We start from the raw sequence: 97411 nt of genomic DNA on the forward strand, positions 1-97411 counted from the left end.
AAGGCCATCAGGGACTTCACGGCGTAGTGTTTCATGTACAGCCGTCCCCATTGCGTGTCTGGAGTGGGAAGAAGAACGTCGGCGCCTTCTTCCAGGACGGCGTCGGCCGCGGTGCGGAATTCCGCCGCCATGACAGCGAGATCGTCTTGCAGCCCTCGCGTGCTCGATCCCCACAGTCCTCGGGTGATCGCGCCGAGAGCCCTGCCGATGAGGGGACCTTCCAGTCCGGCGACGCGTATCACCAGCTCGGCTGTGACCACGCTGACCTCCTCTATGCGCTCCGGAGAAGGATCGGCTGCGATGGCCGCTATGCGCGGATGGCGGGAGACCAGTTCCCACATCTCGGGTTTCAGGATCAAGCCGGGCCGGGGCCGGCTCTCCTCGTCCTGGGATTCGTCGCAGTCGCGCAGAACGAGATGATCTCGTTGCTTCCAGTTCTGGTCGATTCGTATGCCGGAGATCCCCTCGGCCAGGGCGAACGCGGCTGCCAGCCAGTCCTGTTCCCAGTATTCGGCGGTGACGCCGTAGCCGCTCGCCCATTCCAGGGCATCCGGGTCGGCCGAACGGTCTCTCAGGCTGAAGGGGTCGAACCGGCGAGACAGGTCGCCGCCGACGGCGTAAGCGAACCTCGACACGCCGTTCCACGCCAGGCCCAGCGCCTCACCCGGCTTTGACAGTTTCTCAAGGCGTCTGATTCCCAGATACCTGGTCGCCTCCACGGTGAGCGTCCAGTCGCCCACCTGAGAGATGAGGACCACGCCCTCGTGGGGCTCCATTTCGTACGCCTCGAAGATGTCGTTGAATTCTCCCCGGCTCAGCCCTTGTTCGTCCCCGCCGAAACACCGGACGACGGCGTTGATAGCGGCTCCTCTTATCCAGGTGACACAGGCGGGTTCGTGGAAGACCGCCCGTACATCGCCTTCGTACAGGTCGAATGGTGAACGCATATCGATCCTCTTCATGAGACGCGCCCCGCTTCCTTCTGCGAAGATCGTTACGACATGTGCCCGCGCGCTCCGGAGTGATCATGTTAAGCATGCGCCGTCTGCGCTGGTGGGTCGCGGCGGGGATGACAATGCTCCTGCTCGCCCTGGCCATGCCGTGGCTGCGCCTCACCACGCCACTGCCGGAGTCCGGACGGCAGCGTGACTGCCCGGTCATGGGACTCGACGGGCCGCCGGGAGCCGTGGCGGTCGCGCCGGAGGACAGGCAGCGGATGTACCTGTGCTTCGCCCACCGGCGGTTCGGCGACCTGCCGGACGAGGAACTGCTCGCGCGCGGCGGCGCCCTGTGCGATTCCGAGGTCCGCGACGAGGAGTTGACGCGGCTGCTCGAACTGCGCTGCCCCGGCCTGTACGAGCGCAACCAGCAGATCTACCTGGCCGAGCGGGACGCCGAAGAGGCCGAGGCCAAGCGGCGGCTGGCGGCGGCGAAGGCCGGGTGTCCGCGCAGGAAGCCGATTGCCGCACCGGTGCGGCAGGTGCGGGCCGCCCTGTGGGTGGACACGGGCGGCATCCAGGCGTGGGAAGAGGGCTACGGCGGCCTCGACTACTCGGGCAGGTTCCTGGCCAAGGGCAGAGGCACCGTGCACCTCTCCTGGGGAGGAGACGAGAAGGGGCCGGTCTGCGTCACCGGGGAGGCCTACCGGCAGCGACCGCCGCACGCGAAGGGCTGGCAGCGGTCGGGAGAGATGAGCTATCAAAGCCCGACCGGTGTGCTCCGGTTCTTCGGCGACGACGGCGACCTGCTCGGCGACGTGACCGTCGCGGGAGCCGGCACCTACCGGATCCGCGCTTATGTGCGGGGGCCCGAGCGCGCCCCCGGCCTGGCCCGGGCGAAGGCCGTCAGGGAAGTGCTGATCGTCGTCTTCCCCGGATCAGCGCGCGCGGCCCGACGGTGAGACGCGCAGGAACCGGGGAGCGTCATCACTCCTCCCACGCCCTGCCGGGTATGCGGTAGAAGGTGCGGGTCGCCGTCCACCAATCGCGGTCCGCGAAGCGCCCCGTGATACGGCCCATCATGCAGAACATGAGATGGATATCCCGCTCGTGGTCCCGTGCCGTGCCAAGCTCCAGCCCTGCCGCGTAGGGAAGATATTCTGGAATTTCCATCTCTCCCCCCGCTGCGTCCGGCGGGGTGACGTCGCCGAGCTGTTCTCCGTCGTAGTTGAGGTACAGCGGCTCAAGCCCTTCGCCCACTTCTCCCGCGAAGTACATCTCGAAGACCCGCCGCTTGCCCAGGTTACGAAGCACGGGATGGAAGGAGTGCATGCCGAAGGCGAACATATGCGTCCAGCCGGGCGCGTGCGGGCCCATCCAGACAGCCTTGTCCGGCAGGCCTTCGTAAAGCGTGAACACGGTCTGCAGGTCGCACTCTCGGCGTGAGCCGGGATCCACCCCGAGCAGTCGCGCCAGCTCCTCCTGGTCGTCGCCCTCCACCCAGAGGGAATGGAATTCGAATTCGAGCCAGTGCCCGTACTCCGCCAGCAGGCCCCACTGGTCCTCCGCGGGAAGCGCCTGTTCCCTGTTCATCATACTCAGCGTCCTTACATCGGATGAAATCGTGCGGGGCCGCGTCGAGCGGCCCCGCAGCATGTCGACGTCAGTCCACGATCTTCACCCAGAACGGGCTGTCGCTGACCTTGGTGATTGTATTGACAGGGTCATAGGTGAGGAGCCGGTAATGGCCGTAGAACGCTTTGAGAAGCTTCCCGTGCAGCAGGTTATGGCTCTTCCGGACCCCCTGTACGGAATAGTTGATCTTGTCTTTCGCGGCCCCTTCTTGGGTGGAGGCGAATGGGTACTCGTCACACTGCACCTCTGTGTAGCCGTACTGCACATAGACATCCGAGGTGTAGTACTTGCAGTAATTCACGCCATAGTTGGCGGCGCCGGGCTTCCCCATCGCGAAGTTATCCTGAGGCACCGAGAACGGATGCTTGGAGAAGATCGCCCGGTTCTCATCGTAGCCCTTGTCGGTGCCCCTCCACAGCGGAGCACCCTCAGGGGTGTTCGGCGGCTTCGCGTAGTTACCCGCGATGACCTTCGGCAGTTCGTTCCCCAGAGGCCCCTTCACCGGCGGAAGGTTGATATCCCGATTGCTCGTTGTGTCTCCCGGGCGGTACGGCGGATAGGTGCCGGCGTTCGTCGCCGGGTTCAGCGCCTTCTCGATATGGCGGATGACGTCCAGGAATTCGTCATCCTCGCTCTTGGACATCGTGAATACCCGGTCGGCTCTGATGTAGATGCAGCCTCCGACGTTCCCGCCCCCCTTCTCCCCGACCGAGAGTTTCTTCCAGTCGCAGCGGAAGCTTGGTGACCAGAGGCTGTTGCTGGGAATTCCCTGCCCCCACCGCACCACGCCGAGCCGCTTGCCCTGCTGGCTGAGGAGTTCCTGATCCCATAAGGGCAGCCGACCCTTGTTCTCCTTGTACTGCGTAATGGCGGGCATGATGGAACAGACTTCTCTGTCGTGCGCCGCCGGCTTGACCGTTGCAACCAGGTACTTGAGATACGGCGTCGAGCGCCAGCCCTCGATCGTCTTGAGCTGGGTGGGGTCCCCCTCCTGGATTTGACACCCTTGCGTGGCGAGGTCGAACTCGATTTGGACATCGTCCAGATCGTCGTCGAGCTCCGTACGGCGGACACCCCTGTTCCAGACGCCGAAGTCCGTCAGCTTCACCCAGAACTTGATGTGCTGCGGCTTCAGACTGGCATCGTCGGTGCCACCCTTGTAGATGGCGTTACCAGTGTGGTCACCGATGTAGGTGTGCGCCACCCAGGTCGCCCGGAAGGTGAAAACGTCATCGTCGGTCACCTTGTCCAGCACCGCAGCCGGGATGCGCAGCGGACCGGGGAACAACCTGACCCACCAGGCTGTCTTGTTCCTGCGCTTCTTGACGCCGTTGTCGTCGTACTCCTCCCATCCCCCGTGGCCGATCCAGGTGGTCCAACATGCCGAGTGCGGGCGTTCCTGCATCCGCGACCACGAGTCAGTGCGCCACGGCGCACGTGCTGTGGCGTAGCAGTCCTCCAGCGAAGGGTGCTTATATTCGAAGCCGGAAGCTGCCGCCGCGGCCCGGGAGGCTGTGGCCGCTGCAGACTCCCCACCCGCCCGGATATCACCGACCGTCAACGTCTGCCATTCCGACCAGGCGCCGGACGCGCCGGGAACCGTGGCGCGGGCGCGCCAACGCAGTTGCTCGCCCTTCTGCAGCTTGCCGGACGGCACCCGCAGCGTGTGTCGCGGCGAGTCGGCCTTCCCCGTCACCGTGCCGGTCCAGGCCAGCTCCTTCGTCGCCGTCCATCCGTCCTTCGGCAGCCCGGGCTTCGACGACTTGGCCGGCTCCCGTGCTACCTCCACTTCGACCTTCGCCGGACGACCCCGCGGATTCGACACCCACACGGTGAGCTCCGTGGCACCGGATGGTTCCTCGTCGCCGGACACCGCCAGTTTCGCGATGCCCGGGACGCCGCCTGTGGACGCGGTGCGGCGTTCGGCTGACGCGGGCGTCGGGGCGGTGGGGATCGGGGTGTTCATGTCGGCCTGGATTTCCGCCGCGCTCTGGGCGCGGTTGTAGACGCGCACCTCGTCGATCAGGCCGCGGAAGAACTCGCCCCAGAAGGCGTTGCCGCCGATCCGCAACGCGCCGCCGTCGTCGATGACCTCGCCGGCGATCGGCGCCTGGGCCACCTGGGCACCGTTGACGTACACCGTGGCCGCGTCGCCGTCGTAGGCGAGAGCCAGATGGCTCCACTGGTTCAGCGGCAGTTGACTGCTGCCAGTGAGGGCGCCACCCTCCTCGGCGGTCTGCAACCAGCCGGCCGGCGCGGCGTACTCGGTGGCGGCGTAGAGGCCGTAGCCGCCGCCTGCCTCGGCGTGCTCCTTCATCAGTACGCTGCGCCACACAGTGCCCAGTGCCGAGGGACGCACCCATGCCGAGAGCGTCAGCGCGTTCGTCAACCGCAGCGACGGTGCGTGCGGGATGGTCACCCAGCTGGAGGTGCCGTTGAACGACAGCGCACCGCCGTGCCTGCCGGTCGCCCAGCTGGTGTCCCGGGCTGCTCCGGCGTTGTTCTGTCCGGAGGAGTCGGCCACGGTCGTGCCGGTGCTCTCGTTCATGCCGTACGCCGCCACGAGCCCCGCCACCGGTGTCGGGGTGGGGGTGGGGGTGGGGGTGGGGGTCGGGGTCGGGGTCGGGGTGGGTCCCGGCGCGCCGGAGCCCACGGGAGTGGTCATGTCGGCCTGGATCTCGGTCGCGGTCTGGGCGCGGTTGTAGACGCGGACCTCGTCAATAAGACCACGGAAGAGCTCGCCCCAGATGTCGTTGCCGCCGATCCGCAGCGGGCCGCCGTCGTCGTGGAGGCCACCGCTGAGCGCGGTCTCCGCGATCTGCTGACCGTTGACGAACAACCGCAGAGCAGCGCCGTCGTACGTGAGCGCCAAGTGGCTCCAGGTGTTCACCGGCAACGGCGAGACGCCTGCGAGCGCCGAGTAGTCCTCGGGAGAGGTCTGCACCCAGCCCGAGGGGGCTGAGTCGCTGTTGGCGGCGTACATCGAGTACGAGACGCCTTCGGAGGTTCTCAGCTCCTTGGCCACGACGGTGCTCCAGCCGGCCACGACTGCGGGGTTGACCCAGGCCGACAGCGTCATCCCCGTCGTCAGGCGCAGGGACTCGGCGTCCGGGACCGTGACCCAGCTGGACGTGCCGTTGAACGACAAGGCCTTGCCGTACTTGCCGTTCTGCCAGGCGGCGGTGGACACCCCGGCGTTGCCGTGGCCGGACGAGTCGGCGACACTCGTCCCCGCGCCCTCGTCCATGCCGTAGGCCGCCACCAGCCCCGTCGGCGGTTGCACGCCCGTGGTGAACGACCAGGTGTACGGCTGGGCCATGGGGTTGCCCGAGGCGTCTTTGGCACCGGACACCTCCGCGGTGTACGCGGTGGTCGCAGGCAGCGCCTGGGCGGGGGTGAACGTGAGCACCATGTGGGTGGTGTCCATGGCCGTCGCGCCCGCGACCGCCGTACCGGCCGGGTCCTTCAGTGTGAACTGTGCGTCGGTGATCGCTTCGCTGAACGTCACGGTGACCGGAGAGGTGACCGGCACATCCGTGGCGCCGGCAGTGGGGTTCGTCGCCGTCACCGTCGGCGCCGTCGTATCCGGACCGCCGGTCGTGAACGACCACGAATACGGAACCATGATGTTCTCCGCGGAATCGATCGCGCCCGAGACCACCGCGGTGTACGTGGTTTCCTGTTTCAGCGCCTGCGCCGGTGTGACGGTCACCGTCGTATTGGTGCTGTCGTATGCCATCGTCGCCGTGACTTCGACACCACCGGTATCCTTGAGCACCACGGCGGCCTCGTCGACCGGTTCGGAGAAGGTGACCTTCACCATGGTGCCGAGGGGGACGTCGACGGCGCCGTCCGCAGGTTCGACCGCGACCACCTGCGGCGGGCGGGTGTCCTCACCGCTCCCGTCATCGCCGTCACTGCCCTCGGCGGGGAGATCGAGATCGGACGTCTTCACTTCGAAGGGTTCCCCGTCGCGCTGTCCCGCGATTTGGCCTGCGAACTCGTTGCTGATGCTCGTCCGCTCGCTGCCCGTCGGCTCATATACCGACCTGGCACGGGCCTCCTCCCACGTCGGGAGGCTCGTGATGGGGTCGGGCGACATGAAGGTGAAACCATCGACGACCGGCGGCGGAGGCGGTTCGAAGTCCACGGTGAGGATGGGCGGGTGAAGTGTTCCTTGACAGTCTTGCAACGGCTCCGTTCTGCAGCCGCCGGCCTCGTCGGTTCGGTAGCGCCGCCAGTTGGTCACATCCGATTCGCTGCCGGCGGTGAGCTGGATGCCGTAGTTGGTGGCACCGTCGACCCATTCCTGGACGATGTCGTCGACCGAGTGGATCAGGTCCCAGGCGTAGGCCATCGAGCCGGTGCAGTCGTAGTCGCTGTAGGCGCCGTACTCGGTGTCCGCGCCGGTGTTGGTGACGGACGGCTGATTGTTCCAGGTGAGCGTCAGCTCATCCCAGTCGGAGATGATGCGCCGTGCAGTGATTCCGGAGCCGACACGCTCACCGCAGGCGTTGGAATAGTAATTCCACAAAATCAGGTCGGCGTTCTCCACCGTGCTGCCCGCGAACTCGGCAGGGATGTCGGGGAACTGGAGGTAGCCGCGCCACCGCACCGTGCCGTTGTTGGACTTGCCGACCAGAATCCGGTCGAGGCGGAAGTTGTCCCAGCTTTCTGGGTAGTCGGCGTTGTTGACGAAGGTGTCCATGGTGTCGCCGAGCCACGACTGTCCGGTGTGACCCTCCCACCAGTCGGATGCCGCGGCGGTCATCGTCACCGGGTAGGTGACCGCGGGGTCGGCGAGGAACGTGGCGTCGGGAGTGAACACCAGCGTCTTGTTGTCGACGTCAAGAGTGACAGCGGCCTTACCTACCTTGCCCGCTCCCATGGCGGCGTTGGCGTCGGCGGCTTCGGCGTCCTGTATCAGGGTCGGCCGTATCTCTGTCAGGGTCTTGCCGTCCTTGCCCACGATGGTGGGCCTGCCCGCGGCGTTCTTCTTGAACGACAGCCCCTCGGGCAGGTTCACCGGCACCTTGAAGGAGACCGGGCCGGTGGGCCGTTCGGCGATGGTGATCTGCTGCCGGAAGCCGGTCGGGTTCGCGGTCACCAGCAGGTCGCGGCTCTTTCCGTAGGCGCCAGGGTAGATGGCGGTGTTGCCCTTCAGCCTGGGTTTGGGCAGCACCGATGGCGTGGCGATTTCTGCCGTGGCGTCGGCCGCCCGGCTCCTGAGCAGAGTCTTGTCCTGGCCGGCGGACAGGACAAGGTTCCCCTGGGTGGCCTTGGGCTTGATGACGCCGTCCGCCTCGACGAGAGTGGTGTCGATCGGCGTGAGACCCTTGCCGTCAGCGTTCCTGACCCGGATCGGCTGGGTGCTGAGCTCCATTCGGAGCGTCCTGCCGTCGGGGTTGGCGTACAGCGTGACCGTCTCGGTGTTGCGTTCCGGGATCTCTACCCTCTTGCCAGACTTGTGGGCCTTGATCTTGGCCTCTTCGACCACCCGATCGACGGCACGCCTGCCACCTGTGGCCTCCGAGGCTTCGGAATTCTGGGGCGCGGCCGGTTGCGGCACTTCTGCCCGGGATGGGACAGCGGCCATTCCAATAGCCATGTTCGCCGCGACGAACAGGACCGTGGTTCGCAGCAAAGGGGTACCGCGGCGTTTCGGACGTTGCCGTCTGGGGAGATCTGCCCATTCAGAAGCTTTCGGGGGTAACGACGTCACGCACACTCCACTCCACGTAGGCCCGAAAAGAGCACAATTAGGTGGATTTAGCCAGACGTCAGAAATGCACGTCAAGATCGACAGAGCGTGATCAACAGCCGGGACGACAGGACGACAGGAATAAGGAAAAGGCCCGTTGAAAGTGGGTGACCCATCCCCCCGTGATCACCTGCACAACACGGGCAGTCACTACGGTGCGTCACTCTTCACGGGACATGTTTGAGAAGGTCGTCAACTAGCTGAGTGCAGCGACGCGATCTTCTCACTGGTCCGATTTGTCGCCATAATGTGCGTGTGTCCCCTCGCCGTTACCCGTCCGACCTCACAGATGCGCAGTGGGAACAGATCCAGCCCTTACTGCCGGCACCCAGCACGGACGGGCGTCCAGAGAAGCATCCCCGCCGGGAGATCGTGAACGCGATCCTCTATCTGATGCGATCCGGCTGCCCCTGGCGATACCTGCCCACGGACCTGCCGCCCTGGCAGACGGTTTATTGGCACTTCCAGCGGTGGGAGCAGGCAGGAGTCCTCGCCACACTGCTGTCCGAACTGGGCATCAGGGCCCGCCCGCAGACCTTCCTCGGTGCCGACGATGCAAGCACCGCACGCGACGACGTCGCCAAGAAAAACGGGCGGAAGCGTCTCATCCCCGACCTAACCCGGTCACTGGTTGCCCTCTCAATGATGGCCGCAGGTTTCCGGGAGCGCGACTGCGTCGAGCAGGTCATGCTTTCGGTGTTCTGACAGGGCCGGTCTGGCGTGTTCTATCCGGCCCCGTCCACGGATTTACGGCCACGCAGTGAAGCCGTCAGAACACGCATTGCCGATCTCAAACACTGTCCCCTATCCGTGGGAGTGTCATCAGAAGTGATTCGCACCACATTCCGCCTCGGCACGCCAGTGGCGACGTCCCGAGGGAGACGGGAATGAACTGAGCACCCACGGCGCCCATCGCCGCCCCGGGGGTCCACAAGTCCGGGGCGGCGGGGTCAGGAGGCGGCCGAATAAGAGCTGTTCAGCTCCTTCTCGAACCAGTCGATGGTGCGGCGCAGGCCGGTGACGGGGTCGACCTTGGGACGCCAGCCGAGCCGCTCCTCGGCGAGCGAGGTGTCGGGACGGCGGACGGCGGGGTCGTCCACCGGCCGCTCGACGAACCTGATCGGGGACGACGAGCCCGCCAGGTCGCGGATCGTCTCCGCCAGCTCCGCCATCGACATCTCGGCCGGGTTGCCGATGTTCACCGGCCCGGCGAAGTCGCTCTCGGCGAGCGCGAGCACGCCGTCGATCGTGTCGTCCACGTAGCAGATCGACCGCGTCTGGCTGCCGTCGCCGGTCACGGTGATCGGCTCGCCGAGCAGCGCCTGACGGATGAACGTGGGGATCGCCCGGCCGTCGTGGGGCCGCATTCGCGGGCCGTACGTGTTGAAGATCCGCACGATCCCGGTGTCGGTCCCGCGCGAGTCGCGGTAGGCCGTGGTCAGCGACTCGGCGAAGCGCTTGGCCTCGTCGTACACGCTGCGCGGGCCGACCGGGTTGACGTTGCCCCAGTACGTCTCCTTCTGCGGGTGCTCCAGCGGGTCGCCGTACACCTCGCTCGTGGAGGCGAGGACGAGCCGCGCGCCCTTCTCCGCAGCGAGCCCGAGGGCGTGCAGCGTGCCCATGCTGCCGACCTTCAGCGTCTCGATCGGATGGCGCAGGTAGTCGGCGGGCGACGCGGCCGAGGCGAAGTGGAGCACCAGGTCCACCTGCCCCGGCACGTGGACGAACCCCGTGAGGTCGCACTCCACGAGCCGGAACGCCGGCCGCCCGATCAGGTGCTCCACGTTGCGCGGCGACCCGGTGAGGAAGTTGTCCAGGCAGACGACCGCCGCACCGCGTTCCACCAACCGTTCGCACAGGTAGGAGCCGAGGAACCCGGCTCCCCCGGTGACCACGACACGAGACCCCTTCACCGCACTCCCACTCCCCGCAACCTCCTGACCGCGTCGAGCACCTCGGGCACTCCGATTTCGAGCAGGCCCTCCGACGGCCTGTCGCCGTGCGGGTCGCCCCTGCGCCCGGCCCACAGCGCGATGTGCGGGCCTCCCGGAGGGGGCCCCCACAACGCGGGCGGCACCGGGCCGTACAGGATGACCGAGGGCGTGCCCGCGGCGACGGCCAGGTGCGACATGCCCGTGTCGCCGCAGACGACCAGCGCGGCGTGCGCGGTCAGCGCGGCCAGCTCGGCCAGGTTCGTACGGCCCGCGAGCACGGACTCCTCCGGCAGGCCGGCGAGCTGGGCGACGTGCCGGGCGAGCGCGATCTCGGTCACGCCGCCGGTGACGACGACCCGGCGGCCCTGGGCGGCGAGTTCGGCCGCCACCTGGGCGAAGCGGTCCGGCGGCCACTGTCTGGCCCGGAACGCCGCCCCCGGGTGGATGATCACCTCGCCGCCGGCGAGCGGGCTCGGCCCGGCGTCGCCCAGCGCGAGGTCCCGGGAGTCGGCGGGGATGCCGTACCACTCCAGCAGCGAGCACCACCGCTGCCTCTCGTGCGTCTCCGGCTCCCAGGACGGCCCGTCCGAGCCCGGCACCAGGTGGTGGGTGTGCGTGAGCAGGCGGCCCGGCCGGGTGCGGCGCAGCGCCTGGATGCTCTCCGGGCCGCTGCCGTGCAGGTTGACCGCGACGTCGGGCGACTCGTACGGCACCGGTCCCGGGCCGGACACGTCGAGCACCTCGTCGATGCCGCCGATCAGCGGGAGCAGCCCGCCGAGGTAGGCCGGGGCGGCCAGCACGAAGTGGTGCCCGGGATACGCCCGCCGCAGCGCGCGGAGCGCGGGCACCGAGGCCAGCAGATCGCCGAGCCCGAGCCCGCGCAGGGCGAGCAGGACCGGTCTCTGCGGATCTTCTACGGCCATGACGTCTCCGTGGAGGCGGCGACGACCAGCTCCCTGACCTCGCAGCCCTGCGGCTGGCCGAGCGCGAACAGGATCGCCGACGCGACATCCTCCGGCTGGTTCAGCCGGGCGTCCGGGCCGGGCTTGTACTGCTCGGGACGGTCGTTGAAGAAGTTCGTCCGCATGCCGCCGGGGATCAGCAGGGTCACCCCCACCTGCCCGGCCAGCTCGGCCGCCAGGGCCCGGGTGAAGCCCACGACGCCGAACTTGGAGGCGCAGTAGGCCGTCGCGTCGCTGAGCGCGCGCACCCCGAGCGTGGAGGCGACGGTGACGACCTTGCCGCCGGAGGTGCGCAGGTACGGCAGGGCCGCCCTGACCACGGCCGCGGTCCCGAGCAGGTTGACCGCGATCACCCGTTCCCACTGCTCGGCGGCCACGTCCTCCAGCCGGCCGCAGGCGTCGATGCCCGCCGCCGTCACGACGCCGTCGAGCCCGCCCGCCCGCTCGGCGAGCTCGCGTACGGCCCGCTCGGCCTGTTCCCGGTCGGCCAGGTCGGCGCGCACGTGGTCGAACCCGCCGTCCGGCTCGTCGACGTCGACGACCAGCGGCCGGCCGCCTGCCTTGGCGACCGCCGTCGCGGTGGCCCGGCCCAGGCCGGACGCGCCCCCGGTGATCAATACGTTTCCCACCATTGAGGTCGATCCCTTTCCATAAGCGGCCGATGTCATGAAGCGGCCTGGGCGGCGGCGATGAGGCCGGTGGTGGAGTAGCCGGGCACGGTCGGCAGGATGACGACCTCCCCGCCGGTCCGGCGCACGGCCTCGGCCTCGGGCATCGACCGCTCGTCGTAGTCGCCGCCCTTCACCCACACGTCCGGGCACAGCCGTTCGATGACCTGCGACGGCGTGTGCTCGTCGAAGACCGTCACGGCGTCCACGCAGCCGAGCGCGCGCAGCACCTCGACCCGGTCGCGCTCGCTCACCAGCGGCCTGCTCGGGCCCTTGAGCCGCCGGATCGAGTCGTCGGAGTTCACGCAGACCACCAGGGCGTCGCCTAACGCCCGGGCCCGCCGCAACAGGCTCACATGCCCGGCGTGCAGCAGGTCGAAACACCCGCCGGTCGCGATCAGGCGGCCCCCGGCGGCGCGTACGGCGGCGGCCACCTCGAAGGCGGACGCGCCGGGCGCGAACGGCGCCGGCGACTCGGCGGCCGGGCGCGGCAGGCGCAGCGCGGCGGCCCCGCCCTCCTCCACGAACCTGGTGGCCTCGCCGACCGCGCGGGCGACGGCGTCCTCGGTGGACGCGCCGTCCGCCAGGGCGAGCGCCGCCGCCGCGGCGAAGCGGTCGCCCGCGCCGCAGGCGTCCGTCCCGGCCGCGACGTGCGGCACCGGGACCGGCCCGAACCTGCCGCCGCGACGGGCCAGCATCGCGCCGCGCTCCCCCAGCGTGATCGCGACGGCCCCGGCGTCGAGGTCGCGCACCAGCCTGCGCGCGGTGCGCTCGGGCGAGACGTACGGCTCCCGGCACATGCCACGCGCCTCCGCCTCGCTGGGCGTGACCAGCGCGCATCCCGGCACGGGCAGCGACCCGCGGGGATGGGGATCCCACACCAGCGGCACGTCGAGGCCGCGCAGCGGCTCGCGCAGCAGGTCGGCCACACCGCGCCCGTAGTCGGCGACCAGGACCGCGCTCGCCGAGGCGAGGGCGTCGGCCGCGCGGGCGAACGCGGAGGCGGAGGCCACCTGCCCGGGCCGTCCCATCGCCCGCCCGTCGCCGGTGTCGATCCTGACGAGCGTCTGCCCGCGGGCGCGGACCCGCGTCTTGCGCACGGTCGTGCCCCGCAGCGGCAGCCGCACGATCTCGACGGTGGGCGACAGCAAGCCCTCCAGGCACCGGCCGGAGGGGTCGTCGCCCATGGCGGTGATCAGCACCACCCGGGTGCCGTCGCGGGCGGCCAGCAGCGCGGCGAGGCCCGCCCCGCCGGGCCGGTGGTGCTCCGCCTGCTCCTCCACGACCGGGACGGGAGCGTCGGGACACAGCCGGTCGGCCGTCCCCTCGACGTCGACGTCGAGCAGGGAGTCTCCGACGATGACGAGTGGTCCGCTCACACGACCGCCTTCTCGATCACGTCACAGAGCATGTGGATCACCGTGAGGTGCACCTCCTGGATGGTCGCGGTGTCGTCCGCGGGCACGGTCAGGGCCTCGTCGCACAACTCGGCCAGCGGGTTCGGGCCGGGCCCGGTCAGCGCCCAGGTCGTCAGCCCGCACTGGCGCCCGGCCTCGGCCGCCTCGGTCACGTTGCGGCTCGTCCCGCTGGTCGACAGGCACATCAGCACGTCGCCGGGGCGGCCGTGCGCCCGCACCTGCCGCGCGTACAGCTCGGCCATGCCGAAGTCGTTGCCGATGGCGGTCAGCGACGAGGTGTCGGCGTGCAGCGGGATCGCGGCGTACGGCCGGCGGTCGGCGCGGTAGCGCCCGACCAGCTCCGCGGTCAGGTGCTGCGCCTCGGCGGCCGAGCCGCCGTTGCCGCAGGCGAGCAGCCGCCCCCCGCCGCTGAGGACGGCCGCGAGCTTGTAACCCCAGGCGTGGATCTTGGGCGTTTCCGGGTCCACCGCCGTCAGCGCGGTGCTCAGCCGGGCCAGATGAGGATGCATCGCTCAGCCTCCCGCGGCGGCGAGGGTGCGAAGACACCCGCCGGCCAGGTTTCGGTAGACGGACTCGGTCTGCTCGGCGACCCTGGGCCAGCCATAGCGGGCCCGGGCCCGCCGGGCCCCGGCGGCCGACAGCGCCGCCCGCACGTCGGGCCGGGTCAGCAGGTCGCCGAGCGCGCGGGACAGCGCACGCGGCCGCCGGGGCGGCACGAGCACTCCGCATCCCGCGACGGTGTCGAGGTGACCGCCGACCGCCGAGGCGATCACCGGCACCCCGCAGGCCAGGGCCTCCAGGGGCACCATGCCGAACGGCTCGTACCAGGGCACGGTGACCAGCACGTCGGCCGAGCGCATGAGATCGGGCACCTCGGCCCGGCTCACGCTGCCGATCAGCCGGACCCGGTCGCCGAGGCCGAGGCCTGCGGCCAGCGTGCGCAGCCGCGCGCTCTCCTCGTCGCCCGGGTCGCCGCCCGCGATGACGAGCTCGGCGTCCGGCACGTGACGCAGGGCGCGGACGACGGTGTCCACCCCCTTGCGCGGCACCATGCGGCCGATGCTCAGCACCCGCGGCCGGTCGCCGCGCAGGAAGACGGGGCCGTCCGGCCGGAACAGGCCGAGGTCGACGCCGCACGGCACGACCGCGATCCGGTCGCGCGGCACGCCCATCGCGACGAGCTCGCGCACCTCGTCGGAGCAGGTGGCGACGACCGCGACCGCCCGGCGGCCGATGTCGCGCTCGATCGCGATCCGGCCCGGCGGGCTGGTGTCGGCCTCGCCCTGCCAGCGCCGCTTCACCGTGCCGAGCGCGTGGTAGGTCTGCACGACCGGGATCGCGAGCGGCTCCGCCGCCGTCAGCGTGGCGAGGCCGCTCATCCAGAAGTGCGCGTGCGCCACGTCGGGCGGCTCGGCCTTCCATCGGCGGGCCAGGTACGCCCCGAACTCCGGCATGTGGGGCAGCAGCTCGTCCTTGGGCAGCGGCTCGGCCGGCCCGGCCGGCACGTGCTCGACGGTGACGCCGGGAGCCATGGACACGGCGTCCGGCTGGTCGGGGGAGGTGCGCCGCGTGAGCACGACGACCTCGTTGCCCCGCTCCGCGAGGGCCAGGGCCAGCGCCGCGACGTGCACGTTCTGCCCGCCGGCGTCCACGCCGCCGAGGGTCGCCAGCGGGCTCGCGTGCTCCGACACCAGGGCGATCCTCATGACACCCCCTCCTTCACCGCCTCGCCCAGCGTCACCTCCGCCGTCCGTGTCAGCGTGGCCAGGCGGCGGACGGCGTCCACCACCTGCTCGCCGCCGACCGCGGTCAGGCACGGGTGACCGGGGACGGGGCAGATGCGCGCCCTGCTCCCATGGCAGGGGGCGTCCTGGTCGCCGAGGACCACCGCCGGCACGCCGTACGGCGCCCACCGGGCGGCGGGCACGACCGGCGCGAACAGGCTGACCACGGGTGTGCCGACCGCCGCCGCGAGATGGGCGGGGCCGGTGTTGGCGGCCACCACCGCCGACGCCCCCGCCAGCACGGCGGCGAGCTCGGCGAACGTGGTCGCCCCGCCGAGGTCCAGGGCGGGGCCGGAGACCAGCGCGGTCAGCGCCCGCTCCCCCGGGCTGCCGGTGACGACGACCCGCTCACCGGCGGCCAGCAGCGCCTCGACCGCCTCCGCCCATCGCTCGGCGGGCCAGGCCCGGGCCGGCGCGGTCGTGCCGGGATGCACGACCACGTAGCCGGGCGGGCCGGTGAGGTGTTCCACGTCCGGCAGCGGCCCGCGTACGGCGAGCCGGCCGTCGTCGCCCGGCGGCAGGTCGAAGCCGGCCGCGCGCGCGAGGCCGAGCATCCGCTCCGGCTCGGGGACGTCCACGCCCTCGTCCACGACGTGACGCACGTCGAGCAGTGAGCCGGGGTAGTCCTCGCTGATCGCGGCGATCCGCGGCACCCCGGCCAGCCGCAGCAGCAGGGCCGTCGGCAGCGCCGACTGGTGGAAGGACGTGAAGATCACGGCCACGTCCGGGCCGACGGCGCGGATCTGCTCCACCAGGCGGGCCGCGTGCTCGGAGGTCATCGGCACCCGGTCGGGGTCGATCCACGGCGCGCGCCACTCAAGGACGCGGTCGACGCCGGGCAGCAGTTCCGCCGCGGCCCGGCCGTACGGGCCGGCGAGCATGACGACCTCCCGCGCCCCGGCGGCGACGGCGCGCACGGCGGGCCCCGCGAGCAGGACGTCGCCCGCGTTGTCGGGCCGCACCACCAGAGCGGTCCCGATCACGAGCGCCTCCCCGTCCGCATCCCGTCTTTCCGCATCCTGTCCGCCCGCACCCTCATTTCACCGGTGATCCGGTGCGCACAGGCCACCGGAGGGATGACCACGCTGGTCACGGCCATGCGCGCGATCTCCTCCGGCGTACGCGGACCCGGGGCGATGCGGGCCCAGGCGAACTCGGCGGTGAGGCCGAGCCACGCGAGCCCGGCGGCGGCGGCGAGCCGCCTCCGGCGCCCCCCGGTGGCCGCCAGGGTGAGCGCGAGCAGGCCCATGCCGGTGGTGAGGGCGTGCCGCTTGAGCCTGCCCGGGTGGCCGCCGATGATCACCCGCCAGTCGCGGCCGTGCACGTGCCGCATGAGCGCGTCCGACGCATTGCCGCGCTGGAAGCGCACGCTGGACCAGAAGCCGTCGTCGCGCACCGGGTGGCGGGTCAGCCGTTCCCCCTTGACCAGTGAGAACCCCGCCTGCTCGACCCGCAGCGCGAGGTCGGCGTCCTCGCGGTACGCCCCCGGGAAGCGCTCGTCGAATCCGCCGGTCGCCTCCAGGGCGGTCCTGCGATACGCCATGTCGGCGGTGATCCAGTGCGCGCCGGCCAGGCCGGCGGTGTTGCGCTCGGCGTCGGTCGGGCGGCGGCCCTCGGGCAGCGGCACCTCCAGCCGCCCCTGGCTCCCGCCGACGTTCCCGGGCAGGCGGGCGAGGTCCTCCGTCAGCGCGCGCACCCAGCCGGGGCCGGGCACCACGTCGTCGTCGAGGAACACCACCCACGGCGTCGTCGCGGCCCGCCACCCGGCGTTGCGCGCGGCGGCCGGGCCCCGCCCGCCCGACCTGAGCACGCGTACGCGGCCGGGCACGGGCAACGGCTCCGGGCTCTCCCCCGGCCGGTCGTCCACCACGATCACCTCGGGCCCGTGACCATGTGCGCAGCCGAGGGCGGCGAGTGTGTCCGCCAGGCTCGGCCGGCCGATCGTCGGGATCACGACCGTGACCGCCGGCCCCGTCTCCCCGCGCGGATCTGTGTGCGGATCCGTGTGCGGCTCGCCCGCGGACGCCGTGTTCGTCCCCCGGGTCATCTCTGTCGTCATCCGGCGAACACCGCCCCCCTGCGCACGACGTACGGACCGAGGACGAGGACGTCCACCGGGGCGGAGCCGAAGCACTCCAGCGCGTCACGGGGATCGTCGACCATCGGGCGGCCGGCCGTGTTGAGGCTCGTGTTGACCACCACCGGCAACCCGGTGCGGGCCTCGAACTCCTCGAGCAACCGGGCCAGCAGCGGGTCGCGCCCGCGTTCGACGGTCTGGATCCGGGCCGTGCCGTCGACGTGGACGACCGCGGGAATCCGGTCGCGCCACTCCGGCCGCACGTCATGGACGAACAGCATGTAGGGGCTCGGCGTCGGGCCCCTGCCGAAGATCGTGGAGGCGCGTTCCGCCAGCACCATCGGGGCGATGGGGCGGAACTGCTCGCGGCCCTTCACGTCGTTGAGCCGCTCGGTGTTGCGGGGGTTGCCGGGGTGGGCGAGCAGGGACCGGCGGCCGAGCGCCCGGGGGCCGTACTCGGCGCGTCCCTGGAACCAGGCGATCACGCGGTCGGCGGCGAGCTCGGCGGCCACGGTCGCGGCGAGGTCGGCGGGGCGCTCGTAGGGAACCCGCGCCACGTCGAGCCAGGCGCCCAGCTCCTCGTCGCTCCAGGTGCGGCCGAGGTCGGCGCCGGGCATCGGGACGACGGGATCGCCGCTCGCCTGCGCGAGGTGCAGCGCTCCCCCGAGCGCGGTGCCCGAGTCGCCCGCCGCGGGCTGCACCCACACCTCCTCGAACGGGCCCTCCGCGAACAGCCGGGTGTTGGCCACGCAGTTGAGCGCCACTCCCCCGGCCATCGTGAGATGACGGGCGCCGGTCCGCTCGTGCAGCCATTTCGCGAGGTCGAGCAGCACCTCCTCCAGGCGGACCTGGACGCTCGCCGCGAGGTCGGCGTGGTCGGCCGTCCACTTCTCGCCCTTGCCGAGCCCCTTGGCGTAGACGCTCCAGTCGATCGGCTCGACCCGGAAGCCCCCGTCGCCGGTCGGGTAGATGAGCTCGCGCATCTCACGCAGGAAGCGCGGCTCGCCGTAGGAGGCGAGGGCCATCACCTTGTACTCGTCGCTGGACCGGAGGAAGCCGAGGTGCTCGGTGAGGTCCTCGTACATGAGCCCGAGGGAGTGCGGCAGCGCCTGGCTCGCGAGGACGGTCAGCTCGCCGTCCCGGTAGTGCCCGGCGAGGTGCGAGACGGCCTCGCCCCGGCCGTCGCAGACCAGCACCGCCGACTCGCGGTACGGCGCGGCCAGCCCGGCCGACGCGGCGTGCGCGATGTGGTGGGGGACGAACCGCACCTGGGCGGCGTCGAGACCCGGCAGCGCGGTGGCCAGGAAGTTGGGCGCGCGGCGGGCGTAGGCGGTGCGCAGGTCCTCCCAGCGCTCGTCCTGTCCGGGCCCCCCGGGCACCACGAGCGCGGGGTCGTAGGAGTAGGCGACGCCGTCGAGGTCCTCCGGCCGCAGCCCGGCCTGTTCGAGGCACCACGCGGCGGCCAGCTCGGGCAGTTCCCAGGCAGAGAAAGGGACCGGTCGCTTGCCGTGCTTGCGACGGCTGAAGCGCTCTTCTTCCGCTGCGGCGATCACCTCACCATCCACGACCAGCGCGGCGGCTGGATCATGAAAAATCGCGTTTATCCCCAAGAACCGCATCGGTTTCCCTCCGTTGCGCAGTGGAGGTCTGGTTACCGAGAGAAGCGCTACTAAACACTCCTTTGTAGAGAAGTCGACGTCTGTGGGTGATGCACTCAATAACTGCTACTCTGCGTAACCATCGCCCGGTGTTTGCCGCTTTGTCCCCCGGGTAGCCCGGCGGGCGATTCGCGCAGGAGGTCGTACGTGCAAGGTCCCGCCCGCAGGCCCGCCGCGGTGCTCTTCGACCGCGACGGAACGCTTGTTCATGACGTCCCTTACAACTCCGACCCTGATCGTGTCGAGCCGGTCGCGGGGGCGCGGGAGGCGCTCGCACGACTCCGCGCGGAGGGCATCCCGGTGGGGATCGTGACCAACCAGTCCGGGGTGGCCAAGGGCCTCATCGCGCCGGAGGCCCTGCGTGCCGTGAACGACCGCGTGGAGTCCCTGCTCGGTCCGTTCGACGTGTGGGAGATCTGCCCGCACGACGACGGCGACCGCTGCGACTGCCGCAAACCCGCGCCCGGCCTCGTGCTGCGCGCGGCCCGGCGGCTCGGCGTCGCCCCGGAGGACTGCGTGGTGATCGGCGACATCGGCCGGGACGTGGAGGCGGCCCGCGCCGCCGGCGCGAGGGGCGTCCTCGTCCCGACCCCGGTGACGCTGCCGGAGGAGGTGTCGGCCGCCCCCGAGGTGGCGCCCGACCTCGCCGCGGCGATCGATCTGGTGCTCGCGGGGATTCAGCTCACAGCTGAGGATGAGGAGGGCGGGACCGGGGCAGGTGGGTGAGGCAGCGGCAGGAGGCACGGTGTTGCGAGGCCTGCAGGACGACGGACGGGGAGCGATGCGATGAAGATCATGGTCTGGCACGTCCACGGTTCGTGGACCACCTCCTTCGTGCACGGGGCGCACGAGTATCTGGTGCCGCTCACCCCCGACCGCGGCCCCGACGGGCGGGGCCGGGCCGACACCTATCCCTGGCCCGGCAGCGTCCGGGAGGTCCCGTACGACCGGTTCGCCGCCGAGGACGTCGACGTGGTCGTCTACCAGCGGCCGCACGAGATCGAACTGGCCCGCGAGTGGCTGGGGCGCGACGTGCCCGGTGTCTACGTGGAGCACAACACCCCGGCCGGGGACGTGCCCAAGAGCCGCCACCCGCTGGCCGACCGGGACGACATCCCGCTCGTCCACGTCACCCACTTCAACGACCTGTTCTGGGACTCCGGGCGGGCCCCGACCCATGTCATCGAGCACGGCGTGGTCGACCCCGGCTATCTCTACACCGGCGAGCTGGCCCGCGCCGGCGTGGTCGTCAACGAGCCGATCAGGCGCTGGCGGGTCGCGGGGACCGACCTGCTGCCCACGTTCGCCGCGACGGCCCCGCTCGACGTGTTCGGCATGAAGGTGACCAACCTGCCGTCCAAGCTCGGCCTGGACCGGGAGATGGGAACGTTCGAGGACCTCCCCCAGGCCGCCATGCACGCCGAGCTGGCCCGGCGGCGGGTCTACCTGCACCCCTACCGCTGGACCTCGCTCGGACTGTCGCTCATCGAGGCCATGATGATCGGCATGCCGATCGTCGCGCTCGCCACCACCGAGGCCGTGGAGGCGGTGCCGCCGGAGGCCGGGGTCGTCTCGACCAAGCTGCCCACGCTGCTACGGGCCCTCGACCGGTTCGCGAACGAGCCCGAACTCGCCGTCCAGGCCGGAAAGGCGGCCCGCGCGGCCGCGCTGGCCCACTACAACCTCGACCGCTTCCTCGCAGACTGGGACAGATTGCTCACCTCGATCGTCCCGGCATGACCCGTTCCTGGGCCGGCCCGTCGCCTATGGCGTTCCTGGGAAAGGCCTTACCCCCGGATGAGGCCGGCCTCCCTTCCCCCGGACGTACGCTGCAGGGTGGCAAGGGGGAGCCATGCCCGATTCCCGGGAGATCCATGACGCTTTCGCTGAGGCACTCCGCACGCACGACGAGAGGCGCCTCCTCGACTGCTTCCACCCGGACGCCGTTCTCGTAACCCCCGTCGGCATGGTCGAGGGGCACGAACAGATCGAGTGGTATTTCGGCCAGTTCTTCTCCACCGTGCCCGACCTGACGACCGAGGTCACCACGATGCGGGCCCACGGGGACACCATCGCCGTCGAATGGGTCACGTCGGGGAGCCAGGCGGGCGGGATGCTGCTCCCGGACGGCACCGAGATCCCCGGCACCGGCCGCCCCGTCCGCTGGACGGGATGCGGGATGTGGACGGTCGAAGACGGCAGATTCGTCGCCGGGCGCATCTACTACGACCAGTTGGCCGCTTACATGTCGCTGGGCTGCCGGCTCGCGCGGACGGAACCCGGCTCCGCGGCCGCTCCCGTCGACGTGGGCGTCCCTGATCCGGAGCCCGGACCCGGGCCCGCCGCCGAGTCGCGCACCGGCGCCGTACGCCGCCTTCTCCGCAGGCTCGCCGGCCGGTGACCATCCCTGCGGGTTTCCGGAATGACCCCGTGCACGAGGACCGGTCGCACTTGCCTATGGGCAGGTTATGCCGTTGACGAGTCATACCGTCCAACGTGAGATGTAGCTTGATGTGAGCATATGTGATGGTTCGCAGCTTGTGATTGCTGGCGCTGGGCGGAGACTGTGACTCAAATCTTCATCGCTTCTTCAACCGAAGGTCGCCCGTACGCCGAGATGATCGCGGCTAATCTCATGGACCAGGGCGTCGTACCGCTACTGTGGTGGAGTCAGGCCTCATTCCCCATCGGTACGACGTTGATTGAGGCATTGATGGACATCCTGGAGAGGGTGGACGGCGCAATCATCGTGATGACTCCCGACGACCGGGTGACCCGGCGCGGGACGATTACGTACTCACCAACCCAGAACGTCCTCCTGGAATATGGGCTCTTCGCCGGGAAACTGGGCCGGGCAAACGTGGCCATCGCGAAGATCGGCAATCTCAAGATGCCGTCAGATCTGGACGGAGTCGTATATATCAACCTTCGCGCGATCGATCCGAGCGAAGACGAGATCGTTTACCGGAGCGTGGAACTGAAGCCGAGCTTCTCGACGTGGCTGCACGAATTGGATGCCCAGAGCAGCGATGGCGCGAGGCTGGCCGCCCTGGCCCACCGTGTCGCACCTACCGCACGTCCGGAAGACAGACTGCGCATCAAGGCTCGTATGCTCTGCGAGCGCGTGGATCCCAAGGCATTCCAGAGGCTCACGGCCGATAGCGTCGAGCATCTGTTACTCAAGCACACCTTCGAGAACGAGCCGCACAACGATGTCGGCTACAGATTCACCACTCCAGTCAGCTCTTACCTCGCGCTGACCCGCATCATCCCCGGCTCGGACGACGAGCGGGTACTCGCCGCGCATTTCGCCAGGAACGTCGCGGAGTTGATCGCGAGTCGCGCGATCGAGCCCACTGTCCTGGCGATTTCCAAGAACGCGGCTCTGGGGTTGCTGCAGTCCGTCGCGAAGCAACTGCGCTTCCCGGTGGTCCTCATCGCGCCTTACGGGCCCAACAGAAAGAATCCGATAGAGGGATATTATGAGGTCGGCGATCGGGCGGTCCTGCTGCACGATGTCGCGCTCAGCGGCCACCATCTTGTGGACTGCATAGTGACCCTGCGCAACGCGGGCCTCTACGCGAATCACCTCGTGACGCTCGCCCAGCACTACTCCGACGAGGCTGAACTGAAGGCACTGATGCGCGAGAACGAGATAGAGATGTTCGCAAGCGCGTTGCTGCTGCCTACCAGAGGCCGGGTGATCTGCACCAACCCCGCGACGGCGGTGGCCTCGCCGTCGGTTCTCGACTGCGTGCTCTGCGACGTCGTCGCCGGCCGGGACACGGCGCCCGTGTGGGAGATTCTGCACCCTTCGGAGATCGGCTCCGAGGTGGTGATGGAGAGCAGCAATTTCGTCGCGACGGCTGACGTGGCGCCCCTGGCACCGGGTCACACTCTCATAATCACCAAGCGGCACGCGCTGTCGATGTCGAAGTGCTCGCCGGAGCAGTTGGCCGAGCTCGATGCCTTCCGGCGCCGGGTCGCGGAACATCTGAGGCGCGCCTACGGGAATCCGACGATCATGTTCGAGCATGGGTTGTGCAACCGTGCACGGGCGTCCGGATGCGGGGTGGACCACGCTCATCTCCATGTCGTCCCCGTGACATGTTCGGTGACGGAGACCTTCCTTCAGGACTTCGATGTCAGTCCGCTCAGGCATCTGGCGGAACTCCGGGACAAGGTTGAGCTGAGCAGCGAATATCTCATGCTCATCGATGATGAGGAGAATGCCTACTTCGCCCTGACGGGAGCTCCTACCAGGCAGTACTTCCGCCGCGTCATCTCGACCCGGCTGAACCGCGAGCTCTGGAACTGGAACGACGAACTCCTGCTGCGGAGACGAGACGAGGTGAGAGAGCTGATCCTCCATCTCCACAGCACCTTCGGCACGAAACCCTGAGCTCGATCCTCGAGTTCGGCTCTGGGCCCGGCCGGTTGAGCCGGCCGCGTACCCACCCCGATGCCGACCGCATGATTGTTTACCGAGAACGGGACACCGCGAGGGCAGGTGATCCAGCCGGGGTGGGAAGAGGCTCCTCATGATGCGCAACCTGGTGAACGGCGCCGTCGGCGGCGCGCTCGCGACGGCCGTGTACAGCGCGATGCTGATGGCGGCGGACAAGGCCGGCGTGCTGGAGGAGCCGCCGCCGCGCCGGTTCGCGCGGCTGACCCTTCCCGGGCGCGACAAGCCCAAGAGGGGCGAGAACGTGCTCGGGACGATCGCCCACTTCGCGTTCGGCTCCTCCTGCGGTTCGATGCTCGGCCTGCTGTCGGCCGGTCAGCGGGTGCCCGTCCCGATCGGCACGGCGTACGGGTTGCTGGTGTGGTACTTCGGCTGCCAGGGCCTCGCGCCGAGCATCGGCGCGCACCCGCCCGTCCCGAAGGACCGCGTGGGACGCCAGGCCGCGCTGCTGGCGGGACACCTGATGTGGGGCACCGCGCTCGCCCTCGCGCTCAACCGGTTGCGGACCGAGAAGACGCCGCTGACCGCCGAGATCGCTCCCCGCGTACGCGAGCAGGTGCGGCGTGTCATGCCCACCCCCCAGCCGGTCTCCGCACGCTGATCCCGCCCGCTCGTCCGGCTACCAGAAGCGGACTTCCGGATACTTCGCCGACGGCCCGTCCAGCAGGGGCCGCCGCTTGCCCTTCAGGTGCGTGTCGAGGAAGGCGGTGACGTAGTCCCGGGTGATCCGGAGGGATCGCGCACCGTCGATCGGGGCCACCCGCATGCCGAGCTGCGGTCCGAGCACCGCGTAGTCGACGAAGCTCACGTGCTCGGCGCCGGTGACGGTGAGCCAGTGCTTCCATTCACCGGTGACGTGGGGCCAGAACAGGTCCCACGACTTCGGCTCCCCGCCGGTGACCGGCCGCTGCCGCGGGTTGCCGATCATCATGAACGGCTTGGTGATCGGTTCGGCGGGGGTCGCGGGGTTGTAGGAGCCGTCCAGGTTGACCGCGGCCCTGATCCGGTCGCTCACGGGAAGCAGATGGGCGGCGCTCTGGCCGCCGATCGAGTGCCCGACCATCGCGACCCCGCGTTCGTCGATCAGCCGGTTCCAGCGCCCGGCCCGCTCCAGCCGGTCCAGCACGAAGGTCGTGTCGGCCGCCCGCACCCGGGCGACCTTCTCCCCCAGCTCCGGGGTCTGACCACCCGCACCGGCCTCGAACGTGACGGTCCTGCCGCCGGGGAACGTGGTGGCGACCGACTCGTAGGTGTGCTCGATGCCCGCGACGACGTAGCCCCGGCTCGCGAACTCCTCGGCCAGCGAGGTCAGCGTGGCCCGTGGCATGGTCATGCCGGGCGACATGACCACCAGCGGCCATCCGCCCTTCTTCGCCAGCGCGGGCGCGTCGGCGCGGGCGTACGTCCTCGTCTTCGTGAGCGTGTCCGGCGGGAGGTCCTTCAGCTGGGGAAATCCCTTGAGGATCAGCGCCGACTCCTGCGGGGTGACGTACGGCGCGGTCGTGCCCTTCGCCCTCACGGCCGGATACCAGACGGAGACCATCAACTCCCGCGGCCTGCCGTCCACCCAGGGGTCGGGCCGGTGGGAGTCGACCAGATGGACGTCGGACCGTCCGACCGCGTAGTGCCCGGTCGGAGCGGGCAGGGCGGGCGCGGGCTCGGGAGCGGCGGAGGCGCCGCCGGTGAGGGGCGACAGGGCGATCGCCCCGGCGACGAGGAGGTTCTTCATGCCCGTCACCCTGCCGGGCGGCGCCGCCGTATCGTCCCCTGCGAAGGTCACGCGACGTGCGCGACTTTCGTAGGGGGTCGCTCCGCCGGACGCACCAATAGCCTCTGACCGTGAACATCCTGGATCGGGCCCTGCCGTGGGTGCTCGGCGGCGCGGTGTTCCTGCTCTGCGCGGGCTCCGCGTACGGCTGGGCCGGTGTCGCGACGACGCTGCCCGCCCCCGTGTCGCTGGCGGTCGCCGCGGCCGCGGCGGCGGCCGCCGTCGTCGCCAGGCGTTCGGTGTGGCCGGTGACCGTGGTGGCGGCTGTCGCCTACATCTGGCTCGCGATGTGGCCGCCCGTGGTCGTGGCCTCCTATTACGCGGGACTCCAGCTGGGGCGCCGCCGGGCCCTGTGGCTCTACGCGGCCGGCGCGTCCGCCGTGTGGGCGCTGGGCGGAGTCGTCTCCTCTCTGAGCGGCGGCCACCGGGCGCTGGCGATGGGCTCTTCGCCCAACGTGCTCATCCTGGGTGGTGCGCTGGCCGGGCTTCCCCTGGTGGCCGGCTTGTGGAGCCACGCCAGGCGGCAGGTGCTCGTGGCCATGCGGGAGCAGGCCGAACAACTGGTGCGGGAGCAGGTCCTGCGCGCGGATCAGGCACGCGCCCAGGAACGCGCCCGCATCGCGCGGGAGATGCACGACGTGGTCGCGCACCGGGTGTCGCTGATGGTCCTGCACGCGGGCGCGCTGGAGGTCGGCGCGCCGGACGAGCGTACGGCCCGGGCGGCCGCTCTGATCGGCGACGTCGGCAGGGAGGCGCTGAGCGACCTGCGCGAGGTGCTCGGCGTCCTGCGCGCGCGGGACGCCTCCCGCGACCCGCAGCCCACACTGGCCGACCTCGACCGGCTGCTCGCGCGGTCTCGCGCTCTCGGCCTCGTGGTCAACCGGCGTGACGAGGGCCCGGCCCGCCCGATCGGGCAGTCGGCGGAACGCACCGCCTATCGGGTGGTGCAGGAGGCGCTGACCAACGTGCACAAGCACGCCGGCGGCGCCGAGACCGACGTGGTCGTCCGTCACCTGCCCGCCGGTCTGGAGGTCGTCATCCGCAACGCGCCGTCCGCCGCGAGCCGGGTGCTTCCGAAGTCCGGCTGGGGCCTGGTCGGCCTGCGCGAACGCGTCGAGTTGCTCGGGGGCACCCTGGAGGCCGGTCCGTGCGAAGGCGGTTTCCAGGTGCGGGCGAGGATTCCCGCCGCATGATCCGCGTACTGGTCGTCGATGACGAGGCGCTGGTCAGGTCTGGGCTGCGGATGATCCTGGAATCGGCGGGCGGCGTGGTGGTCGTCGGCGAGGCCCGCGACGGCGAGGAGGCGATCGGCGCGGCCGCCCGGCTCAGGCCCGAGGTCGTCCTCATGGACGTCCGGATGCCCGGCATGGACGGCCTCACGGCCGCGGGACGGCTCCTGCGCGCCGTCGACGCCCCGAAGGTGGTCATGCTGACCACCTTCGACCTGGACGAGTACGTCCACGAGGCGCTGCGTCTCGGCGCCGTGGGATTCCTGCTCAAGGACACCCCGCCACGTGAACTGATCGCCGCGGTGCGCACGGTCGCCGAGGGCAACGCGACGGTCTCACCCACCGTGCTGAAAAGGATTCTCGGCTCGTTCGCGCACAAGGCGCCCTCGCGGGCCGAGGCCGCGCGCGAACGGCTCGCCGCGCTCACGGCGAGGGAGGAGGACGTGGTCAGGGCGCTGGCACGCGGCCTGTCGAACGCCGAGATCGGGCGGGAGCTGAAGCTGTCGGAACCGACCGTGAAGGCGCACGTTAGTCGGCTGCTCGCCAAGCTGGGCCTGGCCAACAGGGTGCAGGCGGCGATCCTCGTGCACGACGCCGACCTCGCCTGACGCGCACCCGCCTCGCACGGCCGGGCCGGTGACCGGGAGGCGGGGCGACGAAAGTAGGGGTGCCGCCCGCCGATCGCCCGATGTGCCGTCACCCGCGCAGTGCCTAACTTCAGGGGCGTCGGCCCTGACTTCTTTGAGGGATGGGCCCGCGTCCGATCCGGGATCTCCCGGATGTCCTCGACGCTCCCAGGCCGACACGGTGTAAGGGTCCCCCACGATCGGAGTCACGCTGATGTCGCACGCCGTCCTCGACCTGGTCCAGCAGGTGATGTCGTCGCCCTGGTTGTACGTGGCGCTTTTCGCCCTGGCGTTGCTCGACGGGTTCTTCCCTGTCGTGCCGGCCGAGACCTCGGTGATCACCGCCGCGGTGTTCGCCGCGTCGGGCGAGACCAACCTGGCCCTGGTCATCGGTGTCGCGGCTCTCGGGGCCTGCGCCGGTGACCACATCTCCTACCTGCTCGGCAGCAGGTCGGCGGGCAGGTTGCGGGACAAGAAGTTGTTCGTCTGGGCGCGCGACACCCTGGCGGAACGGGGTGGCCTCGTGCTCGTCGTGGCCAGGTACATCCCCGGCGGGCGCACCGCGACCACTCTCACCATGGGCGCCGTACGGTACCCGCTGCGCTCGTTCACCCTCTTCGACGCGATCGCGGCGGGCTCGTGGGCGGTGTACTCCGGGCTGATCGGCTTCTTCGGCGGCATGGCGTTCGAGAACGACCCGATCAAGGGCCTGCTCCTCGGCCTCGGCATCGCGCTGTCGATCACCGGGATCGCCGAGCTGGTGAGATGGCTCAGGAAGCGACGCGCGGCCCGTCCGGCCCCGGAGCGTCTTCCCGCGCGCACGTCCGCCTGACCCTCTCCGGTGATCTCCCCCCGCGCCGGCTGGGAACATGGGAGCACGAGACTCGGATCATGTCCCCGTTCTCGGCGTCAGCGTGACGAAACAAGGAGGAGCCGGATGAGCAAGCTCGATGAGAACGCCGTAGCTCTGCTGAAGGAAGCGGTCCACGCCTGGGTGACGACCATCAGGCCGGACGGATCGCTGCACAACACCGTGGTGTGGGTCGACGTCGACGGAGACGAGGTCGTCTTCAACACCGCCGTGGGGCGGGCGAAGGAGCGGCACCTGCGCGACGACCCCCGGGTGTCGGTCAGCGTGCTCGACCCGCAGAACGCCTTCCGCTTCGTCAGCGTCTCGGGCATCGCGAAGCTGGAGCTGGAAGGCGCGGACGCGGTGATCGACGGCCTGGCGAAGAAATACCTCGGGGTGGACACCTACCCCTACCGGCAGCCGGGGGAGCAGCGCATCACCGTGCGCGTCGTCCCCGAGAAGGTCATCTCCAGCGCCGGCCGCTGACCCGGGACCGCCGGGGCCGCCCCCACGCCCCAGACCCGCTCACGAGGCGCGCAGGTAGGCGAGGACGGCGAGCACCCGGCGGTGGTCGTCGGCGTCCGGAGGAAGGTCGAGCTTGGCCAGGATGCTCGCGATGTGCTTGGCGACGGCCGCCTCGGAGACGAACAGCGCGCGGGCGATCGCGGCGTTGGAGCGGCCCTCCGCGACCAGGGCGAGGACCTCGCGCTCGCGCGGCGTGAGCCGGGCCAGCGGGTCACCGCGCCCGCGCAGCAGTTGCCTGACCACTTCCGGGTCGATCACCGTGCCGCCGCCCGCGACCGTCGTCACCGCGCCGGCGAACTGCGCGACGTCGCCGATCCGGTCCTTGAGCAGGTAGCCGACGCCTCCGGCGCCCGCCTGGTCGAGCAGCTCGGCCGCGTAGGTCTGCTCGACGTACTGGCTGAGCACGAGCACCGGAAGGGACGGCCGGGCCGCCCGCAGCTCCAGCACGGCCCGCAGCCCCTCGTCAGTGAAGCCGGGGGGCATGCGCACGTCCGCGATCACGACGTCCGGGTCCCGCTCGGCGACGGCCGCGATCAGCGCGGGTGCGTCGCCCACCGCGGCCGCGACGTCGTACCCGAAGCGCTCCAGCAGGCCGGCCAGGCCCTCGCGGAGGAGCACCGAGTCTTCGGCGATCACCACGCGCACGGGATCTCCGCCCTGACCGTGGTCGGGCCGCCGCACGGGCTCTCGACGCCGAGCGTGCCCTCGACGGCCGCCACCCGGTCGGCGAGCCCGGTCAGGCCGGTGCCGCGCGCGGGGTCCGCTCCCCCGCGCCCGTCGTCGGCGACCTCCAGCACGAGCACGCCCCGGCGCAGCCGGCCGCGCACCACGCAGGAACCCGCGCCGCTGTGCTTGGCCACGTTCGCCAGCGCCTCGCAGACGACGTAGTAGGCCGCCGCCTCCACCCTGGCGGGCAGCCGCCCGTCCAGTGCGATGTCCACCCGGGCGGGCACCGGCGACCTTCCGGCGACGTCGCGTACGGCGGCGGGCAGCCCGCGGTCGGCGAGCACCTGCGGATGGACCCCGCGGATCAGCTCGCGCAGCTCCGCGAGCGCCTGTCCCGCCAGTTCGCGGGCCTCCTCCAGCCGCAGGGCCGCGGGCGAGCCCGGCGGAAGGTCGAGCCCGGCCAGGCCGAGCTTCATCGACAGGGCCACCAGCCGCTGCTGCGCGCCGTCGTGCAGGTCGCGCTCGATACGGCGGCGCTCGGCCTCGAAGGCGTCCACCAGCCGCGCCCGGGACCGCGCGACCTCGCGCGTCTCGGCCTCCTGCGGGACGAGCATCGCCCGCGCCATCGCCGCCCGGGCGCCCGCCCAGGCGGCGACCGTGTACGCGGCCACGGGCACCAGCAGCAGTCCGGCCGCCGAGCCGATGAAGGTCTCCCCCAGCGTGGCCTCACCCTCGGGGCTGATCGGCTGCACGACCGGAGAAAGGATCAGCACGGCCGGCCCGGCGATCGCGACCGCCGCCACCAGCAGGTCCACCCAGCCGAGCACGACCAGCGCCACGAGGGCGTGCCCCGCCTCCCGCCACCCCGGCCACCGGCCGCCCGGCGGCCCGTGCACCGGCTGCCGGTCCGCGAGCCGCAGCCGCCACCGCTCGAACCAGGCCACGGGCACCAGCAGCGCGGCGGCCACCAGGACGGCCACCGGAACCGCGGTGATCGCGCCCGCGACGCCGCCGACCGCGCGCGCCGACGACAGCACGGTGGCGAACGCGAACCCCGGAACGGCACCGGTCAGCAGGTACGCCAGGGAGCGCCAAGGCCAGACGGAGGTCAGGAAGCGGCCCGGGGGCCCGGTGAGCGCGTCCAGCGCGGTCCGGGGTGCGAGGGCTGCGGGGGCGGCGGCGGGGGCGATGGGGGCGAGGATGGGGGCGGCCACGGCATCGACGCTAGCCGCTGGACGCGCCGGTGTCGGTAGTGCTGGGAATACCTCCGGTTCTCGCCCCAGCGCCAATGCCCGGCGGGCCCGCCGCCGGTTGGCTGAGCGACATGACACCAACCGACATGACACCAGCCGGCGTGACACCGACCGGCGTGACACCGACCGGCGTGACACCGACCGGCATGACACCGACCGGCATGACACCGACCGGCACGACGCGGGCAACCGGGCAGGTGGTCCTGCTCGACTCGGTCCGCGTGGTCTACGGCAGCGGGCCGGGCGCGGTGACCGCTCTTGACGGCGTGACCCTCGGATTCGGCCGGGGGACCTTCACGGCCGTGATGGGACCGTCGGGCTCCGGCAAGTCCACGCTGCTGCACTGCGCCGCCGGGCTCGATCGTCCGGCGGCCGGGACCGTGCTCATCGACGGCACCGACCTCGGCCGGCTGGACGAGAAGGCGCTCACCCTGCTGCGCCGGGACAGGGTCGGTTTCGTCTTCCAGGACTACAACCTGGTCGACGCGCTCACCGCCGAGGAGAACGTGGCGCTGCCCCTGCGCCTGGCCGGCCGCCGACCCGCCGCCGCCTCGGTGCGCGACGCGCTGGGTGAGGTCGGCCTGGCCCACCGGGCCGGGCATCGGCCCGCCGAGCTGTCCGGCGGCGAGCGGCAGCGGGTCGCGATCGCCCGCATGCTGATCGCCCGGTCGGAGGGAACCGAGCCCGCCGTGCTCTTCGCCGACGAGCCGACCGGCGCGCTCGACAGCGCCGCGTCCCGCACGGTCATGGAGCTCCTGCGCGGGCTCGTGGACACCCGCGGGCAGACCGTCGTGATGGTCACCCACGACCCCGCCGCCGCGGCGTACGCGGACCGGGTGGTGCTGCTGGCGGACGGCAGGATCGACGGGGAGCTGGACCGGTCGAGCGCCGCCGAGATCGCCGCGCGCATGACCCTGCTGGAGGAAGCGTCGTGAATTTCGCCCTGCTGCGCTCCCTGCTCCGTGGCCGGTGGACCGGGCTCGTGGGCAGTTTCGTCGCGCTCTGCCTCGGCACCGTGATCCTCTCCGCGACCACGCTGCTGCTGGCCTCCGCCGGCCCGCGCGTGCCCGAGCGGTACGCCGCCGCCCCCCTGCTCGTACGCGTCCCCGGCACGCCCGGCGAGGAGAACGGCTTCGGGGAGAACCGGCCCTGGTCCCCCGAGACCGCCGGGTCGCTGGTCCGCGCGCTGACGTCCGTGCCCGGCGTCGCGGCGGCCGTGCCCGACCGTGCCTTCTACGCCCAGGCCGTCGTCGGCGGCAGGCCGGCGGGCGCGCACGAGGCCCGGAGCTGGAGCGTCGCCGCGCTGGCGCCGTACCGGCTGGTGGCCGGCCGGGCGCCGGTGAGCGCCGGGGAGGTGGTGCTCGACCGCGCGCTCGGGCTCGTGCCGGGCTCGCCCGTCACGCTGCTGACGGCGCGCGGACCGGCGCCGTACACGGTCACCGGCCTCACCGACGGCCCCGGGCCGTACGTGTCGGACGGCGAGGCCGGGCGGCTTGGGGGCGGTGTCAGGGTCGTCGGGCTGCTCATCCGGCCGGGGGCCGATCTCGCCGCGGTACGGGCCGCCGTGTCGCGTGCCGTACGCGGGGTGGCCGGCGAGTCCGGGGAGGTGCTCGCGGGACCGGACCGGGCGGCGGCCGAATCCGCCGCCGACGCCCGGACCCGCTGGATCGGCATGCAGGTGCTGACCGCGATGGCACTGCTCGGCGGTTTCGTGTCCGTGTTCCTGGTGGCCTCCACCTTCGCGTTCCGGGTGCACCAGCGGCGTCGTGAGTTCGGTCTGCTGCGGGCGGCCGGCGCGACCCCGCGTCAGATCCGCCTGATCGTGTACGGCGAGGCGCTCGCCGTCGGCGTGGCCGCGGCCACGGCCGGGACCCTGCTGGGGGCCGCCGTCGCGCCCGCGGTGGGCGAGGCGCTCGTCGCGGCGGGCGTCGAGCCCTCCTCGTTCGGCGTGCGGTTCACGCCGTGGCCGCCCGCGGGGGCGGTCGCGGCCGGGATCGCGGCGGCCCTGCTCGGCGCGTGGTCGGCGGCACGCCGGGCCGCCCGGGTCCGTCCCCTGGAGGCGCTGCGCGAGCACGCGGCGGGCGGCGGGCCGATGACGCGGACGCGGTGGATCGCGGGGACGGTGGCCGTGGCCGGGGGCCTGGCCATGGCGGTGGCGAGCGGTTCGGCCCGGGAGGACGCGCTGGTGAACGACGTCCTGCTCGCCGCGATGGCGCTGATCGCCGGGCTCACGTTGCTCGCGCCGGTCGTCCTCCCGCCGCTCGTGCGGGCCCTCGCGTGGCCGATGGCCAGGTCGGCGGTGGGCATGCTGGCGGGGCGCGGCGCGGCGACGGCCGTGCGGCGCACCGCCGCCACCGCGGCCCCGGTGCTGCTCACGGTCGGCTTCGCCGTGCTCGTCACCGGCATGGTGCGCACGACCGCCGCGGCGTACACCGTGGAGGGGGCCGCGGGCGGCGGCGCGACGGCGGTGCTGGTGCCCGACGCCGCCCCGGGCCTGCCGGACGCGGCGCTGCGGGCGGCCTCGGCCGCCACGGCCCCGCTTCCCGCCACCGTGTGGGGCGACAGGCCGTTCGCCGCGCTCGGCGGCGCCGGCCTCGGCGATCTCGGCGGTCTCGACGGTCGCGCCGGCCTCGGCGATCTCGGCGGTCTCGACGGTCTCGACGACGACGCGATGGCGGTCGCCGGGTGGATCGCGCGGGATCACGGCTGGCGGACGGGAGACCGCGTGCCGATCACCTTCGAGGACGGCCGGACCGTGCGCCTGCGGGTCGCGGCGGTCCTGGCCGAAGCTCCGGCGGAGGTGCTGGTCTCCCGGGACACGCTCCGCGCCCACGACCCGTCGGCGCTGACCTCCGAGGCGTACGTGTCCGGGCCGCCCGGACGCGCCTTCCCCGGCCTGGGGGCGAAGACGGTGAGCGTGGCCGACCGCGTGGCCGGCGAGCAGGCGGAGGAGGACCGGCTCGTCTGGCTGTTCACGCTCCTGCTGGTCGGGGTCTCGGCCGGCTACGCCGGTCTCGCGATCGTCAACGCGCAGGTCATGGCGGCGTCGGCGCGGGTCCGCGACGTCGTGGTCCTGCGCCTGACCGGCGCGACACGGCGGCAGGCGATCGCGGCGACCGCCGCCGAGGCGGCTCTCGTCACGGGAACGGGCACCGTGCTCGGCTTCGCGGTGGCCGTCCCCGCACTGCTGGGAATGCGCGCCGGGCTGGCGGAGATGGCCGGAGGCGCCGTCCCTCTGGTCGTTCCCTGGCCGACCGTGGCGGCGATCGTCGCCCTATGTCTCGTCTTGGCGACCACTTCCAGCACGATTTTCACATTCAACACTTCTGCCGCAAAACGTAAAAGACAGACAGAAGCGGATCAAGGGCCGTTTACCAGGGCAGACGCGTGATCAGGCAAAGGAACCGTCAACCCTTCACCGGGAAATCGCAAGGGTTGTGATCCAAAGCGTCCGGGCGACCCTGATTCCGGACATCTCTTATTAACCTTTTTTTCCTGAGCATTGCATTACGGACGACAAGGGAGGGTTCATGGCGGGCGGGCGCATGCCCAACTTTTTACGCCCGCGCTCGATCCAGGCGCGGACCGCCGCGATGAGCGCGATCGTCTCCCTGGTCGTCCTGACGGTGATCGGGACCGGTGTGGACATCGCCATCAGGAACCGGATCCACAGTCACCTCTTCATGGACACGCAGCGGGTGGCCACCGACTGGATCGCCTCGATGGGCCCCAACGGCATCCCCGCGCCGCCGGCGACGCACGGCGATCTCGTCCAGCTCGTCGACTCCGGCAACCGCGTGATCACCGCCAGCCGGGCGGCGAGCGGCAGGCCCCCGCTGACCTCCCCCTTCCCCACGGGGGAGGACCGCCTGCAGTACCGCATCGAGTGCCCGGACAAGGGGCGGTGCGTCGCGCTCACCGCCGTACGGGTTCTGCCGGTGCAGTCCCGGCTGTTCTGGAACGGCGAGCCGCACGCCGTGTACGCGGGCAGGACCGAGCCCGGCCTCCTGGCCACGCGGCGGCTGGAACTGTTCACCGCGATCGGAGTGCTGTTGATGACCGCCGGATGGACCTGGGCGAGCTGGCGTGCCGCGGGGCGCACGCTGCGTCCGGTCAGAGAGATTCGCGAGAGGGTGACGGAAATCAGCGTTCGCGACCTGAGCCTGCGGGTCCCCCAGCCACCCGGGCGTGACGAGATCGCCGAGCTCGCCCGGGCCTCCAACAACTTCCTCGAACGCCTCGACACCTCCGTGCGCCAGCAGCGACACTTCGCCTCGATGGTCTCCCATGAGCTGCGCACCCCGCTCGCCGGGCTGCGCACGCAACTGGAGGAGGCCCTGCTCTACCGCGAGGAGACCGATCCGTACGAGACGATCCGGACGGCGGTGCGCACCACCGAGCGGTGCCAGGCGATCATCGACGAGATGCTCACGGTCGCCCGCGTGCGCACGGCCGCGGCCACCGAACCCCAGCCGGTCGACCTCGGGGCGCTCGCGCGGGAGGAGGCCGCCGCCCGCACCGACGGCGTGCCCGTGCGGACCGAGGTCAAGGACGAGGTGACCGTGCTCGGCAACCGGGTCCAGCTGTGCGGCGTGCTGACCAACCTGCTGGTCAACGCGCAGCGGCACGCGTACAGCGAGGTGGCGGTCACGGTCGAGCGGGCCGGCGACGAGGCGGTCGTCACCGTGCTCGACGACGGCGACGGCATCGCGCCAGAGGACCGCGAGCGGGTCTTCGAGCCGTTCGTCCGTCTGAAGGACGGGCGCCGCCGCGACCCGAAAGGCACCGGGCTGGGCCTCGCCCTGTGCCGCGTCACGGCGGACGCCCATCGCGGGACGCTCCGGGTCGAGGACTCCCCGCGCGGCGCCCGCTTCGTCCTGCGCCTGCCACTGCCCGCAGGCTCCTGACCCCACCACCCAACTGCCGTGATCTTGCAGTTTGTCGCACGGACCACCCTCGACCAGGCCTTTCACCCTTCGTGATCATGCAATTCCACCGGCATCTGGCCACCGACCAGGCGTAACCCCGATCGTGATCATGCACTGCGCACCGCGGCCGGCCATGTGATCGAACTGCGTGATCACGAACGGCGATCGCCCAGGTCAGTGTGCAAGTCCAGCGATTTTTGCATGATCACGAAGGGCGTCGGCGCAGGTCACGCAGGATGCCTGCGACAAACTACAAGATCACGCGATGGAGCGGGGGGGTGGGACGGCGGCGAGGGTCAGCGCGAAGTCGCCGGCGCTGTCGGTGTACCAGCGGCAGACCGCGAAACCCGCTCGGGACAGCTCGTCGAGCACTCCCTCCCGGCGGAACTTGGCGCTGATCTCGGTGCGCATCTCCTCGCCCTCGGCGAAGGCGACCGTGAGGCCGAGCGCCCTGATCGGGACCTCCATCGGCCGGGTGGCCCGCAGCCGCATCTCGATCCAGTCGTTGTCCTCGTCCCACAGCGCCACGTGCTCGAACGCCTCCGGCTCGAAGCCGGCGTCCAGCTTCCGGTTGAGCACGTGCAGCACGTTGCGGTTGAAGGCGGCCGTCACTCCCTGCGCGTCGTCGTACGCCCTGACCAGGCGGACGGGGTCCTTCACCAGGTCGGTGCCGAGCAGCAGGGTGTCGCCCGGCCGCAGCGTGGCCCGCAGTTCCTTGAGGAACACCTCCCTCGCGGCGGGCGGCAGGTTGCCGATCGTGCCGCCGAGGAAGGCCACCAGCCGCCTCCCCGCCCTGGGCAGCAGCCCCAGGTGCTGCTCGAAGTCGGCGCGCACCGGCCGCACGTCCAGACCCGGATACCGTACGGCGAGCCGCTCGGCCGCGGCCGCCAGCGTGACGGCGTCGACGTCGACCGGCGTGTAGGCCCGCAGCGCCCCGGCGTTGGCCAGCGCGTCGAGCAGGAGCACGGTCTTCTCGCTGGTGCCCGAGCCCAGCTCGACGAGCGTGTCGGCGCGGCTGAGGCCCGCGACGTCGACGGCGCGGCGGCGCAGGATCTCCAGCTCGCGCCGGGTGGGGTAGTACTCCGCCAGCCGGGTGATCCGGGAGAACAGCTCGCTGCCCGCCTCGTCGTAGAACCACTTGGGGGGCAGCCACTTGGGTGACGAGGTGAGCCCGGCGCGTACGTCGTTCTCCAGGGCCTGGCGCAGGTAGTCGCCGCCGAGATGATCGGTAACCATGATCGCCTCTCAATCGATGGGTGTCACCGAGACGCCGTCGGGGGACGCGAGCAGCAGGCTCCGGTCGGGCACGGCCCGCCAGCCCGGCCGGTCGTCCAGCGGTTCGCTGGCGACGAGCACCCCCCGCTCCAGGTGCGTGAACAACGTGTCGCCCCACGCGACGGCGGCCAGGTGCGAGCCTCCCGTGACGAGCAGGTTGAGCCGGGCCTCGCCGTCGCCCTCGGCCGCCGCGCGGACGACCTCGGCCAGGACGCCGGCGAGCGGCAGGCCGTCCCGCAACCGGGCGAACACGGCCGCGGCCAGCCACGCCGAGTCGCACGCGCTCTCCGCGTCGGCCGCGAGGGGCCTGACGGCCTCGCGCCTGACCCGGCCGTTGTGGCTGAGCAGCCAGGGCCCGTCGGCGAACGGCGCGGTGGCGCTCTCCTCGATCGGCATGCCGGCCGTGGCCGACCTGACCGCCGCGATGAGGCAGGACGACCGTGCCACGGCGGCGAGGCCGGGCATGTTGGCGTCCCCCCAGATGGGCACCGTACGCCGGTACCGGACGGGCCGCGGGCCGTCGTACCAGCCGAAGCCGAACCCGTCGGCGTTCACCGTCCCGTACTTCTGCATGCGCGGCGCGTACGACTGGCGCAGCAGCCCGTGCTCGGGGTCGCTGATCAACGAGGCCAGGGACCGCTCCGGGCCCAGCCACGCGGCGTGGCGGCACATCCCCTCAGTCCTCCGAGCGGGCGCAGCGGAACCCGGCGAAGATCTGCCGCCGGATCGGGTAGTCCCAGTTGCGGAAGGTCGTGCGCACGGCGGAGGGGTGGGTGGCCCACGACCCGCCGCGCAGCACCCGGTAGGTCTCCCCGAAGAAGACCTTGCTGTATTCCTCGTAGGGGAAGCAGCGGTAGCCGGGATAGGGCTGGAACCAGGAGTCCGTCCACTCCCACACGTCTCCCATGAGCTGCTCCACCCCGTAGGGGCTCGCGCCGTCCGGGAAGGCCCCGGCGGGCGCGGGCCGGGCGGCGCGGTGGCCGAGGTTGGCCCAGCGCCCGAGGTGGCCGGGGTCGGCCTCGCCCCAGGGGTACCTGCGACCCCCGCACGCCTTCTCCCACTCGGCCTCGGTCGGCAGGCGCTTGCCCGCCCACCGGGCGTACGCGTCGGCCTCGTACCACGAGACGTGCTGCACCGGCTCGTCCGGCGGCACGGGCTCCTCCCGGCCGAAGCGGATCCGCCACCAGGTGTCCCCGTCCCTGGTCCAGAACAACGGGGCCTCCACGCCGGTCCGCTCGGCCCACTCCCAGCCCTGCGGCAGCCACCAGCGCGGATCGCGGTAGCCGCCGTCCTCGACGAACTCCATGTACGCCCCGTTCGTGACGGGATGGCGGTCGATCCAGTAGCCCGGCAGGTAGATCCGGTGGGCCGGCCGCTCGTTGTCGTACGCCCAGGCCACGGTGTCGGTGCCCATCGTGAAGACCCCGGCGGGGATGTGCACCTCCGGCTCACCGGCGGGCCGGCCCGGCGGCAGTTCCCCGTCGCGGACCAGGCCGGGCCGCCGGGACAGCTGGAGCGTGGCGAGCATCGTCTCGTCGTGCTGGTGCTCGTGCTGCAGCACCAGCCCGAAGACGTAGCCGCCGGACCGCAGCGGGGCGGGATCGGTCAGGTCCACCAGGTCGAGGACGTCGAGCACCCGGCCGCGTACGCCGGAGATGTACTTCCTGGCCTCCGCCGGGCCGAGCAGCGGCAGCGAGGGCCGGTCCTTGCGGGGGTACTTGAACGCGTCGTAGAGGTGGTCGATCTCCGGGCGCAGCGGCTCGATGCCGCCCACCTCCCGCAGCACCCACAGCTCCTCGTAGTTCCCGACGTGCGCGAGGTCCCAGACCAGCGGCGACATCAGGGGCGAGTGCTGGCGCACGAGCATGTCGTCGTCGGTGTCGGTGTAGGCGAGCGACCGCTCGCGTACGGCCTCGAGCTCGGCCGCGATCCGCTCCTTCAGGCCGGTCGGGCCGGCGTTGCCCAGGACGGCGTCGAGATCGGTCACGCGTACATCTCCTCCATCTGGTCGGCGGCCGGCGATCGGCCGGATTCGATGTGCCGGGAGGCGAACGCACGGACCCGGGCGACCAGCCGGGGCCCGGCCCCGAGGCGGGGCAGGGCCTCGGCGGCGGCGCGGAAGCAGGCGGAGGCGGACCGGCGCAGCTCGGGGTCGGCGAGACCGAGCCGGGCGGCGTCCGCCCACCGGTGCGCGACCGGCCGGGCCGCTTCGAGCGCGGCGCCGGCGGCCCTGTCGTCGGTGACGAGCGCGTGGACGACGGCCACGCACACGGGCCACTCGGCGGCCCCCTGCGCGTCGAGGTAGCGCACCTCCAGCCAGCCCCGGGGGCGCACGGGCGGAAAGAGCGTGGTGGCGTGGTAGGCGAGGTCGTCCTCGCCGGGGGGACGCCCGGCCACGCGGGCGAAGTCCCGGAACGCCGAGCCGTCGAGGACCGGCACGAAGCCGCCGGCTCCCCGGATCAGCATGAGCCGGGCGTCGAGGAGGTAACGCGCCCAGTCGTCCGCCGGATCGCCTCCGCGCGCGACCGGCGCGGTCCTGCTCGGGTCGAGCCTGCCCCACACGGCCTGGCGGCCCGAGGCCCATCCGCCCGCGGGCGAGTTGGCGAAGGCCGCCACCAGCACCGGGCCGAGCGCGTGCGCGCGTTCCCAGCGGACCCGGGGATCGTCGCCGAAGTCCAGGTTGATCTGGACGGACGCGGTCGAGCACATCATCGTGAGGCCGTGCGGGCGGCCGAGGAAGGCGGCCATCGCCTCGTACCGGGGCTCTCGTAACTGGCGCAGGGGCGGACGGAGCGTGTCCAGGCCCCGGCCGCCCAGTCGCAGCCCGGCCCGGGCGAGCGCGAGCCGTACGGCGCCGACGTCGGCGGTGAGCTTCGCGATCGCGACGGGCAGGACGTCCGGCGGGGCGGACAGTTCGAGCTGCCCGCCCGGTTCGAACGTCACCCGGCTGCCGCCGGGGAGCGTGGGGAGCGCGTCCGCGATCCTGGCGACGGGGACGTGGAGCACGGGGTCCTCGGCGTCGAAAACCAGGAACTCCAGCTCGACGCCCAGCCGGTCGGAGGTGACTCCGCGAAAGCAGTCCCGGGCGTAGTTCTGCACGTCGGTCATTCGCCCCCCAACGGGCCGAGGTTTGCCGACTCGGTGGTGCCGAGTCAACTTTCCCCGTAATCACCTCTTTCAACCAGAAACCCACTGAAACAGGGCGTTCACCCAGGTCACGCGGCGGTGGCCCAGTCCTCGTCGCGCATCCGGATCATCGCGACGCCGACGATGCCGAAGACCACGAGCAGGATGACGGGGCCGCCGAGGCCCAGCACGAGGTTCCACGCGCTCGCGCCGAACAGCCAGACGAGGATGCCGGCGAGCACGCCGGCCGGGAACCACCATCCGGCCCGGCCTCCCCAGGCGTACGCGACGGCCACGAGCACGAGGCCGAGGAACGATCCGATCATCCCGGGCATCTGCCAGGCGATGGTCATCGCGGGCTGCGCCGCGTCCTGCATGAGCTTCTCCGCCTGGTCGACCGGCAACATCCGGAACGCCACGATGTCGAAGAAGTCCGAGATCATCAGCGCCGAGAAGTTGATGAGGCCGAGGACCGCGACCACGCCCGCGATGTTGGCGAGCACCACGCCCCTCCCGCGTACGAGGTGGACGAGGCCGATCACCCCGGGGACCCACAGGATCCACGCGTAGTGGAGGAGCGTCGCGCTGACGCCCACGGCGCCCGGGTTGTTCGCGTATGCGAGGGGGTCCTCGACCCCGGGCTCGGACGGGTCGGCGGCCATGCCGAGGAGCAGGCAGAGCGGGGCGAGGATGAGGCTCGTGCCCGCCGCGACGCGGCGGAAGGTGTTCGCGTTGGCAATCATGCGGAGGACCGTACGGATCGCCCCCCGTGCTGTCGTCAAAGCACGTTTTGACGACATGTCCGCCTACAGGCGGATTCGTGGAGCCGGATTAGTGGAACGGTGCATTCCGGACGACCGTTACCCTCTGCGTCATGCTGCACCGCCGTCCCCCCACGCTCGTCGATTGGCTCGTCGCGGTGGCCGTGGGCCTGTTCGCGATCGCCGAGGAGATCGGCGGGCGCTCCATGGGCCCCTCCCGCGAGGATCTCCCCGTCTGGATCGCCGCCGGGGCCGTCACCGCCGCCGGCGTGCTGTTCCGGCGCCGCGTCCCCTTCGCGATCCTGTGCGTCTACTCCGCCGTCAACGTCCTGCTGTTCGTCCTCGCCCCCCAGATGGCGGCGGCCTGGCAGTTCTACACCGAGCTCGTGCTGCTGTTCACCCTGCTGTCGGAGGTACGGCCGGGCAGTGTGAAGGCCGTGACCGGCATGGTCGCGGGCGGCGCGTACGTCGTCTCCATGCTGGCGGCCTCGTCTCCCCCGGCCGGGCCGGGCGACGTCGCCGTGGCGGTGGTGATGTCCGCGATCGCGGCCGGAGCCGGCCTGGCCGTGCGGCGGCACCGCGTGATCGCCGCGCAGGCCGCCGAGCGCGGCGAGCTGCTGGCCCGCGAGGCGGTGTCGGAGGAGCGCGCCCGCATCGCCCGCGAACTGCACGACATCGTCGCCCACAGCGTCAGCGTGATGACCATGCAGACCGGCGGCGTACGGCTCATGCTGCGCGAGGACCAGGAACGCGAGCGGCAGGTGCTCGCGTCGGTCGAGGAGACGGGCCGCGGCGCGGTGGACGAGCTGCGCCGGATGCTCGGCCTGCTGCGCGGGCCGCAGGCGGACGCGGGTCCCCAGGCCGGCCTCGACCGGCTGGACGACCTGCTCGACCAGGTCAGGGCGGCGGGGCTCGAGGTGGCCCTGGAAGTGCGGGGTGACCCGGTGCCGCTGCCCGCCGGTCTCGACCTCTCGGCCTACCGCATCGTGCAGGAGGCGCTGACCAACGCGCTCAAGCACGCCGGCCCGACCCGGGCGGTGGTCACGGTGGACTACCGCCCCGGGGAGCTGCACCTGGAGGTCGTCGACCACGGCCCGCGCCGGGGCAGGACGCGGGCGCGCGGCCCCAGGCAGCAAAGCGGGCCGGAGGGCGGGCACGGGCTGATCGGCATGCGGGAACGGGCCGCGCTCTTCCACGGCACGCTCACCGCGGGACCGCTCGCCTCGGGCGGCTTCGGCGTCCGGGCGGTGCTGCCCCTGTGAGCCGGATCGGCATTCTCATCGCCGACGACCAGGCGATGATCCGGGCCGGGCTGCGCCTGGTCATCGGCACCCAGCCGGATCTCGCCGTGCTGGACGAGGCGTCCGACGGCGAACGCGCCGTGGAGCTGGCCCGGAGCCTGCGGCCCGACGTCGTGCTCCTCGACATCGCGATGCCACGCCTCGACGGCCTGGAGGCGGCCCGGCGGATCCTGTCCGCGCCCGAGCCGCCGCGTGTGATCATGCTGACGACCTACGACACCGACGAGAACCTCGACCACGCCCTGCACGCCGGGGTCAGCGGCTTCCTGCTCAAGGTCTCGCCGCCCGAGCACCTGTTCGCGGCGATCCGCAGCGCCGCCCGCGGCGAACTGCTGCTCGACCCCGCCGTCACGGGCAGGGTCGTGGACGCCTACCGCCGCACGCAACCCGTTACGCCACCGCCGGAGACCGGGCTGACGCCGCGGGAGGAGCAGGTGCTGCGCCTGGTCGCGCAGGGGCTGTCGAACGGCGAGATCGCGGGCACGCTGTCGATCAGCGAGGCGACGGTGAGCACGCACATGAACCGCCTGCTGGCCAAGCTCGGCCTGCGCGACCGTGCCCAGGCCGTCCGGTACGCCTACGAGTCGGGTGTCGTCCGCCCAGGAGACCCCTCCCCGTGAGCCGGTAGCGTAGGTGCACATGACAGCTATCGACTCCACCACCTCGGGTGCGTACGGGATCGGCCTCGCCACGATCGCCGCGGACGGCACCGTGCTGGACACCTGGTTCCCCTTCCCGGCGCTGGGCGAGCCCCCGGCCGTGGGCACCGAGCCGATCGCGGGCGAGGACCTCGGCGAGGGCATGGCGGACCTGGTCGGCCCCGACCCCGCCCGGGGCGTCGAGGTCGTGGCCGTGCGCACCGGCATCGCCGACCTGTCGGCCCCGCCGGCCGACGCGCACGACGTGTACCTGCGCCTGCACCTGCTGTCCCACCGTCTGGTCCGGCCCCGTTCGATCAACCTCGACGGGATCTTCGGGCTGCTCGCCAACGTGGTGTGGACCAACCACGGCCCGTGCAAGGTTGAGGGCTTCGAGGAGGTGCGGCTGCGCCTGCGGGCCCGGGGCCCGGTGACCGTCTACGGCGTGGACAAGTTCCCCCGGATGGTCGACTACGTGCTGCCCTCCGGCGTGCGGGTCGCCGACGCCGACCGCGTACGGCTCGGCGCCCACCTGGCGAGCGGCACCACCGTCATGCACGAGGGCTTCGTCAACTACAACGCCGGCACGCTCGGCGCCTCGATGGTGGAGGGCCGCATCTCCGCCGGGGTCGTCGTGGGCGACGGGTCCGACGTCGGCGGCGGTGCCTCGATCATGGGCACGCTGTCCGGCGGCGGCAAGGAGGTCATCTCGATCGGCGAGCGCTGCCTGCTCGGGGCCAACGCCGGCGTGGGCATCTCGCTGGGCGACGACTGCGTGGTGGAGGCCGGGCTGTACGTCACGGCGGGCACCAAGGTCACGCTGCCGGACGGGACGGTCGTCAAGGCCAGGGAGCTGTCGGGCAAGTCGGGTCTGCTGCTGCGCCGCAACTCGACGACCGGCGCGGTCGAGGCGGTGTCCCGCGACAGCAGGGGCATCGAGCTCAACGCGGCGCTACACGCCAACGACTAGGGATACCGAGACCCTGAATTGACCCTGAGTCTGCCCTGAACTTGGCCTTCGGCCCTGTAACCGGCGGGATGACGGCCCGTACGGTGAAGGCATGGGACGCATTCTCCTCATCGCCGCAGCCGTCATCGTCGGGTTCTTCCTTCTCGGTTCCGTCATCGGGCTCATCTTCGGTGCGCTCAAGTGGGTTCTGATCATCGGCGCGATCGCGCTGATCGTGTCGGTCGTGCTCAAGCTCACCCGGAGCAGCAGGTCCGGCCACTACAGCTGACCGGTCTCGTGGCCGTACGGAAAAAGGGGCGGGCCCCGCCGCGGATGCGGCGGGGCCCGCTGTCACTCGCGCCTCGTGTTACGAGAGGGGCGGGTAGGCGTTCTGCATGAGCTGCTGGAACTGGGCGGAGAACCAGTGGCCCGAAACCGGGGCGCCGGCGAGAGCACCGGACGGGTTGTTGCCGTTCAGGTTGTTACCGCCGTAGGTCGGGTCGCACATCCGGTCGAAGCCCTTGCCCTCGTCGTTCGGGATCTGAGAGCTGGAGCCGTCGGACTCACCCGGAGGCTTGATCCAGACGTAGGCGTCGAAACCGGGGGCGGGGTTCGCCTTGGGCCGCTCACCCATACCGGCGCCGGACTGGTTGCACCAGTTGCCGGCGTGGATCCGGCGGTCGACGCGCGACTCGTTGACGAAGGTGTTCACGTTGGTGGACGTGCTCGCCTTGGTCGGGCGGGCCGAGCCACCCCAGCCGTTGCGGGAGGTGTCGACCAGCATGCCGATGGTGTTCGGGAAGCCCTTCGCCACCAGCGCGTTGCGGAGAGCGGTCGCGAAGGACGACTCGTCCACGTACCAGTTCCAGTCGACCCACGTCGACTGACGCACCGACTGGCCGTTCACCGAGGTGTTGATGTTGAAGTACGGCTCGGTCAGCGCGGCGAAGTTGGCGGTGTTCACGATGAAACCGTCGATGCTGTTCACGCCGGCGGTGGTGCCGGTGGCGACCTGGTGGAAGAGGTTCACCATCGGCTGGAAGTTGTTGTCCCAGCCGAGCCAGGCGTGGTGAGCCGCGTCCACGTAGGTGTACACGTTGCTGATCGCGTGCAGCTTGTTCAGCGCGTACTGCACGCCCTGGACGTAGGCGCCCGAGGACTGGGCCTCCTGGCACGCCTGGAAGTTGCTGACGTTGGTGATCAGGTTCGGCAGCGAGTCGGGCTCGATGACCGTCACGATGCGGAGGTTCGAGTACTTCGAGTCCGCCATGATCCCGGCGATCACGTCGATGTACTCGCTCTTGTACCGCGCGAGGCCGTTCTCCGCGATCTTCAGCTCACCGTTGGAGGCGAGCGCCGAGCAGTCGCGGTTCGGCAGGTCGTAGATGACGACCTGGATCGTGAGAGGCGTGTTGCCGTTGGCCGCGTCCTGCTTGACCGCCTCATCGAGGTGCTCACGCAGGCCCTTGCTGTTGTTGCCGGCCGAGCCGGAGGTGATCGCGGCGATGCGGTCCAGCCAGACGGCCGTGGAGATGTTGGCGACCCGCGAGCCGCCCGGCTCGGACTTCGCGCTGGCCGACCAGTCCGGGTTCACGTAGCCGTCCGCGCCCGCGTACGGGTTGTCCACGTGCACCCCGGGCGGCGGCGGCGAGACCGGCGGAGTCGGCGACGCCGGCGCGGAGGGCGACACCACCGGAGACGGGGAGACCGGCGGGGTCGGCGACGCCGGCGCGGAGGGGGAGACCGGGGCGGAGGGGGAGACCGGCGGGGTCGGCGACTGCTGGGTGCCGTTGCAGCTGACGCCGTTGATCTTGAAGTCGGTCGGCGTCGGGTTGCTGCCGCTCCAGGTGCCGTTGAAGCCGATGCTCGTCGAGCCGCCGCTGGACAGCTGCTTGTTCCAGTCCATCGGGGTCACCGTCACGGTGCTGCCCGACTGGCTCCAGTTGCCCGACCAGCCCTGGCCGACCTTCTGGCCGCTGTTGGGGAAGGTGAAGGTGAGCGTCCATCCGTTGAGCGCGTCGCCCAGGTTCTGGATGCTCAGGTTGGCGGACATGCCGCCCTGCCACTGGCTGGCGGTGTAGTTGACCTTGCAGGCGACCGCGGCACTCGCCGATGTGGCGGTGGCGACGGCCGCCGTGGCGCCGAGGGCGAGCACGGCCGCCGCGACCAGGCCGCGGCGCACCGTGGAGCCCACGGCTCCCGGTCGGGGGGTGGATCTCATTGGGAAGGTCCTCCTGGCGATGATTGCTGCGCTTGGGAGCGCTCCCACGAACCATAGGCACCACCTCCGGCGCCGTACAGGGACCCGTCAAGGGCGGCCCGGCGGCAAGGTCGCGACCTGATGCGCGCCCCGCGTCCGAGCAGGGATTCCGTCATGGTGTTACGTCTGAAGTCACTTGCGTGTTTCGTGAAAGTTTCACCATTTCGCAGGTGAAACGCATGGCCAGAGGGCCGATGCGAGCCGGCGAGGCCCGACGGGTAGCATCCGTGAGTCACACATATCGCGAATGGGGAACGTCATGACCGTCAAAGTGACCGTCACCGGCGCGGCCGGCCAGATCGGTTACGCGCTGCTCTTCCGCATCGCCTCGGGCCAGCTCCTCGGGGCTGACACCCCGGTGAAGCTCAGCCTTCTGGAGATCCCGCAGGCCGTGAAGTCGGCCGAGGGCACCGCGATGGAGCTCGACGACTGCGCGTTCCCGCTGCTGCGCGGCATCGAGATCTCCGACGACCCGGCCAAGGCCTTCGACGGCGCCAACGTCGCGCTGCTCGTCGGCGCCCGCCCGCGCACGAAGGGCATGGAGCGCGGCGACCTCCTCGAGGCCAACGGCGGCATCTTCGGCCCGCAGGGCAAGGCCATCAACGACCACGCCGCCGACGACATCCGCGTTCTGGTCGTGGGCAACCCGGCCAACACCAACGCGCTCATCGCGCAGTCCGCGGCTCCCGACGTGCCGGCCGAGCGGTTCACCGCGATGACCCGGCTCGACCACAACCGCGCGCTCTCGCAGCTCGCGGCCAAGCTGAACGTGCCGGTGGCCGAGATCAAGAAGATGACGATCTGGGGCAACCACTCCGCCACGCAGTACCCGGACCTCTTCCACGCCGAGGTCGGCGGCAAGATCGCGGCCGAGCAGGTCGAGCAGGAGTGGCTGCGCGACACCTTCATCCCGACCGTCGCCAAGCGCGGCGCCGCCATCATCGAGGCGCGCGGCGCGTCCTCGGCGGCCTCCGCGGCCAACGCGGCGATCGACCACGTCCACGACTGGGTGAACGGCACGCCCGAGGGCGACTGGACCTCGGCCGCCATCCCCTCCGACGGCTCGTACGGCGTGCCGGAGGGCCTCATCTCCTCCTTCCCGGTGGTGTCCAGGAACGGCCGCTGGGAGATCGTCCAGGGCCTGGAGATCGACGCGTTCTCGCGCGAGCGGATCGACGCCTCGGTCGGCGAGCTGGTCGAGGAGCGGGACGCCGTTCGGGCGCTCGGCCTGATCTGAGAGCTGTCACGCGAGGGGCGGGCCGGCGACCGGCCCGCCCTTCGCGTTTTCCCCGGGTTTCCCGTGCGCTACGGCTCCGTCTGGGCAGTTGACCGGCATGGACGGCATGTACGACGTGGTGGTGCTCGGTCTGGGGCCGGGCGGAGAGGGCGTCGCGGGACGGCTGGCGGAGGCCGGCCTCAGCGTGGCCGGGGTGGAGGCCCGCCTGATCGGGGGCGAATGCGCCTACTGGGGCTGCGTCCCCTCCAAGATGATGGTGCGGGCCGCGGGACTGCTGGCCGAGGCACGCCGGGTGCCCGGCATGGCCGGTTCGGTCCGGGTGTCCCCGAAATGGGCCCCGGTGATCGACCGGATCACCGGCGAGGCCACGGACGGCTGGAGCGACGACGCCAAGGCGGAGCACTTCGAGAGCGCGGGCGTCCACCTCGTCAGGGGCCGCGGCCGGATCACCGGGCCACGTGAGGTGACCGTGGACGGCCGGGTGCTGCGGGCCCGGCGCGGGATCGTCCTGGCCACCGGGACCAGCCCCGACATCCCCCCGATCGACGGCCTGGAGGGCACGCCGTACTGGACGAACCGCAACGCCGTCACCACGCGGCAGGCGCCCGAGTCGCTGATCGTGCTGGGCGGCGGGGCGGTCGGCTGCGAACTCGCCCAGGTGTTCGCCCGGTTCGGCACGCGGGTGTCGGTCGTGGAGGCCGCCGACCGCCTGCTGCCGCAGGCGGAGCCCGAGGCGGGCGTGCTGCTGGCCCGGGTGTTCGCCGGCGAGGGCCTCACGGCGTACACCGGCGTCGGGGCCGCGCGGGTGCGGCACGACGACGCCGGCTTCACCCTGACGCTGGAGGACGGCCGGACCCTCCACGCCACGCGTCTGCTGGTCGCCACCGGCCGCAGGACCGACCTGGCCGCGATCGGCGCGGCGGAGGCCGGCCTCGACGAGAGCGCCCGGTTCGTCGCCGTGGACGATCGGATGCGCGCGGCCGACGGCGTGTGGGCGGTGGGCGACGTGACCGGCCGGGGAGCCTACACGCACGTCGCCGTCTACCAGGGCAGGATCGCGGCCCGCGACATCCTCGGCGAGGGCGGTCCCGCGGCCGACTACCGGGCGGTGCCCCGGGTCACGTTCACCGACCCGGAGGTGGGCTCGGTCGGCCTCACGGAGCGGGAGGCCAGGGAGGCCGGGCTCGACGTACGGGTGGGCTTCGCCCACGTCGACGAGTCGGCCCGCGGCTGGATCCACGGGGCCGGGCACGAGGGCTTCGTCAAGCTGGTGGAGGACGCGCGGCGCGGCGTGCTGGTGGGCGCCACCAGCGCCGGGCCGGCCGGTGGGGAGGTGCTCGGCGCGCTGGTGGTGGCCGTGCAGAACGAGATCCCCACGACGCGGCTGCGGCACATGATGTACACCTATCCGACCTTCCACCGGACCATCGAGGACGCGCTGGAGACGCTCGACGGCCACGTATAGCAACTGAACTGTGACGAACCGGCGAAGCGGGGGGCGGGTCCAATGCATGACCTCTCAGAAAGGAGACAGTCATGCGGCACCCCACCCTGCCTGTCACGCCGGGGCCGATCACACGGGCGCTGATCGGCCTCGCCCTGTCCACGCTCACGATCTCCGCGGCGGCCGTGCCCGCCATGGCCCGCACGACGCCCCCCATGCGGCACTCGGCCCACCACTCGATCCGGTACGCGTCGGTGGACGCGTGCCCGGACAAGAATCTGGGCTCCATACCCTGCCACACCTGGCGGCTGGACCTGCTCGACGGGGGCCGGGTGCCCCTGAAGGACGCGATGGTGTGGCCGCTGAACACCAAGGGCAAGCCGAACAAGGAGAGGCAGGCCCCGCTGTCGGTGAGCGGCGACGGCGAGTCGGTCGCCTACTTCCGCAAGTCCGACCACCGCCTGGTGGTGCGCGAGTTCCACGGCCCGGTGCACGTCATGCCGGAGAAGGCCCTCCCCCGCGGCGTCGCCATGGACGACACCTGGGTGCGGCTCTCCCCGGACGGGGCGCGCCTGGTCCTCGGCTACACCGTGAAGGACGGCACCAGCCGGGCTCGGATCTTCGACGTCGCGGGGGCGAGGGAAACCGGCACGGTCCCGGCGTTCGGCACGTTCAGCGGCTTCAGCGGCGACGGCTCAGCCGTTCTCGTGCAGCAGGACACCGACGAGAACACCACCGGGCTGGCCGTCTACGACACCGGGGGCGAGGAGCTCGCGCGCGTCGTGCCGCCGCAGATCGTGGCGGGGAACGTTCCGTGGGCGCTGTCCGCCGACGACCGCACGGTCGCGTTCGTCAGCGTCGGCGGCGAGAAGGCGCGGCTGCGCTTCTACGACGCGACGACCGACCGGACGACCGGCTCCGTCGGCATCTCCCTGCCGCCGGACGCCTGGATCGAGATGATCGACTGGACCGGCGAGCACGAGGTCACGCTCCATCTCATCCGCTCGGCGAAGGTCGACCGCGTGACCATCCTCAGGGTCGACACCCGGACGGGCAGGACCCGGGTACGTGACGACTACAAGGTCAGGGCCGGCACCTTCAGCTACCAGAGCTGCGGCGGCTGATCCCGCCGCCGCCGACACGGACATGGCCACCAGCGCCGCCACCTCGGAGAAGACGGTCAGGCGCTGGGTGAGCCCGGCGGGCACCGTGCCGGGGTCGAGGTGCAGCATCCGGAAGGCGTACGGCAGGACCACGAGGAGCAGCGAGCCGAGCGCGACGGCGCACAGCACGCGCACCAATCGCGAGCGGGTGGCCCGGGCGACGAGCAGCCCGGCCACCGGCAGGCTGACGAAGGCGACGAAGGCGGCATAGCGGTGGATGCCGCCGGACACCGACAGCGACAGCCCCGGCCGATCGGTCGGGAACCCGGCCACCAGCAGCAGGCAGGCGCCCCACACGCCCACCAGCAGCGCCGCGCGCCGGTCCAGCCGCGACAGCCGTACGGCGAGGACGGCCGAGCCCAGGGCGATCGCCGTCAGCGCGACCGGCAGCAGCCATCCGTGCGGCGCGAAGGCGTACTCGCTGATCATGTCGGTGAGCGGGTCGAGCCCCGCCACCAGATGTAACGCGAACATCGCCGCGGCGCCGATCGCCACCAGCACGTATCCCAAGACCATCCCCATGGCTCTTCACTGTGGCCGCGGGGAGGGCGACGGCCCATCGGAGATCCACCCGAGCCGCCCCTGAGGGAACCCCTAGGAGACGTCGGCGGAATCCGCCGGGGCCGTCTCGGGGGTGGAGGCGCGGAACCAGCGGCAGCCGTACCGGCTCATGGGGAAGCGGGCCCGGCCGTCGTCGGAGATCTCGACCGTGCCGTCCACCAGAAGGTCGGTCAGCACCTTGGACGAGTCGAGCCCGTCCAGCGTGATCTCCACCTCCGTCTCGGTCTCGCCGAGGTTGTGCACGGCCACGACCGTCTCGCCGTCGCAGTCGGCCCGGTGGGCGAACACGGCGGCCGCGCCGGTGTCGAGCACCGTGTACTGGCCCCAGGCGAGCTCCGGGCAGTCGCGGTAGTGCCGGATCAGCCGGGTGATCCAGGACAGCAGCGAGTCGGGGTCGCGCTCCTGCGCGCTGACGTTGACCTTCTCCGGGCCGAAGTCCCCGGTGGGCATGGGAATCCGCACCTTGGAGGGGTCGGCGTCGCTGAAGCCGCCGTTGCGGTGGGGGGTCCACTGCATCGGCGTGCGGACGGCCTGGCGGCCCTCCAACTCCAGGTTCTCCCCCATGCCGATCTCCTCGCCGTAGAAGAGCACCGGGGTGCCCGGCAGGGAGAACAGCAGGCTGTAGACCATCTTGATCCGGTCCATGTCGCCGCCCAGCATCGTGGGCACGCGTCGCCGCAGGCCCCGGCCGAACAGCTGCATGTCCTTGTCGGGGCCGAAGGCCGCGAAGACCTCCTCGCGCTCGGCGTCGTTCAGCTTGTCGAGCGTGAGCTCGTCGTGGTTGCGGACGAACGTCGCCCACTGCGAGTCCTTGGGCGGGGACGGCCGCTCCCGCAGGGCGGCGGCCAGCGGACCGGCGTCCTGGCGGGCCAGCGTCAGGTACGTCCGCTGCATGGTGATGAAGTCGAAGCACATGGTGATCTCGTCGCCGAGATCGTTGCCGAAGTACCGCACCAGGTCGTCGTACGGCAGGTTCACCTCGCCGAGGAGGATGGCGCTGCCGTCGCGGCGGCTGAGGAAGGCCCGCAGGCAGGCGAAGAACTCGTGCGGGTCGGGCAGGTCGTCGCTGTCGGTGACCTGCTCGATGAGGAACGGCACGGCGTCCACCCGGAAGCCCGACAGGCCCAGCTCCATCCAGAAGCCGAGGATCCGGGAGATCTCGTCCTGCACCTCGGGGTTGGCCGTGTTCAGGTCGGGCTGGAACCGGTAGAACCGGTGGAAGTAGTACTGCTCGGTCTTCTCGTCGTACTCCCAGAGGCTGTCCTCCTCGTCGGGGAAGACGATGCCGTTGGGGTCGTCGGGCTCCGGCTTGTCCGACCAGATGTACCAGTCCCGGTAGCGGGAGTCCCGGCTGGAACGCGCGTCCTTGAACCAGGGGTGCTGGTCGGAGGTGTGGTTGACCACGAGATCGGCGATGACCCTGATGCCGCGGTCCCTGGCCACGCGCATGAACTCGACGAAGTCGCCGAGCGTGCCCAGCCGCGGATCGACGCTGTAGAAGTCGGTGATGTCGTAGCCGTCGTCCTTGTCGGGCGTCGGGAAGAACGGCATGAGCCAGATGCACGTCACGCCCATCCGGTCCAGATGGTCGATGCGCTGGATCGCCCCCCTGAAGTCACCGATCCCGTCGCCGTTGCCGTCGGCGAAGGTCTCGATGTCGAGGCAGTACACGACCGCGTTCTTCCACCACAGATCGGAGGTCATGCTCAATCTCATGACCGTTCCCGATGCCCGGTAAAAGAACGGCAAAACATCGGGCCCGCGCCGCCGCAGCGGCGCGGGCCGACGTGGTACCGCAGGCGCGGCCGGTCACGACCGCGATGTCACCATGAGTCACGTCTTAGAGCGGCGTGACCTGTTCGGCCTGCGGTCCCTTGTTGCCCTGAACGGTCACGTAGCTGACCCGCTGGTTCTGGTCCAGCGTCCGGTAACCGTTCGAGGTGATCGCCGAATAATGAACGAACACGTCAGCGGTGCCGTCGTCCGGAGCGATGAAACCGAAGCCCTTTTCGGCGTTGAACCACTTGACAGTGCCTTCAGACAACTGCTTCTCCTTCTTGGAAGCCGCACCATATCCCCAGGTCAGAGATATGAGGCTGCGTAGCGGAATCGTTGCGCGACCGCGTGAGACGCTGGAAGCGCGCGCATATCCGCCGCCGGGATGACCCGGGTGCGCTTTTTACAAACCATGTTTTCAGGAATTGTCCACTGCGACACTCGCAGCCTGTCCGGAGAGTACCCACGATTACCCGGAGCTATGCCGGTGCCGCCATATACCACCGCGCGTGCCCGTCACCGCGCGTGAGCGAGTCGAGCCGCCGGGGCAGCTCCTGCCGGGAGAACGGATCGCCGGAGGCGTTACGGATGTGGATGCCCACGGCGTACATGTCCCGCACCTCCATCAGCGTGCCGTAGCCGGGCCACAGCCGCAGGTCCGAGCCGTACGCGCGGGCGAACTCGTCCACGTCGGCCGTCGACAGGCCGAAGCGGCGCTGCCCGTGGTAGGTGTGCACCAGGTCCCACTCGCGCGGGCCGACGGCCACGCCGTCCCAGTCGCACAGCACCACATGCCCGTCCCGGCACCGCAGCAGGTTGTCGATCCAGGCGTCACCGTGCAGCAGCACCGGCGACCCGGTGTCGAGGTCGCGCCAGCGCCCGGTGAGCTCCTCGATGCGGTCGCTCAGCCACGACCGCTGGCCGGCGGTGAGCACCTCGGCCCGGTGCTCCACCGCGTGCCGCACCTCCGCGAGCGGGTCGGTCAGCGTCCGCAGCCCCACCGGCGGCACCGGCTCCCGATGCAGGCTGCGCAGCACCCGGCCGAGCTGCCGGGTCGTCGGACGGCCGCGGGAGGGGACGTACCGCCAGAAGGTGACCGCCCGGCCGTCGTGCACGATCGGCTGGTCGGCGATCTCGTCGGCCGGCCGCACGGTCGGAAAGCCCCGGTCGGCGAGCCAGCGTGCGACCGCCACGACCACCGGCAGCCGGGTCAGCGCGTCCGGCGCGGTCGCGATCCGCACCACCATCTCCCCGCCGCCCGCGTCCGCGCGCAGCTTGAAGACCGCGTTGCTGCGCAGCCGCAGGAGCTGCGCGCCCCGCGCGTCCGCCCCGATCGTCGCGCAGACCTCGCGCAGGACCCTGAACGCCTCCTCGGCCAGCGGCGCCGGCTCCATCGTCCTCATGGCGGTTTCACGCGTTCTCGGCGGCAGGGGAGTCCGTCGCGGGGAACAGCCCGCTGAGGGCGAGCGTGGGCGTCGACTCCGCCAGCACCCGCCGCAGGCGCCGTACGGCGGGCAACGCGGGGTCGGCGTCCGCCAGCAGGGCCCTGGCCCGCGTGACGACGATCGAGGTGCGGTGCTCGGCGGGGACCTGCCGCAGCGCGTCCGCGGCGATCCGGCAGGCCTCCTCGTGGTCGCCGTTCCTGGCCAGGTGGCTCGCCTGGTCCAGCAGGATCAGCGCCGGGTCGATGGTCTGGAAGCCCGGAGGGAACCCGTCGATGCCCTGCACCTGCTGGGCGTCCCCCAGCTCGATCAGCGTGCCGGTGCGGTAGAACTTCATCCGCTTTTCCGTGAAGACGAAGGCCAGGTCGTCCTGGCTCATTCCGCGCATGCGGGCGAAGATCTGCTCCGCTTCGGCGAGCGCGATCCTGGCGGCCTTGCCGTCCCCCATCCTGGCGAGCGCGCGGGCCTCGGCCGCCGCCGCCAGCGCCGCCGGTGAGCTGGGGGCCGATCCCGCCAGCGTCCGCGCCTCGCGCGCCAGCCGCACGGTCTCGTTCAGGTCGCCGTAGTAGTACAGGAGCATGGTCTGCTGGGCCCGCACCAGCGCCCGCAGCCGCAGGTCGCCGACGTCGTCGGAGGCGGCGCGGGCGGTGCCGTACCACGCGTGGGCCTGGCGGGTGTCGCCCAGCTTCATCAGCGCGTCGGCGGCGAGCAGCGTGAGCATCGTGGTCGCGGTGAGCAGGCGGCGCTGCACCGACAACGGCTGGCGGACGGCGCTCAGCCGGCGCACGTCGGAGATCTCCAGCATGACCCGGCAGAGCATCGGCGTCGGCGGGGTCGTCATGTACTCCCTGCGGTAGCGCAGCACCTGCTCGTCCAGCCGGTCGAGCTGGTCCTCGCTCACCGTGCCCGTGGCCAGCGTGCGGTCGAGGTCGTGGCGCAGGCCCTCGACCTCCGCGAAGAACCGGCCGTTGGGCGTGCCCATCAGCATCGCCTGGTGGAACAGCGCCCTGCGCTCCGGGTCGTCGGGGGCCGGGTCCTCGGCCCGGGCCTGCTCGCCGGCCTGGCCCGGCCCGACCACGACGATCTTCTGTGCGCCCGCGTCCTCGCAGTAGTCGGCGGCCAGGCCGAGCCGTACGGCGTTGGCCCGGTAGAGCCGGGCCAGCAGGTCGATGGTCTGGGGACGCGGACGGGCCCGGTTGTTCTCCCAGGCGTTCAGCAGGTCGATGCTCGCCCGCGGGTGACCGAGGTCCTGCTGCTCACACAGATGCTCCAGCTCCTCGATGGCCTGCCGGGCCGACCAGCCGCGGCCGAGCCGGTGGGCCTTCAGCAGGCTGACGCCGCAGCACCCGTGGATCGCCTGGACGGTCTGCCAGAGCGTCCACTGCCGTACCTGTGCCTGTTCGCGCCAGCGACGCGCGCAAGCGGGTGAGTGCTCTCCGCGGGCCATGTGCACGCCCTCCACTGGTGAAGCGGTCCCCGTTTACGGTTGTTTCCCCACGGTAAACGCGCAGGCACACAACCTCCCGCGACTGTTATGCCTTCGTGTTCGGGAACCCGTGTGTGTTCCACGGAATCCTTGCGAGTTCCCTGGTTATTGCACGATTTCGGGGAATCCACACGATTGCCGGTAGGTCGTGGCGGGTTCACCCTTTCCGGTGATAGGTCCTGACGTTCCCCGGAGGCTGAGGATGACGACGGTAGACCGCAGCGAGGCGATGGACCACCTGGAGCGGCTCGCCGCCCAGCTCGAGGCCCACTCCTTCCAGGTGCGCCTGACGGCGCCGGCGGGCCTCTATCCGCGACTGCGTGTCATCAACCCTATGGAACCCACGATGGCCGAGGACGTGCTGGCGTCCAACGCCAGCGACGGCGAGTGGTGGTACTGGCTGTCGTGGGCCGGCCGGATCGGGCACGCCTCCGACGTGGTCACCGCCGCCGAGCGCATCGCCAGCGTCCTCCACGTCATCCGCCGCTGACGCGGGCCTCCCTTCTGCAGTCTGGTCTGGACAGACTGGACAGGAGCACCGTCATGACCGCCGTGGCGCGGCATGGGGAAGAGGTGGCGGTGGTCATCGACATCGCCGAACATCGCCGCCTCAAAGGAGACATCCCAGACTTCGCCCGCTTCCTCCTCACGGATCCCAACTGGGACGACGAGGTCGAGTTCGACCTGCACGACTGACCCGCTCGACTGACCGGCGCGGCGGGGTCAGGCGAACTTCGACTTCGGGCGGTCCTGGAGGACGCCGTCGACGTACACGTCCACCTTCTCGTCGTAGAAGGCGACCAGTCCGGCGATCTTCTGGGACTCCGCGAGCGGCGTCGGGTAGGACCAGACGAGGTCCCTGCCGGACTCGTCCCCGCCGACCGACCAGTACACCGCGCGGCCCTTGTACGGGCAGTGGGTCACGGTCTCGGACGGGCGCAGCAGGTCGAGCCGCACATCGGTCTTGGGCAGGTAGTAGCGCGGCGGCAGGCCGGTCTCGAACAGGATCCGCGGGCTGCGCGAGTCGGCGACGGTGACGCCGTCCACCTCCACCCGGACGTGGCGCGAGCTGGCCAGGACGTCCACCCGGGTGTACGGGTCGCGGGCGTGGACGAAGACCTCCTCGTCCTCCTCGAACCAGTTGTCCATCGCGTTCCAGTCGAAGCGGACATGGCCCCGGATCTCCTCCAGCGGGGCGTCGTCCCCGTACACGAGGGCCGCGCCGGGCCGGCCGGCCACGTCGTGGACCACCGCGTCTCCCCTGCTGGGCGAGTGCCGCGTCTCTGCGGTCGCCTTCAGTTCCTCCACGCGGACGTCGTCCGCCGGGAAGTAGTACGTCGGGTAGTACGGGACCTCCCAGACCAGCAGGGCCCGGGTGGTGTCGGCCACCGCGCGGCCCTCGGCGTAGACACGCACACGCTTGGCCGTCGTCTCCACCCGGACGCGGCCCCGTTTCGTCGGCTCCATGCCTGCGCCAACCAAGGGGCGGATCGTCCTTATTCCCCCGGCCTCACAATCGCCATTTCCGGGTGTGCGGGCCCGGGTCGGCCCGCGCTATCGACAGCGAGCGAACAGGTCGCTTACCCTCGGCTGGGTGGGTCTTCGCCTTTACGATACGCATCGCCGCGCCGTCCGCGATTTCGTCCCCCGAATTCCCGGAATGGTGTCGATTTATCTCTGCGGCCCCACCGTCGTCGTGCCGCCTCATGTGGGACAGCTCAGATCGCAGGTGAATTTCGACATCCTGCACCGCTGGCTGAAACGCAGCGGATATGAGGTGCTGCTCTGCCGGAACGTCACCGACATCGAGGACAAGATAATTCACAGGTCCGTCGCCGAGGGGGTCCCCTGGTGGCGGATCACCGGTCCCGTCCACCGCGCCTTCGTCCGTACGTACACCGCTCTGGGGTGCCTTCCGCCCAGCGTGGAGCCTCGGGCGACGGGACACATCCCCGAGATGATCGAGATGATCGAGCAGCTCGTCGCGTCCGGGCACGCCTACGAGTCCGACGGCGACGTTTATTTCTCGGTCGGCTCCTACCCGAACTACGGGTCCCTTTCCCGGCAGCAGGCCGAGCGCCTGCGGGCGGCCGAGGAAAACGAGCGGGGAAAGCGGGACCCGCGCGATTTCGCACTGTGGAAGAGCGCGAAACCCGGCGAGCCGGTGTGGAGCTCACCCTGGGGCGAGGGGCGCCCGGGGTGGCACCTGGAATGTTCCGCGATGGCCCGCAGATATCTGGGCACGGAATTCGACATCCACGGCGGCGGCGCCAATCTCATATTTCCGCACCACGAGAACGAGATGGCGCAGTCGCGGGCCGCCGGGGATTCCTTCGCGCGTTTCTGGCTGCACAATGGACCGGTCACGCACCGGGGCGAGAAGATACGCAAACACCCGTGCAACCCGCTGGCCGTCCCGGCCCTGCTCGACCGCGTACGGCCGGTCGAACTCCGCTATTACCTGGCGGCGGCCCATTACCGCTCGCCGATGGAATTCAGCCCGGACGCCATGGACGAGGCGGCGGCGGCCTACCGGCGCGTCGAGAGGTTCGTGCTGCGGGTGGGCTCCGACGCCGCCGCGCCCCTCCCCCCGCAGTTCAGCGAGGCGATGGACAACGACCTGAACGTGCCGCGGGCCCTGACGGCCGTCCACAGAGCGGTGGCCGTGGGCAACGCCGCGCTGACGTCCGGAGATCGCGAACGGGCGGCCGGCGAATGCCGGTCGGTCCGGGCCATGCTGAATGTCCTCGGCCTCGATCCGCTCAGCGATACCTGGCACCGGGAAACGCATCTGCAGGAGGTCGCGGGGGGCGTACTCCGGGTGGTCCGTGATCTCGCCGCGGCCAGCGCCCGGCAGGGAGATCACGAACGCGCGCGGATCATGGAGCAGCACATTGAGATGGCCCTCGCCAAACGACGCCATATCGAGCACCCCGCGCTTATCAGATAGATCTTGGTCGCCCGGCCGGGTACGGCTCCGGCATGCGGTCCCCGACGCGCGGGTGACCGAGGAGCGCACGTTACAAGAACAAGAACTGACGTCCGGAGGATAATTCTGGCCATTTCGTGGGAATCATGACGGCACCAGCTGACGGACACCGCCGAAAGGAGGGCCCCGATGAAGAAGGTGCAGATCGTGCCGCGACCGCGGCCACCGAGAACTCCCGCCCCGATCGACCTGCGCACCCCCTCGGGAAGGGTCCTCCCCTACTAGACCGCCGGTGGCCCGGGTCAGCTCCCGGCCAGTTCGTAGCAGCGGGCGAAGCCCTCCAGCACGGCGGGCCAGGAGCACCGGACCGGCTCGGTCTCCCGGTTGTGCTCGGCGATCGACTGACGCAGGCCGGAGTCCCGGGCCAGCCGTACGACCGAGGCGACGAGGTCGTCGAACGTGCGGCCCAGCAGGCCCTCCTTGCCCGGCCTGACGAAGTCGGCCACGCCGCTCTGCGCCCGCGCGACCACCGGCACGCCGGCCGCGCGAGCCTCCAGCGCGGCCAGGCCGAACGACTCGCGCGGCGCCGGGGCCACGAACACGTCGGCCTCGGCCAGCAAGTCCTTGATCTGCTCCCGGCTGTACCTGCCGGGAAGTGACACCCAGCCCATCCGGCGCGCCCGCAGGTAGCGCTCCATGCGCCCCCGGGCCGGGCCGTCGCCCACGATCGTCGCGCGCATCGCGATGTCGCCCGGCACCCTGTCGCGCGCCGTCTCCAGCAGCTTGAGCAGGCGCAGGGGCTGCTTGCGCGGCGCCAGCCTGCCCACCGCCACCACGTGCACCGTCTCGTTCAGCGGCTCGTTCAGCGGCTCGTTCACCGCCTCGTCCCCGGCGTCCCGTACGGCGCCGGGCTCGGGCCGCCACGAGGCCACGTCCAGCCCGTTGGAGACGATCTGCACCGGCACGCGCGGCCCGGCCACGGCGCGGATGGGACGCGCGGCCGCCTCGCTCACGGCGGTGAGGACCAGGCCCCAGCGCCGCCACTCGAAGGCCGCCTGCAGCGCCCGGTACACGCCCCGGGTGACCGGATCCCACATGCTGTGCACGGTCGCGACCACCGGGAGCCCGGCCCGGACCGCCGCGCGCACCCCCATCCACGCGAACGGCGAGACCGCCCCCGTGTGGACGTGCACCACGTCGAACCGCCCGCTCGCCATGAGCCGGAGCAGGTGGGACGTGCCCCGAGGGTGGACCGGCAGGTCGAACGGGAGATTCGCGACCACGCGGTGGACGCCGGGCAGCCGCTCCCCCGGCGTCGCCGTCACCACCTCGACCGTGTGGCCCGCCTCACGCTGGGCCCTGACGAGGTCGGCGACCTGCACCTCGATTCCCCCGAGCCGCGGCAGGTAGCAGTCGCTGACGTGAAGAATCCTCACCGGGTCAGCCTGGCAGAGTGCGCCACGCCCATCAAACCGCTCCCGGGGAGGGCGGCGCGGTCCGGGCCGGGCCACGTGGGATCATGTCGGGAACTGGCCGCTACGGCAGCCGCGGTGGCAGCCGCGACGGCACGGACGAGTGGAGCACGCGATGACGACGTTCCGTGGGGCGCGATGAGGACGGCGGTGTTCTTCCACGCCCATCCCGACGACGAGGCGCTGCTGACCGCCGGGACCATGGCCATGCTGGCGAACGAGGGGCACCGCGTGGTGCTCGTCGTCGCCACGGCCGGCGAGCGCGGCCTGGCCGATCTCCCCCACGGCGAGGAACTGGGCAGAGCCCGGATGGAGGAACTGCACCGCTCGGCCGCCGCCCTGGGCTGCGCCCGGGTCGTGCTGCTCGGCTACGGCGACTCCGGCCTGGCGATCGACGGCGGCATCGCCGACGACCGCCCGGACAACGCGTTCATCGACGCCGACATCGAGGAGGCGGCGCAGCGGCTGGCCTCGGTGCTCAAGGAGGAGACGGCCGACCTGCTCACCATCTACGACCCGGCGGGCGGCTACGGCCACCCCGACCACGTGCAGGTCTACCGGGTGGGCAGCCGGGCCGCCGAGATCGCCGGGACGCGCATCGTGCTCGAGGCGACGGTCGACCGCGACCTGCTGCTCAAGGGCGTACGGCTGGCCTCCCGGTTCTACCCGGCGATCGACGTGCGGAGCTTCGAACGGGCCTACTCGCCCCGGGACGCGATCACCCACCGGGTGAACGTGCGCGGACACGCCAAGGCCAAGCGGGCGGCGATGGCGGCCCACGCCAGCCAGGCCACCGGCGGCGACGGCGACCGCACACTGGGCGCGATGCTGAAGATCCCCGGATTCGCCTACCGCTATGTCTTCGGCACCGAGTGGTACGTGCGGCGCGGCCTGCCCCGGGGCACCCGCCTGCGGCACCCGTTCGACAACCCCTAAGGGTGGTGATCCTCCGTCAGGAGGAGCCGACCGCCCGCACGGACCGGCAGACTGGGAAGGACCGACACCGGACTGGGGGCATACGCGGGTGAACAGGAAGTGGCTGCAGATCGCGTTGTCCGCGGTGTCGCTCGGGCTGGCCGCGGCGCTGGTGCTCTATCTCCCGCAGATCGTGCACACGCTGACCGGCGCCACCGTGAGCTGGCGGGAGATCGGCCACCAGTTCGGCGGTCTCGGGTGGCACACGATCGCGCTGATGAGCGCCTTGTGGCTGGCGAGCCTGTGGGCGTACACGTTCGTGATGACCTCCGCCCTGCCCGGCCTCACGCACACGCAGGCGCTCACGCTCAACGCGGCCGGGAGCGCGGTCAGCAACCTGCTGCCGTTCGGCGGGGCGGCGGGCGTGGCCCTGACGTTCGGCATGACCCGCGGCTGGGGCTTCGCCAACCGGCCCATCGTCGTCTACACGCTGGTCACGGGCATCTGGAACTCGCTGTTCCGCTTCATCCTGCCCGCCGTGGGGATCCTGGGCCTGCTGATCGCGGGCAAGGCCACCAACCCCACGGTCGCCAAGGCGGGCTGGGCCGGCGCGGTGTCGATACTCGCGCTGGTGGCCGTGGTGGCCGCCGCCCTCTACTGGGACCGCGCCGCCGCCGTGCTCGGCCGCGCCCTGGACGGGCTCGTACGGCTCGCGCCCCGGCGGTTCCGCCCGGCGGAGCACGCCGCGTCGGCGGCGATCGAACGGCTGCGCCGGGACACGGCCGACATCATCCACAGCCGGTGGGCGGGCCTGTCGCTCGGGATGGTCGCCTTCCTCGTCCTCCAGTGCCTGATCATGGCCGCCTGCCTGGTGGCCACCGGCTCGTACCCGGGACCCGCCGAGACCGTCGCCGTCTTCGCGCTGAGCCGCGTCCTCACCACCGCCCTCGTCACGCCCAGCGGGGCGGGGATCATGGAGGGCGGTGTCGCCACGCTGCTGATCGGGGCGTTCGGCCAGCCCGCCGGCGGGGCCACCGCCGCGGCCGTGCTGTTCGGCTTCTGGACCTACACCATCGAGATCCCGTGGGGCGGGCTCGCGCTCGGCGGATGGGCGCTGCTGCGCCGGCGGGACGGCCGCGCCGAGGGCGCCGGGCCGGCGCCCTCCGAACGCCGCACGCGCGTCCTCTGACTGTCTGCGGATCCCCCTCGTGATCTCCTAAACTCACGGGCGGAAGGTGAGGGTGTCCGGGTCGGTTAAAACCTTGTGCCCGCTTCGCGGACGCGCATACGGTGGCGCCTGACATGCGACGGCAACCCGAGACACGACGGCAACCTGCGGCGGCCTGCGGGCACGGCGCACGACAACGGAGGAGCGCCCGATGAGCCCGGTGACGTTCCGGGTCCTCGGGCCGGTGGGGGCGCACGACGACACCGACGAGCTCGACCTCGGCGGGCTGCGGCAGCGTGCGGTGCTGGCCCGCCTGCTCGTGGCGCGTGGTCAGGTCGTGCCCGTGGACACCCTGCTGTTCGACCTGTGGGACGACGACGCCGGCAAGGGCGCCCAGTCGGGGTTACAGGTCTACATCTCCCGGCTGCGCCGGGTGCTGGAGCCGAACCGTCCGCGCGGCGGGCCCAACCGGCTGCTCGTGACCGTCGCGTCGGGGTACGCCCTGCGCGCCGCCCCCGAACAGGTGGACGCGCTGAGCTTCGAGGCCATGGTCCGCTCGGCCGGCGAGCGGCTGGACGAGAGCCCGCAGGCCGCCCGGGCCCGGCTGGACGCGGCGCTCGGGCTGTGGCACGGCACGCCCTACTCGGACTTCGCCGACCAGCCCTGGGCGGAGGCGGAGGTGGCGCGGCTCAGCGAGCTGCGCCTGGTGGCCAGGGAGCGGCACGCCGACGCCGGGCTGCGGATGGGCCTGCACGCCGAGACCGTGCCCGATCTCGAGGCGCTGACCACCGAGCACGCCCTGCGCGAGGAGGGCTGGCGGCTGCTCGCCCTCGGCCTGTACCGGTGCGGGCGGCAGGGCGACGCGCTCGCCGCGCTGCGCCGCGCCCGCACGATCCTGTCCGACGAGCTCGGCATCGACCCCGGTCCGGCGCTGCGCAAGCTGGAGTCGGACATCCTCGCCCAGGATCCCGGGCTCGACCTCGTGCTCCCCGCGCCCCGGCGGCCCGTCGACATCAGCGCCACCTGGCCCCCGAGACCGGTCGCGACCGGCGACGCGCCGCCACTGGAGCCCGAGCCGTTCGTCGGCCGCGACGCCGAGCTCGCCGCGCTCGCCGCCGCCGCGCCGCGCGCCCAGGGGGGCCGGTTCACCGTCGCCGTCATCAGCGGCGATCCCGGCGCGGGGAAGACGACGCTGGTGCGGCGGCTGTTCGAACGGCTGGAGCACGAGGGCTGGATCGGGGCGACCGGCGGTTGCCCCGACAGCACGGCGACCCCGCCCGGCTGGGCCTGGGTCGAGGTGCTGCGCGCCCTCATCGCCCGCAGGGGTGCGGGCGAGTACGCCGCGCTGCTGGCGCCGCTGCTCGACGACGCCGCCCCCGACACCGCCGACGACGAGGCGTCGGGCGGCTTCCGGCTGCACCGGGCCGTCGGCGGCTATCTGTCGGCCGTGGCGCGCGAGGCCCCGCTGCTGATCCTCGTCGAGGACCTGCACTGGGCCGACGACCAGACGCTGGCGCTGCTGCGCGCGCTGCCGAGCCTGCTCGCGGCCAGCCGCGTGCTGGTCGTGGTGACCTGCCGGGACGGCGAACTGAACGACCAGCAGCAGGACGTGCTGGCCGCGCTGGCCCGCCTCGACCCCGTACGCGTCGGGCTCGGCGGCCTCGACGACGCCGCGGTGGCGGAGCTCGTCCGAGCGACCTGCGTGCGCGAGGTCGACGACGAGGTCGTCAGCACGATCGTCGAGCGGGCCGGGGGCAACCCGTTCTTCGTGAAGGAGACGGCCCGGCTGTTCGAGGCCGAGGCCGACATCTCCGAGGTGCCCTCGGGCGTGCGCGACGTGTTGCGGCGGCGGATCGCCCGGCTGCCGGAGCGGGCCCAGCAGGTGCTGCTGCAGGCCGCGGTGATCGGCCGGGACGTGGACGTCGACGTGCTGGTCGACGTGTCCGGCGACGAGGACGCCGTGGTGGACGCGGTGGAGGCGGCGCTGCTGGCCGGGCTGGTGACCGAACCCGGGCCCGGCCTGCTGAGGTTCGACCACGACCTGGTCAGGGACACGCTCTACTCCGACGCCTCACGGCTGCGCCGCTCGCGCCTGCACGCGGCGGTGGCCTCGGTGATCGAGCAGCGCAGCCCGAACGACGTGGCCGCGCTGGCCCACCACTACGACGCGGCGGGCACGGTGGAGACGGCGGCGAAAGCCGTACGGTACGCGGGTCTCGCGGCCGAGCAGGCCGAGCGCAGGTTCGCCCACCGCGAGGCCGCCACGCTCTGGCAGCAGGCCATCGCCGCCTTCGACCGTGCTCATACGAACCGTGCTCACACAGGCCGTGCCCACACGGACCGTGGGCCGGTACGCGAGCGGCTGGAGCTGCAGCTGCGGTTGATCAGGGCGCTGGCGCTGTGCGGGGACATGACCGCCGCCCGCGCGCACCGGGGAGAGGCGATGTCGGTCGCGCTGCCGCTCGGCGACCTGGAGCTGACCGCCCGGGTCGCGGCGGCGCTCGCGGTGCCGCACAAGGGCATCGCCCGCGACTTCACGCGCACGGCCTGGGAGATCGTCGACGTCACCGAGAAGGCGCTCGTCGAGTTGCCGGAGGGCGAGCAGTCCCTGCGGGCCAGCCTGCTCGCCACGCTGGCCCTGGAGCTGGAGGGGTCGGCCACCGAGCGCGGTTACCAGGCGTCGCTGGAGGCCGAGGAGCTGGCCAGGGCGAGCGGCGACCCCGCCCTGCTGGCGATGGCGCTGAGCGGCCGGCTGCGGCAGTCGTACACGCTGACGCAGGTCGACGAGCGCGAGATCATCGGCCGTGAGCTGCTGCGGGTCGGGACGGAGTCGGGCCAGATCGCGGTGCAGACGCTGGCGCACCTGGTGCTGCTGGAGTGCGCGGCGGCCCGCGGCGACTTCGCCGAGGCGGACGAGCACCTCGCCCAGGCCGAAAGCCTCGGCCGGCGGTACGACCTGCCCGCCCCCGCGGCCGTCGGCGCGTGGTACGCCGGGCAGCGCCTGATGATCACCGGTGACTACGCGGGGGCCGAGCGGGCCTACCGGAACGCCGCGCGGCTGACCGCGCGGGCCGGCATGCTCGAAGGCCGCCAGGACCTGCCGCTGATCGCCACGTTCTGCCTGCACCTGGTGGACGGCCGGGCCGCCGAGATGACCGAGCCGCTGGGCGAGGCCCACCAGCGCGGTGCCAAGTGGACCCTCGACGCCTACGCCGTGGCGCTCGCCTCGGCCGGCCACGTCCGGGACGCGCGAGTGGTGGCCGCGAGCAGGGAACCGGTCCGCACCGACTTCCTCTACGAGCTCGCCCTCATCTGGCGGGCCCTCGCCGGGATGCTCCTGGACGACGAGGACCGGATGCGGGAGGCGTACGAGAAGCTGGCGCCCTTCCGCGACCGGATCGCCGGGGCCGGCACCGGCGTGGTCGCCCTGTGGCCGGTGGCCAGGACGCTCGGCGACCTCGCCGTACGGCTCGGCCTGCCGGCCCGCGACCACTACGAGAAGGCGCTGGCGGTGGCCGAGCGGGTCGGCGTCCCCCGCTGGGTCGCCGAGGCCCGCGAGGCACTCGCCGGCGTGTGACGAATGGGAGGCCGTGTGATTAAGAGGCAGAGTCCGCGAAGGCCCCTGTAGCATCGCGAACCCGTCGCCTCTCGTCCCCTCATGTGTACGGCGGACGGATTGACCACCGGTTGACATCCGCTTGCAAACGGCGCGATCGGGGGGGTTAAGGTGAGGCTTGCCTGATCGATGGCCACGACCGGCGGTGAGAGCACGTGCGGATCCCTGACCCTACGGCGGCCTCCGTCTTCGGCCTGCCTCTGTGGCTGGTCGTCGCGGTCGGCGCGGTCGCCCTGTTCGGCGCGTTCCAGGTGTACTACTGGGTCGGCCGCAGGCTCGGCGAGGCGCTCTACCGCTCGCGCGTCGGCCGCAGGATCGGCCGGGAGCGGATCGAGCGCGTCGAGAACGTGGTGCGCCGGTGGGGTGCGCTCGCCGTGTACGGCTGCTTCTGGGTGCCGGGCCTGCGGCACACGCTGCCGTGGGTGGCCGGGGCGCTGCGGGTGGACTACCGCTGGTACCTGGTGGCCAGCGCCCTCGGCTGCCTGACCTGGGTGCCGGTTGCCTCGTTCGGCCTTTACTCGCTCCTGTGGGCCTGGCTGTCGCTCGCGGCCCGGTCCCCCGCGCTGGCCGCCGCCGCCGTCGCGGTCGCGGCCGTGGCCGTCGCCCTCTTCCTGCGGCGCCGCCGCAGGAGGGGCCGGAGCGGCGACGCACCCGCCGCGTCCGAAGCCGTGCGATCATGACGGGATGCGTAACGGGGTACTCATCGCGCTGACCGCCGCCCTCGTCACGGCGGGGACCGCGGCCGCGCCCGCTCAGGCCGCCGAAGCGCCCTCGGTCACGGCCCGGGAGGCCTACCTGGTGGACACCACGGAGGGAACGGTCCAGTTCGCCAAGCGCGAGACGCGCCGGGTGCCGGTCGCGAGCCTGACCAAGGTCATGACGGCCTACGTGGTCCGGCGGCAGGCCCGGCTCGACGACGTGGTGACCATCACCAAGGCCGACGTGAGCCACGCGCTGTCCGGCGGGGCCACGACGGCGGGACTGCGGGCGGGCGAGCGGCTCACGGTGCGCGACCTGCTCTACGGGCTCATGCTCCCCTCGGGGGCGGACGCCGCGCACGCCCTCGCCGAGCGGTACGGCCCGGGGACGGCGAAGTTCGTCGCCAAGATGAACGACGCGGCACGCCGTCTCGGCCTGCGCGACACCCGCTACGCCAACCCCGACGGGCTGCCGTCGAAGGGCTACTCCACGGCCCGCGACCAGGCGGCGCTGACCATGGCGGCGCTGCGCGACCCCGTGATCGCGGCCGTCGCCAGGACGCCCACGCGGGTGGTCAGGAAGTCGGCCCTCCACCGCGGGCACGTGTGGCGCAACACCAACGACCTGCTCGACGACGGCGCGGTCGGACTGAAGACCGGGTTCACCAACCAGGCGGGCTACTGCCTGTCGTTCGCCGCCGTCCGGGACGGGCGCACGTACGTGGGGGTCGTGCTGGGCGAGCGCAGCGACAAGGCCAGGTTCGCCACCGCGCGCAAGCTGCTCGACTGGGCCACCGGCGGAGCCGGCGACGAAGCCGGCGAGGAAGCGGTCGCGGGGGCGGGGGTCACGCTCCCCTGAGCAGGCCGTGGCAGGCGATGGCCGCGGCGGCCACCACGTTCAGGGAGTCGACGCCGAGGTCCATCGCCCGTGTGCTCATCGGGATGCACACGGGCTGGTCGGCCTCGTGCAGCCAGTGGGACGACAGCCCGTCGCCCTCCGAGCCGAGCATCAGCGCGACCCGGCCGGACAGCGGGGCCTTGTCGAGCGGCACGGCCGACTGGTCGGGCGTGAGCGCCAGCAGGCGGAACCCGGCCGTCCTGAGCTCCGCCAGGCCGCCGTGCCAGTCGGTCATCCGGGCGTACGGGATCGCGAACACCGCCCCCATCGACACCTTGACGGCCCTGCGGTAGAGGGGGTCGGCGCAGCGCGGCGACAGCACGATCGCGCCGACGCCGAGCGCCGCCGCGCAACGGAAGATCGCCCCGACGTTGCCGTGGTCGACGAGGTCCTCCAGGACGAGGATCCGCGGCCCCGCGTCCGCGAGAAGTTCGCCGACCGGCGGGAGCGGGGTGCGTTCCATCGCGGCGAGCGCGCCCCGGTGGACCTGGAAGCCGGTGACTCCCTCCATCACCTCGTCGGAGACCAGGTAGACGGTGGCCTCCCCGATGACGTCGGCGAGCACGTCGAGCCACTTGGCCGTGGTCAGCACCGAGCGCACCGGATGGCCCGCGCCGATCGCCCGCCTGATGACCTTCTCGCCTTCGGCGACGAACAGACCGCGCTCGCTCTCGACGCTCTTGCGCAGATCGACGTCGCGCAGCCGCACGTAGTCCGCCAGGCGCGGATCGGCGGCGTCCTCGACCGGGATGACCACGGGCCAAGGGTACGGCCTGCGCCGGACCCTCCCGCACGCATCAGGCGCGTGTCGTGACTTTTGCCAGTATCGTTCCGTAAACCTGTTACGGCCAGAAACCTGTTACGGCCAGTGGACACCGGAGAGGGCACCGTGGGCGGACGGCACCGCACAGACGAACTCGATGGCGGCTCGGACCCCCAGTTCGAGCCCCCGCCGCGGCGGCGGGCGGGGCGGGGGACGGTGCTGGTCCCGCTGGCCGGCGCGGTCGCCCTGGCCGTGCTCCTCGGCGTCGCGGCGTACGTGGTGGTGAACAAGGGCCCGGGCTGTGCGGGCGAGAAGGTCAAGCTCTCCGTCGTCGCCTCCCCCGACATCCACCCGGCCATCCAGAAGATCGCCACCAGGTTCGGCAAGTCGGGCCGGGCCGTCGACGGCAAGTGCGTCGCCGTCACGGTCAAGGCCGCCGAGCCGGCCGACGTCGCCAACGCGATGGCGGGCACCGGCCCCACCAGCGGCAAACTGGACCCCGACCTGTGGATCCCCGACTCCAGCCTGTGGCTGAGCGGCGTCAAGAACGCGCCCGAGCCCGCCGGGAACGCCGCCAGCACGCCCGTCGTGCTGGCCGCCTCCAAGGCCGGCGCGGACAAGCTCCAGTCGGCCTTCAGCCCGAGCTGGACCGGCCTGATGAGCGCGGCGAACGCCGCCAACCCCGACGGCCTGGCGCGGAAGGTGCGCGTGCTCGCGCTCGACCCCACGCAGAACGCCGCCGGTCTCGGCGCGCTGCTGGCCGGGGCCGCCGTGCTCAAGCAGGGAGGCGGCAACGAGGAGACGCTCGTCGGCGTGCTGCGCCGGCTGTCGGAGTCGACCGTGTCCACGCCCGACAGCATGTTCGCCACGCTGACCAAGGCCGCCGCCCGCATCCCCGTGGGCGTGACGTCCGAGCAGGCCGTGTGGTCGTACAACACGACGACGACCCCCTCGAACCCGGCGGTCGCGCTGTATCCCGCCGAGGGCACGATCAGCCTCGACTACCCGATCATCGTCACGGCGAAGGACTCCGCGACGCGCAAGGCCGCCCAGGCCCTGGCGACCGAGATGACCTCGCCCAACGGCAGGAAGACGGTCCAGGACTACGGCTTCCGCGCGCCGGACGGCGCGGGCGGCGGCCTGCTGAAGCCCGACAACGGTGTGAACGCCAAGAAGCCGGCGGCGATCCCGCTGCCGGACGCCGCGACCGTGACCCGCCTGTCCCAGGCCTGGCACCAGATCAAGCTCGGCACGAAGATGCTCGCCCTGATCGACATCTCCGGGACCATGGCGCTGCCCGCCGACAAGACCGGCATCACCCGGATGCGCGCGATCACCGACATCAGCATCGAGGGGCTGAAGCTGTTCCCCGACAAGGCCGAGATCGGCATCTGGGCCTTCTCCGACAACCTGCGCGGCGAGGGCGTCGACTGGAAGCCCGTCGTGCAGATCGGGCCGCTGGCCCAGCAGATCAACGGGGTGACCCGCCGCGACGTGATCGCTCAGGCGCTGCGGCAGGCGAAGGCCATCCCCACGGGCAACACCGGGCTGAACGACACCCTGTGGGCCGCGTACCAGAAGATGACCAAGGAGTACGAGCCCGACAAGGTCAACACGATCCTGCTGTTCACCGACGGGGTCGGCAACGACGACCCGAACGGCGGCATCTCCAACAGCGAGATCCTGCAGAAGCTGAAGGGCGCCTTCGACCCGAAGCGGCCGGTGAGCCTCCTGATCATCTCGTTCAACACGCAGAAGGACGAGGACCGGGCGCAGATGACCTCCATCGCGAAGGCGACCGGCGGCGCCGCCTACTTCCCGCAGACCGTCCTCGAGATCCGCAACATCTTCCTCAAGGGCATCGCGAGGCGGATTCAGTAACACTGACCACTGTTTTCGCAGGTCATGCCCGTTGGGCATGACCGCGCGACCCGTAAACGACGCCAGAGGGGACGGCGTCCCACTCGTGTGGGGACCGGCGAGACCAGGTTCCGTCACACGGGGAGGAATGTTCGTTGCCCGTATGGCCCGGCGTCGGGCGAGCCGACGACCACCGACTGCTGGAGGCGCTGCGGCGCGGGGGCGGCACCGGCGCCCAGGCCCCGGCCGCGCTGTACGACGCGTACGCCGACCGGCTGAGCGACTACGCGTACGCGCTGCTGGGCGATCTCGACGCCGCGGCCCGGGCGGTGCACGACGCGCTCGTCGCCGCCTCCTGCTCCGCGGACCGGTTGACGGAGCCTGCCCGGCTGCGGGCCTGGCTCTACGCGCTGACCCGGTTCCACAGCGCGACTCGGAGAGGGAAGGACGGCGCCGGACCGGTCATCACCGTGGAGGAGTCCGCGGATCCCCCGCTCGCCGCGCTGGTCGGGGAGGCGCTGGGAGAGCTCGGCGACCACGAGCGCGAGGCGCTCGAACTCGCCCTGCGGCACGGCCTGACGACGGCCGAGATCGGTTCGGTCCTCGGGCTCGCCGCCCGGCAGGTGTCGGCCCGGCTCGCCCGGGCCCGCGACCACCTGGAGAACGCCGCCGCGGCCCTCGTGCTGGCCAGGACCGGCCGGGCCCACTGCCCCGGGCTGTCCGCGCTGGTCGACCACGGCGTGGGCGCCGCCTGGCAGGACGGTCCACTCGCCGCTCCCCTGCGCAAGCGCCTGAGCCGGCACATCGCGGGCTGCGAGGTCTGCCGCGAGGGCCGGGGCAGGCACGTGTCGGCCGCCCGCCTGCTCGACATGATCCCCATCGCCTTCCCCCCGCTCTCGCTGCGCGGCCGGGTGATCGAGTCCGCGCTCCGCACCGGCCCGCGCGACGGCGCCACCGCTGTCCTCGACCGGCGCGGCTTCCCCGCGGCCGCGCAGCCGCCGGCCCGGGCACGGCGCGGACGGGCCCGCTCCCGCCCGCTGCGAACCGCGCCCGTCATGCTCGCCGCCGTCTGCGTGTTCGGCACGGCGGGCGGCCTCGCGCTGGTCTCCGGGCAAGGGCCGGCCGAACGCCTGGAGGCGATACGCGTGCCCCCGACGGCGGCCCCCGGGAACCCGACCCCCGGCGATCCGGCCCCCGGCGACCTCGTGCTCGGCCCGGAGGAGAGCGATCCGCCACCCGATGACCGGGTCACCCCGGCGCCCACCGACACCGCGACCCCACAGGACGATCCCCCCCCACTCGGCCGCGACCGCCCCGCCCCACACCACCGCACCCTCGGGGCGGTCGCGGCCGTCCCCCACCCGTACGCGCCGCGCACCCAGGCCGGCCCTGACGGCGCTGTGCCCCGGAGACCTGGGCGCGGGGGCGACGACGTCGATCACGCTGGCCGCACGCAACGCCGTGATCGAGTGGACGGCCAGCGCCTCGGGCGGGATCGCGGTCTCGCCCCGGCACGGCAGGCTCCGCGCGGGGGCGAGCGGCCGGGTCGTGCTCGCCGTCGTCGATCCGGGAGTCGCGGGCACGGGCGTGGTGACCTTCCAGTCCTCGGCGGGCCGGCCCTCCTGCCGGGTCACCTGGGACGGCCAGGAGGGGACCGGAGATGCCGACCCGGTGCCCGGCCCGACCTCGGGCCCCCCTGCCGGTCCCTCGGCCGAGCCCCCGGGCAGGTCCGACGGCAGCCCGCCGCCTCCGGCGGTCGACACCGCGGCGAGTCCCTCACCGTGACGCATCCGTCACAGAGTCACCAGTTGTTACACCCTCGTTGGAAGATTGGCACCCGCCAGTAACAATCCGGAGTAGCCAGGTGTCAGCGCAAGTTTGAAAGGGGAAAAACGACGCGACCGAGGATTTGAGGGGGCATTGTGGCCCAAGCATGGCTGCCCGGCGCAAGCCGACTTCCCTCCCCCGGGGACTCCGGAACGATGCTCGGAGGAGCCCCGAGGACCGTCTGGTTCATCTGGCCCGCCGATCCCCAGGGGGTCTCGGCCAGGTCCGTCGCCCAGCGGCTGATCCAGCTCCACCGGCCCTCCCACCTGGTGTGGAACCCGGTGACCGGGGAGATCGTCCAGTCGTTGCCGCCCACCAGGGCGGCCGGCGGACTCACCGCTGACCGCGGCAGGAACGGACGGGTCTGCGTGCAGATCCAAGTCATCGGCTCGGCGAGGGAACCGTTCACCGACACCAAGCTCGACGGCCTGGACGACATCCTGACCTGGCTCGACTCCTGGGAGGTGCCGCGCCGCTGGCCGGCCGGGCCTCCGCTGCCCTACCCGCACTCGGTGGCCGCCGAGCGGAGCAAGCGGCTGTGGGCGCGGGGCGGGCACTACGGCCACTCCCAGGTGCCCGGCAGCAGGGAGGGCGACCCGGGCTCGATCGACATCGCCCGCATCATCGGCGAGGAGGCGCTCAACCTGGAAGTCCCCATGCCCGCGAGCGAGTTCAGGCTCCTTCAGGAGGTATGAGCTCCCGTATCACCGCGCACCCGCGCCGCACGTCGGCGCGGGAGGCCGATCCGTAGCCAAGCACGAGGCCGTGCACCCGAGGCGGCCCGTGGTGGTGCGGTTCGGTCGTGTCCAGGAGCACGCCGCGGTCCCCGGCCCGCCGCACGAGGCCGGGGACCACATCGGCGGGCAGGGCGACCATGACGTGGAGCCCGGCCGTGTCACCCCGCACGTACGGCCCGAGCGCCTCGACGATGGCCGCCCTCCTGCGGGCGTACTCCAGCCGCATCCTGCGCAGATGCCGGTCGAGGTCGCCGCGTTCCAGCAGGGTCGCCACGGCCCGCTGGACCGGCCCCGACGTGCGGTCGGCCAGGCGCACCCGGCGTTCCGCGACGGCGTCGAGCAGGCCGGCGGGGGCGACCAGCCAGCCGAGCCCGACGTCGGGCCCGAGCGACTTCGACAGCGTGCCGAGCAGCACCACCCGCCCGGGGTCGAGCCCGTAGAGCGCGGGCAGCGGCGCGACGTCGTAGCGGAACTCGGCGTCGTAGTCGTCCTCGACGACGACCGCCCCGGTCCTGCGCGCCCAGGCGAGCAGCTTCTCCCTGCGCGGGATCGGCAGCCTGCCGCCCACCGGGAACTGGTGCGCGGGCGTGGTGTAGAGCACGCGCAGGTCGTTGGGGAGCGCCTCGACGATCACGCCCTGCTCGTCCACCGGGCAGGGCACGACCTCGGCGCCCCGGGAGGCGAAGATCCGCCGGGCCGCCCGCCAGCCGGGTTCCTCCACCCCGGCCCGGGTCCCCGGGCCGAGCAGCGTGGCCGCGATCAGGTCCAGTCCGTTGCCGGTGCCCCTGGTGACCATGACGTTCCCGGCGCCCACCGGCACGGCCCTGGCCCTGCGCAGGTGCTCGGCCAGCAGTTCGCGCAGCTCCGGATGGCCGTAGGGGTCGGGGAACGCGTTGAGCGGGAGCTCGCCGGCCGAGCGCCACGCCCGCCGCCAGGCCGCCGTGTCGTACCCGAACACCCACGGCCGCCCCGGCCGCAGGTCCACCGTCCCCGGTGGCGCCTCCTCCCGGTGGACGCCCCGGCGCGCGTGGACGGCCCGGCCCTCGGCCTTCTCGTACGGCAGCGCCTCGTCGGCCACGTACGTGCCCGAGCCGTGCCGCCCGTCCAGCCATCCCTCGGCGTACAACTGCTGGTACGCGTCGGTCACGACGGTCCTGCTGACACCGAGCAGGGTGGCGAGCCCCCGGGTCGACGGCAGCCGCTCCCCCGCCCTGAGCCCGCCGGTGCGCATCGCCTCCCGCAGCTGGGCGGCCACCTGGACGGCGAGCGGCACCCCGGACTCGCGGTCCACCGTCAGCGGCACATCGATAGTCGGACGCAAGTGGTCTCCCCGTATGGGTCGTGAGTGGACGTGTTCCGCCGGTCCACTTCGCCCTAACGTAACGGACATGCTCTCCACAACCGCCCGTACCACCCTTAACCGCTCGAAGGAACGGGCGCGGACCGACCGCGCCGATCTGTACGCGATCCTGGACGCCGGCCTGATCTGTCACCTCGGCGTGCTGGCCGGCGGGTCCCCGATGGTCGTCCCCACCGGCTACGGGCGGATCGGCGACACGCTCTACCTCCACGGCTCCACCGGCGCGACCTCGCTGCGCGCCGCGCTCGGCACCCCGGTCTGCGTGACCGTGACCCACCTCGACGGGATCGTGCTCGCGCGCTCCGCGTTCCACCACTCGGTGAACTACCGCTCCGCCATGGTCTACGGCCTCGCCCGGCCGGTGGACGACCCCGAGGAACGGCTCGCCGGCCTGCGGGCGATCACCGAGCAGCTCGCCCCCGGGCAGTGGGACGTCGTACGCCTCCCGGACCGCAAGGAGATGGCCGCCACCGCGGTCGTCGCCCTGTCGCTGGAGGAGGCGTCGGTGAAGGTGCGCCAGGGACCGCCGAAGGACGACGAGGAGGACTACGACCTGCCGGTCTGGGCGGGCGTGCTGCCGCTCACCGCGAGCTGGGGCGCCCCGGAGCCCGACCCGCGCCTGGCCCCCGGCATCCCCGTTCCCGCACATGTCATAAACCGATAAGCCGCATTTGTAAGCGGATTGCAAGCGGTTTCAGCGACACTTCGGCCGACCTTATTGATTCTGGGAGGCCTCATGAGTTCCGCCGAGCACTGGAATGTGCCCGGTTACAGGGTGACGCGCGAGCTGGGCGCGGGAGGCGGCGGCCGCGTCGTCCTCGCCGTCCACGAGCAGTCGGGCGCCACGGTCGCGATCAAGTACCTGTCGGAGGACCTGCGCCGGGACGAGGGGTTCGTCGCCCGCTTCCGGCAGGAGGCCCGCCTGCTCGTCGAGCTGGACGACCCGCACGTGGTGCGGCTCTACGAGTACCTGGAGACCGGTCAGGGCGCCGCGATCGTCATGGAACTGGTCGAGGGTCCCACCCTGCGGGCGCTGCTGCGCGAGCAGGGCCCGACCGGTCCCGAGGCCGCGCTCGCCGTCCTCAAGGGCTCCCTTCTCGGCCTGGCCGCCGCGCACGGGACCGGCGTCGTCCACCGCGACTACAAGCCCGAGAACGTGCTGGTCGCCACCGACGGGACGAGCAAGCTCGCCGACTTCGGCATCGCCGTGCGGGCCGGAGGGGCCCCGGCGCCCGCCGGCACCCCGCCGTACATGGCCCCCGAGCAGTGGACGGGCGCGGCCGCCTCGCCGGCGTCCGACGTGTACGCCGCCACGGCGGTCTTCTTCGAGTGCCTGACCGGGCACCGGCCGTACCGGGCGACCGAGCACGTCGTGCTGCGGCACATGCACCTGACCGCGCCCGTGCCGGTCGAGGAGATCCCCGGGCCGCTGCGGCAACTGGTCGCGCGCGGCATGGCGAAGGATCCCGCGCTGCGGCCGGCGAGCGCCGCCGCGTTCGTCGCCGAGCTGGAGGAGGCCGCCACGGAGGCGTACGGCCCGGCGTGGGAGGAGCGGGGCCGCCGCAGGCTGGCCGCGCTCGCCGCCGCCCTGGCCGCGACGTTCCCGCTGAACCGGGTGCGGTCCACCGAGACCGGCACCTCGCTGTTCACCACGACGCTGCGGGCGGTGCGGAGCAGGGGCGTCCTGCTCACCGCCGGGGCCGTGCTCATGGTGGTCGCGGCCGGCGGCATCGGCGCGTACGCACTCGGCTCGGCCGGCACGCGCACCGTCGCGGCGTCGCAGGACACGGGCCCGGGAGACACGGGCGTGCCCGCCGGGGCGTCCGCGTCGCCGGTCGCTCCCGAGGAGAGCCCTTCCGAAACTCCCTCCGCCGCATCGGAGGAGACGCCGCAGGTGAGCCCGGACGAGACCTCTCCGGAATCCCCCTCGCAATCCCCGTCGGCGGCGCCCGAGCAGGCGGCCACGCGGACGCCCACGGCCGGTCCGACGTCCGGCAGTCCGGCGCCCTCGGCCAAGGCGTCTCCCAAGCCGTCTCCCAGGATCTCGCCGAAGCCGTCCCCGTCACCCTCGCCCAAGCCGTCGCCCTCTCCGGCACCCCTGAAGGTCTCGGACCTCGACGTCGGCGGGCTGTCGTACAAGGCCGGGGCCGGCAAGGACGGCGCGACCGGCACCGGAACGGTCACCGTCAGGACCAGCGGACCGGGCAAGGTGACGCTGACCGTCCGCTTCACCGCGAACGGCACGGTGACCGCCACCCGCACGCTCACCCTCAGCGGTGCCACCTCCTACACCCGCACCGTCTCCGGCGACCTCGGCCGCGCGTGCTCGGGCACCTGGGGCATGAGCGTGACCACCGGCCCGGCCTCGCCGGGCGGCGCCCAGACCGCGACGGCCAAGGCTCCGGCGTGCCCGACCGCCGTCACCTCGGTGAAGGTCGGCACACCGGCCGTGTCCTCGACGGGGGTCGCGACGGCCACGGTGACGGTGGCCACCGACGGCACCGGGCCGGTCGACCTCACCGGCCGGTTCTCCGCGTCCTCGGCGGGCGGCGGCACGACGACGGTCCGCCTGTCCGGAGCGAAGACCTACACGCGGACGCTGTCGTACACCTTCTCGCGCCGCCCCTGCGGGGAGAACGTCACGTTCGGCGCCTCGACCGACCCGGCCGCCCCTGACGGCACGGCGTCGAGTTCGGTCACGGTGACCTGCCCCGCCTCGGTCGGCCAGGTGAGGGTGCAGGGCCTGTCCATCAGCGGGACCACGGCCACGGCCACGATCGCCGTCACCACGGGCAACACCTCCACGGTGCGGCTGAACCTCGCCTGGCTGACGGGCGGCTCCAGGGCGGCCACCACGACCTACAGCCTGTCGGGCAAGACCAGCTACACGGTCACCGCCACGTACACCTACTCCCGCTGGCCCTGCGACTCCTACGCGGTGACCGCGTCGACCTCACCGGCCGCGGCGGGCGGCGCCTCCACGCTCACCCGGAACACGGATTCCTGCATCAAATGACGCGGACAATACCTGACAATCCCATCTGACTAAGTCATGACTTTTCATCGTAATCGCGAGGTCATCACTAAGCTACGGTCTCGTCATTCGGCGGGGGCCCAGGCGATGAGGAGACAAGACCGTGATGCACGGCCAGACGGGCGCCTGGCGCGTCCCCGGCTACACGGAGATTCGTGAGCTCGGCACGGGGGGCGCCGGGCGCGTGGTGCTCGCGCGGCACGACGCCGACGACCTCCCGGTGGCGATCAAGTACCTGTCCGACGAGATGATGGCGGACCTCCACTTCGTCGCCCGGTTCCGGCACGAGGCCCGGCTGCTCGCCGCGATGGACCCCCACCCGCACGCGGTGCGGTTCTACGAGTACGTCGAGACCGCACGCGGTGCGGCCATCGTCATGGAGCTCGTCGACGGCGTCTCGTTGCGCGCCATGCTCCGCTCGGAGGGCCCGACCGGGCCCGAGGCCGCGCTCACCGTGCTGAAGGGCTCGCTGCTCGCCCTGGCCGCGGCGCACTCCATCGGCATCGTCCACCGGGACTACAAGCCCGAGAACGTCATGGTCGAAGCCGACGGCATCAGCAAGCTCGTCGACTTCGGCATCGCGGCGCAGGCCGGCGAAGGGGTCAGGGCGGCGGGGACGCCGCCGTACATGGCCCCGGAGCAGTGGGCGGGCGGAAAGGCCGGTCCGGCGAGCGACGTCTACGCCGCCACCGTCGTCTTCTTCGAGTGCCTCACCGGCGGCCGGCCCTTCCGGGCGCAGAACATGGCCGCGCTGGCCCGCCAGCACCAGGCGACCCCTCCGCCGGTCGACGAGGTGCCGCCCCCGCTGCGCGACCTCGTCGAGCGCGGCATGGCCAAGCGGCCCGAGGACCGGTACGCGTCGGCCGAGGAGTTCCTGCGGGAGCTCGAGACCGTCGCCGCCGGCGCGTACGGCCCGGCCTGGGAGGAGCGCGGACGGCGGCGGCTCGCCGCGCTCGCCGGGCTGCTCGTGCCGTTCTTCCCGCTCAAGGAGAAGGCCCCGGAGACCGGCACCGCCCTGGCCGAGACGAAGCTCGGCGGCCTGCTGGCCCAGACCCGCATGAAGATCGGCCTGACCCTGGCCGGGATGGTCGTGATCGCGGGCGGGACGGTGGCGCTGGTGCAGACCGTGAGCGGCACCACCCTGCAGGCGGGGACGACGATCGAGACGCCGAGCTCGCCCGCGGTCGACCCCTCGTCCATCGAGGTCGAGGACGATTCGGACCAGCCCCCGGCGGAGGAACCCTCCGAGGAGCCCACCGAGGAGCCGGAGGAGCCCACCTCAACACCGACGGCCACCCGTCCCAGCCCGCGCGCGTCGCAGCCGCCGGCCGTGCCCACCCCGACGCAGCGGCCGACCCGCAGGCCCAGCCCTTCGCCGAAGCCGAAGCCGAAGCCGACCGCGGAGCCCACGCCGAAACCGAAGCTTTCGCCCAAGCCCGTGCCCTCCGAGGAGCCCACGGTCACGGTGGACCCGCCCAAGAACACCCCGACCAGGCGGCCCGAGTCCACCCCGACCAGCAAGCCGCCCACGCAGCCGACCACCCAGCCCTCGCCGACGCAGAGCAGCTCCGAGCCGACCGCGACTCCGGTTGATCTGCCCACACTCACGTGACGCTCGGGTGGGTGGTGACGACGCCCCGTTCCCGCCACACTGGCCATGGGCGCATGCGCGGACGACACCGAAGGCGGCGGTAGATGCGTGAAGGCGTGACGGTCGCGGGGCACCGGCTCACCGGCCGCACCCGGAGCAGCGAGGTCGGTACCTGGGCGGACGCCCTCTCCCCCGACGGGCGGCCGTCCGGTGTGCTGCGGTTCGATCCTGTCTGGACGGCCCAGGCGCGCGAACGGATCGTCGCGGCCGTCGGCGCCGACGTCCGTCTCCAGCAGGGCGGCCCAATCGGCCTGCTGCCCGTGATCGACCTGGTGGCCGCGCGCGACGAGGTCTGGCTGATCACGGCCGGCGCGACGGCCGTCGCCGACCTGATGGGCGCCGGCCGGCTGGACGCGGGCGGCGCGGCGACCGTTCTCCTGGAGACCGCGCAGACGCTGCTCGCCGTACACGCCGCCGGGCTGGCCCACGGCGCGCTGCACCCCGGGACGGTCGTCGTCGGGGAGGACGGCGCGGTGCTGCTGGCCGAGCGCGGCCTGCTGCGGGCGATCCGGGGCGAGCACGCGTCCGCGGAGCAGGACGTCGCGGCCTGGGCCGCGCTCGCCGGCACGCTGGCCGCCGCCTGCGCCCGGGACCGTGCCGCGGCGGTGCTGCGGTGGGCGTCCACCGCCGCCCCGGCCCAGGGGCTCGCCGCCATGCGGGACACCCTGCTCGCCGAGCGTGAGGCGTTCCCCGGGATGGGACGGGACGGACTGGCCCATGCCGCACGCGGCCTCCACGCGCCCGTGCCCCCCGAGCTCCCCGTCGGCGCGGCGGTCGCCGCCTCTCCCGGTGGGGAGGCCGTGACCCTGCTCGACCTGTCCGGCACGGTGGACGACCCCGGCGACGTGATGATGCGGTTCGGGCCGGGAGTGCCCACCGAGACCACGGCGGCGCAGATCTGGCGGTCCGGGCAGACCGCCGCCGCCGTCACGGCCACCCAGGCCCGCGAGGCGGCTCCCCGCAGACGCCGAAGGCGTTCGACGGCATGGGCGGGCACCGCGCTGCTGGCGATCCTGATCGCCGCGGTGATCCTGTGGCTGCGCCAGCCGCCCGCCGAATCGCTCGCGGTGAGCGGCGTCGACGTCAAGGCGCCCAAGAAGACGGTGCGCTGCGACGGCAGAGCCGACTTCACGGGCGTCGTCACGACCAACGGCGAGGCCGGGACGATTCGCTACCTCTGGATCCGCAGCGACGACCGCGAGCCACTGGAGCAGGAGCAGCGGATCTCCTCGGGAGACACGTCGGTGAACCTCCCCCTGCACTGGAAGGTGACCGGATCGGGTTCGTTCAAGGGCACGGCCACGCTGCGGGTCCTGTCCCCCACGACGACCGGGAAACCGATCCAGGACAAGGCAAGTTTCACCTACAAATGCTGATTTCATTAGTGTGGCGCGCATGACGACGACCCCCGCCGGCTGGTATCCGGACCCGTACGGCTCCCCTCTCCTCCGTTGGTGGGACGGCACCCAGTGGACCGACGCCACCCACGCGCCCGAGCAGGAGGCCGGGGCCCCGCCCCAGCCGCAGTCCCAGCCCCAGCCCCAGACACAGCCGCAGTTCCAGACACAGCCCCAGTTCCAAACACAGCCACAGTTCCAGCAGGCCCAGTCTCAGCAGACTCAGTTCCAGCAGCCGGGGGGAGCGTGGGGTCCCCCGAACCACACGGCGCAGCTTCCCACGCCCGACTTCGGGGCGCCGCGGCGTCAGACGCCGGTGTGGCCGTGGATCGTGGGCGGCGTCGCCGCGGTCGTCGTCCTCGCGCTCGCCATCGGCGGCGCGGTCATCCTCCTGCACGACCGCGCCGTCCCGGTCGTCGCCCGGCCCGAGATCACCGCCACGGCGCCGCAGCTCGATCAGACCGTGCCGCCCCAGCCGGAGCCGCAGCAGTCCACGCCGCCGCTTCCCCAGCTCCCGCAGCCGTCCGGCGACCGCATCCAGGATCCGGCGACCGGCCTGTCGTACGCGTACCCGGGCGACGAGTGGCAGGTGCCGGAGTCGAAGAACGTCAACGACCCGTCCGACCCGAGGATGCCGCTGTGGACGAGCGGCTGCCAGATGACGTCCCAGGCGAACTACGACGGCAGGGGCGGCGACTGGGTGGGCAGCGTCTACACCGCCGAGGTGCCCCAGCTCTTCCCCTACAGCGGCCCGCAGAGCTTCGGGCAGCTCTCCCAGACGCTGCTGCTCGCCTACGACCCGCTCTTCTACGGCATCCAGCACGAGCGCAAGGTCCTGCGCAACGAGGCCACGACCGTGAGCGGCAAGCAGGGCTGGGTGATCGAGTTCGAGATGGACTTCACGAAGGTCGCCGAGGCCAACGGCCTGAAGTGGAAGAAGGAGAAGGGCGCGATCGTCCTGGTGGACCGCGGCCAGAACGCCCGTCCCGCGATGCTGTACATCTCGGTGCCCGACAACCTGGACCAGTCGGTCATCAAGCGTGTGCAGGACTCGCTCCAATCTCAGTGACGTCCCATTAGGCATGAGCATTACTCTTGAGCCATGACTGACCCGCTGGTCTGGATCGACTGTGAGATGACCGGGCTCGACCTCGGCCGCGACGCGCTGATCGAGGTGGCCTGCATAGTCACCGACAGCGAGCTGAACCAGCTGGATGAGGGCGTGGACGTCGTCATCAAGCCCCCCGCCGAGACGCTGGAGCAGATGTCCGAGGTCGTGCGGGAGATGCACACGGCCTCGGGCCTGCTGCGGGCCCTCTCGACGGGGGTGACCCTGGCGGAGGCCGAGGCCGTCGTGCTCGACTACATCCGCTCCCACGTGCCCGAGGCCAAGAAGGCGCCGCTGTGCGGCAACTCCATCGCGACCGACCGCTCCTTCATCGCGAGGGACATGCCGCTGGTGGACGCGTTCCTGCACTACCGCATGGTCGACGTGTCGTCGATCAAGGAGCTGGCCCGCCGCTGGTACCCCCGGGTCTACTTCGCCTCGCCCGAGAAGCAGGGCGGGCACCGCGCGCTCGCCGACATCACCGAGAGCATCCGCGAGCTGCGCTACTACCGCGCCGCGGTCTTCGTGCCGCAGCCCGGCCCCGACTCCGCCACAGCCCGGGAGGTCGCGGAGACCGTCTCCGGCCCCTGACCACCGCAGGCGGCGTTATTGGGGCGCGGAGGACTCCAAAATGCCGCTACACTTTCTTCGTACGCCTCGAACGGCGGACATGGTGGGTGTAGCTCAGCTGGCAGAGCGCCAGGTTGTGGTCCTGGATGTCGTGGGTTCAAGTCCCATCACTCACCCCAGACGGCGAACGGCCGGTCCCAGCGGACCGGCCGTTCGTTTTCTCATGCCCTTTTTCCTATCTCTGTATCCTCCGCGTGTATACCTTCGGCGTATAGTCTCGGATCATGACTGTTCCCCTCGCGTTGCTCGGCCTGCTGGAGCGGGAGCCGAGCCACGGATACGACCTGAAACGCGACTACGACACCCTTTTCGGCCGGGGCAAACCGCTGCCCTTCGGGCAGGTGTACTCCACGCTCGGCCGCCTGGCCAGGGACGGCAAGGTCACCGGGCAGAGCGAACCGGGCGACGGGCCGGAGCGCAAGCGCTACGCCATCACCCCCCTGGGCCGGCAGGAGGTCGCCACGTGGCTGGCCGAGCCGGTCGCGGCCGAGCCCTACCTGCAGACGGTGCTGTTCACCAAGGTCGTGCTGGCGCTGATGCTGGGCCGTGACGCGGCCGGCTACCTGGACGCGCAGCGCGCCACGCACATGCGGCGCATGCGGGAGCTGGCGGAGATCAAGCGCGGCGCCTCCCTGACCGACGCCCTGCTGGCCGACCACGCCATGTTCCACCTGGAGGCGGACCTGCGGTGGATCGACGTCACCCAGGCCCGGCTGGGGGCGCTGGCCGAGACGGTGCGTGCGTCATGATCATTGAAGCTCGGGAGGTCAGCCGCTCCTACGGCAGCACGCCCGCGTTGCGGGAGGCCAACCTGTCGGTGGCCGCGGGCGAGGTGCTGGCCGTCATGGGGCCCAGCGGCTCGGGCAAGTCGACGCTGCTGCACTGCCTGGCCGGCATCTTCACGCCCGACAGCGGCGAGGTCCGGTTCGACGGCCGCCGCCTGGACACCCTGGACGACGCCCGCCGCAGCGAGCTGCGGCGCACCGCCTTCGGCTTCGTCTTCCAGTTCGGCCAGCTCGTGCCCGAGCTGACCGCCGCCGACAACGTGATGCTGCCGCTGTTGCTGGGCCGTACCAGGAGAAAGCACGCCGAACGGCGGGCCGCCGAATGGCTGGAGCGGCTGGAGCTGGGCGACCTGAGCGGCCGGCGCACCGGGGAGCTGTCCGGCGGGCAGGCGCAGCGTGTGGCGATCGCCAGGGCGCTGGTCACCCGGCCACGGGTGGTCTTCGCCGACGAGCCGACGGGCGCGCTGGACTCGCTCACCGGCGAGCACGTGATGGACCTGCTGGTGGGCCTGGCCCGCGAGGAGGGCGCCACCGTGATCGTCGTGACGCACGACGCCCGGGTGGCCGCCTGCGCCGACCGGGAGGTCATGGTGCGCGACGGCCGGGTCTGCGATCCGTACGTCACCGGGGCCGTCCGATGATCCGGCTGGGCCTGCGGCTGTCGCTGAGCAGCGGCAGGGAGGCGGCGGCCAGGCTGGCGCTGATCGTCGCCGGGGTGGCGGCCGGTGTAGCGGTGCTGCTGGCCACGCTGTCGCTGTTCAACGCCTTCCAGGCCACGGGCGACCGCCCCTGCTGGGAGTGCGTGAACGGCTCGGCGCCCAGCGGCTGGGCCCTCGACGCGACGGCCGACGGCGCGCTGTGGAGCTACCACGAGGACTTCTACGAAGGCCGGACGATCAAAAGGCTCGACGCCGCCGCGCTCGGCGCCCGGGCGCCGGTCGTCCCCGGCCTGTCCCGCATGCCCGGCCCAGGGCAGTACTACGCCTCGCCCGCGCTGGCCGCGCTGCTCGACTCGGCACCGCGTGAGGAGCTGGCCACCCGCTTCCCCGGCACGCGGGCCGGGTTCATCGGCGACGCGGCGCTGTCCGGGCCCGACGAGCTGGTCATCGTGGTGGGACGGACGCCGGACCAGGTCGCCGGCCTGCCCGGCGCCATGCAGGTCGACGTGATCGACGCCCGGCCCGCGGCCGACGACGGCGCCGATGTCTACCGGTTCGGCTTCGCCGTCGCCGCCGTCGGGCTGATCGTCCCGCTGCTGGTGCTCGTGGGCACCGCCACCCGGCTGGCCGCGGCTCGCCGCGAGACCCGCTTCGCCGCGATCCGCCTGGTCGGCGCCACCACCCGGCAGATCAACGTGCTCGCGGCCGTGGACGCCGCGCTGGGCGCGCTGGCCGGCGCGCTGGCCGGTCTCGCGATCTTCCAGCTCGTACGGCCGGCCGTGGCCGGCCTGCGGATCACCGGCGCCCGGTTCTTCCCCGAGCTGGTCGCCCCGCACGTTTGGCAGTACGCGGCCGTGCTCGGCGGCGTGCCGGTCGCGGCGGCCTGCGCCGCCCTGTGGTCGCTGCGCCGGGTGCGGATCTCGCCGCTCGGCGTGGCGAGGAGGACCGCCGCGTCCCCGCCGAGAGCGTGGCGGGTGATCCCGCTGCTCACAGGGCTGGGGCTGTACGCGGGCCCGGTCTACCGGGACGGCAAGCCCGACGAGCTGCTCGCCGTCGTCGCACTCGCGCTGATCATGATCGGGCTGATGCTGGCCGGGCCCTGGCTGACCATGGTCGCCGCGCGCCTGGCCGCCCGGCTGACCCGGGGCGGGGCGACGCTGCTGGCCGCGCGGCGCCTGGCGGCCGACCCGAAGACCGCCTTCAGGTCGGTGAGCGGGCTGGTGCTGGCGGTGTTCATCGGGACGACGATCGCGGCCCTCGTGCCGGCGGTGGTCGCCGGCCAGCAGAAGGTGGCCGGAGGCACGCTCAACGACGTGCTGGGCGCCTCGTTCGCCCGGCCGGGCGTCTCCGGCCTGTCCCCGCGGGCGGGGACGGAGCTGCTCGCCCGGCTGCGCGCCCACCCGGGCGTGGAGGTGCTGCCGATCTACGCCAGAGCGGACATGGAGAAGGTCCCCCCGCGGCCCGACGGCCCGCCGCCCGCGCCGTACGTCGTCGAGTGCCCCGGCCTGGCCCGCTTCCCCGTGCTCGGACGCTGTCCCGGGGGCGCCCGGGCGGTGGCGGGCAACTTCGCCCGCATCGTCGGCGCCGACAACCCCCTCACCGTCGACCGGCTCCTTCCGCTGGCGGGCCCGGACAGCCCGCCCGCCTCCTCCGTCGACGGGCTCGACCTGGCGGCCGTCATGATCAGCACACGTGATCCGGCGGCACTGGAGCGGCTGCGCACCCTGCTGGCCGGTTACACCGTCGAAGCGCCGATGACCTTCGCCGAGGTCGCCCGGGTCAGGGCGGACCTGTACGTCCGGGCGGAGAACATCGCACTGGCCGTGATCGGGCTCACCCTGGTGGCCGGCGCCTGCGGCCTGGTCGTGGCGGCCGGCGGCGGGCTGGTGGAGCGCAGGCGGCCGTTCACGCTGCTGCGGCTGGCGGGCACGCCCACGCGCACCCTGGCCGCGGTGGTGCTGCTGGAGTCGGCGCTGCCGCTCCTCCTGGCCGCCGCGCTCGCGGCCGCCGCCGGTTTCGGCGTGGCCGAGCCGCTCCTCGACGCCCTCGCGATGAAGAGCGCGGCGTCCGCGCTGCCGGGACCCGTCTACTTCGCCTCCCTGGGCGGCGGCCTGGCCGCCTCCCTCCTGGTGATCCTCACGACGCTGCCGCTGCTGCGGCGCATGACCGCGCCCGACAACGCGCGTTTCGAATAGGAGCCCCCCGATGAAGCTCAGACCACTCGTGATCGCGCTGGCGTTACTCACCCCCGCCGTCGCGGCCGTACCCGCGGCGGAGGCGGCCGACGGAAGTTACACGGCCACGATCCGGCGCACCGAGTACGGCATCCCGCACATCACCGCCGACGACTACGGCGGCCTCGGATTCGGGTACGGCTACGCCTTCGCCCAGGACAACCTGTGCACGCTGGCCTCCTGGGTGGTGACGCTGCGCGGTGAGCGGTCCCGCTACTTCGGCCCGCTGGCCGAGTCCGACGACCCGGCCAAGCCGGTCGCCAACCTCGCCAGCGACGTCTACTACAAGAGCGTCGCCGGCTCGGGCGTCGTACGGCGGCTGCTGGCCCGGCCCGCGCCGGTCGGCCCGAGCGGCGAGCTGCGCCGCCTGGTCGACGGCTACGTCGCCGGATACAACCGCTACCTGGCGGACACCGGCGTGGCGAACCTGCCCGACCCCACCTGCCGGGGCAAGGCCTGGGTCGGCCCGATAACCGCCACCGACATGTGGCACAACCTGCTCGACCTCAGCCGGATGCTCTCCAGCTCGCCGCTCAAGGAGGCGATCACCGGGATCGCCGGACCGGAGGACGAGAAACCCCCGCCCAGGCCCGCGGCGGGCAGCAACGCCTGGGCCCTGGGGCGTCAGGTCACCCGCGGAGGCGGCGGCATGGTGCTGGCCGACCCGCACTTCCCCTGGCAGGGGATCCGCCGCTTCTACCAGGTCCAGCTCACCATTCCCGGCGTGCTCGACGTCTCCGGCGGCAGTCTGTACGGCACGCCGGTCGTCCAGATCGGCCACAACGCGAAGGTCGCCTGGACCCACACCGTCTCCCACGCCCAGCGCTTCAGCGTCTACCGGCTGGCACTCGCGGACGGCCGCAGCTACACGGTGGACGGCCGGGCGGAACCGATGGGCGAGCAGGAGGTGGAGGTCACGCTGCCGGACGGCACCGTCTCCGCCCACACGCTCCTCACCTCGCGCTACGGCCCGGTGCTCGCGGCCGGGCACACCGACGAGGCCGCGTACGCGCTGGCCGACGCGAACGCCGCCAACCTGCGGGCGGCCGACGAATGGCTGGCGATGGCCAGGGCGGGCAGCGTCGACGAGCTGCGCGCGGCCCAGCGGACCCACCAGGGGATGCCGTTCGTCCACACCCTCGCCACCGACGTGAGCGGGACCGCCTACTTCGCCGACACCTCGGTCGTCCCCCACGTCGGCGACGCCGCGGCGAAGCGCTGCGCCGAGCCTTCGCCCGTTCCGGGCCTGGACGCGTACGTGCTGGACGGCTCGACCTCCGCGTGCCTGTGGGGCAGGGACGGCGACGCCGTCGTGCCGGGCATCTTCGGGCCCGGCAGCCAGCCGACGCTGGTCCGCGCCGACTACGTGGCCAACTCCAACAACACCTACTGGATGACGAACCCGGCGAAGCCGCTCACCGGTTATCCCAAGGCGTACGGCGAGACGGGCACCGACCTGGAGCCGCGCCCCCGGGCCGGCCTCGACATGATCGCCCGGCGGCTGTCCGGCGCCGACGGACTCGGCGCGCCCGGCTTCACGCTGGAGACGCTGCAGGCCACGGTGCGGGGCAAGCGCAACCTCACTTTCGAGCTGATGCGCGACGACCTGCTGAAGATGTGCCGTGCCGACCGGTCTTCTCCAGGCTCCCGGGCGGACGTGCGCGAGGCCTGCCGGACGCTGGGCACGTGGGACGGGCGCGCCACCCTCGACGGCGAGGGCGCGATCCTCTGGCGGGAGTTCTTCACCCGGCTCCCTCATCCCGCGTGGCGGGTGCCGTTCGACCCCGCGCGTCCGCTGACCACCCCTCGCGGACTCAAGGACGACCCGGCCGTACGGCAGGCCCTCGCCGACGCCGTGCTGTTCTTCCGCTCCAACGGGATCCCGCTGACGCTCACTCCCGGGCAGGCCCAGAGCTACTCCTCCATCCCGATCCCCGGCTGCACGGAAGGGGAGGGCTGCTTCGACCGGGTGCGCATGCGCGGGCCGCTGGGCGTGGACGGACGCTACCCGGAGGTGGACACCGGCTCCAGCTTCATGATGGCCGTCGAGCTCACCCCCGGCGGGCCGCGTGCCCGCACCGTCCTCACCTACTCCCTGTCCGCAAACCCCGCCTCGCCGCATCACACCGACCAGACGGCGCTGTTCTCGCGCGGCGGGTGGGTCACCGAGCGCTTCACCGCCGCGGAGATCGCCGCCGATCCGCGTCTGAGGACCGTCACAGTCCGTGGAGGCGTTGACGCGGGCAAGTAAGCACTCGTTGCCCCAAAGGTGGATATTGCGGGTTATGCTCTCGCTCACAACCGCCGTGCGGGGGCCTCGGCGATCTCTGACGTCTTCGACGGAGGCCGGATGAGAATCGACGACCGCACCGCAATGGGACTGAGCAAGCGGGAGACCGAGGTCATGGAGTTGATCGCGACCGGTCACTCCAATGGCGAGATCGCCCAGCGGCTGTTCCTGAGCGAGAAGACCGTGAAGAACCACGTGAACCGCATCTACGCCAAGCTCGGGGTGGAGTCGCGGGTCAGGGCGATCTGCCGCTGGCGTGGCGAGGCCGAGCCCTCCTCAGGACAGTGACCGGCCGGCGCCGAGCAGAGCGGCGCGCAGTCCGGCGAGCCCGTACTCGAGCTCGTCGGGCTGGACGGACAGAGCCGGTCGCAGCCGCACCGACCGTTCGCCGCAGCGCAGCACCAGGATCGCGTGCTCCTCCCTGAGCCGGGCGACCAGCCCGCCGGGGTCGGGGACGTCGAAGGCGCACATGAGCCCGCGTCCGCGGGCGCCTGCGACCAGGCCGTCCGCCTCCAGTCCCCGCAGGGCGCCCAGCAGCTTCTCGCCCAGGATGGCCGCCCTGGGGATCAGGCCGTCCCGCTCGATGATCTCCAGCAGGCGGCGGGAGCGGACCATGTCGACCAGGCCGCCGCCCCAGGTGGAGTTGATCCTGCCGCTCACCCGGAACACGTTGTCGGGCACGAGGTCCACCCTGCGGCCCGCCATGATGCCGCCGACCTGGACCTTCTTCGCGAAGGCCACGATGTCGGGGGCCAGTCCCAACTGCTGGTACGCCCAGGGGGTGCCGGTCAGGCCGACGCCGGTCTGCACCTCGTCCACGACGAACAGCGCCTCGTACTCGTGGCAGAGCGCCTGCATCGCCTGGAGGAACTCCGGGCGCATGTGGTTGTCGCCGCCCTCGCCCTGGATCGGCTCGGCGATGAAGCAGGCGATGTCGTGGCGGAACCGCTCGAACGCCTCCCTGGCCTGCGCCAGGGCGCGCTTCTCGGCCCGTTCGACGTTCCCGAGGTGGATGGCGGGAACGTCGATGCGCGGCCAGCAGAACCGGGGAAACCTGTCGGTCTTGACCGGGTCGGTGTTGGTGAGCGAGAGCGTGTAGCCGCCCCGGCCGTGGAAGGCCCGGGTGAGGTGGAGGACGCGGGTGCCGAGTCCGGGGTGGCGGCCGTGGGCCTCATTCCAGCGGCTCTTCCAGTCGAAGGCGCACTTGAGCGCGTTCTCCACGGCCGCCGACCCGCCTTCGACGAAGAACAGGTGCGGCAGTTCGGGGTCGCCGAGCACGCGCCGGAACGTCTCCACGAACTCGGCGAGGTGGACGGTGTACATGTCGGAGTTGGCCGGCTTGTTGGCCGCCACCCGGCCGAGCAGTGCCACGAAGTCCGGGTCGTCGGCGAACGGGTTCACCCCGAGCGGCGACGACGCGAAGAACGTGTAGAAGTCGAGATACCTCCGGTCGTCGCGGGCGTCGACCAGCCAGGAGCCGGCGCTTCTGTCCAGGTCGAGCACAAGACGGTAACCGTCGACGAGCAGGTGCCGTGCGAGGGCGTCGTGTACGGCGGTGGGGTCCATTTCGCCTCCGCGTCATACTGGGAAACGAGATGATTCCCTCACACACGGCCATCTATGTGAATAGTTTTCGCCCAGATAGCACCTGTGGAGGACATCTTTCAGTCCGTAAGGGAAGGTTCGGCGTCCGAGAAGCTCATCACGGGCGGCCTGCGGGTGAACATCCTCGTCAGCGCGAGGAGGTAGCCGAGGCCCACCGCCATCCAGATCAGCCCCACCGTGAACGTGATGCCCGAGAGGCTGGTCCACAACCAGATCGTCAGCGCGAAGCCCACCAGCGGGACCAGGCCGTACCGGACCAGGTCGGCGGCCGACCGGCGCCGCTCGTCGACCAGGTAGTGCTTGACGACCGTGAGGTTCACCATGGAGAAGGCGATGAGCGCGCCGAAGTTGACCATGACGACGGCGTTGTCCAGGCTGATGAACAGCGCGACGAGCGAGACCGCCGACACCACGGCGGTGGCGACGGCCGGGGTGCGGAAGCGCGGGTGCAGCCGGGCGAACGCCGCGCGGGGCAGCACGCCGTCGCGGCCCATCGAGTAGAGGATCCGCGAGACGCTCGCCTGCGTGGCCATGGCCGATCCGAAGGCGCCGACCACGTAGATCGCGACGAAGATCGTCTCGAACGCGGCGCCGCCGAGCGCCGCCATGATGTCCACACCGGCCGTGTCGGCGTCGGCGAAGTCGTCGTAGCCGGGGTGGACGAGGCTGCCCATCCACGCGACCAGGACGAACAGCAGGCCGCCGAGGAGCGTGGTGAGCACGATGGCGCGCGGGATCGCCCGGCGGGGCTCCCTCGCCTCCTCCGACAGGGTGGAGACGGCGTCGAACCCGAGGAAGCTCAGCGCCAGGATCGCCGCCCCCGCGAACACGCCCTGCCCGGGAGTGAAGGAGGCGAAGGGCGACGCCGCGGGGTGACCGGCGAGGTGCTTCAGCGACAGCGCGACGAACACCGCGACCAGCACCACCGACAGCCCGACGACCAGGACGCTGACCCGGTTCATCACGGTGATGCCGAGGATGTTGAGCACGAGCACCAGCAGCAGCGCTCCCAGAGTGAAGATCCACTGGGGCACCCCGGGGAACTGGCTGTTCAGGTAGATCCCGATGAGCAGGAAGTTGACCATCGGCAGGAACAGGTAGTCCAGCATGAGCGTCCAGCCGGTCATGAAGCCGACATGGCCGCCGAAGGTCTGCTGGGTGTAGGTGTAGGCGGACCCGGCGGTGGGGTACGCCCTGGCCATCCTGCCGTAGCTGAACGCCGTGAACAGCATGACCACGAGGGCGACCACGTAGGCCGCGGGCAGGTGGCCCTCGGTGACCTGGGTGACGGCTCCGTACGTCGTGAAGACGGCCACCGGGGCGAGATAGGTCAGCCCGAACAGGGTCAGTCCGGGGACGCCGAGGACGCGCTTGAGTCCGGCGGGTTGGGTCATACGCCACTCCTGTGGGCTGGGGGGAAGGTTCTCACGCCGGCCGTCCACGTGCCGAGGACGGCCGTCCGGTCCGCGATGTCATGGGGGTCCAGCCGCCGGACGTCGCGGTCCAGCCAGACCAGGTCGGCCGCCTTTCCGGGGGCCAGGGCGCCGCGCTCGTCCTCGGCGAACGCCTGGTGGGCCACCCCGGCCGTGTAGGCCGACAGCGCCTCCTCGATGCCGATGCGCTCCCCGGGCAGCCAGCCGCCGGACGGCTCGCGCTCGGCGTTCTCCCGCGTCACCGCGACCGGCAGCCCGGCCAGCGGGCGGTGGTCGCTCACCGGCCAGTCGCTGCCGAACGAGACGCGCACCCCGGCCCGCAGCAGCGAGCCGATGAGGTACTGCCGCCGGGCCCGCTCCGGCCCGATCCTGGGGAAGGTCAGCTTCGTCATCGGGGGGTCGGTGCGCGCCCACAGGGGCTGGAGGTTGGCGATCACGCCGAGCCGGGCGAACCGCGGCAGGTCCTCCTCCGCCAGCATCTGCACGTGGGCGATCACCGGCCTGCGGTCGCGCGGGCCGTTCACCCGGGTCACGTGCTCGATCGCGTCGAGCGCCGTGCGGATGCCGGCGTCGCCGATCGCGTGCAGGTGCGCCTGCAGGCCCATCGCGTCCACCGCCGTGAGGGCTTCGAGCAGGTCGCCGAACGGCCAGACGGGCATGCCCCGGGTGCAGGGATCGTCGCTGTACGGCGCGAGCAGCGACGCCGTGCGGTTCTCCAGGATGCCGTCCAGGAAGAACTTCACCGTGTGGGCGGTGAGGCGGTCGTGGCCGAGCGCCCGCACCCGCTCCCGGTCGGTGGCGAACTCGGCGAGCTGCGCACGCCACCGCGCCGGGTCGGCGCGGAAGGCGAGGTTCACCCGGGTCGCCAGCAGTCCCCGGCGGGCCGCCTCCAGGTAGGCCTCGACCGTGCCGTGCTCCACCCACGCGTCCTGGATCCAGGTGACGCCGGCCGCGACGTACGCGGCGGTGGACGCGGCGAGCGCGGTGACGAGGTCCCCGGTCGTGCGGGCGGGGGCGGCGGCGAGGACGGCGTCGACGGCGTCCCACTCGATCATGGTCCCGAGCAGGTCGCCGTCCGGGCGCCGGGCGAAGCGGCCTCGCGGGGTGTCGGGCGTCGAGGCGTCCAGCCCGGCCCGCCGCATGGCCTCGGAGTTGCACCACAACGTGTGGTAGTCCCAGGCCCGCAGCGCGACCGGCCGGTCGGGCACCGCCTCGTCCAGCCAGTGGGCGTCGAACAGGCCGTCGGGGACGATCGTCGCGTCGTAGCCGCCGCCGACGATCCAGTCGGCGCCGGGATGGGCGGCGGCGTGGCGGCGCACCTCCTCCACGATCTCCTCGACCGTGCCGAGCCCCCTGACCCGCGGGCCCATCGCCTCGAACCCGGCGTGGTCCGGGTGGCAGTGCCCGTCGGCGAAGGCCGGCAGGAGCATTCCGCCGCCCAGGTCCACGCGTTCGTCGTGGTCACGCGCCAGGGCGGCGGCTCCGAGTGCCTCGATCCGGCCGTTCCGTACGGACAGGGCGTCGGTGGTCGTCCCGGTGCCCGTCCAGATCGTGCCGTTTGAGAAGAGGATGCGCGACATGGGCGTCCCCGATAAATCGAATGACGTTCGTTTAGTGGGATGAGGATAGGTTGTCGAAGGGCGAAGCGGAAGGGGGTTGCGGGCCGGATGCGACGGCGAGCGGGACGGCCGGCGACGCCGGTGCTGAGCAGACAGGCCATCGCGCGGGCCGCGCTGGCCCTCATCGACGACGCCGGAGCCGATGGCTTCTCCATGGCCGCCCTCGCCGGACGGCTGGGCGTCCGGCCGTCCTCGCTCTACAACCACGTGGCCGGCAAGGACGACATCCTGGCGGCGGTCCGCGAGATCGTCTCCGACGCCATCGACGCCTCGATGTTCGCCGAACTGCCCTGGGACGAGGCGCTGGTGCGGTGGGCCCACGGCTACCGCGACGCGTTCGCCGCGCATCCGCCCGCGATCTCGTTGCTGGCCACGCAGCCGATCACCGGCGCCCTGCGCACGCTGCGGATGTACGAGGAGGTCGTGGCCGGCCTGCGGCGTGGCGGCTGGCCCGAGGCGATGGTCATCCCGGTGATGGTGGCCGTGGAGTCCTTCATCCTCGGCTCGGCGCTCGACCTGGTGGCGCCGCCCGACATGTTCGACGCCGGGCCGCTGGCCGATCAGGTCCCGGTCTTCGCGGCCACGGTGCGCGCCCGCGACGAGGCCGCCGCTTCGGGCGGACGCCCGCCGGCGGACCTGTCCTTCGAGGTCGGACTGGCGGCGATCGTGGACGGACTACGGCGGACGCTCTCCACCTTGGGGTGACGAAACAGAAGTCTTTGTGTACTTTTGCTTCAGATTCCGTGGTCGTGCACGGATATCAGCGATCTTTTCTGAGGCAGGGATGATGATCGACCGTACTCGCCTGGCCCGGCTCCTCGACCGCGAGCGCGCCGCGTTCCGGGAGCGCAACCCGCGCTCGGCCGCCGCGTACGAGCAGGCGAGAGGCCACCTGTTCGGCGGCGTGCCGATGACGTGGATGAACAAGACGGCGGCGGGTTTCCCGCTGTACCTGGCCGAGGCGCACGGCGCCCGCGTCACCGACCTGGACTGCCACGAGTACGTCGACCTCTGCCTCGGCGACACGGGCGCGATGGCGGGCCACTCGCCCCGGGCCACCGTGGAGGCGGTGGCCGACCGGTTCGGCCGGCTGGGCGGGGCCACGGTCATGATGCCGACCGAGGACGCCGCCTGGGTCGGCGCCGAGCTGGGCCGGCGGTTCGGCCTGCCCTACTGGAGCTTCTCGCTCACGGCCACGGACGCCAACCGGTGGGCGATCCGGCTGGCCAGGGCCATCACCGGCAGGCCCAAGATCCTCGTGAACAGCTACTGCTACCACGGCAGCGTCGACGAGGTGCTGATCGTGGTCGGCCCGGACGGCGAGCAGGTCTCGCGTGAAGGCAACGTCGGCGCGCCGGTCGACCCCACCGTCACCTCGCGCGTCGTCGAGTTCAACGACCTGCCCTCGCTGGAGCGCGAACTGGCCTACGGCGACGTCGCGGCGGTCCTCATGGAGCCCGCCCTCACCAACATCGGGATCGTGCTGCCCGAGCCGGGTTACCTGGAGGGCGTGCGGGAGCTGACCCGGCGGTACGGCAGCCTGCTGATCAACGACGAGACGCACACCCTCTCGGCGGGGCCGGGCGGCTGCACGAAGGCGTGGGACCTGCACCCCGACATCGTCACGATCGGCAAGGCGATCGGCGGCGGCATCCCCAGCGGCGGGTACGGCCTGTCCGCCGAGGTCGCGGCGCGCATCGAGGCGATGGAGGGCCTCGACCTGGTCGACATGGGCGGCGTCGGCGGCACGTTGGCCGGCAACGCCCTGTCGGTCGCCGCGATGCGCGCGACGCTGGAGCACGTGCTCACCGACGACGCGTTCGCCGCCATGACCGAGCTGGCGACCCGCTTCACCAAGGGCGTCCAGGAGGTGATCGACGCCTACGGCCTGCCGTGGTCGGTCACCCAGCTCGGTGCGCGCGCCGAGTATCGCTTCACCAGCCCGGCGCCCCGCGACGGCGGCGAGTCGAACGCGGCAGGCGACCCCGACCTGGACGACTACCTGCACGTCTACCTGGCCAACCGGGGCGTGCTGCTCACGCCGTTCCACAACATGGCGCTGATGTCGCCCGCCACCACCGAGGCGGACGTGGACCTCCACCACGAGGTGTTCGCCGCGGCCGTGGCGGACCTGGTCTCGTGAGCCCCGCCGCATGAACGTGGACGAGATCGACAGGGTCCTGCTGCGCGAGCTGCAGCGGGACGGCCGGGCCTCCTACACCGCGCTGGCCGAGGCCACCGGCCTGTCGGCGCCCGCCGTACGGCAACGCGTGCAGCGGCTGCGCGACGAGGGCGTCGTGCAGATCGTCGGCGTCACCGACCCGATGGCGCTGGGCCTGCCGGTCATGGCGCTGATCGGCGTCCGCGTCGACAGCGACGTGCACGAGGTCGCCGACCGGATCAGCGAGCTGTCCGGCGTGATCTACGTGGTGCTCACGGCGGGCTCGTTCGACCTGTTCGCCGAGGTGGTGTGCCGGGAGCCGGCCGAGCTCCTGACCGTGCTCAACGACCACGTCAAGCGGGTGCCGGGCGTCACCCGGGCCGAGGCGTTCACCTATTTCGGGATCCACACCCACCGGTTCGCCTGGCCCGGCGTGTGAGGCCCTAAAGGGCTTTCAGGAACCGCGCGGCGATGGGCACGGCGGCGCCACGGCCGGTGCCGCCGTGCTCGACGAACACGGCGAAGGCGAGGTCGCCCCGATAACCGATGAACCAGGCGTGGTCCTGCCCGCCCTGCCAGTCCTCGGCGGTGCCGGTCTTGCCCGCGACCCCCTGGGGCAGCTCCGACCCGGCGGCGGTCCCGTCGACCGTGACCGCGCTCATCAGCGAACGCAGTCCCTCCGCCACGTTGGACGGCAGAGGCACGCTCTGCGGCAGCTCCCCCTGCGACGCCTCGTCCGCCAGCGGGCGAGCCGGCCGCCACTCGCCGCTCTCCACGGCGGCGGCGACCAGCGCCATGCACAGCGGGGTCGCCTCGACCGTGCCCTGGCCGAATGAGTCCTCCGCGAGCGCGTCCGGGTTCTCCGGCCGCCGCAGGCTGCCGCACGTGCTCGTGCCGCCGCTCTCCCCCGGCACCCCGAAGCCGAACGCCCTGGCCTGGTCGACCAGCGTGTCGCCGCTCAGCCGCTCGATCGTCAGCCGGGCGAACGTGGTGTTGCACGACAGGGCGAACGCCTGCCGCAGCGTCACCGTCCCGTGGTTCTCGTTGCGGTAGTTGGGGATCGACCGGTGCATCGGGATCTGGTAGGCCGCCGGGCAGTCCACCGTGCTGTCCGGGGACAGCCCGTTGCCGAGCAGCGCCGCCGCCGTGATCGTCTTGAACGTCGAGCCGGGTGCGTACTTGCGCTCGAACGCCCCGCGGCCGCCCAGGCGGTCGGCGACCGCGAGGATCTCCCCCGTCGACGACCGCACGGCCACGATGGCGCCGCGCTGCACGCCGTCGAGCGCCCGGGCCGCCGCGGCCTGCGTCGCGTAGTCGATCGTGGTCCGTACGCCGGCCGGCCGCTTGTCCGGCTTGTAGGACAGGACGGTCTTCGACGGCAGGCCCGGATTGTCGACCTCGAGCGTCCACCCCACGGCCACGCCCGTCGCGGGCGCCACTCCCTGGTCCACCAGGTTCTGGAGGTACGCCTCGGCGCCCGAGTTGCGCGGGAACTCCCGCCCGCCCCTGGTCACCGGCTGCAGCGGTCCCACCTCCGGCGCGGTCCTGACGAGACTGCCGCCCGGCTGGATCTCCGGATGCAGGACCGACGGCGTCCAGAGCACCTTCCAGGTGAGGTCCCGCACGGCGAGATGCAGGCTGGAGTCGAAGCGCCAGGTGCCGGCGTCCTGCTCGTCCCGCTCCTGTGTGAACGGGATCTCGGCCGTCTCGTCCCCGGTGCGGACCATGTCGCCGACCGCGATCCGCAGCGAGCGGGACAGAGCGGCGTCCTCGAACGCGCGGTGCTGGTCCGCGAAGTCGCCGGGGGGCTCGTCGACCAGGTCGCGCATGGCGTCGTAGTCGCCCTTGACCCAGGCCTGGAAATAGGCGGCGGCCGTCTCGTCCGGAGAGCCTTCCGGGGAGCCTGCGGGGGACGGCTCGGGACTCGACTCGGGGCGAAGCTGAAGCGTCTGCGGGCCGGCGGGAGCGAGTGTCCCCCGCGGCGCGGCGACGAAGTCCGAGTCGGTCCCCTGCCTGCCGGAGACAATGAGTCCGACAACGCCGAAGACGAAGATGGCCGCGGCGACCATGACGAGGGCGAGCAGGGCCCTGTTCCGCATACGGTTCTCATATCACGCGAAAGGAGTCATAGGTGGCAAGGAGCAGAGAACCGTTGCCAGGCCGCTACCCGGTGACCTTCGGCGAGGTGGAGCTCCTGCGCGATCTCGACCGGCCGGACGGATGGATGCTGATCAGGGACGGCGTCCCCCAGTCGTACGTGGACCTGACCGATCCCACCTATCTGGACTTCTCCTACACCCAGCTCATGGCGAGCGTGATCGACTGCCTGCCCGATGGCCCGCTCGACGCCGTCCACATCGGTGGCGGAGCCTGCACGATCCCGCGCTACGTCTCCGCCCGGCGGCCCGGTTCCCGGCACATCGTCGTGGAGCCGGACGCCGCACTGGTCCAGCTCGTGCGCGACCAGCTCAGCCTCAAGTCGGTGCCCCGGCTGAAAGTCCGGGTCGTGGGCGGCCGCGCGGCGATGGCGGACCTCGGGGACGACTCGGCCGACCTCTTCGTGCTCGACGCGTTCACGGGGGCGACGATGCCCGTCGAGCTGGCGACCGTCCAGTACATGGCGGAGATCGCGCGCGTACTGCGTCCCTCCGGCACGGCGCTGATCAACGTGGCGGACGGCAAGGGCCTGCCCTTCGTCAAGCGGGTCGCCTCCACGGTGAGCCGCGTCTTCCCGCACGTCGCGCTGCTTGCCGAGCCCGGCATCCTGCGCGGGCGCAGGTTCGGCAACGTCATCCTGGCGGCCTCGCCCGGCGATCTGCCGATCGAGGGACTGACCAGGAAGGCGGCCGGCGGCCTCACGCAGGCCAGGTGCGTGGCCGACGAGGACCTCACCCGGCTGGTCGCGGGGGCCGCCCCCATCCGCGACGGCGACGCCGTCCTCTCCCCCGTCCCCCCGCCCGGCCTGTTCGAGTAGCCTGCGCCGATGGAGATCATCCAGGCGAATCGCGCGCTGCTGAGCCGGCTTCTGCCGGACGCCGAGCCGGACGACCTCATCGTCCGCCACGGGCAGTTCCACCAGGTGGTGATCGGCGCGGACCGTGTCGTGTGCCTGCCTCGCACGGCAGCGGCGGCCGCCCGGCTGCCGTACAGGGCCGCTGTCCTGCGCCTGCTCGCCGGGCTCGACCTCGGCTTCGCCACGCCTCGGCCGCTGGCGGAGGGCGGCGAGCACGGCACGGACGAGCCGCCGTTTCTCGTCCTCAGCCGCGTGCCCGGAGCCCCGCTGGAGGCCGCCGCACTCGACAATCCCCGGGTGGCCGAGGCCGCGGCGGCGCAGTACGTCACGCTCCTGACCGAACTGGCCAGGAACGGCGCTGAGGCAGGCCGTGCGGGGAAGAAGGTGCGTGCGACCCTGCCGGCACCCCAGGAAGATCGGTGGCGACGGTTCGCAGCGGACGTCCGCTCCGAACTGTTCGGGCTCATGTCCGGGGAGGGGCGCCAACGAGCCGAGCAGGAACTCGCGGCACTCGACCGCCTTCCTCACCTCGCCCACGCGCTGGTGCACGGTGATCTCGGCGCCGAGAACGTCCTGTGGGAGTGCCACGACGGACTGCCTGTGCTCACCGCCGTGATCGACTGGGATGAGGTCACGATCGGCGATCCCGCCGAGGACCTGGCGGCCGTCGACGCCAGCTACGGCACGCGTTTCCTGCATCGGGTGCTCGAACTGGGCGGCTGGTCGGACAGCACGATGACCACCCGCATCGCCGCGATTCGCGCCACCTTCGCCCTGCAGCAGGCCCTGTCCGCGCAGCGGGACGGCGACGACGCGCAACTGGCGGACGGCCTGACCGGCTACCGCTGACTCCATCCCGGAGCGATCGCTGTGATCACAGCATCCCCTTCCTCCCGTCGTGGTCGTCATTCCCGCACCCGCCTGGTCCGGGCCGGGTGGTCCGGGCTGGGCGGGCCGGGTGGTCCGGGCTGGGCGGGCCGGGTGG

The 97411-nt window shown here is 71.9% G+C and carries 81 protein-coding genes, 1 tRNA gene and 1 pseudogene; 49 read left to right on the plus strand and 34 right to left on the minus strand.

Annotation, left to right across the window (positions count from 1 at the left end; genetic code table 11):
• On the minus strand, window positions 1-962 hold a 962-nt coding region (locus tag AAH991_RS28410; RefSeq protein WP_346228981.1), incomplete at its 3' end, for a DUF6461 domain-containing protein.
• Between the two features lie 74 nt (window positions 963-1036).
• Here AAH991_RS28410 and AAH991_RS28415 point away from each other — a divergent pair.
• The gene (locus AAH991_RS28415; RefSeq protein ID WP_346228982.1) at window positions 1037-1900 is read left to right on the plus strand and encodes a hypothetical protein; all 864 of its coding nucleotides are present in this window, start codon (window positions 1037-1039) and stop codon (window positions 1898-1900) included.
• A 25-nt stretch (window positions 1901-1925) separates the two neighbouring features.
• Here AAH991_RS28415 and AAH991_RS28420 read toward each other — a convergent pair whose 3' ends face one another.
• Both AAH991_RS28420 and AAH991_RS28425 read right to left on the minus strand, forming a co-directional pair.
• Complete coding sequence (locus AAH991_RS28420; RefSeq protein ID WP_346228983.1) at window positions 1926-2534, minus strand: hypothetical protein; 609 nt, start codon at window positions 2532-2534, stop codon at window positions 1926-1928.
• Window positions 2535-2601: 67 nt separating this feature from the next.
• Complete coding sequence (locus AAH991_RS28425) at window positions 2602-8070, minus strand: LamG-like jellyroll fold domain-containing protein (protein WP_346228984.1); 5469 nt, start codon at window positions 8068-8070, stop codon at window positions 2602-2604.
• Between the two features lie 519 nt (window positions 8071-8589).
• On the opposite strand from AAH991_RS28425, the gene AAH991_RS28430 reads away from it, so the two are divergent.
• A complete protein-coding gene (locus AAH991_RS28430; protein ID WP_346228985.1) occupies window positions 8590-9039 on the plus strand; it encodes a transposase in 450 nt (149 codons plus the stop codon).
• A 245-nt stretch (window positions 9040-9284) separates the two neighbouring features.
• Here AAH991_RS28430 and AAH991_RS28435 read toward each other — a convergent pair whose 3' ends face one another.
• Genes AAH991_RS28435 through AAH991_RS28475 form a run of 9 tightly spaced genes read right to left on the minus strand, consistent with a single transcriptional unit; the run spans window position 9285 to window position 18796 of the window.
• A complete protein-coding gene (locus tag AAH991_RS28435; RefSeq protein ID WP_346228986.1) occupies window positions 9285-10247 on the minus strand; it encodes a UDP-glucuronic acid decarboxylase family protein in 963 nt (320 codons plus the stop codon).
• Window positions 10244-11191, minus strand: coding sequence for a glycosyltransferase family 9 protein (locus tag AAH991_RS28440; protein WP_346228987.1), 948 nt, complete (start codon window positions 11189-11191; stop codon window positions 10244-10246). Before AAH991_RS28440 ends, AAH991_RS28435 begins: the two co-directional genes overlap by 4 nt.
• Window positions 11182-11862, minus strand: a complete 681-nt coding sequence (locus AAH991_RS28445; protein ID WP_346228988.1) for an SDR family oxidoreductase — start codon at window positions 11860-11862, stop codon at window positions 11182-11184. The genes AAH991_RS28440 and AAH991_RS28445 overlap by 10 nt, the downstream gene beginning before the upstream one ends.
• A 32-nt stretch (window positions 11863-11894) precedes the next feature.
• Entirely contained in the window at window positions 11895-13277 is a 1383-nt protein-coding gene (locus tag AAH991_RS28450; RefSeq protein WP_346228989.1) for a PfkB family carbohydrate kinase, read from the minus strand.
• On the minus strand, window positions 13274-13825 hold the full coding sequence (locus AAH991_RS28455; RefSeq protein WP_346228990.1) for a D-sedoheptulose-7-phosphate isomerase: 552 nt from the start codon (window positions 13823-13825) through the stop codon (window positions 13274-13276). The genes AAH991_RS28450 and AAH991_RS28455 overlap by 4 nt, the downstream gene beginning before the upstream one ends.
• Before the next feature lie 3 nt (window positions 13826-13828).
• Window positions 13829-15022, minus strand: a complete 1194-nt coding sequence (locus AAH991_RS28460; RefSeq protein ID WP_346228991.1) for a glycosyltransferase — start codon at window positions 15020-15022, stop codon at window positions 13829-13831.
• Window positions 15019-16083 (minus strand): glycosyltransferase family 9 protein, encoded by a 1065-nt coding sequence (locus AAH991_RS28465; RefSeq protein WP_346228992.1) that lies wholly within the window; start codon window positions 16081-16083, stop codon window positions 15019-15021. Before AAH991_RS28465 ends, AAH991_RS28460 begins: the two co-directional genes overlap by 4 nt.
• On the minus strand, window positions 16080-17159 hold the full coding sequence (locus AAH991_RS28470) for a glycosyltransferase family 2 protein (RefSeq protein WP_346228993.1): 1080 nt from the start codon (window positions 17157-17159) through the stop codon (window positions 16080-16082). The genes AAH991_RS28465 and AAH991_RS28470 overlap by 4 nt, the downstream gene beginning before the upstream one ends.
• Window positions 17156-18796: a carbamoyltransferase family protein gene (locus AAH991_RS28475; protein WP_346228994.1), complete on the minus strand. Its 1641-nt coding sequence runs from the start codon at window positions 18794-18796 to the stop codon at window positions 17156-17158. Before AAH991_RS28475 ends, AAH991_RS28470 begins: the two co-directional genes overlap by 4 nt.
• A 186-nt stretch (window positions 18797-18982) precedes the next feature.
• Here AAH991_RS28475 and AAH991_RS28480 point away from each other — a divergent pair, with 186 nt between their 5' ends.
• The 5 genes from AAH991_RS28480 (at window position 18983) to AAH991_RS28500 (ending at window position 23901) form a co-directional block, all read left to right on the plus strand.
• Window positions 18983-19561, plus strand: coding sequence for a D-glycero-alpha-D-manno-heptose-1,7-bisphosphate 7-phosphatase (locus AAH991_RS28480; RefSeq protein ID WP_346228995.1), 579 nt, complete (start codon window positions 18983-18985; stop codon window positions 19559-19561).
• A 60-nt stretch (window positions 19562-19621) separates the two neighbouring features.
• The gene (locus AAH991_RS28485) at window positions 19622-20575 is read left to right on the plus strand and encodes a glycosyltransferase (protein ID WP_346228996.1); all 954 of its coding nucleotides are present in this window, start codon (window positions 19622-19624) and stop codon (window positions 20573-20575) included.
• Between the two features lie 112 nt (window positions 20576-20687).
• On the plus strand, window positions 20688-21236 hold the full coding sequence (locus AAH991_RS28490; RefSeq protein WP_346228997.1) for an ester cyclase: 549 nt from the start codon (window positions 20688-20690) through the stop codon (window positions 21234-21236).
• A 165-nt stretch (window positions 21237-21401) separates the two neighbouring features.
• Window positions 21402-23237, plus strand: coding sequence for a TIR domain-containing protein (locus tag AAH991_RS28495; protein WP_346228998.1), 1836 nt, complete (start codon window positions 21402-21404; stop codon window positions 23235-23237).
• 139 nt (window positions 23238-23376) lie between these two features.
• On the plus strand, window positions 23377-23901 hold the full coding sequence (locus tag AAH991_RS28500; protein ID WP_346228999.1) for a DUF6789 family protein: 525 nt from the start codon (window positions 23377-23379) through the stop codon (window positions 23899-23901).
• Window positions 23902-23919: 18 nt separating this feature from the next.
• Here the strand turns inward: AAH991_RS28500 and AAH991_RS28505 are convergent, their stop codons facing one another.
• Window positions 23920-25029, minus strand: a complete 1110-nt coding sequence (locus AAH991_RS28505; RefSeq protein ID WP_346229000.1) for an alpha/beta hydrolase family protein — start codon at window positions 25027-25029, stop codon at window positions 23920-23922.
• A gap of 110 nt (window positions 25030-25139) precedes the next feature.
• Between AAH991_RS28505 and AAH991_RS28510 the strand changes: the two genes are divergently transcribed.
• The 4 genes from AAH991_RS28510 to AAH991_RS28525 all read left to right on the plus strand — a co-directional run bounded on the left by AAH991_RS28510 (window position 25140) and on the right by AAH991_RS28525 (window position 28259).
• Window positions 25140-26261, plus strand: a complete 1122-nt coding sequence (locus AAH991_RS28510; protein ID WP_346229001.1) for a sensor histidine kinase — start codon at window positions 25140-25142, stop codon at window positions 26259-26261.
• The gene (locus AAH991_RS28515) at window positions 26258-26905 is read left to right on the plus strand and encodes a response regulator (RefSeq protein WP_346229002.1); all 648 of its coding nucleotides are present in this window, start codon (window positions 26258-26260) and stop codon (window positions 26903-26905) included. Before AAH991_RS28510 ends, AAH991_RS28515 begins: the two co-directional genes overlap by 4 nt.
• A gap of 232 nt (window positions 26906-27137) precedes the next feature.
• On the plus strand, window positions 27138-27755 hold the full coding sequence (locus tag AAH991_RS28520; RefSeq protein ID WP_346229003.1) for a DedA family protein: 618 nt from the start codon (window positions 27138-27140) through the stop codon (window positions 27753-27755).
• Window positions 27756-27860: 105 nt separating this feature from the next.
• Window positions 27861-28259, plus strand: a complete 399-nt coding sequence (locus AAH991_RS28525) for a PPOX class F420-dependent oxidoreductase (protein ID WP_346229004.1) — start codon at window positions 27861-27863, stop codon at window positions 28257-28259.
• A gap of 39 nt (window positions 28260-28298) precedes the next feature.
• On the opposite strand, the gene AAH991_RS28530 is transcribed toward AAH991_RS28525, so the two are convergent.
• Both AAH991_RS28530 and AAH991_RS28535 read right to left on the minus strand, forming a co-directional pair.
• A complete protein-coding gene (locus tag AAH991_RS28530; protein ID WP_346229005.1) occupies window positions 28299-28943 on the minus strand; it encodes a response regulator in 645 nt (214 codons plus the stop codon).
• Complete coding sequence (locus tag AAH991_RS28535) at window positions 28931-30178, minus strand: sensor histidine kinase (protein WP_346229006.1); 1248 nt, start codon at window positions 30176-30178, stop codon at window positions 28931-28933. Before AAH991_RS28535 ends, AAH991_RS28530 begins: the two co-directional genes overlap by 13 nt.
• A gap of 200 nt (window positions 30179-30378) precedes the next feature.
• On the opposite strand from AAH991_RS28535, the gene AAH991_RS28540 reads away from it, so the two are divergent.
• From AAH991_RS28540 to AAH991_RS28550, 3 genes are all read left to right on the plus strand, one after another.
• Window positions 30379-31152: an ABC transporter ATP-binding protein gene (locus tag AAH991_RS28540; protein WP_346229007.1), complete on the plus strand. Its 774-nt coding sequence runs from the start codon at window positions 30379-30381 to the stop codon at window positions 31150-31152.
• The gene (locus tag AAH991_RS28545; RefSeq protein ID WP_346229008.1) at window positions 31149-33608 is read left to right on the plus strand and encodes an ABC transporter permease; all 2460 of its coding nucleotides are present in this window, start codon (window positions 31149-31151) and stop codon (window positions 33606-33608) included. The genes AAH991_RS28540 and AAH991_RS28545 overlap by 4 nt, the downstream gene beginning before the upstream one ends.
• 154 nt (window positions 33609-33762) lie before the next feature.
• Window positions 33763-35124, plus strand: coding sequence for a sensor histidine kinase (locus tag AAH991_RS28550; protein ID WP_346229009.1), 1362 nt, complete (start codon window positions 33763-33765; stop codon window positions 35122-35124).
• 279 nt (window positions 35125-35403) lie between these two features.
• On the opposite strand, the gene egtD is transcribed toward AAH991_RS28550, so the two are convergent.
• From egtD to AAH991_RS28575, 5 genes are all read right to left on the minus strand, one after another.
• Window positions 35404-36381 (minus strand): L-histidine N(alpha)-methyltransferase, encoded by a 978-nt coding sequence (egtD, locus tag AAH991_RS28555; protein ID WP_346229010.1) that lies wholly within the window; start codon window positions 36379-36381, stop codon window positions 35404-35406.
• 9 nt (window positions 36382-36390) lie between these two features.
• On the minus strand, window positions 36391-37092 hold the full coding sequence (gene egtC / locus AAH991_RS28560; RefSeq protein WP_346229011.1) for an ergothioneine biosynthesis protein EgtC: 702 nt from the start codon (window positions 37090-37092) through the stop codon (window positions 36391-36393).
• Window positions 37093-37096: 4 nt separating this feature from the next.
• Window positions 37097-38407: an ergothioneine biosynthesis protein EgtB gene (gene egtB, locus AAH991_RS28565; protein ID WP_346229012.1), complete on the minus strand. Its 1311-nt coding sequence runs from the start codon at window positions 38405-38407 to the stop codon at window positions 37097-37099.
• Complete coding sequence (gene egtA, locus AAH991_RS28570) at window positions 38404-39528, minus strand: ergothioneine biosynthesis glutamate--cysteine ligase EgtA (protein WP_346229013.1); 1125 nt, start codon at window positions 39526-39528, stop codon at window positions 38404-38406. Before egtA ends, egtB begins: the two co-directional genes overlap by 4 nt.
• 107 nt (window positions 39529-39635) lie before the next feature.
• Window positions 39636-40289 carry a hypothetical protein gene (locus AAH991_RS28575; RefSeq protein ID WP_346229014.1) on the minus strand — a complete coding sequence of 218 codons (654 nt, stop codon included), beginning with the start codon at window positions 40287-40289 and terminating at the stop codon, window positions 39636-39638.
• 131 nt (window positions 40290-40420) lie between these two features.
• On the opposite strand from AAH991_RS28575, the gene AAH991_RS28580 reads away from it, so the two are divergent.
• From AAH991_RS28580 to AAH991_RS28595, 4 genes are all read left to right on the plus strand, one after another.
• Window positions 40421-41569 (plus strand): sensor histidine kinase, encoded by a 1149-nt coding sequence (locus AAH991_RS28580; RefSeq protein ID WP_346229015.1) that lies wholly within the window; start codon window positions 40421-40423, stop codon window positions 41567-41569.
• Window positions 41566-42228, plus strand: a complete 663-nt coding sequence (locus tag AAH991_RS28585) for a response regulator (protein ID WP_346229016.1) — start codon at window positions 41566-41568, stop codon at window positions 42226-42228. The genes AAH991_RS28580 and AAH991_RS28585 overlap by 4 nt, the downstream gene beginning before the upstream one ends.
• 19 nt (window positions 42229-42247) lie before the next feature.
• On the plus strand, window positions 42248-43216 hold the full coding sequence (dapD, locus tag AAH991_RS28590) for a 2,3,4,5-tetrahydropyridine-2,6-dicarboxylate N-succinyltransferase (RefSeq protein ID WP_346229017.1): 969 nt from the start codon (window positions 42248-42250) through the stop codon (window positions 43214-43216).
• Window positions 43217-43307: 91 nt separating this feature from the next.
• Window positions 43308-43484: a hypothetical protein gene (locus AAH991_RS28595; RefSeq protein WP_346229018.1), complete on the plus strand. Its 177-nt coding sequence runs from the start codon at window positions 43308-43310 to the stop codon at window positions 43482-43484.
• Window positions 43485-43562: 78 nt separating this feature from the next.
• Here AAH991_RS28595 and AAH991_RS28600 read toward each other — a convergent pair whose 3' ends face one another.
• A complete protein-coding gene (locus AAH991_RS28600) occupies window positions 43563-45416 on the minus strand; it encodes a glycoside hydrolase family 6 protein (RefSeq protein WP_346229019.1) in 1854 nt (617 codons plus the stop codon).
• Window positions 45417-45714: 298 nt separating this feature from the next.
• Between AAH991_RS28600 and AAH991_RS28605 the strand changes: the two genes are divergently transcribed.
• The 3 genes from AAH991_RS28605 (at window position 45715) to AAH991_RS28615 (ending at window position 49260) form a co-directional block, all read left to right on the plus strand.
• Window positions 45715-46692 carry a malate dehydrogenase gene (locus tag AAH991_RS28605; RefSeq protein ID WP_346229020.1) on the plus strand — a complete coding sequence of 326 codons (978 nt, stop codon included), beginning with the start codon at window positions 45715-45717 and terminating at the stop codon, window positions 46690-46692.
• 97 nt (window positions 46693-46789) lie between these two features.
• Entirely contained in the window at window positions 46790-48157 is a 1368-nt protein-coding gene (locus AAH991_RS28610; RefSeq protein ID WP_346229059.1) for a dihydrolipoyl dehydrogenase family protein, read from the plus strand.
• A 71-nt stretch (window positions 48158-48228) separates the two neighbouring features.
• Window positions 48229-49260: a TolB-like translocation protein gene (locus AAH991_RS28615; RefSeq protein ID WP_346229021.1), complete on the plus strand. Its 1032-nt coding sequence runs from the start codon at window positions 48229-48231 to the stop codon at window positions 49258-49260.
• A 75-nt stretch (window positions 49261-49335) separates the two neighbouring features.
• Here the strand turns inward: AAH991_RS28615 and AAH991_RS40535 are convergent.
• The 5 genes and pseudogenes from AAH991_RS40535 to AAH991_RS28645 form a co-directional block, all read right to left on the minus strand.
• A pseudogene (locus tag AAH991_RS40535) lies at window positions 49336-49821 on the minus strand (DUF998 domain-containing protein); the annotation flags it as partial.
• A gap of 72 nt (window positions 49822-49893) precedes the next feature.
• On the minus strand, window positions 49894-51564 hold the full coding sequence (locus tag AAH991_RS28630; protein ID WP_346229024.1) for an alpha-amylase family protein: 1671 nt from the start codon (window positions 51562-51564) through the stop codon (window positions 49894-49896).
• Between the two features lie 136 nt (window positions 51565-51700).
• Window positions 51701-51904, minus strand: a complete 204-nt coding sequence (locus tag AAH991_RS28635) for a cold-shock protein (RefSeq protein ID WP_030511616.1) — start codon at window positions 51902-51904, stop codon at window positions 51701-51703.
• Between the two features lie 211 nt (window positions 51905-52115).
• Window positions 52116-53039 carry a phosphotransferase enzyme family protein gene (locus AAH991_RS28640; protein WP_346229025.1) on the minus strand — a complete coding sequence of 308 codons (924 nt, stop codon included), beginning with the start codon at window positions 53037-53039 and terminating at the stop codon, window positions 52116-52118.
• Window positions 53040-53046: 7 nt separating this feature from the next.
• A complete protein-coding gene (locus tag AAH991_RS28645) occupies window positions 53047-54525 on the minus strand; it encodes an NsdA family TPR-like regulatory protein (protein WP_346229026.1) in 1479 nt (492 codons plus the stop codon).
• Between the two features lie 241 nt (window positions 54526-54766).
• Between AAH991_RS28645 and AAH991_RS28650 the strand changes: the two genes are divergently transcribed.
• The gene (locus AAH991_RS28650; RefSeq protein ID WP_079315904.1) at window positions 54767-55054 is read left to right on the plus strand and encodes a hypothetical protein; all 288 of its coding nucleotides are present in this window, start codon (window positions 54767-54769) and stop codon (window positions 55052-55054) included.
• Between the two features lie 53 nt (window positions 55055-55107).
• Complete coding sequence (locus AAH991_RS28655; protein ID WP_346229027.1) at window positions 55108-55260, plus strand: hypothetical protein; 153 nt, start codon at window positions 55108-55110, stop codon at window positions 55258-55260.
• 27 nt (window positions 55261-55287) lie between these two features.
• Here AAH991_RS28655 and AAH991_RS28660 read toward each other — a convergent pair whose 3' ends face one another.
• Window positions 55288-56031, minus strand: coding sequence for a DUF427 domain-containing protein (locus AAH991_RS28660; RefSeq protein ID WP_346229028.1), 744 nt, complete (start codon window positions 56029-56031; stop codon window positions 55288-55290).
• 127 nt (window positions 56032-56158) lie between these two features.
• Between AAH991_RS28660 and cysS the strand changes: the two genes are divergently transcribed.
• Window positions 56159-57514 (plus strand): cysteine--tRNA ligase, encoded by a 1356-nt coding sequence (gene cysS / locus AAH991_RS28665; RefSeq protein ID WP_346229060.1) that lies wholly within the window; start codon window positions 56159-56161, stop codon window positions 57512-57514.
• A gap of 281 nt (window positions 57515-57795) precedes the next feature.
• On the opposite strand, the gene AAH991_RS28670 is transcribed toward cysS, so the two are convergent.
• A complete protein-coding gene (locus tag AAH991_RS28670; RefSeq protein ID WP_346229029.1) occupies window positions 57796-58929 on the minus strand; it encodes a glycosyltransferase family 4 protein in 1134 nt (377 codons plus the stop codon).
• 174 nt (window positions 58930-59103) lie between these two features.
• On the opposite strand from AAH991_RS28670, the gene AAH991_RS28675 reads away from it, so the two are divergent.
• From AAH991_RS28675 to AAH991_RS28695, 5 genes are all read left to right on the plus strand, one after another.
• Window positions 59104-59901 (plus strand): PIG-L deacetylase family protein, encoded by a 798-nt coding sequence (locus AAH991_RS28675; protein ID WP_346229030.1) that lies wholly within the window; start codon window positions 59104-59106, stop codon window positions 59899-59901.
• An 88-nt stretch (window positions 59902-59989) separates the two neighbouring features.
• Window positions 59990-61069: a lysylphosphatidylglycerol synthase domain-containing protein gene (locus AAH991_RS28680; RefSeq protein WP_346229031.1), complete on the plus strand. Its 1080-nt coding sequence runs from the start codon at window positions 59990-59992 to the stop codon at window positions 61067-61069.
• Window positions 61070-61259: 190 nt separating this feature from the next.
• The gene (locus tag AAH991_RS28685; RefSeq protein WP_346229032.1) at window positions 61260-64625 is read left to right on the plus strand and encodes an ATP-binding protein; all 3366 of its coding nucleotides are present in this window, start codon (window positions 61260-61262) and stop codon (window positions 64623-64625) included.
• A 194-nt stretch (window positions 64626-64819) separates the two neighbouring features.
• Entirely contained in the window at window positions 64820-65344 is a 525-nt protein-coding gene (locus tag AAH991_RS28690) for a DedA family protein (protein ID WP_346229033.1), read from the plus strand.
• 4 nt (window positions 65345-65348) lie between these two features.
• Window positions 65349-66221, plus strand: coding sequence for a D-alanyl-D-alanine carboxypeptidase family protein (locus AAH991_RS28695; protein WP_346229034.1), 873 nt, complete (start codon window positions 65349-65351; stop codon window positions 66219-66221).
• Here AAH991_RS28695 and AAH991_RS28700 read toward each other — a convergent pair.
• Window positions 66208-67017, minus strand: a complete 810-nt coding sequence (locus AAH991_RS28700) for a TrmH family RNA methyltransferase (RefSeq protein ID WP_346229035.1) — start codon at window positions 67015-67017, stop codon at window positions 66208-66210. The genes AAH991_RS28695 and AAH991_RS28700 overlap by 14 nt on opposite strands.
• 111 nt (window positions 67018-67128) lie before the next feature.
• On the opposite strand from AAH991_RS28700, the gene AAH991_RS28705 reads away from it, so the two are divergent.
• The 3 genes from AAH991_RS28705 to AAH991_RS28715 all read left to right on the plus strand — a co-directional run bounded on the left by AAH991_RS28705 (window position 67129) and on the right by AAH991_RS28715 (window position 71405).
• Complete coding sequence (locus tag AAH991_RS28705) at window positions 67129-68904, plus strand: substrate-binding domain-containing protein (protein ID WP_346229036.1); 1776 nt, start codon at window positions 67129-67131, stop codon at window positions 68902-68904.
• Window positions 68905-69038: 134 nt separating this feature from the next.
• Entirely contained in the window at window positions 69039-70730 is a 1692-nt protein-coding gene (locus AAH991_RS28710) for a sigma factor-like helix-turn-helix DNA-binding protein (RefSeq protein ID WP_346229037.1), read from the plus strand.
• Window positions 70731-70865: 135 nt separating this feature from the next.
• A complete protein-coding gene (locus AAH991_RS28715; protein ID WP_346229038.1) occupies window positions 70866-71405 on the plus strand; it encodes a hypothetical protein in 540 nt (179 codons plus the stop codon).
• Here the strand turns inward: AAH991_RS28715 and pdxR are convergent.
• On the minus strand, window positions 71383-72768 hold the full coding sequence (gene pdxR / locus AAH991_RS28720; protein WP_346229039.1) for a MocR-like pyridoxine biosynthesis transcription factor PdxR: 1386 nt from the start codon (window positions 72766-72768) through the stop codon (window positions 71383-71385). The genes AAH991_RS28715 and pdxR overlap by 23 nt on opposite strands.
• Before the next feature lie 67 nt (window positions 72769-72835).
• Here pdxR and AAH991_RS28725 point away from each other — a divergent pair, with 67 nt between their 5' ends.
• The 12 genes from AAH991_RS28725 (at window position 72836) to AAH991_RS28780 (ending at window position 86883) form a co-directional block, all read left to right on the plus strand.
• Window positions 72836-73471, plus strand: coding sequence for a pyridoxamine 5'-phosphate oxidase family protein (locus AAH991_RS28725; RefSeq protein ID WP_346229040.1), 636 nt, complete (start codon window positions 72836-72838; stop codon window positions 73469-73471).
• 72 nt (window positions 73472-73543) lie between these two features.
• Window positions 73544-75823, plus strand: coding sequence for a protein kinase domain-containing protein (locus AAH991_RS28730; RefSeq protein WP_346229041.1), 2280 nt, complete (start codon window positions 73544-73546; stop codon window positions 75821-75823).
• 124 nt (window positions 75824-75947) lie between these two features.
• Entirely contained in the window at window positions 75948-77453 is a 1506-nt protein-coding gene (locus tag AAH991_RS28735; protein WP_346229042.1) for a serine/threonine protein kinase, read from the plus strand.
• An 83-nt stretch (window positions 77454-77536) separates the two neighbouring features.
• The gene (locus tag AAH991_RS28740) at window positions 77537-78868 is read left to right on the plus strand and encodes a protein kinase family protein (RefSeq protein WP_346229043.1); all 1332 of its coding nucleotides are present in this window, start codon (window positions 77537-77539) and stop codon (window positions 78866-78868) included.
• Window positions 78869-78887: 19 nt separating this feature from the next.
• On the plus strand, window positions 78888-79958 hold the full coding sequence (locus AAH991_RS28745) for a DUF2510 domain-containing protein (protein ID WP_346229044.1): 1071 nt from the start codon (window positions 78888-78890) through the stop codon (window positions 79956-79958).
• Between the two features lie 33 nt (window positions 79959-79991).
• Window positions 79992-80588: an oligoribonuclease gene (gene orn / locus AAH991_RS28750; protein ID WP_346229045.1), complete on the plus strand. Its 597-nt coding sequence runs from the start codon at window positions 79992-79994 to the stop codon at window positions 80586-80588.
• An 82-nt stretch (window positions 80589-80670) separates the two neighbouring features.
• A tRNA-His gene (locus AAH991_RS28755) sits at window positions 80671-80746 on the plus strand.
• 105 nt (window positions 80747-80851) lie between these two features.
• The gene (locus tag AAH991_RS28760) at window positions 80852-81376 is read left to right on the plus strand and encodes a PadR family transcriptional regulator (protein ID WP_346229046.1); all 525 of its coding nucleotides are present in this window, start codon (window positions 80852-80854) and stop codon (window positions 81374-81376) included.
• A complete protein-coding gene (locus AAH991_RS28765; RefSeq protein WP_346229047.1) occupies window positions 81373-82053 on the plus strand; it encodes an ABC transporter ATP-binding protein in 681 nt (226 codons plus the stop codon). Before AAH991_RS28760 ends, AAH991_RS28765 begins: the two co-directional genes overlap by 4 nt.
• Complete coding sequence (locus AAH991_RS28770) at window positions 82050-84266, plus strand: FtsX-like permease family protein (RefSeq protein WP_346229048.1); 2217 nt, start codon at window positions 82050-82052, stop codon at window positions 84264-84266. Before AAH991_RS28765 ends, AAH991_RS28770 begins: the two co-directional genes overlap by 4 nt.
• A gap of 10 nt (window positions 84267-84276) precedes the next feature.
• Window positions 84277-86556, plus strand: coding sequence for a penicillin acylase family protein (locus AAH991_RS28775; RefSeq protein ID WP_346229049.1), 2280 nt, complete (start codon window positions 84277-84279; stop codon window positions 86554-86556).
• 99 nt (window positions 86557-86655) lie between these two features.
• Window positions 86656-86883 (plus strand): helix-turn-helix domain-containing protein, encoded by a 228-nt coding sequence (locus AAH991_RS28780; protein WP_169986625.1) that lies wholly within the window; start codon window positions 86656-86658, stop codon window positions 86881-86883.
• On the opposite strand, the gene lat is transcribed toward AAH991_RS28780, so the two are convergent.
• The 3 genes from lat to AAH991_RS28795 form a co-directional block, all read right to left on the minus strand.
• Window positions 86872-88161 (minus strand): L-lysine 6-transaminase, encoded by a 1290-nt coding sequence (gene lat, locus AAH991_RS28785; RefSeq protein ID WP_346229050.1) that lies wholly within the window; start codon window positions 88159-88161, stop codon window positions 86872-86874. The two genes, AAH991_RS28780 and lat, sit on opposite strands and share 12 nt — an antisense overlap.
• Before the next feature lie 98 nt (window positions 88162-88259).
• A complete protein-coding gene (locus AAH991_RS28790) occupies window positions 88260-89594 on the minus strand; it encodes an APC family permease (RefSeq protein WP_346229051.1) in 1335 nt (444 codons plus the stop codon).
• Window positions 89591-91213, minus strand: a complete 1623-nt coding sequence (locus AAH991_RS28795) for an amidohydrolase (protein WP_346229052.1) — start codon at window positions 91211-91213, stop codon at window positions 89591-89593. The genes AAH991_RS28790 and AAH991_RS28795 overlap by 4 nt, the downstream gene beginning before the upstream one ends.
• Before the next feature lie 87 nt (window positions 91214-91300).
• On the opposite strand from AAH991_RS28795, the gene AAH991_RS28800 reads away from it, so the two are divergent.
• From AAH991_RS28800 to AAH991_RS28810, 3 genes are all read left to right on the plus strand, one after another.
• Window positions 91301-91957, plus strand: a complete 657-nt coding sequence (locus tag AAH991_RS28800) for a TetR/AcrR family transcriptional regulator C-terminal domain-containing protein (protein WP_346229053.1) — start codon at window positions 91301-91303, stop codon at window positions 91955-91957.
• Between the two features lie 79 nt (window positions 91958-92036).
• Window positions 92037-93395, plus strand: coding sequence for a transaminase (locus tag AAH991_RS28805; protein WP_346229054.1), 1359 nt, complete (start codon window positions 92037-92039; stop codon window positions 93393-93395).
• A 10-nt stretch (window positions 93396-93405) separates the two neighbouring features.
• On the plus strand, window positions 93406-93852 hold the full coding sequence (locus AAH991_RS28810) for an Lrp/AsnC family transcriptional regulator (RefSeq protein ID WP_346229055.1): 447 nt from the start codon (window positions 93406-93408) through the stop codon (window positions 93850-93852).
• Between the two features lie 4 nt (window positions 93853-93856).
• On the opposite strand, the gene AAH991_RS28815 is transcribed toward AAH991_RS28810, so the two are convergent.
• Complete coding sequence (locus AAH991_RS28815; protein ID WP_346229056.1) at window positions 93857-95512, minus strand: penicillin-binding transpeptidase domain-containing protein; 1656 nt, start codon at window positions 95510-95512, stop codon at window positions 93857-93859.
• Between the two features lie 32 nt (window positions 95513-95544).
• On the opposite strand from AAH991_RS28815, the gene AAH991_RS28820 reads away from it, so the two are divergent.
• Both AAH991_RS28820 and AAH991_RS28825 read left to right on the plus strand, forming a co-directional pair.
• Complete coding sequence (locus tag AAH991_RS28820; RefSeq protein ID WP_346229057.1) at window positions 95545-96387, plus strand: spermidine synthase; 843 nt, start codon at window positions 95545-95547, stop codon at window positions 96385-96387.
• A 9-nt stretch (window positions 96388-96396) separates the two neighbouring features.
• A complete protein-coding gene (locus AAH991_RS28825; protein WP_346229058.1) occupies window positions 96397-97275 on the plus strand; it encodes a phosphotransferase family protein in 879 nt (292 codons plus the stop codon).
• Window positions 97276-97411: the final 136 nt, after the last annotated feature.

The organism is Microbispora sp. ZYX-F-249, from assembly GCF_039649665.1.
Taxonomy (GTDB): domain Bacteria; phylum Actinomycetota; class Actinomycetes; order Streptosporangiales; family Streptosporangiaceae; genus Microbispora; species Microbispora maris.

What these genes read in the sequence shown, in the direction of transcription:
- AAH991_RS28415 (WP_346228982.1), top strand. Translation starts at nt 1,037, where the DNA reads ATGCGCCGTCTGCGCTGGTGGGTCGCGGCGGGGATGACAATGCTCCTG.
- AAH991_RS28420 (WP_346228983.1), bottom strand. Translation starts at nt 2,534, where the DNA reads ATGATGAACAGGGAACAGGCGCTTCCCGCGGAGGACCAGTGGGGCCTG.
- AAH991_RS28440 (WP_346228987.1), bottom strand. Translation starts at nt 11,191, where the DNA reads ATGGCCGTAGAAGATCCGCAGAGACCGGTCCTGCTCGCCCTGCGCGGG.
- AAH991_RS28445 (WP_346228988.1), bottom strand. Translation starts at nt 11,862, where the DNA reads ATGGTGGGAAACGTATTGATCACCGGGGGCGCGTCCGGCCTGGGCCGG.
- AAH991_RS28455 (WP_346228990.1), bottom strand. Translation starts at nt 13,825, where the DNA reads ATGCATCCTCATCTGGCCCGGCTGAGCACCGCGCTGACGGCGGTGGAC.
- AAH991_RS28460 (WP_346228991.1), bottom strand. Translation starts at nt 15,022, where the DNA reads ATGAGGATCGCCCTGGTGTCGGAGCACGCGAGCCCGCTGGCGACCCTC.
- AAH991_RS28470 (WP_346228993.1), bottom strand. Translation starts at nt 17,159, where the DNA reads ATGACGACAGAGATGACCCGGGGGACGAACACGGCGTCCGCGGGCGAG.
- AAH991_RS28475 (WP_346228994.1), bottom strand. Translation starts at nt 18,796, where the DNA reads ATGCGGTTCTTGGGGATAAACGCGATTTTTCATGATCCAGCCGCCGCG.
- AAH991_RS28485 (WP_346228996.1), top strand. Translation starts at nt 19,622, where the DNA reads ATGAAGATCATGGTCTGGCACGTCCACGGTTCGTGGACCACCTCCTTC.
- AAH991_RS28490 (WP_346228997.1), top strand. Translation starts at nt 20,688, where the DNA reads ATGCCCGATTCCCGGGAGATCCATGACGCTTTCGCTGAGGCACTCCGC.
- AAH991_RS28500 (WP_346228999.1), top strand. Translation starts at nt 23,377, where the DNA reads ATGATGCGCAACCTGGTGAACGGCGCCGTCGGCGGCGCGCTCGCGACG.
- AAH991_RS28505 (WP_346229000.1), bottom strand. Translation starts at nt 25,029, where the DNA reads ATGAAGAACCTCCTCGTCGCCGGGGCGATCGCCCTGTCGCCCCTCACC.
- AAH991_RS28515 (WP_346229002.1), top strand. Translation starts at nt 26,258, where the DNA reads ATGATCCGCGTACTGGTCGTCGATGACGAGGCGCTGGTCAGGTCTGGG.
- AAH991_RS28520 (WP_346229003.1), top strand. Translation starts at nt 27,138, where the DNA reads ATGTCGCACGCCGTCCTCGACCTGGTCCAGCAGGTGATGTCGTCGCCC.
- AAH991_RS28525 (WP_346229004.1), top strand. Translation starts at nt 27,861, where the DNA reads ATGAGCAAGCTCGATGAGAACGCCGTAGCTCTGCTGAAGGAAGCGGTC.
- AAH991_RS28540 (WP_346229007.1), top strand. Translation starts at nt 30,379, where the DNA reads ATGACACCGACCGGCACGACGCGGGCAACCGGGCAGGTGGTCCTGCTC.
- AAH991_RS28550 (WP_346229009.1), top strand. Translation starts at nt 33,763, where the DNA reads ATGCCCAACTTTTTACGCCCGCGCTCGATCCAGGCGCGGACCGCCGCG.
- egtD (WP_346229010.1), bottom strand. Translation starts at nt 36,381, where the DNA reads ATGGTTACCGATCATCTCGGCGGCGACTACCTGCGCCAGGCCCTGGAG.
- egtC (WP_346229011.1), bottom strand. Translation starts at nt 37,092, where the DNA reads ATGTGCCGCCACGCCGCGTGGCTGGGCCCGGAGCGGTCCCTGGCCTCG.
- egtA (WP_346229013.1), bottom strand. Translation starts at nt 39,528, where the DNA reads ATGACCGACGTGCAGAACTACGCCCGGGACTGCTTTCGCGGAGTCACC.
- AAH991_RS28575 (WP_346229014.1), bottom strand. Translation starts at nt 40,289, where the DNA reads ATGATTGCCAACGCGAACACCTTCCGCCGCGTCGCGGCGGGCACGAGC.
- AAH991_RS28580 (WP_346229015.1), top strand. Translation starts at nt 40,421, where the DNA reads ATGCTGCACCGCCGTCCCCCCACGCTCGTCGATTGGCTCGTCGCGGTG.
- dapD (WP_346229017.1), top strand. Translation starts at nt 42,248, where the DNA reads ATGACAGCTATCGACTCCACCACCTCGGGTGCGTACGGGATCGGCCTC.
- AAH991_RS28595 (WP_346229018.1), top strand. Translation starts at nt 43,308, where the DNA reads ATGGGACGCATTCTCCTCATCGCCGCAGCCGTCATCGTCGGGTTCTTC.
- AAH991_RS28600 (WP_346229019.1), bottom strand. Translation starts at nt 45,416, where the DNA reads ATGAGATCCACCCCCCGACCGGGAGCCGTGGGCTCCACGGTGCGCCGC.
- AAH991_RS28605 (WP_346229020.1), top strand. Translation starts at nt 45,715, where the DNA reads ATGACCGTCAAAGTGACCGTCACCGGCGCGGCCGGCCAGATCGGTTAC.
- AAH991_RS28610 (WP_346229059.1), top strand. Translation starts at nt 46,790, where the DNA reads ATGGACGGCATGTACGACGTGGTGGTGCTCGGTCTGGGGCCGGGCGGA.
- AAH991_RS28615 (WP_346229021.1), top strand. Translation starts at nt 48,229, where the DNA reads ATGCGGCACCCCACCCTGCCTGTCACGCCGGGGCCGATCACACGGGCG.
- AAH991_RS28630 (WP_346229024.1), bottom strand. Translation starts at nt 51,564, where the DNA reads ATGACCTCCGATCTGTGGTGGAAGAACGCGGTCGTGTACTGCCTCGAC.
- AAH991_RS28640 (WP_346229025.1), bottom strand. Translation starts at nt 53,039, where the DNA reads ATGAGGACGATGGAGCCGGCGCCGCTGGCCGAGGAGGCGTTCAGGGTC.
- AAH991_RS28645 (WP_346229026.1), bottom strand. Translation starts at nt 54,525, where the DNA reads ATGGCCCGCGGAGAGCACTCACCCGCTTGCGCGCGTCGCTGGCGCGAA.
- AAH991_RS28650 (WP_079315904.1), top strand. Translation starts at nt 54,767, where the DNA reads ATGACGACGGTAGACCGCAGCGAGGCGATGGACCACCTGGAGCGGCTC.
- AAH991_RS28655 (WP_346229027.1), top strand. Translation starts at nt 55,108, where the DNA reads ATGACCGCCGTGGCGCGGCATGGGGAAGAGGTGGCGGTGGTCATCGAC.
- AAH991_RS28660 (WP_346229028.1), bottom strand. Translation starts at nt 56,031, where the DNA reads ATGGAGCCGACGAAACGGGGCCGCGTCCGGGTGGAGACGACGGCCAAG.
- AAH991_RS28675 (WP_346229030.1), top strand. Translation starts at nt 59,104, where the DNA reads ATGAGGACGGCGGTGTTCTTCCACGCCCATCCCGACGACGAGGCGCTG.
- AAH991_RS28685 (WP_346229032.1), top strand. Translation starts at nt 61,260, where the DNA reads ATGAGCCCGGTGACGTTCCGGGTCCTCGGGCCGGTGGGGGCGCACGAC.
- AAH991_RS28695 (WP_346229034.1), top strand. Translation starts at nt 65,349, where the DNA reads ATGCGTAACGGGGTACTCATCGCGCTGACCGCCGCCCTCGTCACGGCG.
- AAH991_RS28715 (WP_346229038.1), top strand. Translation starts at nt 70,866, where the DNA reads ATGCTCGGAGGAGCCCCGAGGACCGTCTGGTTCATCTGGCCCGCCGAT.
- AAH991_RS28725 (WP_346229040.1), top strand. Translation starts at nt 72,836, where the DNA reads ATGCTCTCCACAACCGCCCGTACCACCCTTAACCGCTCGAAGGAACGG.
- AAH991_RS28730 (WP_346229041.1), top strand. Translation starts at nt 73,544, where the DNA reads ATGAGTTCCGCCGAGCACTGGAATGTGCCCGGTTACAGGGTGACGCGC.
- AAH991_RS28735 (WP_346229042.1), top strand. Translation starts at nt 75,948, where the DNA reads ATGCACGGCCAGACGGGCGCCTGGCGCGTCCCCGGCTACACGGAGATT.
- AAH991_RS28740 (WP_346229043.1), top strand. Translation starts at nt 77,537, where the DNA reads ATGCGTGAAGGCGTGACGGTCGCGGGGCACCGGCTCACCGGCCGCACC.
- AAH991_RS28745 (WP_346229044.1), top strand. Translation starts at nt 78,888, where the DNA reads ATGACGACGACCCCCGCCGGCTGGTATCCGGACCCGTACGGCTCCCCT.
- orn (WP_346229045.1), top strand. Translation starts at nt 79,992, where the DNA reads ATGACTGACCCGCTGGTCTGGATCGACTGTGAGATGACCGGGCTCGAC.
- AAH991_RS28760 (WP_346229046.1), top strand. Translation starts at nt 80,852, where the DNA reads ATGACTGTTCCCCTCGCGTTGCTCGGCCTGCTGGAGCGGGAGCCGAGC.
- AAH991_RS28765 (WP_346229047.1), top strand. Translation starts at nt 81,373, where the DNA reads ATGATCATTGAAGCTCGGGAGGTCAGCCGCTCCTACGGCAGCACGCCC.
- AAH991_RS28770 (WP_346229048.1), top strand. Translation starts at nt 82,050, where the DNA reads ATGATCCGGCTGGGCCTGCGGCTGTCGCTGAGCAGCGGCAGGGAGGCG.
- AAH991_RS28775 (WP_346229049.1), top strand. Translation starts at nt 84,277, where the DNA reads ATGAAGCTCAGACCACTCGTGATCGCGCTGGCGTTACTCACCCCCGCC.
- AAH991_RS28780 (WP_169986625.1), top strand. Translation starts at nt 86,656, where the DNA reads ATGAGAATCGACGACCGCACCGCAATGGGACTGAGCAAGCGGGAGACC.
- lat (WP_346229050.1), bottom strand. Translation starts at nt 88,161, where the DNA reads ATGGACCCCACCGCCGTACACGACGCCCTCGCACGGCACCTGCTCGTC.
- AAH991_RS28790 (WP_346229051.1), bottom strand. Translation starts at nt 89,594, where the DNA reads ATGACCCAACCCGCCGGACTCAAGCGCGTCCTCGGCGTCCCCGGACTG.
- AAH991_RS28795 (WP_346229052.1), bottom strand. Translation starts at nt 91,213, where the DNA reads ATGTCGCGCATCCTCTTCTCAAACGGCACGATCTGGACGGGCACCGGG.
- AAH991_RS28800 (WP_346229053.1), top strand. Translation starts at nt 91,301, where the DNA reads ATGCGACGGCGAGCGGGACGGCCGGCGACGCCGGTGCTGAGCAGACAG.
- AAH991_RS28805 (WP_346229054.1), top strand. Translation starts at nt 92,037, where the DNA reads ATGATGATCGACCGTACTCGCCTGGCCCGGCTCCTCGACCGCGAGCGC.
- AAH991_RS28810 (WP_346229055.1), top strand. Translation starts at nt 93,406, where the DNA reads ATGAACGTGGACGAGATCGACAGGGTCCTGCTGCGCGAGCTGCAGCGG.
- AAH991_RS28815 (WP_346229056.1), bottom strand. Translation starts at nt 95,512, where the DNA reads ATGCGGAACAGGGCCCTGCTCGCCCTCGTCATGGTCGCCGCGGCCATC.
- AAH991_RS28825 (WP_346229058.1), top strand. Translation starts at nt 96,397, where the DNA reads ATGGAGATCATCCAGGCGAATCGCGCGCTGCTGAGCCGGCTTCTGCCG.